This window comes from Streptomyces hyaluromycini, from assembly GCF_002217755.1.
Taxonomy (GTDB): Bacteria; Actinomycetota; Actinomycetes; order Streptomycetales; family Streptomycetaceae; genus Streptomyces; species Streptomyces hyaluromycini.
In genome coordinates, this window is record NZ_BCFL01000034.1 from 57,672 (window position 1) to 171,734 (window position 114,063).

A 114,063-nucleotide genomic window follows, 5' to 3' on the forward strand; every position below is an offset into this window, starting at 1 on the left:
TGAGAGAAGTTTCTCACGACAAGAGGGGACTCTCATCATGGAGGGGAGTGCCGGGAGCGCGGGGGGCGCGCGGGACGGCAGGCGCAACCAGAAGCTGCGCACCCGCCGGGCGCTCGTCGACGCGGCCGCCGAACTGCTCCGCGAGGGACGCGCCGTCACCATCGCGGACGTGGCCGAGGCCGCCCGGGTCTCACCCGCCACCGCCTACCGCTACTTCTCCAGCCCCCAGGAGCTGATCCGGGAGACCCGCACCCTGCTGCGCACCCCGGACGTCACCGCGGACCTGCCCGCCGATCCCGCCGGGCGCGTGGACACGGTGGTCTCACGGGTCGCCGACATGCAGCTGGCGAACGAGCCGGCGTGGCGGGCGATGCTCGGCGCGAGCCTGGAGCGGTACGTCCGGCAGAGCGACGGGCAGGAGGAGCCCTTCCCCACCCGCAGCCGCAACCGCCTCGACCTCTCCCGCACCGCCCTGGACCCCCTCGCCGCGACCCTCCCGCCGGCCGCACTGCGCCGGCTGACCATGGCGCTCACCCTGGTCTACGGCGTGGAGGCACTGGTCTCGACCCGTGACGTCTGCGACCTGGAGCCGGAGGAGGCGAAGGACGTCATGCGCTGGGCGGCCCGGGCCCTGCTCGACACGGCGCTGCGCGAGGAGACGGAGAACTGAGCGGGTCCAGCGAAGTCCTCTGCGGTACGGCAGCGCCCCCAAAGGGGCGCGGGGCCGTATCCATATGCGGCTCCGCCGCGCGGGCGCGACCAGCCACGACGGCGCAGCAGACGGCACATCGCGGCACTTCCAGCGGAGCGCTTGGCTTCGCGCCAGCCCCGCGCCAGCCCCGCGCCGGCCGCGCGCCGTCAGGCGATGCCGCCGTTCGCGAAGAGGACCTGGCCGTTGACCCAGTGGCCCGGGCCGGCCAGGAAGGCGACGGTCTCGGCGATGTCCGCGGGGGTGCCCAGGCGCTCCAGCGGGGCCTGCGCCGCCAGCCGCCGCACCGTCGCCTCGTCCTTGCCGTCGAGGAACAGCGGGGTGGCCGTGGGGCCGGGCGCGACCGCGTTGACGGTGACGTCACGGCCGCGCAGCTCGCGGGCGAGGACGAGGGTCATCGCCTCGACGGCCCCCTTGCTCGCGGCGTAGGCGGCGTAACCGGGGGCGGCCAGCCGGGTCACGGAGGTCGAGAAGGTGATGACCGCCCCGCCGGCCCGGACCCGGCGCGCGGCCTGCTGGGCGACCACGAAGGTGCCGCGGATGTTGGTGCGGTGCATCCGGTCGAGCTCGTCGAGGCCGAACTCCGCGACCGGCCCGAGGGTCATCACCCCGGCCGTGTGGACGACCACGTCGAGGCCGCCGAACTCCTTCTCGACCCTGTCGAACGCCTCGGCCATCGCGGTCTCGTCGGCGACGTCGCCCCGCACGGCGACGGCGCGCCCGCCGGCCCGCTCGACCGCGGCCACGGTCTCCTGCGCGGCCTCGGCGTTGCCGGCGTAGTGGACGCCGATCGCCGTACCGTCGGCGGCCAGCCGCTCGGCGACGGCGCGGCCGATGCCGCCGGACGCTCCGGTGACCAGTGCGACGCGGGTGTCCTGAGTGACCTGGGACATCGTGATTCCACCTCTCCGGGAGGAGCAGTTAATGAACGCTGAGTCCATATAAGCACGTTGTGGACGCACCGTCCATATGTCACAGTGAGTGGTCGTCGGACACGGTCGGGAGGCAGCACGGTGGAGCAGCGGACGGAAGGGACGCCGGTACGGCGGGGGCGCGGGCGGCGGCCCGCGGACGAGGTGCGGGCCGACGTGCTCACCGCCGCCGGGGCCCTGCTCCTGCGGGACGGCATGGCGGCCTTCACCATCGAGCGGGTCGCCCAGGAGGCCGGGGTCAGCAAGACGACCATCCACAAGTGGTGGTCCTCGCGCGGCACGCTCGCGCTCGACGGGTACTTCCACGCCGTCGAGTCCACCCTCGCCTTCCCCGACACCGGCGACATCGGGGCCGATCTGACGGCCCAGCTCCGCGCCTTCGTCCGGCTGCTCACCGGGACGCCGGCCGGGCCGGTCATCGCCGGGCTCGTCGGCCAGGCCCAGACCGACCCCGACCTTTCCGCCGCCCTGCGGCAGCGCTACTCCGGCCCCCGGCGCGAGCTGGCCGTGGCGGCGATGCGGCGGGCCCAGGACCGCGGCCAGCTGCGCGCCGACGCCGACCCCCAGACCCTGGTCGACCAGCTCTGGGGGGCCTGCTACCACCGCCTGCTGCTGCCCGGCGAACCCCTCACCGAGGACTTCGCGGACCGGCTGGTCACCAACCTGCTGCACGGGGCCGGCACCGGCTGAGCCGCAGACTAGGGCAGGGTCTTCTCGTACGACGCGTCCTGGTCGGAGTCGTAGACGAGCTTGCCCGTGGTGTCGTAGCCCTTCAGGTGCGGGGCCGCGGTGACCTGCTTGGTCAGGGTGCCGGTGGCGACGAACCAGCCGTGGTCGAGGACCACCTCGCCCGCGCCGCCGCCGTAGGAGACCGTCATCGTGGCCACCGAGGCACGGTAGCCGCCGATGATCCCCCAGCGGAACGGCAGTTTCCAGCTGCCCTTGTCGATGACCGACTGCTGGTACAGCTTGCCGCTGTTGATGTCCGGGACCACCGGCGTCTTCGCGTCGCCGAAGGGGTCGCCGCTGCTGGTGTTCAGACCGGCGGCCGCGCCGTCCTTGACGGTGCAGATGAGCCGGGTCGGCACCGGCTTCTCCCGCACCGCGACCACGAAGTAGCCGTCGCCGGGGGCGTTGGAGTCCCCGGTGCTCCGCATCGCCAGGATGATCCGGTAGTCGGCCGGCTTGCCCAGGTCGGTGTAGGTCGGGTCCTTGGGGAGGCGGTTCGCCTTGTTGTAGTCGAGGCACTTGCCGAGTCCGTCGGCGGCCTGGTCGAAGGTGATCCCGTCCAGCAACTGGTGCGCCGCGGACGCCGGGCTCGCCGGAGCCGTCGGGGTGCCTGACGGGGTCGAGGCCGACGAGGCGGCCGGGGCCGACGGGGTCCCGGACGGCGCCGGGGCCGACGCGGTGGCCGGACCGGTCGGTGCCGGGCGCTTGCTGGCCGGCACGGTGGGGCTGGGCCCGGCCGGGCTCGTCGTGGTGCTGCCGCCGCCCAGCGCGTACGCGCCGACCGGCACCGCCGCCAGCGCCGCCAGCGCCGCCCCGCCCACGGCCAGGCGCCGCCGCCGCCGCTCCAGTACGCCCCGCCGCCGGATCTCCGGGTACGGCACCGGTGACGGCCGGACCAGGGACGCGTCCCCCGCCAGCAGCGCCCGTACCCGGGCCTCGAACTCCGGCTCGGTCGCCCCGGCCTGCTTCTCCCCGCTCACCTGCTGCCTCCCTGCGCGGGCGCCGCATGGCTCATGGCCTGTGCGAGCCCCGGAACCGTACGCAACTTCGCCAGGCCCTTGGAGGCCTGGCTCTTGACCGTGCCCGGGGAGCAGCCGAGCACCTCGGCGACCTCGCCCTCGGACAGGTCCTCCCAGTACCGCAGCACCACCACCGCGCGCTGCCTCGGCGGCAGCCCGGCCAGGGCCGCGAGCAGCGTGCCGCGCTCGTCGGCCCGGGACACGGCGTCGTCGCACCCCGCGCGCTCCGGCGGCGCGGCGGTCAGCGACTCGGTGACCCGGCGCTTGCGGAACCGGTCGCTGTTGCAGCTGACCAGCATGCGGCGGACGTACGCCTCCGGATGGTCGGTCCGGGAGACGCGCCGCCAGGACCGGTAGGCCTTCGCCAGCGCGGTCTGCGTCAGGTCCTCCGCGTGGTGCGGGTCACCGGTGAGCAGATAGGCGGTCCGCACCAGATGCGACCACCGTGCTCTGACGAATTCCTGGAACTGGGCCTCTAGTTCGGCCTGCATCAGCCACCCCCTCGCCCTCCAGACCACCGGACCCCCGGATTCGGTTGCCCGGCGGGCGGCGGCGGTCCGCTCAGGGGGCCGGGACGCGGCGGAACTCGATCGTGTCGTACGCCGTCCTCGTGCCGGTCTCGTACAGCACGCCGACCGTGTTCCTGTCCACCTGGACCAGGTCGGAGTAGGCGGCCTTCCGGGCGGACAGGGTGCGGAGCCTTTCGAAGGTGATGCCCTGGTCCGTGCTGGTCCACAGGGCCATGGCCTTGCGGGCCGTCGGGACCGAGGGGGCGGAGAAGAGCAACGGGGCTTCGGCGCCCTGCAGTTGGAGGACCGAGCCCTCGACGACAGGGACCCTGGCGAGGGTCGGCTGGACGGTGTAGGCGGCGTCCAGGGTCTCGCCGCCGTCGCTCGACCAGGCCTCCAGGCGGTTGCCGGGGCTGAGGCCGTTCTGGTCGCGGGCGTTGAAGTAGAGGCGGCCGTCGGGGAGTTGGGCGGCGGTGGTCTCGTTGGCGTTGTCGTGGCCGGTGTAGGAGTCGTCGACGAAGCCGAGGTGCCAGCCGAGGCCGCCGTTGTCGCTGTAGATCGCGTGGCCGCCGTAGTACCTGGCCTCCCGGCCGGTGTCGTCGGAGCCGGCGCGCGGGGCGGCGGAGTGGTCGGCGGCGACGACCAGGCGGCCGCGGTGCGGTCCCCGGGTGAGCGCGACGGCGTGCCCGGGGCCGGTGGCGTACCAGCGCCAGCCGGAAGGTTTCACCTGGGCGGTGATCTCGTGCGGGCGGGTGAAGTGGCGTCCGTCGTCGCAGCTGCGCTGCACGTACACCCGGCGGCTCTGCGCCTCGGTGACCTGGCCGCGCATGATCTGCGCCTCGCTCACCGAGCCGTCGTTGTAGGAGGTCACCAGGACGACCTGGCCGCTCCTCGGGTCCACCACCGGCGCCGGGTTGCCGCGGGTGTCCCCGTTGCCGTCGGCCACCACCTGGAGCGGGCTCCAGGTGCAGCCGCCGTCGGCGGAACGTCTCAGCACGACGTCGATGTCACCGCTGTCCCCGGTGGTGGTGTGCCGGCCCTCGGCGAAGGCGAGCAGGGTGCCGTGCGTGCTGCGCACGACGGCCGGGATCCGGAACTGGGCGTAGCCGCCCTCACCGGAGACATACGGCACGGAGGACTCGCACCCGGTGGCCGCCCGGGCCCTGGGCTCGACCGTGAACGCCCCGAGCAGCAGGGCGGCGGCGAGGGAGATCCGGCTCGCACGGGTGACAGGAGACACATGGCTCACTCCTCCATGGTTCTCCCGTCCACCCCCCTCGCATGCCCATAACGCCCAAACGGGTATAAAGGTTTGGCGCGCCGTCAGCTCGGACAGGACCGGCGCGACCCGGACGCCGGGGCTCAGGACGGCAGGCGCGCCCGGTGACCTCGGCTCAGGACGGCAGGCGCGCCCGGTGACCTCGGCTCAGGACGGCAGGCGGGCCGCGGCCAGCAGGCGGGTCACGTCGGTGGCGCAGATGGTCAGGGCCGCGCCGACCGTGCCGAGGACCTCGCGTTCGGCGTTGGTGTAGGGGCCGTCGGCGAGTGCGATGCGGGCGGCCTGGAGGAGCAGGGACTCGCGGCCCGCGGGGGCGAGGTGCGGGGCCAGCGGGTCGAGGGCCTCGTGCAGCTCTATCGCCAGGCTGGCCCGGTACGGCTGCTCGAAGACCCGTCCGGTGTCGGCGACCAGGGCCTCGACCAGCGCGCCCAGCTGTTCCTCCGTGGCCTCCTCGAAGCCGGCCGCGCGGACCGCGCCCGCCGCCGCCTCCAGGGCCGTACGGGAACAGGTGCCGCCGGCGGCGAGGACGGCGAGGGCGACGGTGTGCACGGCGTCGCGGAGCATCGCCGAGAAGCGGGAGGTGGTGGGGTGGTCGAGGACGTCGGTGCCGTAGTGGTGGCGGCAGGCGGCGCACTCCACGACCGGCCCGGTGGTGCCGCGCGGCAGCACGGGCACGCCGAGCAGGGTGAAGCGGCGACGGCCGGTGAGCCGCTGGTAGTTGCGGTCGCCGCCGCAGCCGGGGCAGTAGAACTCGCCGTCGCCGACGGGTGTCCATGCGGTGCGGGTGCCCAGGATGCGGGCAGGCCTGGTGGTTCGGCCGTCTCGTCCCCGTACTGGCAGCACGTCGCACCTCCGTAACCCCGTGGCAACATCGCCACCGCTGGCGTGATGTTAGCCACATGAAGGAGCCGGAGTCAGTACCTCGTACGAGACCTGTCCGTGACCTGCACGACGAGTTGGCCGGGAAACGACCTGGCCCTGACCGCCGAACGAGGCGGCCAGGGCCGTGAAGTCGCTGGTCAGAAGGGTCAGCGGGCGGCGCGGTTCACCGCGGAGACAACCGCCTTCAGCGATGCACGCGTCGTGTTCGCATCGATGCCGATACCCCACAGGATCTTGCCGTCGATCGCGCATTCGATGTAGGAGGCGGCCTGCGCGGAGGCACCCTCGCTCATCGTGTGCTCCTGGTAGTCCAGGAGACGTACGTCGATGCCCAGGCCCTGCAGCGCGTCGAAGAACGCGGAGATCGGGCCGTTGCCGGAGCCGGTCAGGACGGTGTCCTCGCCGTCGACGACGGCCTCGACGGTGAGGGTGTCGGTGCCGTCGGTGTCGGTGGTCGACTGCCCGGTGCGGACCTGGAGACGGCCCCAGGGGTTCTCCGGGTTCGGCAGGTACTCGTCCTGGAAGACCGACCAGATGTCGGCGCCGGTGACCTCGCCGCCCTCGGCGTCCGTCTTCGCCTGGATGATCTTCGAGAACTCGATCTGCATCCGGCGCGGCAGGTCCAGCTTGTGGTCGTTCTTCAGGACGTAGGCGATACCGCCCTTGCCGGACTGCGAGTTGACGCGGATGACCGCCTCGTAGGAGCGGCCGACGTCCTTGGGGTCGATGGGCAGGTAGGGCACCGCCCACTCGATGTCGTCGACGGTGACGCCCTTCGCGGCCGCGTCGGCCTCCATGGCGTCGAAGCCCTTCTTGATGGCGTCCTGGTGGGAGCCGGAGAAGGACGTGTAGACCAGGTCGCCCACGTACGGGTGGCGCGGGTGGACCTCCATCTGGTTGCAGTACTCCCACACGCGACGGATCTCGTCGATGTCGGAGAAGTCGATCTGCGGGTCGACGCCCTGGGAGAAGAGGTTCATGCCCAGGGTGACCAGGTCGACGTTGCCGGTGCGCTCGCCCTGCCCGAACAGGCAGCCCTCGACGCGGTCGGCGCCGGCCATCACGGCCAGTTCGGCGGCGGCCACGGCCGTACCGCGGTCGTTGTGCGGGTGGACGGAGATGCAGACGTGCTCGCGGCGGGAGAGGTTGCGGTGCATCCACTCGAAGCGGTCCGCGTGCGTGGACGGCGTCGAACGCTCCACGGTGGCAGGCAGGTTGAGGATGATCTCGCGGCCCGGACCCGGCTGGTAGACGTCCATGACCGCCTCGCAGACCTCCAGCGCGAAGTCCAGCTCGGTGTCGGTGAAGATCTCCGGCGAGTACTGGTAGCCGAACTCCGTCTCCGGGCCCAGCAGTTTCTCGGCGTACTCCATCACCAGGCGGGTGCCGTCGACGGCGATCTGCTTGATGTCGTCCTTGGAGCCGCGGAAGACGACCCGGCGGAAGACCGGGGCGGTGGCGTTGTACAGGTGGACGGTGGCCCGCCGGGCGCCCTTCAGCGACTCGACCGTCCGCTCGATCAGGTCCTCGCGGGCCTGGGTCAGCACGGAGATGGTGACGTCGTCCGGGATCGCGCCCTCTTCCTCGATGATCGAGCGCACGAAGTCGAAGTCGGTCTGGCCGGAGGCCGGGAAGCCGACCTCGATCTCCTTGTAGCCCATCTTGACCAGCTGGTCGAACATCCGGCGCTTGCGCTCGGGCGACATCGGGTCGATCAGGGACTGGTTGCCGTCGCGCAGGTCGGTGGAGAGCCAGCGGGGAGCGGCGGTGATCCGGTTGTCCGGCCAGGTGCGGTCCGGGATGTCGACCTGCTCGTAGCGGCCGTACTTGTGGATCGGCATGGTGCTGGGCTGCTGGCGGTTCGCCATGATTGCGGGGCTCCTAGTGGGTGTCCGGAAGGACGGCCGACGACGCAACGCGAAGCTCCGCGGGGAGGGAGTCGACCTGGACTACAGGCCCTCGCCGCGGCAGCTAAGAAGAAGCAGCCCGAAACGCATGATGCTCCGCATGCTAGCCGAGCCCCCTCGGACGCGGGGCGCCGTATCAGTATGCGGGACCGGTGGAACAAACGGGACAAAAAGTGCGCCATACCACTCCCGCTCACGGAGCGTGGCTAATTGTCACGGTATTTCACCAATCATGGTTGCGGGTAGTGACAGCCGAGTGACTCAATGCGAAGGTGCGGTGCATGACGACCAACGGGGGCTCTGAGCCCGTCATCAACCGCACGCCCGTCTTCTGCGGGATCGTGCCGCCGCACATCCTCGACCACCTCGCCCGGCACGAGGACCAGGCGCTCGCCGACTCCGCGCTGCGCACCCTGCAGCACGACTCCGCCGCCCGCACCCGCCGCCGCATCACCGCGGTCCGCACCACGGCCGCCGCCGTCGCCGCCCCGGCGGCCCCCGACACCGCTCCGCACCGCACGATCTACGACGCCGGGCACGGCACCGACCTGCCCGGCACCGAGGTCCGCACGGAGGGCTCCGAGCCCGGCCAGGACGCTACCGTCAACCGCGCCTACGCCGGCCTCGGCGCCACCTTCGAGCTGTACCTGAAGGCGTACGAGCGCAACTCCATCGACGGCGACGGGCTGCCGCTGAACGCGAGCGTCCACTACGACGTCAACTACGACAACGCCTTCTGGAACGGCGACCAGATGGTGTTCGGCGACGGCGACGGCGAGATCTTCGTCGACTTCACCACCTCCGTCGACGTCATCGGCCACGAGCTCACGCACGGCGTCACCCAGTACACCGCCAACCTGGAGTACTACGGCCAGTCCGGCGCCCTCAACGAGTCGGTCTCCGACGTCTTCGGCTCGCTCATCAAGCAGTACTCCCTCGGTCAGAGTGCCGACCAGGCCGACTGGCTGATCGGCGAGGGCCTGCTCGCCCCGGGCGTGCACGGGGTGGCGCTGCGCTCGATGAAGACCCCGGGCACGGCGTACGACGACCCGCGCCTCGGCAAGGACCCGCAGCCGGCGACCATGCAGCACTACGTGAAGACCAGCCGGGACAACGGCGGCGTGCACATCAACTCCGGCATCCCCAACCACGCCTTCTACCTGCTCGCCACCGCCCTCGGCGGCAACGCCTGGGAGCGGGCCGGGCAGATCTGGTACGACGTCCTCACCGGCGGCGAACTGCAGTCGGACGCCACGTTCACGGACTTCGCGAAGCTCACGGTCGCCGTGGCCAAGGCCCGCTACCAGACGGGCGAGGAGAGCGAGGCGGCCCTGAAGGCCTGGGCCCAGGTGGGGGTGCAGGCCGCCTGACCGTTCGAGGTGCACACCGCCTGACCGCTCGGGGTGCACACCGCCCGGTTCCGTACTACACAGGGACCCATGCGTATTCAGGTGAGGCGCACGGGCGGGTTCGCGGGCATCGAGCGCCGGGCCGAGGTGGACACCTCGGGCCGGCCCGACGCCGCCGAGTGGGAGGCCCTGGCCGAGCGCGCGCTCGCGGCCGGCCGGGCCTCCCCGCCGCCGGGCGTGCCGGACGGGTTCGCGTACGAGATCACGGTGGACGGACGGACGGTGTACGCGGCCGACCCGCAGCTGACCGAGGACCAACGCGAGTTGATCTCACGGGTGTTGAAGGAAGGGGCGTGACCAGGTCCCGTAACGGGTAGTTCACGCCCGGGCGTTGACTTACGTTACCGGGGGTAAGGATGATCCCGGCCATGGCGACAGACGCGGTCCATCCGATTCCCCCCTTCCCCCGGTTCCCCGACGGCTTCCTCTGGGGTGTCTCGACCTCGGCTCATCAGATCGAGGGCGCGGCCGACCTGCGGGAGCCGTCCGTGTGGGACGTGTTCGAGGCGGAGCCGGGCCGGATCAAGGACGGCTCGACGGCGGCGGTGGCCTGCGACCACTACCACCGCCACCGCGAGGACGTGGCGCTCCTGGCCGGCCTCGGCGTGGACGCGTACCGCTTCTCCCTCTCCTGGCCGCGGGTCCGCTCCGCGGGCGGCCTGGACTTCTACGACCGCCTGGTCGACGAGCTGTGCGCGGCCGGCATACGCCCGGTCCCGACCCTCTTCCACTGGGACCTGCCGGTCGCCCTGCAGGAGAAGGGCGGCTGGCTGGACCGGGACACGGCGGCACACTTCGCCGAGTACGTCTCGGCCGTCGCGGACCGGCTCGGCGACCGGGTCAAGAAGTGGATCACCCTCAACGAGCCCGCCGAGCAGACCCTGTTCGGATACGCCCTGGGCGCCCACGCCCCCGGCGAGCAGCTGATGTTCGACGCCCTCCCGGTCGCCCACCACCAGCTCCTCGCCCACGGTCTGGCGGTACGGGCGCTGCGCGCGGCCGGCGCCACCGACATCGGCATCGCCAACTCCCACGGCCCGACCTGGCCGGCCTCGCAGGAGCAGCCGGACCTGGAGGCGGCCGCCTTCTACGACCTCCTCCTCAACCGTCTGTTCGCCGAGCCGATCCTGCTCGGCGAGTACCCGGACGGAATGGGCGACCTGATGCCCGGCGACGTCGCGGCCGACCTGAAGGTGATCGCCGAGCCCCTCGACTGGTACGGCGTCAACTACTACTCCCCCACGAAGGTGGGCGCCCCGCAGGGCACCGAGATCGAGTTCGGCGGGCTCACCCTCCCCGCCGAACTCCCCTTCTCCGTCCAGGACATCGATGACGTCCCGGTGACGGACTTCGGCTGGCCGGTGGTCCCTCAGGGCCTCACCGAACTCCTCACCGGCTTCCGCGACCGCTACGGCGACCGGCTCCCGCCCGTCGTCATCACCGAGAACGGCTGCTCGTACCAGGGCATCGACGACCAGGACCGCATCGCCTACCTGGACGGCCACATCCGGGCGCTGCACAGGGCGGCGGAGGCCGGGGTGGACGTGCGCGGCTACTTCGTCTGGTCGCTCCTCGACAACTTCGAGTGGGCGGAGGGGTACGAGCGCCGCTTCGGCCTGGTCCACGTCGACTACGCGACGCAGGTGCGGACGCCGAAGTCGTCGTACGCCTGGTACCGGGACGTCCTGCGGGCGCAGAGATGACGACGACCCGCGAGCCGGCTGAGCCGGGCGCCCTGGCGGAGCCGGTCGAGAGGGTCGGGCGGGGCTGGACCTCCGCGCTCTCCCTCGCCAACGGGGCGATCTGGGTGGGCTGGTACGGCCCCCTGCAGATCCTGCTCGCCTCCCAGGCCAAGGACTTCGCGCCCGGCTCCGGGATGTCGAAGGAGACGATGCTGGCCTGGGTGACCGGCGTCGGCGCGGTGGTGTCGCTGGCGGCCAACCCGGTCTTCGGCGCGCTGTCGGACCGTACGACGTCCCGCTGGGGCCGCCGTACGCCGTGGATCGTCGCCGGTACGGCGGGCGGGGCGCTGTCCCTGCTGGTCCTCGCGGGCGCCGGCGGCATGTGGACGATGATGCTGGGCTGGTGCCTGGTCCAGCTGACCCTGAACGCGGCCTTCGCGGCGGTCACGGCGGCGGTGCCGGACCGGGTGCCGAGGCTCCAGCGGGGCTCGGTGGGCGGCTGGCTGGGGGCCGCGCAGATCCTCGGCGTGGTCGGCGGCACCGGCCTTGCGACGGCCGCCGGGGGCGTCGGGGCGGGCTATGTGGCGTGCGCGGTGTTCACGGCGCTGGGCGTCCTGCCGTACGTGCTGCGCCACCCGGACCTGCGGCTGGCGCCGGAGGACCGCCCGCCCTGGTCCTGGCGCGCCTTCCTCACCGGCTTCTGGCTGAGCCCGCGCCGCTACCCCGACCTGGGCTGGGCCTGGCTGACCCGCTTCCTGATCAACCTCAGCAACTCCCTGGTCCTGCTGTACCTGCTCTACTACCTCCGCGACCGCCTGCACTACTCCGATCCCGACCAGGGGGTGCTGATCCTGACCGCCGTCAACGGGCTGACGCTGATGGCGACGGTCGTGGTCGGCGGGGTCTGGTCGGACCGGGCGGGCCGCCGCAAGCCGTTCGTGATCTGGTCCGGGATGCTGATGGCGGTGGCCACGGCGCTGCTGTCGGTGTGGCAGACCTGGCCGGGGGCGCTCGTGGCCTCGGCGGTGCTGGGCATCGGCTTCGGGGTGTTCACCTCCGTGGACTTCGCGCTGATGACCGACGTCCTGCCGAAGGCGGTGGACCGCGGCAAGGACCTCGGCGTGATCAACGTGGCCAACGCCCTGCCGCAGGTCGCGGCGCCCGCCCTCGCCGCACCGATCGTCACCTACCTCGGCGGCTACCGGGTCCTGTACCTGGCGGCGGCGGTGATCGGGCTGGCGGGGGCGTGGCTGGTGCGGCGGATACGGGGGGTCGACTGAGCGCCCCGAAGGGGCGCGGGGCCGTATCCGATATGCGGCTACCGCCGCGATGGGGGTCCCCCCGGGTTCGAGCGAAGCCGAGAACTTGGGGGAGCGACCAGCCGCGACGGCGCGGCACACGGCACAACGCGGCACCTCCGGCGGAGCGCTCGGCCCGGCCTACAGGGCCCCGGCGTCCCGGGCCGTCCAGGCGCTCGGGTAGATCGGCCGGAAACCGAGATCCCGGCGGATCTTCCGGTTCGACATGATCCCGTGCCAGGGGTCGCGGTCGGTACCGGTGGACAGGTCCTCGGGCGGCTCGACGCCGGCCAGCCGGTACAGCTCCACGGTCGTGACGGGCGCGTCGTCGGCAATGTTGTAGACCGGGCCGTTCACCGCGGGGGCGTACAGCAGCCGCATCAGCCCCTGCCCGACGTCCGCGTGGTGGGCCATCTGGAGCCGCTGCGCGGGGGCCCAGCGCGCGGCCCAGGGCAGCGCGTTCGCGATGTGCGGGTCCCCTTCGCCGTAGACGAACGGCAGCCGCCCGATCCGCACCTCCATGCCGCCCGCCAGGGCGAGCAGCTCCCGCTCGGCGGCCGCCTTGGACTCGGGGTACGCGCCCCACATCGCGCCGCCGGGCCGGCTCTCGTCGTCCTCGGTGAGCGGGCGGCCGCGCCCGGATCCGTACACGTTCCCGGTGCTGACCTGCACGAACCGTCGTACACCGGCGCTCAGCGCAGCCCGCCCGAGGGCCACCGCCGCGTCCCGGTTGACCGCCCAGGCCTCCTCGTCCGGCACCCCGCGGAAGGCGGCGGCGACGTTCACGACCGCGTCCGCCCCGGCGACGGCCTTGCCGAGCGCCTCCTCGTCCCGCAGGTCACCGACGGCGACCTCGGCACCCAGCACGGCGAACGGCTCCCCGCGGGCCGCGTCCCGCACCAGCACCCTTACCCGCTCGTCCCCTTCGGCCTGTGTGATCAGCCGCGGCACGAGCCGCCGTCCGACCTGCCCGGTCGCCCCGGTGACAAGAGTGATCATGGCCTTCTCCTTCGCTCTGGTCCCCTCACCCTCGCCCCGGCCCTTCGCCACCGGGAGAGACCTCCCGATCAGGGGACCGGCGGTCCCTGGATAAGCCGGGCGCTCCAGGCCACCCTGGAGAGGTGAACCGCCCCGAACTCGCCGACTTCCTGCGCCACGCCCGTACCCGCCTGGACCCCTCCGACGTGGGCCTGCCGCCCGGCGCCCGGCGGCGCACCCCCGGGCTGCGGCGCGAGGAGGTGGCCTCGCTGGCCGGCATGTCCGCCGACTACTACACGCGGCTGGAACAGTCCCGGGGCCCGCGCCCGTCCCGCCAGATGCTGACGGCACTGGCCCGCGCGCTGCGCCTGACGCAGGACGAACGGGACCACCTGTTCCACCTGGCCGGCGAGGAGCCCCCGCGCCGGGAGGCGACCAGCACCCATGTCGGCCCGGGGCTGCTGCTGGTCCTGGACCGGCTGCACGACACCCCGGCACTGGTGACGACCGACTGCGGCGAGGTCCTGGCCCAGAACGCCCTGTCGCGGGCGCTCAGCGGCGACGTCCTGGCCCGCCCGCCGCGCGAACGCAACCTGCTCCGCCGCTACTTCCTTGACCCGTCGGCCCACGGCGTCTTCCCGCCGGAGGACCGCCCGGCGCGGGCCCGCGAACACGTGGCCAACCTCCGGGCGGTGGCCGCCGCCCGCCCCGCCGACCCGGTCCCCGCCGCCCTCGTCGCCGAACTCCTCGCGGGCAGCGAGGAGTTCGCCCGCCTGTGGGCCGAACACGAGGTGGCGGTACGCCGCGCGACGACGAAGCGCTTCCTCCATCCGTCCGTCGGCCTCCTGGAACTGGACTGCGAGGTCCTCATCAACACCGACACCCACCAGCACCTCGTCATCCACACGGCCCGCCCGGGCACGGACTCGTACGAACGGCTGCAACTGCTACGGGTGGTGGGGCTGCAGGACATGAGCGCGGCCGTACGGGATCACCAGGTGTGAGCCACGTCCACCACGAGATGGTTGGCCGTCTGGAAGACCCGGAACGGCAGCCGGGCGCGGACGCCGAGGCCCGCCTGGGTGTAGCCCTCGGAGCCACCCGTGACCTTGAACTCCCGGAAGGTCCGGTACCCGGTGACGTCGACGGACGGCAGCGGCGGGTAGGGCTGTCCGGTCGCCGGGTCGTAGCGCGGGGCGAACAGCGAGATCTCCAGAATGGCGCCGCCCTTGATCGGCACGACGACGTCGGACGGGTCCTGGTGCAGTACGTCGACATAGCGGACGCTGTAGCCGATCGGGTCGGCCGATGTGCCCTGGGCGTCGAAGACCAGCCGGTCAAAACACTCGTGCTGCCCGGTCCGCACGTCGGTCAGCCGCCTGGAGGCGACAGCGTCACCGGTCTTGTCCAGGCTTCCCCACGTCACGGCACAGTCCACGGCCGTCGGCGCGGCCACCGCCGGAACCGTGCCGGCCAGCAGGCCACCACCCGCCAGCACCATCGCGGCCAGTGCAGTACCTATCCGTCGCATGACTACCCCCCAGCAGTTCGCGCAGATGTGTACCTTTTCAGACCGACGGCCTTCCGAAAGGTTGTACGCAGGGGAGCAGTCCATCCCGGCACAGGGGCCCCTTCCGGCACCGCCCCCTCAGAACCCCAGCCGCCGCAGCTGCTTCGGGTCCCGCTGCCAGTCCTTCGCGACCTTCACGTGCAGGTCGAGGAAGACCGGCGTGCCCAGCAGTGCCTCGATCTGCTTGCGGCTCTTGATGCCGACCTCCTTCAGGCGCTTGCCCTTGGGGCCGATGATGATGCCCTTCTGGCTGGGGCGCTCGATGAACAGGTTGGCGTGGATGTCCAGGAGGGGCTTGTCGGCGGGGCGGTCCTCGCGCGGGAGCATCTCCTCGACCACGACGGCGATGGAGTGCGGCAGCTCGTCGCGGACGCCCTCCAGGGCGGCCTCGCGGATCAGCTCGGCGATCATGACCTGCTCGGGCTCGTCGGTCAGGTCGCCCTCGGGGTAGAGCGCCGGGCCCTCCGGGAGCAGCGGCACCAGCAGGTCGGCCAGGAGCTTCACCTGCTTGTCCCCGACCGCCGAGACCGGGACGATCTCGGCCCACTCGAAGCCGAGCTCCTTGCCCAGCTGGTCGATGGCGATCAGCTGCTCGGCGAGGGCCTTGGAGTCGACGAGGTCCGTCTTGGTGACGACGGCGACCTTGGGGGTCTTGCGGATCCCCGCCAGCTCCTTGGCGATGAAGCGGTCACCCGGACCGATCTTCTCGTTCGCCGGGAGACAGAAGCCGATCACGTCCACCTCGGCCCAGGTGGTGCGGACCACGTCGTTGAGCCGCTCGCCGAGCAGCGTGCGCGGCTTGTGCAGGCCGGGGGTGTCGACCAGGATCAGCTGGGCGTCCTCCCGGTGCACGATCCCCCGTACCGTGTGCCGCGTCGTCTGCGGCTGGTTCGCGGTGATCGCCACCTTCTGCCCGACCAGAGCGTTCGTGAGGGTGGACTTGCCCGCGTTGGGGCGCCCGACGAAACAGGCGAAGCCCGCCCGGTGGGCGGCCTTCGGCGATTCCGACGGCTCGGTTGACTGGCTGCGAACGCTCATGGCCCCCATTCTCCCTGATCCAACACGCCCCGCCGCACCGTGAGATTTCGGTAACCCCGACGCAACGAAACGTCACGGAAACACAGCTGTACGCAACCGGAAACCGGGACCGGTGACCCTCTGACGAGCCCCGACCGACGTTGGAGACGCCCGTGTTCCTCTCCGCCGCGCACCCAGACACCGGTGACACCGCCTGGCTGCTCGCCGCGACCGCCCTGGTCCTGCTGATGACCCCGGGTCTGGCCCTGTTCTACGGCGGCATGGTCCGCACGAAGAGCGTCCTCAACATGCTGATGATGAGCTTCGTGTCGATCGCGCTGGTCACGGTGGTGTGGCTGGCGGGCGGATACACGCTCGCCTTCGGGGACGACCTGGGGGCCGGACTCCTCGGCGACCTGGCCCACGCGGGCATGCACGGCATCGGCCCGGACAGCGTCCAGGGCACCGTCCCCACCCTCCTCTTCGCCACCTTCCAGCTCACCTTCGCGATCGTCACGGCCGCGCTGATCAGCGGCGCGATCGCGGACCGGGCGAAATTCGGGGCCTGGCTGGTGTTCGTCCCCGTCTGGGCACTGCTCGTATACGTTCCCGTGGCGCACTGGGTGTGGGGCCCGGATGGCTGGATCGCGCACCGTCTCGGCGCCCTCGACTTCGCCGGCGGCCTGCCCGTCGAGATCACCTCCGGCGCCTCCGGCCTCGCCCTGTGCCTGGTCCTCGGCCCGCGGCTCGGCTTCAAGAAGGACGCCATGCGGCCGCACAACCTGCCGATGGTGATCCTGGGCGCCGGTCTGCTCTGGTTCGGCTGGTTCGGCTTCAACGCCGGCTCGGCGATGGGCGCGAACGGCCTGGCCGCCGCCGTCTTCCTGAACACCCTCGCGGCCGGCTGCACCGGCCTGCTGGGCTGGCTCTTCGTCGAGCAGAAGCGCGACGGCCACCCCACCACCCTGGGCGCGGCCTCCGGCGCGGTCGCCGGCCTGGTCGCCGTCACCCCCTCCTGCGGCTCGGTCTCCCTGCTCGGCGCCCTCGTCGTCGGCCTCGCCGCGGGCGTGGTCTGCTCGTACGCCGTGAGCTGGAAGTTCAAGCTGGACTACGACGACTCGCTCGATGTCGTCGGCGTCCACCTGGTCGGCGGAATCATCGGCACCCTTCTGATCGGCCTGTTCGCCGAGAAGGCGATGACCGGCGGCGCCGAGGGCCTCTTCTACGGCGGCGGGCTCGGCCAGCTCGGCAGGCAGGCGGTGGCGGTCGTGGCCGTCGCGGCGTACGCGTTCGCGGTGACGTACGGCATCGGCAAGCTGATCGACAAGGCGATGGGCTTCCGGGCGGCCGAGGACCAGGAGCACACCGGCCTGGACCTTACGGTGCACGCCGAGACCGCTTACGATCACGGGGTCCTGGGCCACGGCGCCCCGGTCGCCCACTCCGTCCTCCCCACCGCCCAGAAGGTCAAGAGCCAGCCATGAAGCTCATCACCGCCGTCGTCAAGCCCTACCGCCTCGACGCGGTGAAGACCGCGCTGCAGGAGCTCGGCGTGCACGGTCTGACCGTGACCGAGGCCAGCGGGTACGGCAGGCAGCACGGCCACACCGAGGTGTACCGGGGCGCCGAGTACCGCGTCGACCTGGTCCCCAAGGTCCGCATCGAGGTCGTCGTCGAGGACGCCGACGCCGAGCCCGTGATCGAGGCGGTCGTCAAGGCCGCGCAGACGGGGAAGATCGGGGACGGGAAGGTGTGGGCGGTGCCGGTGGAGACGGTCGTACGGGTGCGGACGGGCGAGCGCGGCCCCGACGCCCTCTGAGCAGCGGACGCCCTCTCAGCAGCGGCGGCAGGCCCCGGCCCCGCCGCGTCCGGGCGAACAGCGCACCGGCCGCCGCCCCGGCAGCGAAGACCACCGCCACCACCAGCCACGGCAGCGCGAGGAACGACGCGCTCGCCGACTCCCTGGTGCCGGCCGCGCTGGCCGTCAACGTCACGTTGCCCCAGTCGAGTTGGGGTGCGTCCCGCCAGCGCGCGGTGAGCTTGACCCGCTCCCCCGGCAGCAGCTCGGAGGGGACCCCGGTGAGGTCGCGGCTGAGCAGCGTACGGCCGAACAGGCCCTCCGCCCGCAACCGCACCTTCGGATCCAGGGTGACGTTCCCGGTGTTGTGCAGGGTGTAGGAGATGGTCGCCGTGCTGGCGCCGAGGCCGGGCACGAGCGGCTGGTGATGGCTGAGGTGCACGTTCTCCACGGTGAGGGCCGGGAGCGTCGGCCCGCTCACCCGCAGATAGACCCGGGCGCCGACCGCCCGCTGTACGCCGAGCGCCAGGGACCCGGCCCCCGGATCGACCTTCTCGTCCAGCGCGACGATCGCCCCGGGATGGTCACCGGGCTCGGCCCCCTGCGGCACATGCAGCGTGAACGGAACGGTGACCGTCCTGTGCGGCGGGACGGTGACCCGCGCCTTCCCGATCTTCGCCCAGGCCCCCACCCCCCGCATCTTCTCCTTCACCGTCCGGACGGCGAAGCCGCCGTCCCGCGCGGTGTTGTAGGCGTCGGCCGCGTACAGCCGGAAGGTGAGCGGCTTGCCGGTCTTGTTGGCGACGGCCACCTTGTCGGTGATCGTCTGCCCGGGGTCGAGGGAGAGGTAGAAGTACGGCCGCGCCGCGATCTTCGAGGCGACCGGATAGACGGACCAGCTGCCGTTGTCGGCGGCGCGCGCGGGACCCGCCGTGCACAGGACGCCGAGGATCAGGCTCAGGAGGAGGACATACGGCTTGGCGCGACGACGCATGGGTGCGGACCCCCGGTCGGAAGCGGGTCGGTGGCGACCGGGTCTTTCGCTGTTTCGAAAGCCCGGTCGCCACAAGGGAGTTGACGGTTGGCAGTTGGCAGTCGGCTCAGGTGAGCGTCAGGGTCAGGACTCCGGAGTACGATCCCGGAGGCGTGAACGCCGGTACGTCCAGGGAGAGTCCGGCGTCGACCGTGAACTCACCGCCGGTGAGCGTGGCGTCCGGGGTCGACGCGAGGGTCGCTCCGGAACTGCCGACGGTGCCCGCGGAACCGGCCGCACAGGTGCTGGGGCTGCCCGACTTGGTCGCACAGCTCGGGGTCCAGCTGAGCTTCCCGGCGTCGATCTTGGCGCCGGGACCGGTGAAGTCGGTGACCTTGCCGGTGAGCGACCAGCCGGCCGGCCCGCCACGGAAGTCCTTGACGGTGACGGTCTGCAGGCTGCCCGTGGACGCCCCGCCCTGCCCGAAGTCGACCGCCGACAGCGCGACGGAGTCCCCGGCCTGGGACATGGACAGGGTCCCCGCCTTGACGGTGGTCGTCAGCTTCTGGCTCCCGTCGGGCACCGGCGTGGTGTCGTTGACGACGTAGGCGGCGGGCCCCGCCCCCGCATCGCTGCTCCACGCGCTCCCCTCGTAGGCCACGATCCCGGTCGTCGTCTTGTCGTTGACGACGAGGGGCGCGCTGAAGGAACCGTCGGAGCCCGCGGTGGCCGTCGCCGTGTCGGCGGTCTGGCTGCTGCCGGACCGCCCGGCGAGGGTCACGGTCGCCCCCGGCGTGAAGTTCTGCCCGCTGACGGTCACGCTGTCACCGGGGTTGCCGGAGGCCTTGTCCAGGCTGATGGCACGGTTGTTGACCGGCGTGGTGGCGGTCGCCGTGACGGTCTCCGACACCGGGGCGGGCGGGTTGGTGACCGTGCACGGGGTGTCCAGCTCCAGGATGTAGCTGGTGTGGATGTTGTAGTCACTGGGCGAGAGCGTGATGGCGCCCGGCGAGGTGACGGTGAACGTCCCGGTCATGGAGAACGACGGGAAGACCCCGTACCCCGGCACCGGATCGTTCTTCTTCGGCCCGGTCACCGTCACGTCACCCGTCTGCGCCCCACCCAGCGTGACCTTCCCCGTCGGCGTCATGATGTCGGCCGGCAGGGCGAGGGCGGTGGGGTTGTTGGCGGCGGGCGTGACCACGGTGTAGGTCACGGTGACCGTGTCGCCGACCTTCGGACTGGTGTTGTCCACCGAGATGTTGGCGGTGGTGGTGCCGTCGATCGGCGGGAGGCCCGCGATGGCCGGCGGGATGCAGTGCGTGGCGAAGTCGACGTTCGCCCCGGCGGCACCGGCCGGGCAGGCCAGCGCGCCGCCCGCCGTGACCGCGAGCGCGGTCGCCCCGAACAGTGAGATCCAGCGCCACCGTCGGGATCTTCGTGATCTTGGGGGTGAACCCATGGAAGCCCCCTCCTGAGGGTTGCGGGCGCAGCGGCTCCTCTGCGCCGACAGGGGGCCATTGATGTGGAGGCCGCGTGAGAAGTCAATGGAGATGCCGCAGAAACCTGACGGTTCATCAGCTTCTGCGGCATCCGGAACGAACCCGTCAGCACGCTCAGAACACGAACGGGCCGGGGGACTGGGCGGCGCTGGACGTACAGGTGACGGTGACGCCGAAGATGACCATCTTCAGCGAGCCGCCGTAGAAGTCGAGGCTGTCGCCGGAGGCCACGGTGCCGGGGAGGGGTCCGACGGTGACCGCGGAACCGGCGGCCATCGCCGGGTTCACGGTCCCGCTGAAGACGACGTTGCTGCCGGTCGAGTTGGCCATGGTCAGCGTGGAGGCGATGGAGTTCGCCGACAGGGCGAGCGGGGTGGTGATCGCGCTGGAGGTGAGCGTGAGGGTGGCGGAGGTGCCGCTCTGGGTGGCGGTGAGCGTGGCCGCGCCGCCGCCGAAGATGCCGCAGCTGGCGGTGACGGTCGCGGTGGTCGGGGTGACGGCGGCGGCCGAGGGTGCGAAGGCCAGCGCCGTGGCGGCGAGGGCCCCCGCCGCGAGTGCCGCACCGGTGGCTGTTCGTTTCATGGGGATGGGCTCCCTTCCCGTTACGTGGGAATGCCATGTGGGGATGGCGACCCCGGTCCGGGTGGGTGCGGACACACCGCGGGGCCGAATCTGACGGTCCGTCGGAACTTACGGTCCCATTGATGCGCGAGCGACACAGACCTACAAGGTTGAAATTTGGCCGACTACGGAGGGGGCGGCGGCGAGGGGTGGCTGGGGGGTTTGGGCGGGTGCGGGTGTGTGGGGGCTGATCGCGCAGTTCCCCGCGCCCCTTTGGGGCGCCTGTGCTGGTCCCACCTCAAGGGGCGCGGGGAACTGCGCGAGCAACCACGACGCCGCCGCACCCGCCCACACACGTCCACCCACCCCAGTCAACCCACCCCGCCCCCTCCCCCGACGGAGTCAGACAAGTCCTCGCTTCTCAGCGGAGCGAGTCGGGTGGGCGGGTGGGCGAAGGTCAGGCCGGGACAGTGAGCCGCACTTCCCCGTCCGCCCCCGCCAGCAGCACCGGCGTCCCCGGCCCCCCAAGATCCCGCACCGCAGCCAGATCCTCCGCCGAGACCCCCTCGGCCCCCGAAACAACCGCCGCCGCCTCCAGCGACTCCGCCCCCGACGCCACCGCCATCGCCACCGCCGTCCGCAGTGCGCTCAGCTTCAGCGAGGCCAGCTCCACGGTCCCCGCCACATACGTACGGCCCGTCGAGTCCCGTACGGCCGCCCCCTCGGGCACCCCGTTACGGGCCCGGGCCGAGCGGGCCAGGGTGACGATCTTGCGGTCCTCGGCATCAAGCGCGTTGCTGTCGGTCATGCCCCGAGCATACGAACAACCCGGACCACACCCGCCCTCCTCCCCCGCCACCGGACGGAGTCAGTCGAGGGCCTGGACGATCTGACTCCGTTCCGCGGTGTGCAGCACCCGCCCGCGCGCACCGTTCACCAGCGGCAGATACGGCGGCACATGCCCGCACTCCACGTCGGCGACGACCGGCACCCCGAGCGGCCCGAGCGCGTCGAGCACGGCCTCGTGCTGGCTGAGAGTCGGGCAGTCGGGCGCCCTGGTCCGCCCGACCAGCACCGCGGCGGCCCGGTCGAAGAACCCGGCGAGCCGCATGCCGTGCAGGTTCCGGCAGACGGTGAACGCGTTGTCCTCGCACGCCTCGACGTAGACCAGCAGCGGTTCGTCCCCGGCGAAGCCGGCGGTGTCCAGGTACGGCGTCCCGGCGACACTTGCGAGGGTCTCGATGCAGCCGCCGATCAGCCGGCCCTCGACGTCCACGTCCCCGTCCGCGTCGAGCCGGGTCCAGGTGCCCTCGGCGTCCAGGGTGAGGTCCCGGATGCCGGGCTCCGCGATCCAGTCGTCCCGCCCCGTGGCCCGGTACCGCCCCGGCGGGGTCTGGGTGAACGGCCGCCCCTGCGGTGCGGCCACGACGTCCAGCCAGGACACGAGACCCTCCGGCGGCAGGTAGGGCGTTTCCATCAGGCAGTTGCCGTGCACGGTCGCGACGCCGGTGCGCAGGGTCAGCGGGGTGATGAGGGTCGACATGTCCGAGTAGCCGACGACCCAGGTCGGTTCGGACCGCCCGATGGCCTCGAAGTCGAGCAGCGGGAGGAGGTCGATGCCGGTCTCGCCGCCCCACGGGGGCACGACGGCCCGGATCGTCGGGTCGGTCAGCATCGCGGCGAGTTCGGCGGCGCGCTCGGCGGCCGGTGCGCTGAGGTGCGTGGCGCCGTCCATGCACCGGCCCACCACCACCTCGTACCCGCGCTCCTCGACCGTACGGACCGCCGCGTCGAGCCGCCCGCGAAGCACCTCGGGCACCCCACTGGACGGCGAGGTCACACCGACACGGTCACCGGGGCGCAGGGGGCGCGGGTATCTGATGGCCACAGGAGGAATTCGATCACGGATCCAGCACGCCGGACCGTCCCTTGCGACACTGCGCTCCGAAAGGTGCCCGACGCGACTGGGGTTCAGACGGCGCCGAAGCCTCCGGCCTTGACGCACCCCATGAACGAGGAGAACGCGTCGGCCGGGAACTGAAGCACCGGTCCGGCAGGGGTCTTGGAGTCACGGACGGGGACCACCCCGCGCGAGGCGACGAGGTTGGCGGCGACCTCGACACACGCGCCGCCGTTGTTGCTGTACGAGGACGTGAACCAACGCGGGGACTCGGTCGTCACGGGATGCCGCCCTTTCGAAGCTCGTTGATCAAGGCCACGGACGTCGCCTGAGACGGCGCTTCGGCCTGCAACTGATGGTAGGCCGTCAGCAAGGGCAGGACGAACGTGCTTTCGCGTTCGAGATGGCCCCGATGCGCGGACTCGGCGTACGACATGAGCGAGCGGTCCGGCATCGTCAGCAGGTAGACGGGCAGGTCGAACGGACGGCGGGCGCCCATGTCGAACGGGGCGACCTGGAGATGCGTGTGGGGCAGTTCGGCGAACTCCGCCAACCGCGCCAGCTGGGCGTCCATGACGGCGGGTTCGCCGATCGGCCGACGCAGGCAGCTCTCGTCGAGTACCGCGAAGATCAACGGCGGTGGAGTCCGGACGAGCGCGGCCTGCCGCTCTGCCACGAGCATGACGCGTTCCTCCGCCTGCTCGGCCGTGATCGCCCCCCGCTTGACGGCGCCCTGTGCGAGCACCGTCGCGTACTCCGGTGTCTGGAGCAGGCCGGGGACGACGCCCACCTCGTACAGCCTGATCTCCACCGCCTGGGACTCGTGGTCGACGTACTGCGGAAACCCCTCCAGCAGACCCGCGTTGCGGACCTTGCTCCACGCACGCTCAAAGATGTCACCCGTCTCGAACGCCTTGTCGGCACTACGCGCGAGGCGCAAAGTCGGAAGTTTGCGACCGGTTTCGACCGACGACATATGCGTACTGGAATATCCCATCTTCTCGGCCATGACTTCCTGGGTCCATCCGCACGCTTCCCGTGAGCTGCGCAGACGAGCCCCGAACGCCGCCTGTGGCGAGCTGTCGGGGTCCAACTCCCTGCGGTTCAAGGGATTCTCACCAACCTTTCGTTCCTGCCAGGCAAGTTGAATGGTTCCCGACGGCAGGCCACGCTGAACCTCCCTGGTAGTGGATTCACTACGGAGAGGAGTCGCCCCTTGTGCGGCGAGAACAATTCAGCGCGGCAGCAGGAGCCCCCACCCCTCCCGGCCACCGGCACGCTCCTGGCGGACGACCAGGAGCGGGTCGGCGAGTTCCGCGGTGAGTGGATGGGCCGCTGGTCCCTGCGACCCGAGAGCGGCGGAGTCGAATGGACCGTAGACCCCGGGGAGGTACAGCCGGCCACCCCCGAACAGCGCTTGAGATTCGCGACAGCCCGCGCCAACGCGCGAAGCCGGGGTGAGGTGCTGTGACAGCCCCCGGTCGAGTCCTACGACTTGTCGAGTGGACGTTGCGCCCCGACATGGACGCCGACGCCCCGCCGACCACCTACGCGCTCCGGTGCCTCACCCTCACGGAGGACGACGCCGAATGCGGCGCGCTGTCGGACACGACACTGGACCCGACCGAACCGCAGGACTGGGCGTTCGACCACCTGCGCAGGCACCCCGGGCACACGAGCTTCGCTGAGCTGATCGAGCGCCCTTGGGTGATGTGGCACGGCTTGGGACCTCAGCAGAACGACCACAGCGAACGCAAGGAAGGAAACGGCACATGACCGGCCTCGTCGAACTACCCATGTCCCCGCTCGCCGGAATCCGGTCCCTTGAACGGAGATCACCGGAAAGTGCCAACTACGGTGCACGCACTGTCTGTCGGAGTCCAGCCCGCAGGCCACGCACGGCACCATGACGCCCACGGACTGGCGCTCGGTCATCACGGACGCTGCCGCACTCGGCATCCGGACCATTCAGCTCATCGGCGGTGAGCCGACCGCTCACCCGAACTGGCGGGAGTTCCCGGAACTCGCGCTGTCGCTGGGACGGCGTGTGGAGGTGTACTCCAACCTGTTTCATGTTCGGGACGAGTGGTGGGACGTGTTCGCTCTCGACGGTGTGACGCTCGGAACGAGCTACTACAGCGACGACTCAGAGGAGCACGACAGGATCACGGGCCGTGCGGGTAGTCACGCCCGTACCCGAAGCAACATCGGCGAAGCCGTGCTCCGTGGGATCACGATCCGGGCCGGAATCGTGGACGTCCTTCCGAAGCAGCGTGTCGAAGAAGCCCGCGCGGAGTTGGCGGCGATGGGCGTGGCCGGCATCAGCACGGACCGGGTGCGAGCTGTGGGTCGTGCCATGCCGCCCGGCACGAAACCGACTCTGAGCGAGATGTGCGGCCGGTGCACACGGGGCCGGGCCGCCGTCCTGCCGAACGGTGATCTCGCCGGCTGCGTGCTCTCGCGCGACTTCCCGGTGGGGAACGTGCGGGACACCCCGCTCGCCGATCTGCTCGGCGGGAAGGCGTGGGCGGACCTCGCCATGCGCATTCCCGCTTCGCGGGCAGCGTGTCCTCCGGATGACTCGGGCGACTGCGACCCTGCGAACACCGAAGCGTGCGACCCGGCGTACGACTGACCTGGAAGGCTCAGCGGCATGAACTGGCAGAGCAAGGCGACCGCCCTCGCGGACCTGGTGACCGATCCGGATTCACGGTGGCTCGCTCCCGTGGCACGGGTGCCCCGTCATGAACTGGTCCCCCGATGGTGGGACCGGGACGGTTCGGGCCAGTGGGCGTTGCGCGACGGCCCGAGTGCTCCGGAAGCATGGGCGGCTGCCGCCTACTCCGACCGTTCGCTGGTCACCAGGGTCGGCACACTGCACGCTGACGACGCGAACCCCGACGACCGGCCGAAGGGAAAGCCCACGTCATCCGCCACGCACCCGAGTCTGGTGGTGCGGATGCTGCGCCACGGGCGGCTCGGGGCCGGGTTGTCCCTGCTCGACCTGGGTACAGGAGCCGGCGGTCTGACCGCTTACGCCAGCTACCGACTCGGAGACCGGAACGTCACGAGCCTGGACGTGGACCCGTACCTGGTGCGCACAGCCGGAGAACGGCTGGCGGCCATGGGCTTTCAACCCAAGATGATCACGTCGGATGCCACTGCCCATGTACCCGGCTCGTACGACCGGATCGTGTGCACGGTGGCGCTCGCTCCTGGACCGGGACTCAGGCCGGTGCTCGGTGCGCTGCAACCCGGCGGCCGGCTCGCCACCGCCCTCGCGCGAACCTCCCTGATCGTGACCGGGTGGAAACACCACAACGGTGACGTGGTGGGACGGGTGGAACCCGACACGGCCGGCTTCATGCTCACCCGGTCCGGCGACGACTACCCGCCCACTCTTGCCGAGTTGTTCGCACTCGCCCGTGACACGGAGGGAGAATCAAGGAGCACCGGCCGCTACCCCGTGGTGGACGTGGCCAACGCGTGGGAACTCCGGTCCATGCTGGAAGTCACCGCACCGGGCATCGAAGTCGGCTACGAGAGCAGCGGACGCGAGCGGACGGCATACCTGGTCCACCCGGACGGGTCATGGGCGCGGGCATCCGCCGAGTGGATCGACCCGCCGGAAGTGCACCAGAGCGGCCCGCAAAAGCTGTGGTCAGTCCTGGAACGCATCCGCAACCGCCTCAACGCGGAAGGGACTCTGCCGTTGCTCGGTGCGAACGTCCGCATCACTCCCGACGGCGTATGCCACCTGTCCCGAGGACAGTGGCACACGTCTATGGGCGCATAGGTGGTCAGGCGCAAGGCCTTCCCTCGCTTCGGTGGGCGGCTACGGCCGGTCAAGCCGCAGCCGCTCCGCTCTCGGCAGACCGGCGACGACGAGGTCGTACGAGTCCTCGATCAGGTCTTTCACCAGGCGGTCGGGGAGGTCGCCGTCCACGGTCACGGTGTTCCAGTGCCGCTTGTTCATGTGGTAGCCGGGGGCGATCAGGCCCTCGTGGTCGGCGCGGAGGCGGATCGCGTCCTCGGGGTCGCACTTGAGGTTGACCTTGAGGGGCTCCGCGTCCATCCAGCTCAGCGCGAACATCTTGCCGTGCACCTTGAAGACCGAGATGTCCGGGTTGAAGGGGAAGTCCTCCTCGGCCGCGTTGAAGGAGAGACAGAAGGCTCGGAGCTGGTCCGGGGTCACTCGGGGTCGTCCTTCGCGGCGTCGGGCGCCGGCACCGGCTCCACCAGCACCGTCACGATCTTGTTGCGGCGGCCGGCGGCCGACTCGGCGGTGAGGGCCAGCCTGCGGCCGTCGGGGAGTTCGACCTGGGCGGCGGCGCCGGCGATCGGCACCCTGCCGAGGGCCTTCGCGAGCAGGCCGCCGACAGTCTCCACGTCCTCGTCGTCGTACTCCTCAAGGCCGTACAGCTCCCCGAGGTCCGTGATGTCGAGGCGGGCGGTGACCCGGTAGCGGTCGTCGCCGAGGTCGGTGACGGGCGGGAGTTCACGGTCGTACTCGTCGGTGATCTCGCCGACGATCTCCTCCAGGATGTCCTCGATGGTGACGATCCCGGCCGTGCCGCCGTACTCGTCGATGACGACGGCGACGTGGTTGCGTTCCTTCTGCATCTCGCGCAGCAGGTCACCGGCGTTCTTGGTGTCGGGCACGAAGAACGCGGGCCGCATCGCGGTGGAGACCAGGTCGGACTCGGCGTCCCGGCTGATGTGCGTCTTGCGGACCAGGTCCTTCAGATACACGATCCCGACGATGTCGTCCTCGCTCTCCCCGGTGACGGGGATCCGGGAGAAGCCCGAGCGGAGCGCCAGGGTGAGCGCCTGGCGGATGGTCTTGTACCGCTCGATGACGACGAGGTCGGTGCGCGGGACCATGACCTCCCGGACCAGGGTGTCGCCCAGCTCGAAGACCGAGTGCACCATCCGGCGCTCGTCGTCCTCGATCAGCGACTCCTTCTCGGCGAGGTCGACGAGGGCCCGCAGTTCGGCCTCGGAGGCGAACGGGCCGCGCCTGAAGCCCTTGCCGGGGGTGAGCGCGTTGCCGAGGAGGATGAGGAGATACGGGATCGGGCCCATGACGCGGGCCAGCGGCAGCAGCACGTACGCGGCGGCCGTCGCCGTGTTCAGCGGGTGCTGGCGGCCGATGGTGCGCGGGGAGACGCCGACGGCGACGTACGACACGAGCACCATCACGCCGATCGCGGCGAGCAGCGCCTGCCAGGTGGTCGGGATCTCCTGGAGGCAGGCGTAGGTGACCAGCGCCGCGGCCGCCATCTCGCAGGCGACCCGGACCAGCAGCGCCACGTTGAGGTAGCGGGTGGGGTCGGCGGCGACCTGGGCGAGCTTGGCGCTGCCGCGCCGCCCCGACTTCACCGCCTCCTCGGCCCGGAAACTGGAGACGCGGGCGATACCGGCCTCGGCGCAGGCGGCCAGCCAGCCGACGACGACCAGCACGATCGCGCCGAGGACGATCTGCGGACTCATACGAATACGACCCGGCCCGCCTACGAGACCGTCGGCGCCGGGGACGGGCCGGTCAGGCCCTGCTCCGACCGCCAGCCGTCCACGATGGCCGCCTGCAGGCCGAACATCTCGGCCTTCTCGTCGGGCTCCTCGTGGTCGTAGCCGAGCAGGTGCAGCACGCCATGGACGGTGAGCAGCTGGAGCTCCTCGTCCATGGAGTGCTGGGTGTCGGCCTCGGCCCCCTGCTTGGCGGCGACCTCCGGGCAGAGCACGATGTCGCCGAGCAGCCCCTGCGGCGGCTCCTCCTCGTCCTTCGACGGCGGCCGCAGCTCGTCCATCGGGAAGGACATGACATCCGTCGGACCGGGCAGGTCCATCCACTGGATGTGCAGCTGCTCCATGGCGTCGGCGTCCACGACGATCACCGAGAGCTCGGAGAGCGGGTGGATGCGCATCCGCGCGAGGGCGTAGCGGGCGATGTCGAGGATCGCCTGCTCGTCGACCTCGGTTCCGGATTCGTTGTTGACGTCGATCGACATGGCGCTGTGCTTGTCTACTTCCCCTTGTGCCCGGACTTCGAGCGGCCGCCCTGGTGCGCGCCGTTCTCCGTGCCGTGCGTGCTGTCGTACTTCTCGTACGCGTCGACGATACGGCCCACCAGCTTGTGCCGTACGACATCGTGGGACGTCAGCCGGGAGAAGTGCACGTCCTCGACGCCGTCCAGGATGTCCTGCACCTGGCGCAGACCGGACTTGGTCCCGTTGGGCAGGTCGACCTGGGTGACGTCACCCGTGATCACGATCTTCGACTCGAAGCCGAGCCGGGTGAGGAACATCTTCATCTGCTCGGGAGAGGTGTTCTGGGCCTCGTCGAGAATGATGAAGGCGTCGTTGAGGGTGCGGCCGCGCATGTAGGCGAGGGGCGCCACCTCGATCGTCCCGGCCGCCATCAGGCGCGGGATCGAGTCCGGGTCGAGCATGTCGTGCAGCGCGTCGTACAGCGGGCGCAGGTACGGGTCGATCTTCTCGTAGAGCGTGCCCGGCAGGAAGCCGAGCCGCTCGCCCGCCTCGACCGCCGGCCGGGTCAGGATGATGCGGTTGACCTGCTTGGACTGCAGGGCCTGCACCGCCTTGGCCATGGCCAGGTAGGTCTTTCCGGTACCGGCGGGCCCGATGCCGAAGACGATCGTGTGCTTGTCGATCGCGTCGACGTACCGCTTCTGGTTGAGGGTCTTGGGGCGGATGGTGCGGCCGCGCGAGGACAGGATGTTCTGTGTCAGAACCTGGGCCGGGGTCTCCTCCGGGCCCTCCCCGTTCTCACTCGCCCGCAACATGGCGATCGAGCGTTCCACTGCGTCCTCCGTCATCGGCTGTCCGGTGCGGAGCACCAGCATCATCTCGTCGAACAGGCGCTGTATGAGGGCGACTTCACGGGCATCGCCGACCGCGCTGATCTCATTGCCCCGGACGTGGATGTCGGCCGCCGGGAAGGCCTTCTCGATCACGCGCAGCAGCGAGTCGCCGGATCCCAGCACGGTGACCATCGGGTGCTGGGCGGGAACCTCGAACTGAGCTCGGGCCTGCTGCTGCGCGGGGGTGTGAGCTGTGGGTGTCTGAGTCATGGGCCGGCGCTTAAGGCCTGCGGTTCCTCCTCATCACGGCCGCGTAGCTGAGGGCGGCCTCGCGATACCAAGCGTACGACGCGGGACTGACAACGCCGTAGGCCTTTTCACAGCGGAGGCGCCCCCGCTGCAGCCATGAGCCCTGCATGCGCTCCTGCACGCCGGGGCAGAATCCGAGCCGTCACTGCCATACGTGGTCGGGGGGCCGCGTCCGCTCCACGCCACCTGTCCGCACAGAAAGCAGGTAGCCGTGCTGCTGCGTCTGCCCACGTCGGTGTCCGAGGCCCGGGAATGTCTGGCCGAGGGGGCGATACCCGTCGGCGGAGCGACCCTGATATGGGCCGCGTGGCAGCGGGACGGCTTCCCGGAACAGGCGGTGTCCCTGCGGGAGGTACCGGAGGCGACGGCGGTCGGGGACGGTGTGCTGGGCGGCGCGGTCCTGCTGCACCAGGTGGACGACCGGGTTCCGGAGATGCTGCGGCAGGCGGCGAAGGGCGTGGGCACGGGGGCGGTGCGCCGGACGGCGACGGTGGGCGGGAACATCGCCGGGTCGAGTCTGCGGGACCTGCTGCCGGCGGCGATCGCGCTGGACGCGTGGGCCGACGTGCTCACGGCGGACGGGGTCCACCGGGTGGACCTGGCCGAGGTGCAGGCCAAGTCGCCGCTGCTGCTGGCGCTGCGCTGGCGGGAGCCGGTGAGGGGCGCGTACGCGAAGGTCGCGGACCCGGCGGGCGGGGAGGTGCCGACGATCGCCGCCGCGGCGGTGGACACGGAGGGTGTGCTGCGGGTCGCCGTGCGGGAGGGGTATGCGGTGACCAGCGGGAGTGTGGGGGCCGACGGGGGCGGGGTGGAGGAACTGTTCGCCGGTGCGTTGTCGGGGGTGTCGGAGGCGGGGCGGTCGCTGGTGCGGGAGCAGGTTGCCAAGGTGCGGGGGGAGTAGGGCGGCGGTTCGTGGTCGGCTGCGGGTGAGTGGGGGTTGCTCGCGCAGTTCCCCGCGCCCCTTTGGGGCGCGCTGCACAGCCGTGACTCATATAGCCGCGGGCAGTCGTGCCTCCCCCAGTGCCTTAAGGGCCTGGGAGGTGCCCCCAGGGCGGCACGGGTGGGCGCGGGCGGCACCGCGCCAACGCGGGCAAGTGAAACCCCCGGCCCCAGCCCCCACGCAGCCGCACCCGCACCCTCGGCAGTCACCCCGCGCGTCCGAACCCGATCGTCGGCACCGCCCTCCGCAGGGGCCACGGCCTCACCTGGTCCTCCTCCGGCACCAGGCCCTCCAGGAACGCGTACCGCCGCAGCGCCGCCGGATCCTGCCCGTCCACCGACTGCACCTTCCGCCACCACGCCCCGATCTCCGACCACCCGGGAGCGGACAGGGAGCCGCCGAACTCCTGGACGGACAGAGCTGCCGTGAGGCCCGCGAAGGCGAGCCGGTCGGCCAGCGGCCAGTCGGCCAGCGTGCCGGTGACGAAGCCGGCGACGAAGACGTCGCCCGCGCCGGTCGGGTCGAGGGCCTCCACCGCGATCGCCGGTACCTCCGCGGACTCCCCGGTCCGCCCGTCGACCGCGTACGCCCCCTCCGCCCCGAGGGTGACGACCGCCAGGGGCACGTACTCGGTGAGGGCGTGCGCCGCGGCCCGCGGGCAGTCCTCGCCGGTGTACCGCCTCGCTTCCTCCGCGTTCGGCAGGAACGCCTCGCAGTGTTCCAGGTCGGCGAGGCCCGCGAGGTCCCACGCACCGGTGTCGTCCCAGCCGACGTCGGCGAAGATCCGGGTCCCCTCGGCGGCCGCCCTGGCGATCCAGGGGTTGCGTTTGCCGGGCGTGAGGGAGGCGACGGCGGCACGCGCACGGGCGGGGTGGCCGGGTGCGTTCTGCTGGCGGAACAGCGTGTCGGCGGGCAGCTCGTGCCCGTGCGACACCATGGTCCGCTCGCCCTCGTACGCCATGGAGACGGTGACCGGCGAGTGCCAGCCGCGCACGGTCCGGGACGGGGAGAGGTCGATGCCCTCGCCCTGGGCGAGCGCGTCCCAGCAGTACTCGCCGTAGTGGTCGTCGCCGAAGGCGGCCGCGAGGGAGGTCTTCAGGCCGAGGCGGGCGAGGGCGGTGGCCATGTTGGCGATGCCGCCGGGGCTGGAGCCCATGCCCCGGGCCCAGGACTCGGTGCCGCGCACGGGCGCGGAGTCGAGGCCGGTGAAGACGATGTCGAGGAAGACGGTGCCGGTGAGGTAGACGTCCCAGGGCGGGTCGCCCGGCGAGCGCAGGCCGGCCAGCGGGTCGACCTGCGCGGCGCAGTGCGGTGCTGTTGCTCCCCTGTCGTCGTCGAGGTACTCCGGTTCCTCTCCGGCGAACGCGTTGGACGCGGTCACGGTGCGCTCCCTGACGTGGTGCGGATCCGGTCAGTCTGCACCATGGCGCGGGAGAGGCGGCCGCTCTCGCCGTACGACCGCCCGAACGAGCGGCGCTACCAGCGGACGGCCCCCACGAGGTCGAGGCCGGCGGTGAGCAGCGCGTCGAGGTCGGCCAGGTCGGCGGTGGACGGGTCGGTGAGCGGGGCGCGCACGGGACCCACCGGCCGGCCGCGCAGCCGGGCCGCCGCCTTCACCAGCGAGACCGAGTATCCGGGCACCCGGTCCCGCAGTTCGACGAACGGCACGTAGAAGTCGCGCAGCAGCTTGTCGACCGTGCCGTGGTCGCCGCCCTGCAGGGCGGCGAAGAAGGCGTCGGCGATCTCCGGGGCGAAGGCGTGCACGGCGGAGGAGTAGGCGGGGACGCCGACGGCGGCGTAGGCGCGGGCCTGGATCTCGGCGGTGGCGGCGCCGTTGAAGAAGAGGAAGCCGTCCGGGGCGGCGAGGGTGAGCCGCTGGAGCCGGTCGAGGTCGCTGTGCCCGTCCTTGAGCCCGATGACGCCGGGGATGCCGGCGATCCGCGCCAGCGACTCGGCGGTGTACGTGACCTGGCCGCGCTGGTAGACGACGAGCGGCAGCCCGGTCCGGCCCGCGATCGCCTCGACCTGCGCGACGAGTCCGTCCTGCGGGGCGCCGACGAGGTAGTGCGGCAGCACGAGCAGGGCGTCCGCGCCGGCCTCCTCCGCGATGCGCGCGAACCGGACGGCCTGCGCCCAGCCGTAACCCACCCCCGCGACCACGGGCACCCGGCCGCCGGCCTCCGCGACCGCCGCGCTCACCACCTGCCGGTACTCCTCCTCGTCCAGCGAGAAGAACTCCCCGGTGCCGCAGGCCGGGAAGAGGGCGCCGGGCCCGGCGGCCAGCTGCCCCGCGACGTACGCCCGGAATCCGTCCGCGTCGAGGGACCCGTCGGCGTGGAACGAGGTGAGCGGGAACGACAGCACCCCGCCCGCCATCCCGTCCCGCAGCCTCCGCACCACATGCTCCGGCTGTCCGGCCACCCCACCCATCTCTGTCTCCCCATATAGACAGCATCCACGTACAAGAACTGAGACTAGATATGCGAACGCACCCCCGTCAACGGCGCACACCGCCCCGCCCCTCTACGATCTGCACATGTCCGAGACAGCAGGCGTCCGCGAGGTGAAGTCCGCGGCGCGCACGGTGGAGCTGCTGGAGCTCCTCGCGGCCCGCGGCGACCGTCCGGCCCGCCTCCAGGAACTGGCGGACGAACTCGGCGTCCCGCGCAGCTCGATGTACGCCCTGCTGCAGACGCTGATCACCCGCGGCTGGGTCCGCACCGACACCACCGGTTCCCTCTACGGCATCGGCATCCGCACCCTGCTGACCGGCACCAGCTACCTGGACTCGGACCCGCGCGTCCGCCTCGTACGCCCCTACCTCGACGAGGCCTCGGAGGTGCTCGGCGAGACGATCCACCTGGGCCGCCTGGACGGCCCGGACGTGGCGTACCTGGCTACCCGGGAGTCCCACGAGTACCTGCGCACGATCAGCAGGGTGGGCCGCCGCCTCCCGGCCCACGCGGGCGCCCTCGGCAAGGCGCTGCTGGCGGAACGCCCGGACGCCGACCTCCCCGCGGGCCCCTACCGGCCCCTCACCCCCCACACCCGCACCACCCGCGACGCCCTCGCCGCCGACCTGGCCGGGGTCCGCGCCCGCGGCTACTCGATCGACCGCGAGGAAGGCGTCCTCGGCATCACCGGCTTCGGCTTCGCCCTGCGCTACGACACCCCGCCCCAGGACGCGATCAGCTGCTCGGTACCGGTGGCCCGCCTGACCCCGGCCCACGAGGACCAGATCATCACGGTGATGCAGGAAATCCGCACCCGCATCGAGTCAGCGACAACGGGCGGCACAGTCAACTGGCGGTGAGTGGTCCCACGTTGTCTTAGGGCGCGGGGCTGTACCGATCTGCGGCTCCGCCGCATGGGCGCGACCAGCACACCCGCCCTTCAAACACCCGAACCGCAGCCAACCCAGGGGCGCGGGGAACTGCGCGAGGAACCCCCACTCAGCCGCACCCGCCACTCACCGAACCCCCCACGGCGCGCGGCGGTCCTACCCCCTCCCCCGCACCCAAAACCCCACCGTGCCCCACATCACACCCCCCGCCCTTCTTCCGGTCCCCCGCCCTTGATACAAATTCTCCGCGCGTTCCTGTCCCTCGACGGCCTGCGCCCAACCCCCTTCTTGAGCCGCTCCTTTCGCATGCCCTGGGAACGCCCGTGTCCGCCCCCCGCACCACCCCCTGGCCCCTCGTCGCCCTTTTCACGGCCGGGTACCTGGCCCCGTACCTCCTCCCGACCACCGTCGGCAGGCTCGCATCGGGGCTCCCCCTCTCCGCCACCCAGGCAGGCGCCATCGGCAGTGCCCTGCTGCTGAGTTCGGCGACGGCCGGCTTCCTCCTCGCCTCCCGGGTGGACCGCACCGGCCCCCGTACCCTCGCCCGGCTCGGACTTCTGCTCGCGGTCCTCGGCTACGGCGGGGCGGCCCTGACCACCGCCGTCCCCGCGGTCATAGCCGGCGCAGCCGTCGGCGGATTCGGCTCCGGCACGATCACCGCCGTCGCCGCCACCGGCATCGCCGCACAGCGCGACCCCCACCGCACCACCACCCTCGGCCTGCTCGGCGTCTCCGCCCTCGCGGGTGCCGTCTATCTGACGGTCCCGCACCTCGGCCCCGGCCACGCGCAGCCCCTCGCCGCGATCGCGCTCACGGCGCTCGCGGTGTGGCCGCTCACCGCCCGCCTGTCCCCCCGTACCGCCCCGGCCCTCCCCCGCGCCGCCGCCGGCTCCCGGCTCCCGCACCTGCGCTCGGGTCTGCTGCTGGCCGCCGCGATGCCCTGCTGGTCGGCCGCGCAGAACTCGCTGTGGGGGGTCAGCGGCCGGATCGGCCTGACGCAGGCGCATCTCAGCGAGGCGACCGTCGGCCTGGTGTTCGCGGTGGCGCTCGGCACCGGCCTGCTCGGCGTGGTCGGCGCGGGCGCCCTCGGCCCGCGGCTCGGCCGGGCCCTGCCGATCGGTCTCGGCACCGTGCTGATCGCGGGCTGTATCGCGCTCAGCGCGTCCGCGACCGACCTCACGTCCTTCGCGACCGGCGAGATCGCCTGGAACCTGCTCTACCCGGTCGTCCTGTCGTACGTCATCGGCCTGGCCGCCGCCCTGGACCCGCGCGGCCGCTGGGCGGTGCTGGTCGGGTCGGCGTCGTCGCTGGGGACGGCGGTCGGCCCGATGACCGGCAGCCTGCTGGCGGCGCGGGCCGGTTTCCCGGCGATGGGAACGGTCCTCGCGGTGGGCCTGCTGGCGGTCGCGGTACCGCTGACGGCGGTGGCACTGCGGCGCAGGACCACCACCGTCGCGACCCACGCGGCGCACACCGGGGACACCGCACGGCTGGACGTGGCGGCCTAGGGCCTGTCTGACAATTCCCGTCTGCCCTCCGGGCGACGACGGGAATTGTCAGACAGGCCCTAGCCGAACTCGAACGCCTCCACCTCGGCGAGGTACCGGGCCCGCAGTTCCTCGTCGTCCTCCAGGAAGGAGGCGAGGAAGGAGTTGCGGGCCAGCTCCCGCATCTGCTCCCTGGACAGGCCCAGGGCGTCGCGCACGGCGTGGTAGTTGTCGGCGACGTAGCCGCCGAAGTAGGCCGGGTCGTCGGAGTTGACCGTGCACAGCAGCCCGGCTTCGATCATGGCCGGAAGCGGGTGCTCGGCGAGCACGTCGACCGCGCGCAGCCGGACGTTCGACAGCGGGCACAGCGTCAGCGGGATCCGTTCCCGCACCAGCCGGGCGACCAGTTGCGGGTCCTCCAGGCAGCGCAGCCCGTGGTCGACGCGCTCGACGCCGAGCAGGTCCAGCGCCTCGGTGATGTACTCCGGCGGCCCCTCCTCACCGGCATGCGCCACCCGCCGCAGCCCCAGCTCGGCCGCGGCCGCGTACACCTCGCGGAACTTGACCGGCGGATGCCCGACCTCGGCCGAGTCCAGCCCGATGCCGATGATCCGGTCGAGGTACGGCTTCGCGGCCTCCAGCGTCCGCATCGCCGACTCGGCGGACTCGTCCCGCAGGAAGCACATGATCAGGCGGGTGGAGACCCCGTGGTTCTCGACGCTGCGGCCGAGCGCCCGCCACAGGCCCTCGACGACCGTCCCCATGCCGACGCCCCGGGCGAGGTGCGCCTGCGGGTCGAAGAAGATCTCGGCGTGCCGCACACCCTGGGCAGCGGCCCGCGCGAGATACGCGTTCGCGAGGTCCTCGAAGTCCTGCTCGGTGCGCAGGACGGCCATGAGCTCGTAGTACAGGTTCAGGAAGGACTGCAGGTCCTCGAACTGGTACGCCTTGCGCAGCGCTTCGGTGTCCGCGTACGGCAGCTCGACGCCGTTGCGCGCGGCCAGCTCGAACGCCAGCTCGGGCTCCAGGGTGCCTTCGATGTGGAGGTGCAGTTCTGCTTTGGGGAGGGGCATCAAAGCATGGTACGTCCGCTTCACCTGCGCTTCGGAACCGGCACTCGGAGCAGGTCGTAGGCGACGGTCAGCTCGCCCTCGTAGCCGGCGGCCCGTGCCTGCCGTTCGAAACTCTCGGGGTTCTCGGGTTCCGGGTAGCGCTGGCTGAAATGCGTCAGCACGAGGTGCCGTACCCCCGCGTCGCGGGCCACGGCCGCCGCCTGACCGGCGGTCAGGTGGCCGTGTTCCGCGGCGAGTCCGGCGTCCTCGTCGAGGAACGTCGACTCGATGACGAGCAGGTCGCAGCCCTCTGCAAGGGCGTGCACCCCGTCGCACAGCCGGGTGTCCATCACGAACGCGAACCGCTGGCCGCGGCGCACCTCGCTGACCTCGTCGAGCGTGACGTCCCCGAGGACGCCCTCGCGCTGGATCCGGCCGACGTCGGGGCCGGTGATGCCGTGCGCGGCGAGCCGTTCGGGCAGCATGCGGCGGCCGTCGGGCTCGGTGAGCCGGTAGCCGTACGACTCGACGGGGTGGGAGAGCTTCCTGGCCTGCAGCGTGTAGGAGCGGGTGGCCGCGAGGTCGCCGTCCGCGTCGACGGGGGCCTCGGTGATGCCGACGGTCTCCCGGTACGCGGTGGCGTACCGCAGCCGGTCGAAGAAGCGCTGCCCGGACTTCGGGTAGTGCGCGGTGACCGGGTGCGGGACCTTGTCGAGGTTGACGCGCTGGATGACCCCGGCGAGGCCGAGGGAGTGGTCGCCGTGGAAGTGGGTGACGCAGATCCGGTTCAGGTCGTGCGCGGCGACCCCGGCCCGCAGCATCTGCCGCTGGGTGCCCTCGCCGGGGTCGAAGAGGATGCCCTCGCCGTCCCAGCGCAGCAGGTAGCCGTTGTGGTTGCGGTGCCGGGTGGGGACCTGGCTGGCGGTGCCGAGGACCACCAGTTCACGTACGGACACGGCGAGTTATCCGGGCGGCCACTGCAGGCCGCGGCCGCCGATGACGTGGGCGTGGGCGTGCCAGACGGTCTGGCCGGCGCCGCTGCCGGTGTTGAAGACGATGCGGTAGCTCTCCAGCTTGTCCTCGTCGGCGACGGCCTGGGCCTCACGCAGTATGTCGGCGGCCGCGGCGGGGTCGCCTGCGGCGAGCTCGGCCGCGTTCCTGTAGTGGACCTTGGGGATCACCAGGACGTGGGTGGGCGCCTGGGGGTTTATGTCCCGGAAGGCGACGGTGGTGTCCGTCTCCCGGACGATCGTCGCCGGGACGTGGCCTGCGACGATCTTGCAGAACAGGCAGTCGTCCTGGGGTTCCCCGGCCATGTCTTCTCCTCGCCCGGTGATTCAGTGCCCGGTGATCAGCTCCGGGGGCATCGTAGTCGGTCTGGCTGCGGGCCGGTGGGGGCTGGTCGCGCCCCCGCGGCGGAGCCGCACATCGGAACAGCCCCGCGCCCCTTTCAGGTGGGACCAGGCGCCCTTACCTACATCGGCAGCGTCGGCGGAACCTTCGCGGGCGTCGTCTCCAACGCCTCCAGCGCTATCCGCACCGCTTCGTCCAGTTGCGGGTCCCTGCCCGCCCCCCAGTCCTGCGGCCGCTGTACGACCTCCACGTCCGGGTCGACGCCGTGGTTCTCCACGCCCCAGCCGTAACCCTCCAGCCAGAACGCGTACTTCGGCTGGGTGACCAGGGTGTCGTCGACCAGGCGGTAGCGGCTGTCGATGCCGATCACGCCGCCCCAGGTGCGGGTGCCGACCACCGGGCCGATGCCCAGTGCCTTGATCGCCGCGTTGACGATGTCGCCGTCCGAGCCGGAGAACTCGTTCGCGACGACCACGACCGGCCCCCGGGGCGCGTCCTTCGGGTAGCTGAACGGCCGCATGCCGCGCGGCAGGTCCCAGCCGACGATCCGCCGGGCCAGTTTCTCCACCACGAGCTGGGAGGTGTGCCCGCCGCGGTTCTCGCGGACGTCCACGACGATGCCCTCGCGGGCCATCTCCACGCTCAGGTCGCGGTGGATCTGGGCCCAGCCGGGTGCCTGCATGTCGGGGACGTGGAGGTAGCCGAGGCGGCCGCCGGACGACGTGTGCACATGAGCCCTGCGGTCGGCGACCCACGCGTGGTAGCGGAGCGGCTCCTCGTCGGCGACCGGGACGACCACCGGGTGCCGCAACTCGCCGCCGCCCGCGGGGGACACGGTCAGTTCGATCGCCTTGCCGGCCGTGCCGACGAGGAGGGGGCCGGGGCCGGTCACCGGGTCGACCGGGCGGCCGGCGACGGCCACGATCGCGTCGCCGGGGTGTACCGCGACGCCGGGTGCGGCGAGCGGGGAGCGGGCACCGGGGTCGGAGGTCTCGGTGGGCAGGATCCGGTCGATGCGCCAACTGCCGTCCGGGTGGCGGGAGATGTCGGCGCCGAGCAGGCCCTGGCGGGCGCCGCCGCCGTGGCCGCCGCGCGGGGTGACGTAGGCGTGCGAGGTGCCGAGTTCGCCCTGGACCTCCCAGAGCAGGTCGACGAGGTCGTCATGGGTGGCGACCTGCTCGACGAGCGGGCGGTAGCGGTCCAGGACGCCGTCCCAGTCGACGCCGCCGAGGTCGGGGCGCCAGAACTGGTCGCGCATGATGCGGCCGGTCTCGTCGAACATCTGCCGCCACTCGGCGGCCGGGTCGACGGTCTGCCGGACCCGGGCCAGGTCGACGGTGACGTTGGTGTCGCTGTCGTCGTCGCCCGAGGCGCGGCGGTCGCTGGGTACGACCTTGAGCTTGCCGTCGGCCCACAGCAGGACGCGTTTGCCGTCGCCGCTGACCTCGAAGTGGTCGGCGTCGGAGGAGAGGTACTCGATGCGCTGCTGGGCGAGGTCGTAGCGCTCCAGCTCGGTCTTGGGCGCCGGGTCCTCGGGGTGGGCGCGGGAGGCGCCGAGCACGCCGCGCACCGGGTGGCGCAGCCAGAGCACGCCGTCCTTGGCGGTGCGCAGCGTGGAGTAGCGGCCGGCCTCGACGGGGAAGGGCACGATCCGGTCGGCGAGGCCCTCCAGGTCGATGCGGGTGGCGGGGGTGCCCTCCGCGTCCGGGGTCTCGTCCTTGTCGGGGGTCTCGAAGGGACGGCCGTGCCGCTGCGGGCCGAACGGCGAGGGGGTGGTGGCGGCGAGGGTGATCAGGTGCGGGCGGTCGCCGACCACGAAGGCCAGGTCGAAGACGTGCTCGTCGTAGACCGGGTCGAAGGAGCGGGTGGAGAGGAACGCGAGGTGTTTGCCGTCGCGGGTGAAGGCGGGGTCGTAGTCCCGGAACCGCAGCGGGGTCGCCTCGGTGACGGTGAGGTCGGTGGTGTGGGCGATGCGGAGCTGGCAGAGCCCGCCGGCACCGGGGTGGGACCAGGCGAGCCAGCCGGAGTCGGGGGAGAAGGCCAGTCCGGAGACGTCGCCGTCCTCGCTGCGGTCGACCTCGCGGACCTCGCCCGTCTCCCGCTCGACGAGGAGCAGCCGGCCGTCGTGGGCGGCGACGGCGACCCGGCCGCCGTCGGGGGCGACGGCGAGGTCCAGGACCCGGCCGAGCTGTCCGGCGGCGATCCGGCGCGGGGTGGAGCCGGGCACGAGCCCGGTCGCGGGGGCGAACTCCAGGGCGTCGTCGCCCTCGGCGTCCGTCACCCACACCACCCACTCCTCCGCGTCCGCGCGGAAGGTGACGGGCAGCCGGGCCCGCACCCCGGGCTGGGCCGCCAGGGCCCGCGCCGGACCGGACCGGTGGGTCACCCAGTGCACGCCGCCGCGCACCAGGACGGCGCTGCCGCGCGCGGTGTGGTCGGGCGAGGCGGAGCTGAACCAGCGGGCCGCGTTGACGGGATACGGCTGCCGGTCCACCCGGGACCCGCCGAGCCGGATGTCCAGGCGGCGCGGCTCGGCGCCCTCCAGGTCGTCGAGGAGCCAGAGTTCACCGGCCGAGGCGTAGACGACCCGGGTGCCGTCGCCGGACGCGTGCCGGGCGTAGAAGCCGTCGAGCGGGGTGTGGCGGCGCAGGTCGGAGCCGTCGGCGAGGGAGGAGTAGAGCGCGCCCGTGCCCTCGTGGTCGGAGAGGAAGGCGATCCGGTCGCTGGACCACACCGGGTACTCCAGGTTCCCGTCGAGCTCCGCGTGCAGCCGTTCGAACTCGCCGGCGCCCTCCCGGTCGATCCACAGCTTGCCCGCCGTACCGCCCCGGTACCGCTTCCACCAGGCCGCCTCCCGCCCCATCGGCGCGGACAGCAGCACGGTGTGCGGCCCGAAGGCGACATGGCCGACCGGGCCGTAGGGCAGGACGGTGGACGGGCCGCCGTCGAGCGGGACGGTGTGGGCCCAGCTGCGCCGGAGGCTGGCCTGGCCGTGGGTGGTGACCGCGAGGACCCGGCCGTCGGCGGTCCAGCCGCGTACCTGGGTGCGGGCGCTTCCCCAGTGGGTCAGGCGGGTCGAGGAACCGCCGTCGACGGGGGCGAGGTGGATCTCCGGGGCGCCGTCGCGGGTGGAGGTCCAGGCGACCGTGGTCCCGTCGGGCGAGATGCGCGGCAGCGTCACGGGGACGTTGTCGGCGCTGACCCGCCAGGCCCGGCCGCCGTCCAGGGGCGCGAGCCACACGTCGTCCTCGGCGGTGAAGGCGACCAGATCGCCGTGGACGTGCGGAAATCGGAGGTAGGACCGCGGTCCGTTCGCTGCACCCTGAGTCACTCGCTCAGCCTATGCATCGGGGCGTGTTCCCGGTGGCCGATTTCGATCACTTTCCCTGCACCGGCCAGCACTTGGGGTCGCCCTGGCACCAGACGGTCTTCGTGACGGTCACGGTGGGGCCGGGCTGCTGCCCGTACGTGGGCGGCCGGTAGGTGCTGTACGCCGGCCCGGGTGTCGCATCGCAGTCGCCCAGCCCGTTCACCCGGAACCACTCCTTGCCGCCGACCTCGGCGACGAGGTTCCCGCGCACACAGGCTCCGCTGACGGCCTTGGTGACCCGGCCGGTGACGGTGATGCTCCGGCCGTCCTTGGTCCGGCCCTGGCAGTCGACGGAGACGACGGTGGTCGAGGTCGCCGACGGCGTCCTGGCGCTCCCCGTGCTCTTCGTGCTCCCCGTGCTCTTCGCCGGCGAGCCGTAGTTGCCGGTGCAGGTGAGCCAACTGACGTCGACGTGCTGGCGTTTCAGCTCGGCGGTGGCGGTCTGGTCGGTGGTGTAGGCGACCGTCGCCGTGTTCAGATCGCTCGGCCGGCAGGCCGCCGCACCACCCACGGCGATCACCGCGAGCCCCGTCACGGCCGCCACCCTGGTCCCGCGCGGCCGGCGCCAAATCCGCCTCAATGCCCCCATGGAGGGCAGCCTGCCACCGTCCCGCCGGTGACGGTAGGGGGCATACGGCCACTCACGTGTTCGGAGGGGTCCCCCGTGCCGGTGTCCCCTTCTTCAGGGATCCTCAGGGATCCTCGGGGTTCCTCGGGGTTCCTCGGGGTTCCTCAGGTGCGCAGCAGCAGCCACTCCTGCAGCTCCACCAGGTTCCCCTCCGGGTCCTTGAGGCGGGCGGCCCCTGCCACAGACCGTTACCGGCGTGCAGCAGGGGCCGCAGAAGCTCCACGCACCTCGGCGTAGAAGCGTTGACGCCCTCACCTGCGGATGCAGGCGATTCCGGTCCGTGCCGTGCGCGGCACCACCACGGGTTCCTGCTTCGCAGGCCCCCGCCGTTCCCCAGGGGGAGCTGGTCTTACGGGACCTCCACAGGCCTGACTTTCCGCCCGTCCGGCGGTAGATCCTGTCGGATGAAGCGACCGTAGCAGCGCAGCTGACTCAACTTGGCGAGTTCCCCCGGCGCCCCCACCTCAAGGGTCAGGCTTCGCACAAGTGACCGATGTCAGGACCACCGGCCGGTGCGGCCCAGCAGCAGGGCCGCGGCCGCCGTTCCGGCGGTCGAGGTGCGCATCACGGTAGGCCCCAGGGTGTACGCCTTCGCACCCGCCTCCTCGAACAGCGCCACCTCGTCCCGGGCGACGCCGCCTTCGGGCCCGACGACCAGCACGATCTCGCCCTCGGCGGGCAGCGGTACCTCGGCGAGGGGTTCGCTGCCGTGCCCGAAGTCGGAGTGGAGGACGGCGGCGAGGTCGGCCTTGGCGAGAAGTGCGGCAACCTGCCTGGTCGTCGCCGCGTCCGCGACCTCCGGGAACCGCAACCGGCGGGACTGCTTGCCGGCCTCACGGGCGGTGGCCCGCCACTTGGCGAGCGACTTGAGCCCCCGGTCGCCCTTCCACTGCGTGATGCAGCGGGCGGCCTGCCAGGGCACGATCGCGTCGACGCCGACCTCGGTCATGGTCTCCACGGCGACCTCACCGCGGTCGCCCTTGGGGAGCGCCTGGACGACGGTGATACGGGGCTGTGGGCGGGGCTCCTCCTGGACGCTCTGCAGGCCCGTCACCACCAGCCGGTCCTTGCCCTCGGCGGCCCGCACGACGCCCTCGATCCAGCGCCCGCGCCCGTCGGTGAGGATGACGTCCTCGCCGGGCTGAAGCCGCTTCACGGAGACGGCGTGCCGCCCCTCGGGCCCGTCCAGGACGACCTCGCCGCCGGAGAAGTCGGGCACCACGAGCGGGTCGAGCACGAACACCGGAGCGGTCATCCCCGCTCCCCCTCTCCCTTGGTCGACAACGCTGTCGACGCGGCGGCGAGTTCCTCCGCGAGGGTCTCCACCAGCTGCCCGGCGGGCAGCTCGCGGGCCATCCGGTGCCCCTGCCCGGCCCACAGGGCCATGCCCTGCGCGTCCGTGGCCTTGGCGGCGGCCTTGCGCAGCGGGGAGGTGAGGTGGTGGACCTCCGGGTAGGCGGCGGGCGCGTACGGGCCGTGCTCGCGCATGAACCGGTTGACCAGGCCGCGGGCGGGCCGCCCGGAGAACGCCCGGGTCAGCGCGGTCCGCGTGAACAGCGGGTCGGTGAGCGCCTGCTTGTGCAGGTCCGCGGCGCCGGACTCCGGGGTGGCCAGGAAGGCCGTGCCCAGCTGCGCGGCGCTCGCCCCCGCCGCCAGTACGGCCGCGATCTGGCTGCCGCGCATGATGCCGCCGGCGGCGACGACCGGGATCCCCACGGTCTCCCGTATCTGGGCGACCAGCGACAGCAGCCCGATCCCGGACCCGTCGTTCTCCGGCACGTCCCGGTGGGTGCCCTGGTGTCCTCCGGCCTCCACGCCCTGTGCGATCACCGCGTCCGCCCCGGCCCGCTCGACGGCGAGGGCCTCCTCGGCGGTGGTGGCGGTGACCAGCGTGAACGTCCCGGCGCGCCGCAGGGAGTCCAGTACCTCCCGGGTCGGCACACCGAAGTGGAAGGAGGCCACGGCCACCGGGTTGTCGAGCAGCACGGCCAGCTTGGCCTCGTACCCGTCGTCCCGGCCGCTGTCCGGGTCGCCGAGCTCGGTCTCGTACCAGGCGGCCTCACCGGCCAGCTGATGCGCGTAGACCTCCACGGCGCCGGACTCGGCGTACTCCGGCTGCGGCATGAAAAGGTTCACGCCGAAGGGGCGACCGGTCAGCCCCCGCAGTTGCTTGATCTCCTGGTACATCCCGTCGGCGGTCTTGTACCCGGCGGCGAGGAACCCCAGCCCGCCCGCCTCGGACACGGCGGCGGCGAGCTGCGGCAGGGAGACCCCGCCTGCCATGGGGGCCTGCACGATCGGAAAGGGGAAGAGATCGGTCAGTGCGGAGGACATGACGGCATGTTGTCACGTCCTCCGAACAAGACCGAATCGGGCCGCCTCTTTGGCACATGCCAGAAATTTCCCCGAACCACGAACCCCTTGACCTGCTGTCCGACCGAGCCGGGGAGCCTCCGGGGACCACCTCGCCTCCCGATCAACCAAGCCGAAAAGCGGCCTCGCCTCTTCATTGGCCGAGTCGAAGAGGGGCCTCGCCTCCCAGCCGACCGAGTCGGGGGGCGGCCTCGCCTCTTCATTGACCGAGTCGGGGGGCGGCCTCGCCTCTTCATTGGCCGAGTCGGGGGGCGGCCTCGCCTCTTCATTGGCCGAGTCGGGGGGCGGCCTCGCCTCTTCATTGGCCGAGTCGGGTGGTGGGTGGGCGAGGTTCCGGGGGTCCAGGGGGCGGAGCCCCCTGGTGGGGTCGAAGGGGCGGAGCCCCTTCACTGTGCCCCGTCAGCGCCCGTTGAACGCGTCCTTCAGCCGGCTGAACAGCCCTTGCTGACCGGGCTGGAACTGCCCCGTCGGCCGCTCCTCCCCGCGCAGCTTCGCCAACTCGCGCAGCAACCGCTCCTGCTCCGGGTCGAGCTTGGTCGGGGTCGTCACCTCGACATGCACGATCAGGTCACCCCGGCCGCCGCCCCGCAGATGCGTGACACCCCGCCCGTGCAGCGGAATCGACTGCCCGGACTGCGTACCCGGCCGGATGTCGACCTCCTCAAGACCGTCCAGCGTCTCCAGCGGCACCTTCGTACCGAGCGACGCCGCCGTCATCGGAATCGTCACCGTGCAGTGCAGATCGTCCCCGCGCCGCTGGAACGTCGAGTGCGGCAGCTCGTGGATCTCGACGTACAGGTCACCGGCCGGACCGCCGCCCGGCCCGACCTCGCCCTCACCGGCGAGCTGGATCCGCGTGCCGTTGTCGACACCGGCCGGGATCTTCACGGTCAGCGTCCGCCGCGACCGCACCCGCCCGTCGCCCGCGCACTCGGGGCACGGCGTCGGCACGACGGTCCCGAAGCCCTGGCACTGCGGGCACGGACGCGAGGTCATGACCTGGCCGAGGAAGGACCGCGTCACCTGCGAGACCTCACCACGGCCCCGGCACATGTCACACGTCTGGGCGGTGGTGCCCGGCGCCGCGCCCTCACCGTTACAGGTGTTGCAGACGATCGCCGTGTCGACCTGGATGTCCTTGGTCGTACCGAAGGCCGCCTCGTCGAGCTCGACCTCGATCCGGATCATCGCGTCCTGGCCGCGCCGCGTACGCGACCTCGGCCCGCGCTGGGACGCCGTACCGAAGAACGCGTCCATGATGTCGGAGAAGTTCCCGAAACCACCGGCCCCGAAGCCCCCGGCCCCCGCGCCGCCGCTCTGCGAGAGCGGATCGCCGCCGAGGTCGTAGACCTGCTTCTTCTGCGGGTCCGACAGCACCTCGTAAGCGGCGTTGATCTCCTTGAACCGCTCCTGGGTCTTCGGATCCGGGTTGACGTCCGGGTGCAGCTCGCGCGCGAGCCGACGGAAGGCCTTCTTGATCTCTTCCTGCGACGCGTCGCGGCGCACGCCGAGAACGGCGTAGTAGTCCGTGGCCACTTACGACTCCGCCAGGATCTGTCCGACGTACCGTGCCACCGCTCGTACCGCTCCCATCGTTCCCGGGTAATCCATGCGGGTCGGTCCGACCACGCCGAGCTTGGCGAGTGCCTCGCCGCCCGAACCGTAGCCGACCGACACCACGGACGTGGAGTTGAGTCCCTCGTAGGCGTTCTCGTGACCGATGCGTACGGTCATGCCCGAATCCCCGGCCTCGCCAAGGAGCTTGAGCAGCACGACGTGCTCCTCCAATGCCTCCAGGACGGGCCGGATCATGAGGGGAAAGTCATGTCCGAAGCGGGTGAGATTGGCGGTACCGCCGATCATCAGCCGCTCCTCGTTCTCCTCGACGAGCGTCTCCAGCAGGGTGGAGAGCACCGCCGAGACCGCGCCGCGGTCCTCGGCCTCGAAGGCTTCCGGCAGATCCTCCACCAGCCGGGGCACGTCCGAGAACCGGCGCCCCGCGACCCGGCTGTTCAGCCGCGCCCGCAGGTCCGCCAGAGACGTTTCCCCGAAGGGTGCCGGGCAGTCGACCATCCGCTGCTCGACCCGCCCGGTGTCGGTGATCAGCACCAGCATCAGCCGGGCCGGCGCGAGTGAGAGCAGTTCCACATGGCGCACGGTCGACCGCGTCAGCGAGGGGTACTGCACGACCGCCACCTGCCGCGTCAGCTGTGCCAGCAGCCGGACGGTCCGCGCAACCACGTCGTCGAGATCGACGGCGCCGTCGAGGAAGTTCTGGATGGCCCGCCGCTCGGGCGCGCTCATCGGCTTGACGCCGGCCAGCTTGTCGACGAACAGCCGGTAGCCCTTGTCGGTGGGGATCCGCCCCGCGCTGGTGTGCGGCTGGGCGATGTACCCCTCGTCCTCCAGGGCGGCCATGTCGTTGCGCACGGTCGCCGGGGAGACCCCGAGGTTGTGCCGTTCGGTCAGCGCCTTCGACCCCACCGGTTCCTCGGTGCCGACGTAGTCCTGGACGATGGCGCGCAATACCTGAAGCCTGCGTTCACTCAGCATCCAGCGCCACACCTCCAGAAAGTCGTCCCCGTGGCCTTTCGGGCCCTTCGGGCCTTTCGTCTGGCACTCTGCGAACGCGAGTGCCAGCATCCCCGGCCCAGTGTACGGCCGTGGGGTACTGACTGGGCAAGGTCGGTCAGGACCCATGGCGTTCTACGGCTAGCGTCGCGGCATGACGGTGACTTGGGAAGAGCTGGGCTGGGAGCGGGTGGCCGAAGGGGTCGGCCGGTGCCGGCTGCCGGGCTGGGACTGCACGGCGGGTCTGGTTCTCGGCGCGGGTACGGCCCTGATGGTGGACGCCGGTTCGAGTCTGGCGGAGGGCGCGCGGTTGCGCATGGAGGCGCAGGCGCTGGCCGACCGCCGTGTGACCCATCTCGCGCTCACCCATCCCCATTTCGACCACGTCTTCGGGGCGGCCGCCTTCGCGGGCGCGAACCTGTACGCGGCGGTGGGCACCGAGGCCGTCTTCGCGTACGACCGCGAGGCGCTGCGCCTGGACGCGGTCCGCAACGGCCTCCCCTCCCCCGAGGCCGAGGAGGCCGCCGACGCCCTGCCCAGCCCCCGCCACCTGGTCTCCGGCGAGTGGACCCTCGACCTCGGCGACGGCCGCCAGGCACTGCTGGCGAACGTGGGCCCCGGCCACACCCCCCACGACCTCGCCGTCCTGGTCCCCGGCGACCCGGAGGTGGTGTTCTGCGGCGACCTGGTGGAGGAGTCCGGCGATCCGCAGGCCGGCCCCGACGCCGTACCGTCGCAGTGGCCGGCCGCTCTCGACCGCCTTCTCTCCCTGGGCGGCGACCGCGCCCTGTACGTACCCGGTCACGGAGCGGTGGTGGACGCGGCGTTCGTGCGGGCCCAGCGCGACGCCCTGGCGGCCCGATTCGGCGTGTCGTAGGCGCGCCGGTCCGGCTTCTCCTATCGTCATCCGAATGCGCCAGTACTCCGCCGACCTGACACCGCCGTGGAAGAAGCCGAAGCCGGTGCCCGAGGTGGCCGCCGAACCCGGTCTGGTGGTGGAGGAGCCCGGTACCGGTTTCTGCGGCGCGGTGATCCGCTGCGAGGCGGGCACGGTCACCCTGGAGGACCGCTTCGGCAAGCACCGCGTCTTCCCGCTGGAGCCGCGCGGCTTCCTCCTGGAGGGCCGGGTCGTCACCCTGGTGCGCCCCGCGTCCGGGGGGCCGGTACGCCCCTCCCGCACCGCCTCCGGCTCGGTCGCCGTCCCCGGCGCACGCGCGCGTGTCGCCCGCGCGGGCCGCATCTACGTGGAGGGCCGCCACGACGCGGAGCTGGTCGAGAAGGTCTGGGGTGACGACCTGCGCATCGAGGGCGTGGTGGTGGAGTACCTGGAGGGCGTCGACGACCTTCCCGCCATCGTGGCCGAGTTCGCCCCCGGCCCCGACGCCCGCCTCGGCGTCCTCGTCGACCACCTGCTCCCCGGCACCAAGGAGTGGCGCATCGCCCAGTCGGTCACCAGCGACCATGCCCTGGTCGTCGGCCACCCGTACATCGACATCTGGGAGGCGGTGAAGCCGTCGTCCCTGGGCATCGAGGCGTGGCCGCGCGTCCCGCACGGCCAGGACTGGAAGACGGGGGTGTGCCGCGCGCTGGGCTGGCCGTCGGAGAACACGGGCGCGGTGTGGCAGGCGATCCTGGCGCGGGTGAGCTCCTACAAGGACCTGGAGCCGGAGCTGCTGGGGCGGGTGGAGGAACTGATCGACTTCGTCACGGGCGACGGTGGCGTTTGACCGGGGGCAACGTCCCGAATTCGCTCGTGTCCAATTTGATACCGAGGATGTCCAACGCCAGTGGCATACCGAACTTGCCTGTCCGCTCCACCAGATAATCCGCCTCTTCGCCGCGCCCGGTCGGTTCCGTGAGCAGCAGGCATTGGGACGCCATGGGGTCAATGATCAAGTAAGCCGGTACTTTGCCCGCTGCGTAGATGGATCGTTTGTCTCCATAGTCCCGGTCGATACTGTTCTTCGAGACGACTTCCACAACCATGGTGATCATCCCGGAGGGCAACAGGCGTCCTGAACCAGGGACCCCATCGCGTTCGATGACCACCAGATCGGGCACTGGCTCACTGAGTTCATTCGGAATGTCCACGTCCTGCACCTGCAGCCGCCGCCAGCGATCACGAGGGATCTGGTCCTGGACGGACTCCACGATCATGTTATGGACCAGGCCCGGCCCCGCCATCATCACGATGTCCCCCCGCAGAAGCTCCGCCTTGAAGCCCTCGGGAACCTCCAGGTTCTCGAAGATCTCCCTGACGTCGGTGATCAGTCGATCGTCCACAGCGGTCATCTCCGTGGCCCTCCACATCCGCCGCGTACTTTTCGCAGCAGCCTACGAACCAGGTTAGGGACCGAACCGGCTTTCCGCACCGATTCACCCACCGGAGTGATCAGTCCACCAAGTCCCTGACCACCGCATCCGCCAGCAACCGCCCCCGCAACGTCAGCACCGCCCGCCCCTCCTCGTACGGACCGGCCTCCAGCAGCCCCTCGCCCAGCGCCCGCCGCGAGGCCGCCAGCCCCTCCTCCTTCAACAGAGCCAGCGGCACCCCCTCCCGCAGCCGCAGCTCCAGCAGGATCCGCTCCACCCGCCGGTCCTCGTCCGTCAGGACCTCACGCCCAGCCCCCGGTGACCGCCCGGACGCCAGCGCCGCCGCGTACGCCCCCGGGTGCTTCACGTTCCACCACCGCACGCCCCCCACGTGGGAGTGCGCCCCGGGCCCCGCGCCCCACCAGTCGGCGCCCCGCCAGTACAGCTCGTTGTGCAGGCAGCGGCCGGCCTCGGAGGTGGCCCAGTTGGACACCTCGTACCAGTCGAAGCCCGCCCCCGCCAGCACCGAGTCGGCGATCAGGTAGCGGTCGGCGTGGACGTCGTCGTCGGTCATCGGGACCTCGCCCCGGCGGATCCGGCGGGTGAGCTGGGTGCCCTCCTCGACGATCAGCGCGTACGCCGACACATGGTCGGGACCGGCCCCGATCGCCGCGTCCAGCGAGGCCCGCCAGTCGTCGTCGGACTCGCCCGGGGTGCCGTAGATCAGGTCGAGGTTCACGTGCTCGAAGCCGGCCGCGCGGGCCTCCGCGACGCACGCCTCGGGGCGTCCGGGGGTGTGCGTCCGGTCGAGGACCCGCAGCACGTGCTGCCGGGCGCTCTGCATGCCGAAGGAGATCCGGTTGAAGCCGCCCTCCCGCAGAGCCGCCAGGTAGGCCGGGTCGACGGACTCCGGGTTCGCCTCCGTCGTGACCTCCGCGTCGGCCGCGAGCCCGAACTCGTCGCGGATCGCGTGCAGCATCCGTACCAGATCGGCGGCGGCCAGCAGCGTCGGCGTACCGCCGCCCACGAACACCGTGCGCACCTCGCGCGGGTCGTCGCCGAGGACCTTCCGCGCCAGCCTGACCTCGTCGATCAGCGTGTCCGCGTAGTTGTCGCGGGAGGCGAGGACACCGCCGGTGCCGCGCAGCTCGGTCGCCGTGTAGGTGTTGAAGTCGCAGTAGCCGCAGCGGGTCGCGCAGTAGGGGACGTGCAGGTAGAACCCGAGGGGGCGGGCGGCGGCACCGGCGAGCGCGGACGCGGGGAGCGCGCCGTCGTCGGGGACGGGCTCGCCGTCGGGGAGTGCGGAAGGCATGTCCTCCATTGTCCCGTACGACTGTCCCGTACGACGCCGGTCACTCCGCCCGTCACTCCGCCTGGAGGACGAGCAGCGCCAGGTCGTCCTCCGGCTGTCCGCCGCCGAACTCGTGGACGAGCCGTCTGATGCGTTCGGCGATCAGGTCGGCACTCAGCCCCGCGCAGCCGGCGAGCGCCCGCGCGAGCCCGTCGCCGTCGTCGAACTGGCGGCTGCCGGAGCGCCGCTCGGTGACCCCGTCGGTCACGCACAGCAGGCTGTCTCCGGGCGCGAGCTCGATGGTCTCGCTGGTGTACGTCTCGTCCTCGACGACCCCGAGGAGGGTCTGCGGGCGGGCGGCGGTGCGGACCTCGCCGTCGGGACCGAGGAGCAGCGGCAGCGGGTGCCCCGCGGAGGCGAGGGTGCAGCGGATGCCGCCGCCGTCGAGGGGGGTGAGTTCGCCGTAGAGGAGGGAGAGGAAACGGGTCTGCGGGCCGTCGCCGGGCGGCGTGGGGCGGCCCCCGGCGGCGACCAGGGCACGGGCGGCGGCGTCGGCGGCCTCGGTGGCGTCGTCGAGGAGGAGCTGGTTGAGCCGGTCGAGGACGTCGGCGACCCGGTACCCCTCGCGGGCGAGGAGCCGCAGCCAGGGCCGGGCGAGGCCGATGACGACGGCGGCCTCGGGGCCCTTGCCCTGGACGTCGCCGACCGCGAAGCACCAGCGGCCGTCGCCGGCCGGGAAGAGGTCGTAGAAGTCGCCGCTGGGGCCGCCCTTGTCACAGGGTTCGTAGACGAGCGCGCTGCGCACTCCCGGGATCTCCGCGACCGCGCCGGGCAGCAGCCCGCGCTGCAGTACGGCGCTGATGGTGGCCTGGCGGGCGTACTGGCGGGCCGCGCCGATGGCGAGTGCGACCCGGCGGCCGAAGTCCTCCACCAGGCCGGTGATCTCGTCGGGGATGCCGTCCGGGCCGGAGCGTCCGATGACGAGCGTGCCGAGCGGGCGGCCGCCCGCGACCAGCCGGTAGGCGAGCGCCGAGCCGAGGGCGCCCTGCGGGCCGAGCGCCGCGCCGGGCCAGGGATACGGCTCGGGCCCGGACCGTAAGCCGCTCTGTGCGCACGGCGGGTCCTTCTCCAGGGCGCGGCGCAGTTCCTCGATGCGGTTCTCGCTGCCGTGCCAGACCCGGGCCAGCCGCGGCCCGCCCGCGCCGGCCGGGTCGCCCCAGCCGCCCCCGCGCCCGGTCGCCTCGTCCTCCAGCCACACCGCGCACCAGTCGGCGAGCCGCGGCACGATCAGCTGGCCGGTGAGCGCGGCCACCAGGTTCTCGTCGAGCTGCCCGGCGAGCAGGTCGGAGGCCTCGGCGAGGAAGGACAGCGCGCCCCGGTTGAGCCAGTCCCGGTCGCGTTCGGGGCGGTGGGAGCAGCCCCCGCTCTCCGTGGCGGCCACGTGCGCGGGCGCGGGCGTGTGTGCGTGCGCGTGCGGAGGTGGCTCGGGGGCGAGGATCTCGGCGACCTTCAGCTGCTGCTCGTCGGGGAGCGTGCCGCCGCGGCCGGTCAGCCGGGCCCACACCGACTTCGCACCGGTGCGGTACGTCACCCCCCAGCACTCGGCGAGCGAGGCGACCAGACGCAGCCCGCGCCCGAACTCCGGTGTCTCGTACGGCGTCTCGCCCGGATGGTCGCGGAGCGCCCGGGAGGGATGGCGGTCGGTGACCTCGACGACGAACGCCGTCTCCTCCCGCGTCTCCAGCCACCAGTCGACCTCGACGTCCGTGCCGGCGTGCACGACGGCGTTGGTGACGAGTTCGCTGACGACGACCATGGCATCCTCGGCGATCCGCTGCTGCTCCGGGCAGAGGAGCCCGCAGTCGGTCCACTCGTCGAGGGAGGCGCGCACCAGGGCGCGGGCGGAACCGGGCGCGAGGGGGCTTCCGGACAGGGTCGCGCGCCTCTGCGCACGCGGGCCCGCGGTGTCGTGCGCGGGCGCCGCGTCGTGCGCAGGCGCCTCACGGACCCGGGAGACGGTCTCCCGTTGCGTGGGTATGGCCCCCATGTCCAGCTCCCCGAGCAGTTCGGACGAATACATCCCGATCGATGCGGACAGAGTGACAGACTGACTGCGCCCATAAGCACCGAGTTACCGAAGTGGGCCGCCATGAGTGAGAACAGTGCTACGCGCGTGCTCGAAGACGGACAGAAACCGCAACAACTCCGAGCATCCGAACTGCGCCCTCTGCTCGCCGCGATGACCGCCGCCCGCGACGGCGACTTCTGCAAGGTCCCGGAGACCGGGATCGCGGGGACCACCGGGGAGGGGATCGTCGCCGAACTCACCGCGGTCTTCAACCAGATCATGGACCGCGGCATTCACTTCAACACCGAAGTGCGGCGCGTGAAGCGGGAGCTGGTACGCCACGGCCGCCTGGACGAGCGGCTGTCGGCGAGCCCCGGCCAGGGCGCCTGGACGTCCCGCGTCAACGACGTCAACCAGGTCCTCGACGCCCTGGTCGCGCCGGCGGCGAACGCCACGCGCGTGCTGGACGCGGTGGCCGGCGGCGACCTGACCCAGCGGGTCGATCTGCACGACGGCAGCCGGCAGTTGCGCGGCGACCTGCGCCGACTGGCCCGCGCGGTGAACACGATGGTCGACCAGCTGTCCCTGTTCACCGGCGAGGTGACCCGGGTCGCGCGCGAGGTCGGCACCGAGGGGCGGCTCGGCGGCCGGGCCAAGGTGCAGGGCCTGTCGGGCAGCTGGCGGGACGTCACCGAGGCCGTGAACACCATGGCGTCCCGGCTGACCGCGCAGGTCCGTGACATCGCCCTGGTGACGACGGCGGTCGCGCGCGGCGACCTGACCCGCACGGTGACCGTCGAGGCGACCGGCGAGCTGCTGGAGCTGAAGCTCACCGTCAACACCATGGTCGACCAGCTGTCCGCGTTCGCCGGCGAGGTGACCCGCGTGGCCCGCGAGGTCGGCACGGAGGGCCGGCTGGGCGGCCGCGCCCAGGTGCGAGGGGTCTCCGGCGTCTGGAAGGACCTCACCGACAACGTCAACTTCATGGCGTCGAACCTGACCTCCCAGGTCCGCAACATCGCGCAGGTGACGACGGCCGTCGCCAACGGCGACCTCTCGCAGAAGATCACGGTCGACGCGCAGGGCGAAATTCTTGAACTGAAGTCGACGATCAACACGATGGTGGACCAGCTGTCCGCCTTCGCGGACGAAGTCACCAGGGTCGCCCGCGAAGTCGGCACCGAGGGAAACCTCGGCGGTCAGGCGCAGGTCAGAGGCGTCTCGGGGGTCTGGAAAGAACTGACCGACAACGTCAACTTCATGGCACTGAACCTGACGTCCCAGGTCCGCAACATCGCCCAGGTGACGACGGCCGTCGCCAACGGCGACCTCTCCAAGAAGATCACCGTCGACGCCCGCGGCGAGATCCTCGAACTGAAGGACACCGTCAACACGATGGTGGAACAACTGCGGGCCTTCGCCGACGAGGTGACCCGCGTGGCCCGCGAGGTCGGCACCGACGGCCGGCTGGGCGGCCGCGCCCAGGTGCTCGGCGTCTCCGGGGTCTGGCGGGACCTGACCGACAACGTCAACTACATGGCCGACAACCTCACCTCGCAAGTGCGCAACATCGCCCAGGTGGCGACGGCCGTCGCCCAGGGCGACCTGTCGCGGAAGATCGACGTGGACGCGCGCGGCGAGATCCTGGAGCTGAAGACCACCATCAACACGATGGTCGACACCCTGTCCTCGTTCGCCTCCGAGGTGACACGGGTGGCCCGCGAGGTGGGCTCCGACGGCCGGCTCGGCGGCCAGGCCCGCGTGGAGGGCGTGTACGGCACCTGGAAGCGCCTGACGACCAACGTGAACGAGCTCGCGCTCAACCTCACCACCCAGGTCCGCGCGATCGCCGAGGTCGCCTCGGCCGTGGCACAGGGCGACATGTCCCGCTCGATCACGGTCGAGGCCCGCGGCGAGGTCGCCGAACTGAAGGACAACATCAACCTGATGGTGGCCAACCTGCGCGAGACGACCCGCGCGAAGGACTGGCTGGAGTCCAACCTGGCCCGCCTCGCCGCACTCATGCAGGGCCACCGGGACCTGATGGAGGTCGCCGACCTCATCCTGCGCGAGCTGACCCCGCTGGTGAACGCCCAGTACGGGGCGTTCTTCCTGGCCGACCCGGACGAGGACGGCGCCGCCGTGCGCACCGCCGTACCGGCGAAGGGCCTCGCGTTCATCGCCGGCTACGGCTCCGCGCAGGGCGCGACGGTCGAGACCGGCGGCCTCCCGGTGCACGGCCTGGTCCGCCAGGCGGCCCGCGAGAAGAAGCGGATCCTCGTCGAGGAGACACCGCCGGACTACATCAAAATCAACAGCGGCCTCGGCGAAGCCGCGCCCACGACGATCGTCATCATCCCGATCCTCTTCGAGGACAAACTCCTCGGCATCATCGAACTGGCCTCCTTCTCCCGCTTCTCCGACGTCCACCTCGCGTTCTTCGACCAGTTCGTCAACACCATCGGCGTGGCCATCAACACGATCATCGCCAACTCCCGCACGGAATCACTGCTCGGCGAGTCACAACGGCTGGCGATGCAGCTCCAGGAACGTTCGGACGAACTTCAGAAACAACAGGCGGAACTACAGCGCTCGAACGCGGAACTGGAGGAGAAAGCCGCTCTCCTGGCGACTTCCTCCCAGTACAAGTCGGAGTTCCTGGCGAACATGTCCCACGAACTGCGCACTCCGCTGAACTCCTTGTTGATTCTGGCCCGGCTGCTGTCCGACAACCCGGACGGCCGTCTCTGCGACCAGGAGGTCCAGTTCGCGACGACGATCCACCGCTCGGGCTCGGACCTGCTCCAGCTCATCAACGACATCCTGGACCTGTCGAAGATCGAGGCCGGCCGGATGGACGTACGCCCCAAACGCCTCCCCCTGATCAAACTGCTCGACTACGTCCACGCGACCTTCCGCCCGCTGACCCTGGACCGGGGCCTGGCCTTCGAGGTGACCGTCGGCGAGGACGTACCGCGTGAGATGTACTCGGACGAACAACGCCTCCAGCAGATCCTGCGCAACCTGCTCTCCAACGCGATCAAGTTCACCGCCAAGGGCCGGGTGGAACTGCGGGTGAGCCGGGTGAAGGACCCCGAGCAGCACTACGTCCGCGACAGCGACGAGGTGATCGCCTTCGAGGTGTCGGACACCGGCATCGGCATCGCCGCCGAGGAACTCCCGGTGATCTTCGAGGCGTTCCAGCAGGCCGACGGCACCACGAACCGCAAGTACGGCGGCACCGGTCTCGGCCTGTCCATCAGCCGGGAGATCGCCGGTCTGCTGGGCGGCCGGATCGTCGCCGAGAGCGAACCGGGCAAGGGCTCGACGTTCACGCTGTACGTCCCCGTCGTCAGCCCCGGCCACACGGCCGCCGGACCGACCCCGCAGCACCACGCCGTACCGGCCCTCGGCCCCGCACCGGCCACCGCCCCCGACTCCGACCCCGACGACTCCTGGCCGGCCCCGACCAGGCTGGAGGCATGGCAGACGGGCCACGCGGGCCGCGTACTCCCCGGCCGCCGCGTCCTGATCATCGACGACGACATCCGCAACGTCTTCGCCCTCACCCACGTCCTCGGCCGCGTCGGCATGCCGGTGCTGTACGCGGAGAACGGCCGGGAGGGCATCGAGACCCTGGAACGGAACCCGGACGTCGAACTCGTCCTGATGGACATCATGATGCCGGAGATGGACGGCCACGAGACCATCGCGGCCATACGCCGCGCCCCCCGCTGGACCGGCCTGCCGATCGTCGCCCTCACCGCGAAGGCGATGCCCGGCGACCGGGAGAAGTCCATCGCACGCGGCGCCAACGACTACGTACCCAAGCCGGTGGACGTCGACCGGCTGCTCACCGTCGTCTGCGCGCTCCTGGACCCCGACAGCACACGGAGCGGCGAGACGGCCGACGGCGAAGGGACGGAGCGATGACCGCTGACGAGCGTGCCGGCATCCTCCTGGTCGACGACATGGAGGACAACCTGATCGCACTGGAAGCCGTTCTGGGATCGCTGAACGAGCCGATCGTCCGGGCCCGTTCCGGCGAGGAGGCGATGAAGGCCCTGCTGCGCCGCCGCTTCGCCGTGATCCTCCTCGACATCCGCATGCCGGGCATGGACGGCTTCGAAACAGCCGCGAACATCAAACGCCTCGACCAGACGAAAGACGTCCCGATCATCTTCCTGACAGGAGCGGAGGAGGACGCCGGGTACACCTTCCGCGGCTACGCGACGGGCGCGGCGGACTACCTGACGAAGCCGTTCGATCCGTGGGTGCTGCGGGCGAAGGTCAACGTCTTCCTGGAACTGCACAGAAAGAACCAGCAGTTGCAGGAACTGCTGGCGCGTGAGCAGGCGGACTTCGGCGAGTTGGGCAAGCGGCTGGCAGCCATGGAGGACCTGTTGTCAGAAGAACCCGTCGACGTAGCAACGCTGAGGGAAGAAGCCAGGGAACTACGGCGGCTGCTGAGCAGGGCTGAGCGGTCCTACTGAAAGGGGCGCGGGGAACTGCGCGACAAGCCACGACGAACCCGCGGCCTCCGCGCAGTCCCCCGCCGTCCCCTACGCTTCGCGCGTCCCCGCGTACATCTCGTCGATGAGGTGCTTGTACTCCCGCTCCACAACCGGCCTCTTCAGCTTCAGACTCGGCGTGATCTCCCCGTGCTCCACGTCCAGGTCCCGGGGCAGCAGCCGGAACTTCTTGATGGTCTGCCACCGCTGCAGCCCTTCGTTGAGCTGCTTGACGTACCCGTCGACCATCTCGACGGTCACCGGCGCGGCCACCACCTCGGCGTAGGACTTGCCGTCCAGGCCGTTGTCCTTGGCCCACTCCAGGATCGCGACCTCGTCGAGGGCGATCAGAGCGGTGCAGAAGTTCCGGTCGGCACCGTGCACGAGGATGTTGGAGACGTAGGGGCAGACCGCCTTGAACTGTCCCTCGACCTCGGCGGGCGCGATGTACTTGCCGCCGGACGTCTTGATGAGGTCCTTCTTGCGGTCGGTGATCCGCAGATAGCCGTCGGGGGACAGCTCACCGATGTCACCGGTGTGGAACCAGCCGTCGGCCTCCAGGACCTCCGCCGTCTTCTCGGGCAGCCCGTGGTAGCCCTGCATGATGCCGGGGCCGCGCAGCAGGATCTCCCCGTCGTCGGCGATCCGCACCTCGCAGCCGGGCAGCGGCTTGCCGACCGTACCGGTGCGGTAGGCCTCGCCGGGGTTCACGAAGGACGCGGCGGAGGACTCGGTGAGGCCGTAGCCCTCCAGGATGTGCACGCCGGCACCGGCGAAGAAGTAGCCGATCTCGGGCGCCAGCGCGGCCGACCCGGAGACGCAGGCCCGCAGCCGCCCGCCGAAGGCCTCCCGCAGCTTGGAGTAGACGAGCCCGTCGGCGACCTTGTGCTTGGCGGCGAGCCCGAAGGGCGCGGTCGCGGCGCCGGTGCGGCGGAAGTTGTCCTGGGTGACCTTGGCGTACTCGCGGGCTACCTCGGACGCCCACTGGAAGATCTTGTACTTGGCGGCGCCGCCCGCGCGGGCCTTCGCGGCCACGCCGTTGTAGACCTTCTCGAAGATGCGCGGCACGGCGGCCATGTACGTCGGCTGCACGACCGGCAGATTCTCGATGATCTTGTCGACACGGCCGTCGACGGCGGTGACGTGGCCGACCTCGATCTGCCCGGAGGTGAGCACCTTGCCGAAGACGTGGGCGAGCGGCAGCCACAGGTACTGCACGTCCTCGCCGCTGATCAGCCCGGTCGCGGCGATCGCCTTCGCCATGTACGACCAGTTGTCCTGCGGCAGCCGTACGCCCTTGGGGCGGCCGGTGGTGCCGGAGGTGTAGATGAGGGTGGCGAGCTGGTCCTTGGTGATCGCGCCGACCCGCTCCTTGATCAGCTCGGGGTGCTTCTCCAGGTACCTGGCGCCGCGCTGCTCCAGTTCGGCGAGGGTGATGACCCAGTCGCCGGTCTCGACGCCGGCCGGGTCGATGACGACGACCTGGGTGAGCTCGGGCAGCTCGGCGCGCTTCTCGACGGCCTTGGCGACCTGTGCCGCGTCCTCCGCGATCAGTACCCGGCTGCCGGAGTCGGAGAGGATGAACGCCGACTCCTCGGCGTTGGTCTGCGGGTAGACCGTCGTGGTGGCGGCACCGGCGCACAGGATGCCGAGGTCGGCGAGGATCCACTCGACGCGGGTGGAGGCGGCGAGGGCGACCCGCTGCTCGGGCTCGATGCCGAGTTCGATGAGACCGGCCGCGATCGCGTAGACCCGCTCGGCCGCCTGCGCCCAGCTGAGCGACTTCCAGTCGTCCGGCCCCTGACCGGAGGCCGCGGGCACCGGGTAGCGGTAGGCCTCGGCGTCCGGTGTGGCCGCCACGCGATCCAGGAAGAGGGCCGCCACGGACGGCGGTCGGTTCTCGATCAGTGTCTGTGTGTCGGTCACGACATCCTCCGGGGCCCGCGACGGTGCGGCTGGCTCAGTGCGGCTGGGGTTTACTCACGGTGGGGTTCGCGCTGGTTGTTTAACTCGCGAGTAACTATCGAGCAGGGATCAGAGTAAGCCGCGACCGGCCTGTACGTAAGGGGCATCGGCCTGTCTGTTTCGCCGCATGGTCCACGCAGAGCGACGCTACGCACGCGTAGGGGTCCGCCGCACTTTCGTACGACGGACCCCTGTTGTACCCGATTTACGCCCGCGACGGATTATTACCCGCGGTTACTTCTTGCTCTTGGCCGATCCCGCGCTGTCATCGCTGGAGAGCACCGCGATGAAGGCCTCCTGCGGAACCTCCACGGAACCCACCATCTTCATCCGCTTCTTGCCTTCCTTCTGCTTCTCCAGCAGCTTGCGCTTACGGGAGATGTCGCCGCCGTAGCACTTGGCGAGGACGTCCTTGCGGATGGCGCGGATGGTCTCGCGGGCGATCACCCGGGAGCCGATGGCGGCCTGGATGGGCACCTCGAAGGCCTGCCGCGGAATGAGCTCGCGCAGCTTGGCGACGAGCCGCACGCCGTACGCGTAGGCCGCGTCCTTGTGGGTGATCGCCGAGAACGCGTCGACCTTGTCGCCGTGCAGCAGGATGTCGACCTTGACCAGGCTGGAGGTCTGCTCGCCGGTGGGCTCGTAGTCCAGCGAGGCGTAGCCGCGGGTCTTCGACTTCAGCTGGTCGAAGAAGTCGAAGACGATCTCCGCGAGGGGAAGCGTGTACCGGATCTCGACCCGGTCCTCGGACAGGTAGTCCATCCCCAGCAGGGTGCCGCGCCGGGTCTGGCACAGTTCCATGATCGAGCCGATGAACTCGGTCGGCGCGAGGATCGTGGCCCGTACGACGGGCTCGTACACCTCGTTGATCTTCCCCTCGGGGAACTCGCTCGGGTTGGTGACCGTGAACTCGGTCCGGTCCTCCATGACCACGCGGTAGACCACGTTCGGCGCGGTGGCGATGAGGTCGAGCCCGAACTCGCGCTCCAGCCGCTCCCGGATCACGTCCAGGTGCAGCAGGCCGAGGAAGCCGACGCGGAAGCCGAAGCCGAGCGCGGCCGAGGTCTCCGGCTCGTAGACGAGCGCGGCGTCGTTGAGCTGGAGCTTGTCGAGGGCCTCGCGCAGCTCCGGGTAGTCGGAGCCGTCCAGCGGATACAGACCGGAGAAGACCATCGGCTTCGGGTCCTTGTAGCCGCCGAGCGCCTCGGTGGCGCCCTTGGTCTGGCTGGTGACGGTGTCACCGACCTTGGACTGCCGGACGTCCTTCACACCCGTGATCAGATAACCCACCTCGCCGACGCCGAGTCCGTCGGCGGACAGCATCTCCGGCGAGTTGGTGCCGATCTCCAGCAGTTCGTGGGTGGCGCCCGTCGACATCATCTTGATGCGCTCGCGCTTGTTGAGCTGGCCGTCGATGACACGGACGTACGTCACGACACCGCGGTAGGAGTCGTAGACCGAGTCGAAGATCATGGCGCGGGCGGGCGCGTCGGCGACGCCGACCGGCGCCGGGATCTCCTTGACGACCTTGTTCAGCAGCGCGTCCACGCCGAGGCCGGTCTTGGCGGAGACCCGCAGCACGTCGTCCGGCTCGCAGCCGACCAGGTTCGCCAGTTCCTCGGCGAACTTCTCCGGCTGCGCGGCCGGCAAGTCGATCTTGTTGAGCACGGGGATGATCGTGAGGTCGTTCTCCATCGCCAGGTAGAGGTTGGCGAGGGTCTGCGCCTCGATGCCCTGGGCGGCGTCGACGAGGAGGACGGTCCCCTCGCAGGCCGCCAGCGACCGCGAGACCTCGTAGGTGAAGTCGACGTGCCCCGGGGTGTCGATCATGTTGAGGATGTGCGTGCTGCCCTGGTCCGGGCCCTCCGTGGGGGCCCAGGGCAGACGCACCGCCTGGGACTTGATCGTGATGCCGCGCTCGCGCTCGATGTCCATCCGGTCGAGGTACTGAGCACGCATCTGCCGCTGCTCGACCACACCGGTCAGCTGGAGCATCCGGTCGGCGAGCGTGGACTTGCCGTGGTCGATGTGCGCGATGATGCAGAAATTGCGGATCAGAGCCGGGGCGGTACGGCTCGGCTCGGGCACATTGTTAGGGGTCGCGGGCACGCAGGGTCCTGTCTCTTGAGGCGCCTTATGCCTCGGGTCGGATCAATACGTAGTCTCCATGGTCCCATGGAGAGGGACCGGGGACCGGTTTGGGCCATTCTCCTGCCCACTGGTAGCCTGGGTGGCTGTGTCTCATGCCCTCTCAGCGCGAGACACGTCCTCAAGAAAACCCCGGTACGGGACTTGGATCCCTTCGCGCCTTCGTTGCCCGGAGAACCCCTGGCCCCGTACCAGAACCTGAAAAGGCTCCTTCGTGGCGAACATCAAGTCCCAGATCAAGCGGATCAAGACCAACGAGAAGGCTCGGCTGCGCAACAAGGCCGTCAAGTCCTCCCTGAAGACCGCGGTCCGCAAGGCCCGTGAGGCCGCTGCCGCGGGTGACGTCGAGAAGGCCACCGAGCTGCAGCGCGCTGCCGCGCGTGCGCTCGACAAGGCCGTCTCGAAGGGCGTCATCCACAAGAACCAGGCCGCCAACAAGAAGTCGGCGCTTGCTTCCAAGGTTGCTTCCCTCAAGGGCTGAACACTTGATTTGACGCCGGAAGGACCCGGGCGGGCCCTCTCTCATCCGCCCCCGACCGGCACCCTAGGATCGACGCGCGGCCTGCGTTCGCCACGCGGGCGTCGATCGACAGCTTGAACCCGAGGCCTCGGCACTCGCCCTTCCCCAGGACGGCGCCGGGGCTTTCGGCATGCCCGAGGACGCCCCCTCTTCCCGGCCCTGCACGCCTGGCTCACTCCCGGCCCGCTGCCTGTTACCCGCGCCCCCGTGACCGCGCCGCCAGCGCGATCGTCACCACGGCCTTCTCCAGGGCGTACTCGGGATCGTCCCCGCCGCCCTTCACCCCCGCGTCCGCCTCGGCGACGGCCCGCAGCGCCACCGCGACCCCGTCCGGCGTCCAGCCCCGCATCTGCTGCCGCACCCGGTCGATCTTCCACGGGGGCATGCCCAGCTCGCGCGCGAGATCGGCGGGCCGCCCGCCCCGCGCCCCGGCCAGCTTCCCGATCGCCCGTACGCCCTGCGCGAGCGCGCTCGTGATCATCACCGGGGCGACCCCGGTCGCCAGCGACCAGCGCAGCGCCTCCAGCGCCTCCGCGGTACGGCCCTCCACGGCCCGGTCGGCCACGGTGAAGCTCGACGCCTCGGCCCGCCCGGTGTAGTACCGCCCGACGACGGCCTCGTCGATGGTGCCCTCGATGTCCGCGGCGAGCTGGGTCACGGCCGACGCCAGCTCCCGCAGATCGCTTCCGATGGCGTCGACGAGCGCCTGACAGGCCTCGGGCGTGGCGGACCGCCCGACCGCCCGGAACTCGCTCCGTACGAACGCGAGCCGGTCGGCCGGCTTGGTCATCTTCGGGCAGGCGACCTCCCGGGCCCCTGCCTTGCGCGCCGCGTCCAGCAGCGCCTTGCCCTTGACCCCGCCCGCGTGCAGCAGCACGAGCGTGATCTCCTCGGCGGGCGCCCCGAGGTACGCCTTCACGTCCTTGACGGTGTCGGCGGACAGATCCTGCGCGTTGCGTACGACCACGACCTTGCGCTCCGCGAAGAGCGACGGGCTGGTCAGCTCCGCGAGCGTGCCGGGCTGCAACTGGTCGGGGTTCAGGTCCCGCACGTCCGTGTCGGCGTCGGCGGCCCGGGCAGCGGCCACCACCTGCTGCACGGCACGGTCGAGCAGCAGCTCCTCCTGCCCCACGGCCAGCGTCACCGGGGCGAGGGGATCGTCATCAGCAGTCTTCTTGGCCATCGCGCCAAGCATCCCACGGCCCACTGACAACGGATCCGGCCGCGTCTTTCCCGCCCCGGGCCGCCCGCGCTCCTACGGCTCCTCCCGCCACCCCTCCCACTCCCCTGCGAACTCGTCCAGCTCCGCCGGGTCCAGCCGTCCCTGCTCGTCCCTGAGCAGCACCAGCCACTGCGCGTCCTCCGCGTCGTCCTCCCCCGCCAGCGCGTCGCGCACCAGCCGCGGCTCCTCGTCGACCCCGAACCGCTCCCCGAGGGCCTGGGACGCCTCCTCCGCCGCATCGCGGTCCGGCAGCACCAGCACATGTCTCACATCGCTCACGGCCTCATTCTCGGGCACCGCCGGCCATCGCAACGAGCGGGACGGAGCCGGAGCGGGCGGCTCAGCCCTTCGGGACGATCTGCACGTCCAGGTCGACGCGGATGCTCGGCCCGACCACCGCGATCCCGCGCGCCAGCATCGTCTGCCAGCTCACGGTGAAGTCGTCGCGGTGGAGTTCGGTGGTGGCCCGGCAGGCGGCTCGCACCTCGCCCTCCATGCCGTTGCCGAGCCCGAGGTACTCCGTGTCGAGGGTGACCGTGCGCGTCACGCCGTGCAGGGACAGCGCCCCGGTGACGGCCCACCTGGTGCCGCCCCTGTGCACGAACCGGTCGCTGTAGAACTCCAGCGTCGGAAACCGCTGCACGTCCAGGAAGTCGACCGAGCGCAGATGGTCGTCGCGCATCCGGACACCCGTGTCGATGGTCGCGGCGTCGATCACGACGTGCATCGCGGACCGCTCCATCTGCTCGGCCATGCGTACCGCGCCCGCGAACGAGTTGAACCGCCCGTGGATCCGGGCCAGTCCGATGTGCCGGGCGGTGAAGCCGATCGAGGAATGCGTCGGCTCGATCTCCCAGTCCCCGGGTGCCGGCAGCTCCGGCGGCCGGGCGACCTGGAGGGTCACGTCACCGAGCGAGGCGAGGCAGTTCTCGCCGACCTGCGCGGTGGCCCGGTACGGCGTGAACCCCTCGGCGGACACCGCCAGCCGGTACTCCCCGGCCGGCACGGTCGTCACGAACGACCCGTAGGGATCCGTGCCCCCGCTGACCACCGTGCGCCCCATGGTGTCGCTGACCGCGAACTCGGCGTGCGGCACCGGTTGGCTGACCGGGTCGAGCACCCGGCAGCTCAGCACCCCGGCGTCGGGCGGGGTCTGCACCGCCGCGAGGGGGCTCGTCCGCTGCGCCCGGTTCGTTCCGTTCCCCATCAAGCGGCCGAACATCCTCGCCACCCCTGTACGCCTCGCCACCATCCATTGCCGAAGAAACATTCGATCACCGATGCGGCTTTCAGGGCAACACAGGCCCACATCATGGGAATCCAGCACATGCGCCGGAACTACGCACGAGTAGCATGCTACGCACCAGTAGGAACACGTTCTTCCATGAGGCGAATCAGCTGTTCCGGTTGGCTTTCCCCGGATTTCGCGCAGTCGGCACACAGTCCAGCTCGATCCCGAACCGCTCCCGGTAGACCCCGAGCACCTCCTCGTCACGCTCCAACTCCCGTACTTCACGCGCCCCGTCCGCCGCTGTCTCCGTCAACGTCCGCCCGCTGAGCGTGATCCGCCCGCCGTCCTCGGTGACCCGGGAACAGACCAGCGACTGTGTGAAGTGCGACGACGGCGCGGTGCTGTGCCACCACGCCCCGGCCGTGAAGTCCCCGAGCACCCGCGGCCGGACCTCCAGCCGGTACTGCGGCCGCCCGTCGCGCAGCACGTCCAGATCCCCGGCCACCGCGCCGTCCTCGCCCCGCACCCCCGCCGCGTCCGGCCCGGCCACCGCGATCCGGAACGTCCCGCCGGGATCGGCCTGCTCACCCCGGTCCGCGAACGCCAGCGGGTAGTGGCTGTGCGCCCCGAACCCCACGTCGGCGAGCCACTCGCCTCCGTCCACCGTCCGCACCCGCAGCGCGAGATGGTCGTACGGGATCCCGAGCCGCCCCTCCGCCCCGTACACCCGCCCCGCCAACGGAGTCACCCCGAACCCGAGCGTGGTCAGCAACACCGAGAAAGCGCCGTTGAGTTCGTAGCAGAACCCGCCCCGGCCCGCGCCCACCACCTTGTCCAGCAGCCGCTTCCCGTCCAGCACGATCTCCTCGCCGAGGTGGACCGACAGGTTCTCGAACGGCACGGTCCGAAGATGCCGCAGATGCAGCTCGCGCAGGGCCTCGGCGGTGGGCCGGGCCGGACGGGCGGCGCCGAGCCGACGGAGGTAGGCGTCGATCTGCGCGGGGTTCACCGAGTTCATGCCCTCAGTCTCGCGCCACGTGCAACTCCCCCGCCTCCCCGCCCGTGCCTCCGCCGGTCACGGCGAGCGCCCCGTCCCGGTCGGTCCGCAGCACCACCGCCCCCACGGCCCGCAACTCGGCCACCGTGCCCGGTGCCGGATGCCCATAAGGGTTGTCCGCGCCGCATGAAATGAGCGCGACCCGTGGCGCCGCCAGCCGCAATAACTGCGGGTCCTGATAGGCGGACCCGTGATGGGCCACCTTCAGCACGTCCACCCGGCCCAGTCCGGCAGCGGCCGGTGATCTCAGCAACTCCTGCTGGGCCGGGGGTTCGAGATCCCCGAGCAGCAGCATCCGCAGTCCGGCCGAACGGACCAGCAGGGCGACACTGGCGTCGTTCGGTCCGTCCGGCTCCGGGGCCGGGTCCGGGGGCGGCCACAGCACCCGCCAGTCCAGCGGCCCGGCCCTGCGCCGCTCCCCGGCGACCGCCCGCGTGACCGGGACACGGTGCTCGGCAGCCTGCCTCCTGACGAACTCGGCCTGGTCCGCGGGTTCCTCGAACCCGGTCGTCTCGATCTGTGCCACCTCACGCCCGCGCAGCACCCCGGGCAGCCCCGCCACGTGGTCGGCGTGGAAGTGGGTGAGGACGACGAGCGGGATCCGGGTGATGCCGAGCTCCCGAAGGCAGTGGTCGACCAGCGCCGGATCGGGCCCGGCGTCCACCACCACTCCCGTGCCCGCGCCCGCCGCGAGCACGGTCGCGTCGCCCTGCCCGACGTCGCACATCGCCAGCCGCCAGCCGGGCGGCGGCCAGCCCGTGATCACCCGGGTCAGCGGCGCCGGCCGTACCACCAGCAGCACGAGCAGCACCCCCAGAACCCCGCACCACCACGGATGCCGCAGCAACCGCCGCCCCAGCAGTACGACGACCACCGTCACCCCGGCCAGCAGCAGCGCCCCCGCCCAGCTCCCGGGCCAGTCCACGCCCGCACCCGGCAGCCCGGCCCCGGCCCGGGCGATCCCCGCGATCCACCCGGCCGGCCAGCCGGCGCACCACGCCAGCACCTTGGCCACCGGCATCGCCACCGGAGCCGCCACGAGCGCCCCGAACCCCAGGACCGTGGCCGGCGCGACCGCGATCTCCGCCAGCAGATTGCAGGGCACCGCCACCAGACTCACCCGCGCCGACAGCACCGCGACCACCGGCCCGCACACCGCCTGCGCCGCCGCGGCCGCCGCCAGCCCCTCGGCCAGCCGCTCCGGCACCCCGCGCCGCCGCAGCGCCTCGCTCCACCCGGGCGCCAGCAACAGCAGCGAACCGGTGGCCAGCACCGACAGCAGGAAGCCGTAACTGCGGGCCAGCCACGGGTCGTACAGCACCAGCAGCAGAACCGCCGTCGCCAGTGCCGGGACCAGGGACCGGCGGCGACCGGTCGCCAGGGCGAGCAGGGCGACCGCGCCGCAGGCCGCGGCCCGCAGCACGCTGGGGTCCGGCCGGCACACGACGACGAAGGCGAGCGTGAGCGCCGACGCGAACAGGGCGGTCGCCCGCAGCGACAGCCCGAGGCGCGGTGCCAGCCCGCGGCGTTCGGCCTGCTGGGCCAGTCCCGGCGGTCCGACGAGCAGGGCGAGCAGAATGGTGAGGTTGCTGCCCGACACCGCGAGGGTGTGCGCGAGGTCGGTCGCCTCGAACGCCTCGTCCAGTTCCGGGGTGATCCGTGAGGTGTCCCCGACGACCAGCCCGGGCAGCAGCGCCCGCGCGTCCTCGGACAGCCCGTCGGTCGCCTCCCGCAACCCGGCCCGCAACCGCCCGGCCAGCCGCTGCGGCCCGCTCGGCTCCCCCACCACCATCGGCGCGGGGCGCTCCCGCACCCGCAGCATCGCCGCGACCCGGTCCCCGCCGGCCGTGGCCGGCGCCAGCCGCCCGCTCACCCGCAGCCGCGTGGAGGGCAGCAGCCCGAGCCACCGCGCCCGGCCACCGCCACCGGGCGCCCTCACTCCCGTGTCCACGGCCACCAGCACCGGGGAACGCGTCGTCACCGCGGTCCCGTCAGCCTTCTCCACCCGCCGTACCTCGCCGCGCACCAGCACGGCGGCCGGAGTGGCGTGGTCCCCCCGCACGCGTGGCCGGGCGGCCCAGGGGTCACCCGTGAGCTCCACCTCCGCAGTCACCGTGGCGTACTCGCGGGCCAGTTCGGGAACCGGTCCGCGGCGTACGTCCGCCCCGTGCAGCCCCGCGGAGGCGGCCGCCCCGGCGACGCAGAGGAGCAGCGCGCCGGCCGAGGCCTGCCGCCAGGCCGGCCGGGCGGCCCCGGCCCCGGCCCCGGCCCCGACGCCGACGCCGACGCCGACGCCGACGGTCACCGTCCCGGGCCGGGGGCGCGCCCGGCCGAGCCGCAGCAGGATCACCCCGGCGACCAGGCAGACGACGGCGGTACCTGCCGTCCACCCGGGCGGCGCGTCCAGCGCCAGCGCCGCCGTCGCCCAGACGGCCAGCGCGGGCGGCACCAGCCGCAGGTCGGCCCGCGCGTCCTGCCGGTCGTGCGCGGTCCCGAGCCGCTGCCCCGGGCCGGCGTGCACGGCCCGGTGTCCGGCCACGGGTCCCGGGGCCGCGCCGTCGGTCACGTGCCTCATGGCCGTACCAGGTCCCGCAGGTCGGAGTAGCGGCGGTCACCGATGCCCCGGACCTGGCGGAGTTCGTCGACCGAACGGAAACCGCCGTGCTGGGTGCGGAAGTCGACGATGTGCTGGGCCAGCACCGGGCCGACTCCGGGCAGTGCGTCGAGTTGCTCCACGGTCGCGGTGTTCAGGGAGACGGGGGCGGACGGACCGGCTCCCGCCGCGGCACCACCCACGGCCTGGCCCGGTGCGGCCGGCGGGGCGGGGCCCCCGACGACGATCTGTTCACCGTCCGTCAGGAAGCGGGCGCGGTTGAGTCCGTCGGTGTCCGTACCGGGCCGCACCCCACCTGCCGCTCGCAGCGCGTCGGTCACCCGGGACCCGGCCGGCAGCGTGTGGACCCCCGGATCACGGACCTTCCCGGTGACATCCACCACGATCTCCCCAGCGGGCCTGCCGGCTGCGGCGGATCCTCCGGACCCGTCGAGCGCACCGGGCGCCGCGGCGGTACCGGCTCCGGCACCGGCGGCTCCGGCGGCCGGGGCCTGCTCCTCGCTCTTCTCGTAAGGCGCCTCCGCGCGCACCACCTCCGGTGCGCTCACGGACTCCGTCCGGCCCGCCCAGAAGTGCTGCACGGCCAGCGCCGCGGCCACGACGAGGACCACCCCGAGGGCGACCGCGCCCCGGCGTTCCAGCCCGCAGCGCGTCTGCAGCCACACCGGCATCCGCTCCCGTACGGCGAACCCGACCCGGGACCGCAGCCCGGGCAGCGCCGGCTCGCGCCGCGCCGTTGCCTCACCGGCCAGTGCCCGGGCCGACGACATCACGGCCGCCGCCGTGGACAGGGCCGCGGCGGCGGTGCGCACTCCGGCCGTGGCCGTGCGCACCGCGGTTGCGGCCGCGGTCAGTCCGGTCGCCGCACCGGTGCCGGTCACCGTTTCCGCGGTGGGCGGTCCTTGCCCCGGCACCGGCGGCCTGGCGACGGCCCGTTCACCGAAGAGGAGTTCCGCCCGGCGGCGCAGTTCGTCCGCCGGGGCGGGGCGGTGCCGGACACCGGCCAGGAACGGGGACCGCCGGTGCCGGGTGCGGCCGTCGGAGGTGGGGCCCCGGCCCGGGCCACTGGTCGCATGTGTCTCGTGTGAGCGTGATCGAAGTGCCATGCGACGAGGATCGGGCTTCCCGCCGATCCGCGATGATCTTGGTCAGTTTCCGTGGACCACGGCCGGGTTGTGGACAACTCCGCAACCCGCACGAGTGATGGTGCCGAGGCTCACGCCCCCGGATCCACAGGTCACCGCAGCGAGACGACCGCCCCGAGCAGCCCGGGGCCGGTGTGCGCGCCGATGACCGCGCCGACCTCGCTCACGTGCAGGTCGACCAGCCCGGGCACCCGCGCCCGCAGCCGGTCCGCGAGGGCCGAGGCACGGTCCGGGGCGGCGAGATGGTGGACGGCGATGTCCACCTCGGCGCCGCCGGCACGCTCAGCGGTGAGCTCCTCGAGGCGGGCGATGGCCCGGGACGCCGTCCGCACCTTCTCCAGGAGCTCGATCCGGCCGCCGTCCAGCTGGAGCAGGGGCTTCACGGCGAGCGCGGAGCCCAGCAGGGCCTGGGCGGTGCCGATACGGCCGCCGCGGCGCAGATAGTCGAGGGTGTCGACGTAGAAGTACGCGGAGGTGCCGGCGGCCCGCTTCTCCGCCGCCGTGACGGCCTCGTCGACGGTGCCGCCCGCCTCCGCGGCCTCGGCCGCAGCGAGCGCGCAGAAACCGAGGGCCATCGCGACCATCCCGGTGTCCACCACGCGCACCGGAACGGGTGCCTCGCGGGCGGCGACGACCGCCGCGTCGTAGGTGCCCGACAGTTCGGCGGACAGGTGGAGCGAGACGATGCCGGTGGCCCCGGCCCCGGCGACCCTGCGGTACGTTTCGGCGAACACCTCCGGGCTGGGCCGGGACGTGGTGACGGGGCGCCGCTTCTGCAAAGCCTGGGCCAGGGAACGCGTCGAGATCTCGGTACCCTCTTCGAGCGCCCGGTCGCCGAGGACGACGGTCAGGGGTACCGCTGTGATGCCGTGGCGCTCCACCGTCCGCGGCGGCAGGTAGGCCGTTGAATCGGTGACGATCGCGACATGGCAGGACATGAGCTGGAGGTTACCTGGCGTAGCCCGGGCACGGCAGCCCGCCCCCGGCGGCCCGGACCGGGACCGGCCGTGTCAAGTGGTGCTCTCCGGCCGGGGCTTCTTCTGCCAGGGGTACCCCCGAGGGCGGCCGGGCGGGGTGATCGCGGGCTGCACCGGGTCCTCAGCCGCGGCTGACCGGGGTTGCCCGGGCCAGGTCTGACGGTCTCCGGGGCCGGCGGCGGCCTCGGGCCAAGGCGGGGTCTCCGCGGCCGGGTCCGGCCGGGTCCAGTGCCGCAGGGCGTCCGCCTCGACGCCGATCTGGGTGCTCAGGGTGTCAAGATCGTCGTCGGCGAAGCGGCGGGCCCGGTCGCGGGCCGCCCAGCGCAACGCGTCCGCGGACTCGGTGATGCGCTCGGTGCGACGGCGCAGTTCGGGCAGGCGCGTGGCGAGCGTGGCCCGGTCCGGTTCGGACTCCAGGCGCCTGAGTTCGCCGTCCAGTTCCTGCCCGTGCGCGCTGAGGCGCTGGAAGAGGCCGAGGGACTCCTTCAGCGACTCGTCCTCGGCGACGCCCGCGTACAACGCGTCCTGGGTGGCCCGCATCGAGGTGCGCAGGGTGAGCCGGAGCTGGGCGATCTCGCCCGCCGGGCCGATCTGGACCATGGACTTGGCGCGCAGCGTGTGCTCCTCGACCGTGCGCCGGGCCTGTGTGATCGTACGGTCCACCCCGCGCTTGGCAGCACCGACCGCCTTGAAGGTGACGTACGCCCCACCGGCGACGAAGAGCAGGAAGAGCACGGCGAATACGGCGATCACTGCTTCCACAATGCTCCTCCTCGCTGCCCACCACCCCGGCCGTCTCCGAGCACGGCGTGGATGGCCGTTCTCCACAACGGTAAACGCAAAGGGCAGGCCCGGAGTTCCAGAAAAACCCCGAACCTGCCCGTAGGGGACCACCCGGAGACGGTCGGCGGTGTCACGCCGTGACGATGTTCACCAGCTTCGGCGCGCGCACGATCACCTTGCGGATCCCGGCGCCGTCCAGTGCCGCGACGACCTTCTCGTCGGCCAGCGCCACCTTCTCCAGCTCCTCCTCGGAGATGGCCGGCGACACCTCCAGGCGGGCCTTGACCTTGCCCTTGATCTGTACGACGCAGGTGACGGTCTCGTCGACGACGTAGTCCGGGTCGGCGACCGGGAAGTCCCGGTGCACGACCGAGTCGGTGTGGCCCAGCTTGCGCCACAGCTCCTCGGCGACGTGCGGGGCCAGCGGCGCGATCATCAGGACCAGCGGCTCGGCGACCTGACGCGGCACCGCGCCGCCCGCCTTCGTCAGGTGGTTGTTCAGCTCGGTGACCTTGGCGATGGCCGTGTTGAAACGCAGGCCCTCCAGGTCCTGGCGGACACCGTCGATCGCCTTGTGCAGAGCGCGCAGCGTCTCCTCGTCCGCATCGGTGCCGGTGACGGTGACCTCGCCGGTGGCCTCGTCGACGATGTTGCGCCACAGCCGCTGCAGCAGCCGGAACTGGCCGACCACCGCGCGCGTGTCCCACGGCCGGGAGACGTCCAGCGGGCCCATCGCCATCTCGTACAGACGCAGCGTGTCGGCGCCGTACTCGGCACAGATCTCGTCGGGAGTCACCGCGTTCTTCAGGGACTTGCCCATCTTGCCCAGCAGGCGGGTGACCTTCTCGCCCTGGTAGTAGTAGGCGCCGTCCTGCTCCTCGACCTCGGCGGCGGGCACCGGGAAGCCACGTGCGTCGCGGTAGACGTAGGCTTGGATCATGCCCTGGTTGAACAGCTTGTGGAACGGCTCGGCGGACGAGACGTGCCCCAGGTCGTACAGGACCTTCGACCAGAAACGGGCGTACAGCAGGTGCAGCACGGCGTGCTCGGCGCCGCCGACGTACAGGTCGACACCGCCGTGCGGCATGCCCTCGCGCGGGCCCATCCAGTACTGCTCGATCTGCGGGTCGACCAGCTGCTCGTTGTTGTGCGGGTCCAGGTAGCGCAGCTCGTACCAGCAGGAACCGGCCCAGTTGGGCATGGTGTTGGTCTCGCGCCGGTACTTCTTCGGTCCGTCGCCCAGGTCCAGGGTGACGTTGACCCAGTCCGCGTCGCGCGACAGCGGCGTCTCGGGCTGGGTGTCGGCGTCCTCCGGGTCGAAGGTGCGCGGCGAGTAGTCGTCGACCTCCGGCAGTTCCAGCGGCAGCATCGACTCGGGCAGCGCGTGGGCGACGCCGTCCTCGTCGTAGACGATCGGGAAGGGCTCGCCCCAGTAGCGCTGGCGGCTGAACAGCCAGTCGCGCAGCCGGAAGTTGACGGTGCCCTCGCCGATGCCCTTGCGGGCCAGCCACTCGGTGATACGGGCCTTGGCCTCGGCCACCGGCAGGCCGTCCAGCTTGATGTCGTCATTGGAGGAGTTGACGATCTTCGCGTCGTACGACCCGAAGGCGTTCTCCCACGTCGAGGTGTCGGTGCCGCGGTCGTCGGTCGGCTCGACGATGCAGACGATCGGCAGCTCGAAGGCGCGCGCGAACTCGAAGTCGCGCTGGTCGCCGGCCGGTACGGCCATGATCGCGCCGGTGCCGTAGCCCATCAGCACGTAGTCGGCGATGAACACCGGGATCTTGTCGCCGTTGACCGGGTTGGTCGCGTACGCGCCGGTGAACACACCGGTCTTGTCCTTGGCCTCGGCCTGCCGCTCCACGTCGGACTTGGCGCCGGCCTGCGCACGGTAGGCGGCGACGGCCTCGGCGGGGGTGGCGTGGCCGCCGGTCCACACGTCGTGGGTGGCCTCGGGCCACGCCGCCGGGACGAACTGGTCGACCAGCGGGTGCTCGGGAGCCAGCACCATGTAGGTCGCGCCGAACAGGGTGTCAGGGCGCGTGGTGAAGACGGTGATCTTCTCGCCGTCGATCGGGAAGTCGACGCGGGCGCCCTCGCTGCGGCCGATCCAGTTGCGCTGCTGCAGCTTGATGGCCTCGGGCCAGTCCAGCTCGTTCAGATCGTCCAGCAGGCGGTCGGCGTAGGCGGTGATGCGCATGTTCCACTGGCGCAGCTTGGCCTTGAAGACGGGGAAGTTGCCGCGCTCGGAACGGCCGTCGGCGGTGACCTCCTCGTTGGCCAGGACGGTGCCCAGGCCGGGGCACCAGTTGACCGGCGCGTCGGAGGCGTAGGCCAGGCGGAACTCGCCCAGGACGTCGGCGCGCTCGGCGGCGGTCAGCTCGTTCCACGCGCGCGCGTGACCCGGTACGGCACGCTCACCGGACTCGAACTGGGCGATCAGCTCGGAGATCGGGCGGGCCTTCTTCGCCTCGTCGTCGTACCAGGAGTTGAAGATCTGCAGGAAGATCCACTGGGTCCACTTGTAGTAGTCCGGGTCGATCGTGGCGAACGACCGGCGCTTGTCGTGGCCCAGGCCCAGCCGGCGCAGCTGGACCTTCATGTTCTCGATGTTTGCCTCGGTGGACACGCGCGGGTGCGTGCCGGTCTGCACGGCGTACTGCTCGGCGGGCAGGCCGAAGGCGTCGAAGCCCAGGGTGTGCAGGACGTTGTGGCCGTTCATCCGCTGGAAGCGGGCGAAGACGTCCGTGGCGATGTAGCCCAGGGGGTGTCCGACGTGCAGGCCCGCACCGGACGGATACGGGAACATGTCCATGATGAACTTCTTGGGCCTGGCGACCAGCCCGGGGTCGCCGGCCAGGTCGCCCGTGGGGTTCGGCGCCGCGTAGGTGCCGTCGGCGTCCCAGAAGTCCTGCCAGCGTGCCTCGATCTCGGCCGCCAGGGCGGCCGTGTAGCGGTGCGGCGCGGCCTCCGCCGACGTGGCGGCGGCAGCGGGGTTCGTCTCGCTCATGATCCTCAAAGCTCCATCGGTCGTCTCTGCCTGCGGCTGCGAACGTTCTAGAAACGAAAAATCCCCTCACACAGGAGGGGACGCCGCGCCGATGCCGAGCAACCGTTTCGTCCGGCGGTCGGGACTGATCAGCGCGGCCCGCTAAGCAGAAGGCGTACGGCACGCATGGCGTCAGAGTACCGCAGCCCTTGAGCAAGCTGCGAGGCGCTTGCGTATCACTGGTTGACACGTGTGTCTGAGGCGACCATCGGGACGAGAGTTGAACCAGGTTCAAAAATTACTACGCGTAACGTCCGCTAAAGGACATCACAAGAGCTGCATGGCTCTTTGATAACAACGCAATAACTCAAACCTCGTACTGATCGGTATGGCGCCACTTAGGCTGCGGCACCGGGACCGCTTTCCCGAACTGCTCGGAGTTGCCCCCATGAACCCTCGTCGTAGTAACAGCTCGCTTCCCAAGCCAGGCCGTTCGGCCTGGGGGGTGGCGTCCGCTGTCGTCCTGTTGCTCATACCCGTGGTCGTGCTGAGCGGAGGCAGCCAGTTCCAGTCGTTCCTGAACTTCGGCGCGGGCGTCCTCTCGCTCGTCTCGCTGAGCTGCTCGGTGATCTGGGGCCTGATCGCACAGGACCGCATCTTCCTCAACACCCGCCAGCGAATCGTCGGCCAGGCGGTGCACCGGACGACCGCGGTCGCCTCGATCGCGTTCCTGTTGGTGCACATCGTCACGAAGATCGCCCTCGATCACACCGTGGTGATCGCCGCGATCATTCCGTTCTCGCTCGGCATCACCGGAAGCGCCGGTCTGATCGGGCTCGGTTCGCTGGCCGGACTACTGATGATCTTCGTAGGCGTCACCGGCGCCCTGCGCAGCAACTTCGCCGCCCCGGCCGTCGTCGCGGCCCGCTGGCGTGCCATGCACATGCTGGCCTACCCGGCCTGGTGCGCCGCGCTGATCCACGGCCTGTACGCGGGCCGCGCGGCGAAGCCGTTCTTCATGATCTCGTACGACCTGTGCCTGCTCGGCGTGATGGCCGCACTGGCGTTGCGCGCCGCCCCGCGCCCGTTTAAGCGGAGGGTCGCCGACCGCCTGGTCTCCGTCCTGGGCAGTTCGGAGCGGCCGGAGCTGGACGACCTGGACGCCAGTCGCGCCCGGGTGGGCGAGTCCGCGATGCCGGGCTACGAGGCCATGCGCGAGCGCGAGCCGAGGCCGTCGCGCGCCGACACGGCGACCTCGCAGTCGAACCCGCTGTTCCCGTCCGCGGCGGCCGCCGCCCCCGGCCCCGATCCGTCCTCCGGCTACGCCGCCGCCTACCGGGCCACGTCCGCCCCCGGCCAGCCCCAGTCGCCGTTCGCGGCCGGCCAGACCGCGCGCATGGAGCGCGTGGACGGCCCGTCCAGCACCTCGGGCAGCTGGCCGATCCCGTCGCCGCCGCCGGTCGGCGAGGCGCCCCGGTCGGCGTACGACCCGATGCAGGACACCGGATACAACATCCCGGCCTATGGCAATCCGGGCGCCGGCGGCACGGCCGGACGTGATGTGTACGACACGGGTGAGACGAATGCCCGCTACGGGACGTACAACTCGAATGACACGTACAACAGCGGTCCCGCCAACGAACCACCGCCCGGAGCGTCCTTCGACGCCCCGGGTTCGGGCGAACCTTGGAACACGCCTTCCGGAGGCTATAGGTGAACGAGGCCCTGCCCGACGTCCCAGAAGTCCGCGTGGTCGGCCTTCCGCAGCTCACGTCGGGCTTCGACCTTGTCGAAAGACTCGATCTGCCCATGCACCTCAAGGTGCACGGGCCGCTTGAGCCCTTGGGCGGGGAGCAGCTCGCGCAGCTCTCCGAACGCATCAACCTGAAGGGCCGCGGCGGCGCGGGCTTCCCCTTCCACAAGAAGCTGCGCTCGGTCGCCGAGGCGGCGATCAAGCGCGGCGTACGGCCGGTCGTCGTCGTCAACGGCAGCGAGGACGAACCGGCCTGCCGCAAGGACACGGTGCTGATCAACCGCGCCCCGCACCTGATCCTGGACGGTGCGCTGCTGTGCGCCGAGGCGCTGGGTGCCCGCACGCTCGTGGTGGGGGTCACCCGGGAGTCCACGCAGCGCTCCATGGAGCAGGCGCTCGCCGAGCGCGGTCTGAGCAACGGCCGGCGTTCGGCGCTGAAGGCGTTCGTCCAGCGCAACCCGGTCCGCATGGTCACCGGCGCCGCCGCGTCGCTGATCCGCTCGATCGACGGCGGTCCGGCGATCCCGCCCGGCCGCAAGACCAGTGCCTCGCAGAACGGTGTCGGCGGCGCGCCCACGCTGCTGTCGAACGCGGAGACGTTCGCGCAGCTGGCGATCGCCGCCCGTATCGGCCCGGAGCGCTACGGCAACACCGGCCTGTACGACGAGCCGGGCACCGTCATGCTGACGGTCTCCGGGGCGGTCGCCCGCCCCATGGTGATCGAGGTCCCCACGGGCGTGCCGCTGCGCTACGTCCTGCAGCTGGCCGGCGCCCCGCCGGTGCCGCAGGGTGTGCTGACCGGCGGCTACCACGGCAGGTGGATCGACGCGGCCACGGTCAACGAGGCGATCGTCTCCCGCAACTCGCTCGACGCGGTGGGCGGTGCGCTGGGCGCCGGCGCCATCCTCCCGATCACGCAGGAGACCTGTCCGCTGGGCGAGTCACTGCGGGTCGCCCAGTGGCTGGCGGAGGAGAGCGCGGGACAGTGCGGTCCCTGCTACCTGGGTCTGCCGGCGGCCGCGCGCGGCATGGAGGACATCCTCAACGGCGGCGGACCGGCCGCCCTGGAGGCACTCAAGCAGGTCGCGAAGAACGTGAAGCGGCGCGGCGCGTGCTCGCACCCGGACGGCTCCGCGATGTTCCTCGAATCGACGATCAAGGCGTTCACCGACGACCTGGCCGCGCACGTTCTCGGCAACGGCTGCGGACGGCCCGTGGAGGGCGTTCTGCCGCTCTTCGAGGACGGCAAGATGCCTTCGGGCATCCCGGGCGGCGGAGAGCCCGAGGACAACGGTGCCGGCAGCCGCCAGAAGATCTACGTCGACTGGACGCTGTGCCGGGGCCATGGTCTGTGTGCGGACATCCTCCCGGAGGTCTTCGAGCTGGGCGCGGACGGTTTCCCGACCGTCGCGCAGGCGAAGGTGCCCCGGTTCGCGGAGGCCAAGGCGCTGCGCGCGGTGCGCCGCTGCCCGGCGCTCGCCCTGCGCCTGGAGGAGGACACGCGTTCGCAGGCACCGGCCAAGAACCTGCCGGTTCTCTCGCAGGGCCGCGGCCGCCGGGCGCTGGGACGCTGATCGCGCACTTCACGGCACGCATGTGGGGCGGGTCACCCTGGTCGGGTGGCCCGCCCCACGTGTGCGGGACGAACCCGCGAACGAAGTTCCCGCGGACGAGGTTTCCGGGTGTTTTCGGGACAACGCCGAACGGGAGAGCATCGGCCGGGAGAACGTCGACCTGGGCGAGGTCCAGCGCGAAAACGTCGAAGGCGGACCATCCGTTCGGATGGTCCGCCTTCGATTTCTGTGGAGCTAAGGAGAATTGAACTCCTGACCTCCTGCATGCCATGCAGGCGCTCTACCAACTGAGCTATAGCCCCTTGTCCCGTTCCGCCCGGTTTCCCTGGCGGCGACGCCAACATTACACGGTCGAAGGGGTGCACCACCAAATCGTTTCCGTTCTGTACGGATACGGGGGCTAGTGTCGGACTTCGTGACCGTGATCGCGTTCTCCGAGACCCGGCGCCGGGTGCCGGTGGCCCTGGGAGCGTGTCTCCTGTCGTTCACGGCGTTCTGGGTGGCCCAGCGGGCCGCGCACGTGTCGATGATCGACCTGATGGTCTACCGGGCGGAGGGGGCGACCGTCCGCGCGGGCGGTGATCTCTACGCGCTGCGTACGACGGCGGCTCATCTTCCGTCCACCTACCCCCCGTTCGCGGCGCTGCTGTTCACCCCCCTGACGCTGCTGGACGTCACGGGCATGCGCACGCTGGCGACGGCCGCGAACCTCGTCCTGCTGCTGGTGTTCGTCGGGCTGTCGATGCGGCTCGTCGGGCACGCGCGCGTGGAGCGCGTGCTGTGGGTCGCGGCGGCGGCGGTGTGGTGCGAGCCGGTGTGGACGACCGTGCGCTACGGGCAGGTCAATCTGCTGCTGGCCGTACTGGTGCTGTGGGATCTGTCACGCCGTCCCGCCGAACGCCCGGACCGCTGGGCGGGGGTGGGTGTGGGGCTCGCGGCCGCGGTCAAGCTGACACCCGCCCTGTTCGCGGTGTTCCTGCTCGCCACGGGCCTGGCCGCGCGCCTCGCAGGACGGGACGGGGGCCCGTGGCTGCGGCACGCGCGCGGGGCGGCCGCCGCCTTCGCGGGGGCGACCCTGCTGGCGGCGGCCGTCCTGCCGTACGACTCGTGGCGGTTCTGGACCGGGATGGTGTTCCGGACGGGGCGGGTGGGCCGGGCCGAGGAGACCGCGAATCAGGCCCTGCGCGGCGTTCTGGCGCGCTTGCTGCACACTCCCGACCCGGGGGCCCTCTGGGCCGCCGCGGCGGCCCTGACGGCCGTCCTGGGGCTCGCGGTGGCGGTGACGGCGGAGTTGCGGGGCCGGCGGGCGTGGGCGGTGGCCGTCTGCGCGGTGACCGCGCTGCTGATCAGCCCGGTGTCCTGGTCGCACCACTGGGTGTGGTGCGTACCGGTGGTCCTGTTGTTGTGGACGCGCGGCCGGCGGACTGCTGCCGCGGCCACGCTGCTGGTCTTCTTCTCGTACGCCCTGTGGTGGGTGCCGCACGGCCACGGGCGGCCCGAACTGCACCAGGGCACTGCCGCCTTGACGCTGTCCGGGCTCTACACGGTCACCGGGGTGCTGTTCCTCGCGATCGCCCGGACATCGTTGCCGAAGCCGGGCCCCGCTCAGGCCGTGACGAACGAATAGAACCGCTTGAGCGTGCAGTGCTCTTCGAGAAGCCGGCCGTAGATCGGCTCGCCCTCCAGCTCACGGTAGGTCTCGATCGGGTCGCCTTTTATGATCAGCGCCCGCGCGCATTCCTCGCACCAGTACTGGTAGTCGGGGTTGATCGGCTCCATGTCGCGGACGATCGGGGTGCCGCTCCCGCACCAGTCGCACTTCCGCCTGTGTGCACCCATCGATCAGCTCCAGCTGTGGCCGCAGGCCGTGCACACGTAGGAGATCCCGCCGTTGTCGCCGAGTACTTGCGCGACATGCACGGAACCGCAGGAAGGGCAGAGCAGCCGGGTGGTCGTGTCCCGTATCAACGCCGCACCGAGGAGGTGGCCGCCCTCCTCAAGGATGCTCGCAGGCATCGCTACTCCTCCCGTCGGGCCGCGCCCCCTTCCGGCCGTTTGATTCTGCCACGGCCGGACCAATACGGTCAGCGACGCCTCAGTACCAGTCCGGACACGGCACCCGCGGCCGCCGTCGCGGCGAGCGCCCATGCGCAGGCTGACAGCGCCTCCGCAGAGGTATACGCCTGCGGGCCCCCAACTGACTCAAGCCGGTTCAAGAACAGTGTGCCGAACGCGGCGACCCCTATGAGCTGGCCCAGCTGGGTGACGGTCGCGAGGAGTCCGCTGGCGTCGGCCGCGTCCTCGGGGCGCACGGTTGCGAGCGCGCCGGTGAGCGTGGGGCTGAACGCGAGCGCGAGCCCCGCGCCCAAGCCGGCGTACGCCACATAGAGCTGCGCGCCCCCGTCGCCGCCCCCGTGGAAGGCCAGCCCGACCCCGGTCACGCCCAGCGCGGTGAGCACGAACCCGGCCGGAGTCAGCGCCCGCTGCCAGGCGGCCGGCCACCTGCGCCAGGTGAGGGCGACCGCGCCGAAGACGACGGCGGTCGGCGCGAAGGTGAGACCGGCGCGCAGCGCGCTGTAGCCGAGGCCGCTCTGGACGTGCAGGGTGAGGGTGAAGAGGAATCCGGCGTTGACGGCCATGACGGCCAGGATACGCAGGACGGCCAGGGCCATGCCGGGGTGGCGGAGCACCCGGAGAGCGATCAGCGGGGCGCCGCCGCGCCGGGCCAGCCTCGACTCGTAGCCGCAGAAAAGCGCGAACAGGAGCACGGCGGCGGCCAGGGACAGCCAGGACCACAGCGGCCAGTCCTCCTCCTGGCCGAGCACCAGCGGAACCGTCAGCAGCGACACGGCGGCCCCCAGCAGGACCAGGCCGGGCAGGTCCAGGCCGCGTGCCCGTTCGGGACCGGATCCGGCGCCGAGCGGCAGGACGCGCCGGCCGAGGACGAGGAGTACGGCGCCGACGGGCACGTTGACGAGGAACACCGGCCGCCAGCCAGTGCCGAACAGGTCGGCGCTGACCAGGACGCCGCCGATGATCTGGCCGGCGGCGGCGCCGACCGCGAGGACCGCGGAGTAGGCGCCGAGTGCCCGGATGCGGGCCTCGCCGGTGAAGGAGCGCTGGATGATGCTGAGGACCTGCGGGATCATCACCGCCGATCCGGCGCCCTGCACCAGCCGGAACACGATCAGCTCGGTGGCCCCCTGGGCCAGGCCGCAGGCGAGCGACGCCGTCGTGAACAGGACGAGGCCGGCCAGGTGGACCCGGCCGTGGCCGAGCCGGTCGCCGAGCCGGGCGCCGGTGATCAGCAGTACCGAGTAGGTGATGGCGTAGCCGGCCACGACCAGCTGCAAGTCGGCGCCGGAGGCATGGAGTTCGGAACCCATCGTGGGGGCCGCGACGTTCACGATGAAGACGTCCAGCACGGCCATGAACAGGGCCGCGAGGACGACCGCGAGGAGCAGCCGGGGCCGGTTGTCAGTGCCGGGTGCTTCACTTTTCGCAGGGGTCGGAGCCGGTGCGGGACCTGGTCCCGTCCGGGATGTCGTCGTCATGCGTCCGAGCGTGGCGGCGGGCCGGTACGGGTGCCGAGAGCCCGCCGATGCTGGTACTGACAGCACCTGGCAGGGGGCGGGGGCCGCGCCCACGATGGAGGACGTGACGACGGGGGACGTGACGATGGCGACGACAGCACACCGCCGCAGGCCGGAGCTGGCCGCGTTCCTGCGCAGCAGGCGGGCCCGGGTGCAGCCGGCGGACGTCGGGATGCCGCCGGGGCTGCGGCGGCGTACGCCGGGGCTGCGGCGGGAGGAGGTCGCCCAGCTCTCGGGCGTGGGCGTGACCTGGTACACGTGGCTGGAGCAGGGCCGGCCGATCAACGCGTCGTCGCAGGTGCTGGACGCGGTGGCGCGGACGCTGATGCTGGACCTGCCGGAGCGGGAGCATCTGTACCGGCTGGCGGAGGTGCCGTTCGCCCCGGTGCCGGAGGGGCTGTCCCGGTCGGTCGGCGCGGAGGTGCAGGGCATCATCGACGCGCTCGACCCGCTGCTGGGGGTGGTGTACACCTCGCGCTACGACGTGCTGGCCACCAACGCCGCCTACCGGGACCTGTTCCTGGTGCCGGAGACGGTGCGGATCGGTGTGCCGAACGTGCTGTGGACGCTGTTCACGGTCTCGGAGGACGCCTGCCCGGTGGTGCACCGGCAGCGTGAACTGCCGATGATGGTGGCGACCCTGCGTTCCTCCTACGGCAGACATGTCGGCGAGCCGGCCTGGGAGGACTTCATACGGGCGCTGTCCCAGGCCAGTCCGTACTTCGCCCGGTTGTGGGCGAGCGGGGCGGTGGCACAGCCGGGGCCGCGGGTGAAGACGTTCCGTCATGAGGCGGTGGGCGAGGTGCGGATGACGTCGCAGTCGCTGTCGATCGACGGAATGCCGGAGGCGCGGATCGTGGTCTACACGCCGGAGGACGAACGGACGCGGGAGCGGGTGGCGTTGCTGCGGGAGCACAGGCAGCGGCTGTGGCCGGTGACGGAGGAGGAGGCCACCGGGATCATCCGGGAGTGGAACACAAGAAATCCCGCCCTCTGAAGAGGACGGGATTCTCATCACCGATCTTTGACAACTCGACAGTGTGCGGAGTGTCGATCTGTGGAGCTAAGGAGAATTGAACTCCTGACCTCCTGCATGCCATGCAGGCGCTCTACCAACTGAGCTATAGCCCCTTGCGTTCTTCCCGTCTTTCCGCTCGGCGGGGTGAACAAGAAGAACTTTAGCCTGCGACCTGCCGGAAAGTGAAATCCGGGTCCCGATGCGGGCCGGGTGGCGGAGGATCCTCAGCCGTCGGCCCTCACCCGTCGGCCCTCAGCCGTCGGCAGTCGTCGGCCCTCAGTCGTCGTCGCCGAGGACGGGCTCCGGGAGGGTGCCGGCGTTGTGCTCCAGGAGCCGCCAGCCGCGGGCGCCTTCGCCGAGCACGGACCAGCAGCAGTTGGTGAGACCGCCGAGGCTCTCCCAGTGCTGGGACTCCAGGCCGAGGAGGCGGCCGATGGTGGTGCGGATGGTGCCGCCGTGGCTGACCACCACGAGGGTGCCGTCCTCGGGGAGCTTATCGGCGTGCCGGAGCACGACGGGGGCGGCCCGGTCGGCGACCTCGGTCTCCAGCTCGCCGCCGCCGCGGCGGACCGGCTCGCCGCGCTTCCAGGCGGCGTACTCGTCGCCGTGGCGGGCGATGATCTCCTCGTGGGTGAGGCCCTGCCAGACGCCCGCGTACGTCTCCCGCAGTCCCTCGTCGCGGATCACGTCGAGGCCGGTGAGGGCGGCGAGCTGGGCGGCCGTGTCGGCGGCCCGTCGCAGGTCGGAGGAGACGATCGTGTCCGGGCCGAGGGAGGCGAGCAGACGGGCCGCGCGGCGGGCCTGGCCGACGCCGGTCTCGGTGAGTTCGACGTCGGTGGAGCCCTGGAAGCGGCGCTCCACGTTCCAGGCGGTCTGGCCGTGCCGCCACAGGATGACGCGGCGGCCGCGGCCTTTGCGGTCGGTCACCTCGGCCGTGGCGCTCATCGCCACTCCCCGCCCGGCTCGCCGGTGTCCTCGGCTGCCTGCAGCTGGGCGTGCTCCGCCGCCTTGCCGCGGGTGGCCTTGGCGTCGGCCGGCAGCTCGATCTCGGGGCAGTCCTTCCACAGCCGCTCCAGGGCGTAGAAGACGCGCTCCTCGCTGTGCTGGACGTGGACGACGATGTCGACGTAGTCGAGCAGGATCCAGCGGGCTTCGCGGTCGCCCTCGCGGCGCACCGGCTTGACGCCGAGTTCCTTCTGAAGGCGCTCCTCGATCTCGTCGACGATCGACTTGACCTGGCGGTCGTTGGGTGCGGAGGCCAGCAGGAAGGCGTCCGTGATCGACAGGACGTCGCTGACGTCGTAGGCGATGACGTCGTGGGCGAGCTTGTCGGCAGCCGCCTGGGCTGCGGCGGAGATGAGCTCGAGGGAACGGTCGGTTGCGGTCACTGCGTGGCTTTCCGTCGGCGGTCGTTTGACACCAAGGGTCTCACGGACCGCCGGGCGCACCCCACGCGATTACCGCGTCACGTGGGGTGCGACGGGCCGCCGCTCAGGAGGAGGACGGCTTGTAGTCCTGGCCGAGGACGACCGAGACGTCGGCGCCCGAGCCGACCGTGCCCTTCTGGACGGCGCCGGTGCCGAGGCCGAGGGTCTTGGCGACCTCGGTGGCGTTCTCCTTGTCGGCGGCATCCGAGTACAGCACCTTGGACGTGGCCTGGGTGCTGGAGGCCGTACCGCCTTCCAGGAAGGTGTAGCCGCCGTTGACGAGGACCACGCGGGCCTTCTCGGTGTCGTCCTTGACGCCGGTGGCGTTCTGGACGGAGACACGGATCGCGGAGCCGGCCGAGGGGCTCTTGGCGGTGCCGCCGAGGATGTCCTTGACGACGCTGGAGCTGGTCTCGGCGCTGAGGGTGCCGTCGCTCTGCACGGGCAGCAGGGCGGTCTTGTAGTCGCCGTCCTTGGCGAGGTCGGCGAGTTTGGCGAGGAAGGTGCCGAGGTCCTTGTCGGTGAGGGAGGGGTCGAGGATCTGCGCGAGGGTCTGCACGGTGGTCGTCGCGGCGGAGGAGTCGGAGGACATCTTGCGCAGGACACCCTGCATGACCTGGCCGAACCGCTCCAGCTGGGCGTTCTGGGCCTCGCCGGAGGCGCGGTAGGTGGCGTAGGCGACGGCGGCCTTGCCGCTGAGGGTCTGGTCCTTGCCCTGGTGGACCAGGGGTGCCTCGCCCTTCTTCTTGGCGTCCGGGTCGGGGACGTCGGCGTTGGTGTCGATGTCGATGTTGCCGACGAGTTCGACGAGGTTCTGCAGGTAGGGGGTGTCGAGGCGCCAGGTGCCCTCGATGCTGGTGCCGAGGACGGTGTCGAGCTGGTCGCGGGTGCCGGAGGAGCCGTCGTCGTCGACGGACTTGGCGAGGGTCGTGGTGGTGCCGTCGTCGTCGGTGAGGGCGAGCGAGTTGGGCAGCAGGACGGTGCTGCCCTGCTTCGTGGTGGTGTTGTCGACGAGCAGCACGCTCGACGTGCCGCCACCGCCGGTGTTGTGCAGGTGGACGACGATCACGTCGCGTTTCTGGGCGGCCGCGGAGGTCGTCGTACCGCCCTTGGTGCCGGAGGAGGACGCGCCGGGGAGTTTTCCGGCGTACCAGAGGTAGCCGACGCCGCCGACGGCGACCAGGACGAGGACGACGACCAGGGCGATCATCCGGCTGCGGGCGCGGCGCTTGGCCTCCTCGCGGCGCTCGGTGCGGTTCTCGGTGAAGTTGAGCCAGTCGATGACGTCCTCGGAGTCACCGTCCGGCTGCTCGACGAATGCGAACTGCCCGGTGTGGTAGTCCCGTTCGTCGTCGGCCTGGCGGGGTTCGGCGGGTTCCCGGACCGGTCCGGCCTGCTGCGGGATGTGTGCGGTCTGCTCGGCGACCCGGGGCTGCCGGCCGCTGGCGGCCGCCTGCCCGTAGGGGTCGTAGGCGGTCTGGCCGCCGGTGCCGTACGGGTCGTACCCGGGCGCGGGCGGCATGGACGGCTGTTGTCCGGTGTCGTAGACGGACGCCTGCTGCCCGGTGTCGTAGGACGGCGCGGCCTGCTGCCCGCCCCCGGCGTAGGGGTCGTAACCGTAGCCCTGGCTCTGCCCCTGCCCCTGCCCCTGACTCGCGTACGGGTCGTACGTCTGCTGCTGTTGCGCCGGGATCTGGCGGTACACCGGCTGTCCGTACTCGTCGTAGCCGACGAGTTCGTACTGGTCGCTTCCGTAGCCCGCGTCGTATCGGTCGTTCACCGGTGCCCCTCTCGGCTCACTCGCCGCGGTACAGGTCGCGCTTGTCGATGTAGCGCACGACTCCGTCCGGCACCATGTACCAGATGGGGTCGCCCTTGGCGACTCTCGCACGGCAGTCTGTGGAGGAGATGGCGAGCGCGGGAACCTCCACCAGCGAGACGCCGCCCTCGGGGAGACCGCGGTCGGTCAGATGGTGGCCGGGCCGGGTGCAGCCGATGAAGTGGGCCAGGGAGAAGAGTTCCTCGGAGTCCCGCCAGGTGAGGATCTGGCCCAGCGCGTCGGCGCCGGTGATGAAGAACAGGTCGGTGTCGGGGTTGAGGGCGCGCAGGTCACGCAGGGTGTCGACGGTGTAGGTGGGGCCGCCGCGGTCGATGTCGATGCGGCTGACGGAGAACTGCGGGTTCTCCGCGGTCGCGATGACCGTCATCAGGTAGCGGTCCTCGGCCGGTGAGACGGCGCGGGAGGTCTTCTGCCACGGCTGCCCGGTGGGCACGAAGACCACCTCGTCGAGGTGGAACTGGGCGGCGACCTCGCTGGCCGCCACGAGGTGACCGTGGTGGATCGGGTCGAACGTTCCGCCCATGACGCCGAGGCGGCGTTTGCCGGTGTGCCCGGGGCCCGCCGGCGTGTACCGCGGGGTCGTCACCATGTCGTCGGCCTCGTCATTCACCGGACCGGTAGGCATGTCCTGCTCTCCCATGCGTGCAGACCCTACCGGCCCGGCCCGTGGGCCCCGCCCGGAGGACCGGAGGACCGGGGACCGGTGCCGGGCTGGGCGTCCGGCTCAGCGGTCGCGGTTGAAACGGGTGGTGATCCACAGCAGGAGCAGCAGGATGACGAAGGCGCTGCCGCCGGTGACGGCCGGGTTGAGGCTGTTGTGGTTGCCGCCGTGCTCCTCGCCCTCGGCGGCGAGGGTGACCAACTGGGCAGCGGCGCTGTGAAGATTCATCATCTGCGGCAGGACCTATCGCGTGTGGACGGGATAAAGATGTCGGCTCATCGTAAGCGTGCGGCCCCGCGGCGATCACGCCGACTCCTCCGTTGGGCCGACGCCTGAGCGCCGCCCGGCCGACGCCGGGTGCGGCTCCTGCGTTCTCCGGAGTTCTCGTGCGTCACAGCGGACGGGGGAACGATCCCGGCGGCTCAGTCGTCCTTCTGTTTGTACCCGCGCAGCAGGAACCAGGCGGTCAGTGCGCAGCCGACGAACATGACGACGATGACGACCCGGAGCAGGTCGCCCGAGCTCTGGTGCTGGGCGGCACTCGCGGCCTGGGTGAGCCAGGCGGCCGGGGGGTGGTGCTCCATGAGGACTCCTTCGGCTGTACTGCCCGTCCACGGTATCTCCGCCTAGGCTGGGCCCTGCTTCGGGGGCACACAGTGGGCACTCACGCACCTGGGGGATGACATGTCCGACGACGGCCACGAGCAGAACGGGCACGAGCGTGTGCCGAGCAGGCAGCGCAGGCGGTTCCCGGGGATCTCCTCGCGTGCGTACGAGCATCCGGCGGACCGTTCGGCGCTGGTGGCGCTGCGCAGGCTGAGCGGCTTCGACACGGTCTTCAAGGCGCTCAGCGGGCTGCTTCCGGAGCGGAGCCTCAGGCTGCTGTTCCTGTCCGACTCGGTCCGGGTCTCCGACCAGCAGTTCGCACACCTGAACGACATGCTGCGGGACGCCTGTTACATCCTGGACCTGGAGAAGGTCCCGCCGATGTACGTGACGCAGGATCCGCAGCCGAACGCGATGTGCATCGGCCTGGACGAGCCGATCATCGTGGTGACCACGGGACTGGTGGAACTCCTCGACGAGGAGGAGATGCGGGCGGTCGTCGGCCACGAGGTGGGGCACGCGCTGTCCGGGCATTCGGTGTACCGCACGATTCTGCTGTTCCTGACGAACCTGGCACTGAAGGTCGCCTGGATCCCGCTGGGTAACCTCGCCATCCTGGCGATCGTGACGGCCCTGCGGGAGTGGTTCCGCAAGTCGGAGCTGTCCGCCGACCGGGCCGGGCTGCTGGTGGGCCAGGATCTGCGGGCCTCGATGCGCGGGCTGATGAAGATAGCGGGCGGCAACCACCTGCACGAGATGAACGTGGACGCGTTCCTCAAGCAGGCCGAGGAGTACGAGGCGGGCGGCGACCTGCGCGACTCCGTGCTGAAGATCCTGAACGTGCTGCCGCGCTCGCACCCCTTCACCACGGTCCGCGCGGCCGAGCTGAAGAAGTGGGCCGAGTCCCGCGACCACCAGCGGATCTTGGACGGTCACTACCCGCGGCGCGCCGAGGACAAGGACACCTCGGTCGGCGACTCGTTCAAGGAGTCCGCGGCGAGCTACGCCGACGATGTGAAGAGCTCCAAGGATCCGCTGATGAAGCTGGTCACGGACATCGCGGGCGGGGCGGGAGGCCTGGGTGGCCGGGTGAAGCGCGGCTTCGACGGGTTCACCAGCGCGCCGCCTCCGAAGGGCGCGCCGCCGCAGGACACTCCCCCGCAGGGCGACGAGGCGTAGCGGACCCCGGACCCGAGACCCGGACCCGGGTCCGTGCCGGGCTCGCCGGGACCCGCGGTCCGGTTGCTCAGACCTTCGGCTCGGCCTCGGCGGCCAGCGTCCCGCACAGGGCGGTGGCGCCGTCCGTGGCGAACGGGTTCGTGCCCGCCGGGCCGCCCGCCCTGGCCGTCTGGCCGGCCAGGAGGGGGTGCAGGTGGTCGGCGGAGTCCTCGGCGCAGGACAGGGGGCCCGCCTGGACGTAGGAGACGACCAGCTGTGCCTGGTGCAGGCGCAGGTCGTCGCGGTCGAAGCGGAAGGTCAGCTGGCGGCGGACGGTGAACAGGGAGACCTGGGCGCCGGCCGGGGCGCCGGTGGGGCGCAGCGCGTAGACGAAGGTGTGGTCGGCGGTGACCTCGAGGGTGGCCGGGTCGGTCTCGGTGGCCTGCAGGTTGCCCTGGACGCGGATCCTCGGGTCGGCGAGTTCGGCGCGGGTGGGGTCGAAGCGGACCAGCCATCCGGTGGGGGCGTGCCGGCCGTCCGCCGTGGGGTGGTCGACGCTCTGGTCGAACTGGTCGAGCTGACCGGGGTCGAGCAGCGCCCGCGCGGGCCGCACCTGGCTGCTGTCGAGGACCTCGGGGTAGAGCGAGGAGCGGACGAGGTAGTCCTTGGCCGTGGTCAGGGCGGCGACCACCTGACTGTCGGAGAAGTGCGCGGTGCTCCGGGCGGCCGGCAGCGGTATCCCCTCGGCGCCGACCTCGTACAGCGCGGCGGGGCTGTGCGCGAACAGGGTCTCGGCGTCGGCGCCGCCGGGCACCTTGCCCTGGGGGGAGAGCGGGATGACGGTCATCCGCAGGGGTTCGACGGGCTGCTGGGCCTCGTCGGTGCCGTAGGGGTGGCGGACGCCCATGTAGATCGCGGTGCCGAAGGCGACGAGGATCAGGACCACGAGGATCACGGCCTGCCGGGTGAGGCCCCGGCGCAGGGGCGGCCGACGGCGTACGGCGGGCGCGTGGTCGGTCATGCGTTCGCGTGCGGAGGACTCCTGGAGGCGAGCAGCGCGAACAAACGATTCGTCGAAGACGACGGATCGGTACTCGTCCTCTCCACCCACGGGGCCGCCCTCGGGTGTCCCCTCAGGTGGGTCTCCTGGCCCGCCCATACCTTCAGAGTAGGTCTCGGGAGCCTCAGGTAAACGCGCTGCTACACGACAACTTCTGACAGGTTCTCACCAGGAGTGCCACCAGGGCGACCGCGGCCGCTCAGGGGGTGCGGGGGACCGCGGAGGCCGCCGGCTTGGCGGGTTGGGAGTAGTCGGCGGACACGGAGGGTGCCGCCGCGGTGCCCTGTTCCTGGCCGGTGGAGGGTGGCCTGGGCACCTGGTCGCGGCTGCCGCCCGAGGAGGCGCTGCGGTAGACCGCGGCGAAGGCGAGCGCGACCATGCCGATGCCCATGACGAGGGCGAGCACCCAGGCGACGGGACGGTGCCAGCGGACGTGTCTGCCGTACGTCCCGGCAGTGCCGTACCGGTCTTCGAGTGCGTCGGTGTCGTCCAGGTCGTCGAGTTCGCCGCCGAGATCGGTGCCGTCCGGGCTGTAGCGGTCGTCGTAGCGCTCGCCTCTGGCGTGGGCGCGGCGGGCCTCGGCCTCGGAGGCCTCGGCTCTGGCCTGGGCGGCGGCCAGGAGGCGTTCGACAGCGGTCGGCTCGTGGACCACGGCCGCCTTCACGAAGGCCTCGTCGAAGACCACGGTGTCGAATTCTTCGTCCGACATTCCGTGGTCATGGTCGTCGTCGGGCTCCCAGCCGTCAGGGAACGGCGTGCCCCCCACGTCCTCCGGCACGGATCCAGAGTAGACCTGGGGGGTCAATTTGGGCAGACGGTATGGAAATTCATAGGTCCGGTGAGACGCCTCTCACGCCGGCCCCGGGGCCCGTACGCCCTTCCGCGCGCCCGTCGGCACGTGCCACGCCGTTCCGTGCGCACGCGCGCCGTACACCCGTACACCCGTACAGACGTGCGGGCGTACAGACATACGGGCGTCAGCGGCGGATGTGGCCGTCGCCCGTGACGATGTACTTGGTGCTGGTCAGCTCCGGCAGGCCCATGGGGCCGCGGGCGTGCAGCTTCTGGGTGGAGATGCCGATCTCGGCGCCGAAGCCGAACTGGCCGCCGTCGGTGAAGCGGGTGGAGGCGTTCACGGCGACGGTGGTGGAGTCGACCAGCTGGGTGAAGCGGCGGGCGGCCTGCTGGGAGGTGGTGACGATCGCCTCGGTGTGCCCGGAGGTCCACAGCCGGATGTGCTCGACGGCCCGGTCGAGGGAGTCGACGACCGCGGCGGCGATGTCGTACGACAGGTACTCGGTCTCCCAGTCCTCCGGGACCGCCTCGACGACGGTCGCCTTGGAGTCCTTGGCGTAGGCGAGGACGCGTTCGTCGGCGTGCACGGTGACGCCGGCCTCGGCGAGGGCGTCGAGGGCGCGCGGCAGGAACTCGGGGGCGATGTCCTGGTGGACGAGGAGGGTCTCGGCGGCGTTGCAGACGCTGACCCGCTGCGCCTTGGAGTTGATGAGGATGTCGATGGCCATGTCGATGTCGGCGTGGGCGTCGACGTAGACGTGGCAGTTGCCGGTGCCGGTCTCGATGACCGGGACCTTGGACTCCATGACGACGGTCTGGATGAGGGAGGCACCGCCGCGCGGGATGAGGACGTCGACGAGACCGCGGGCGCGCATCAGCTCGTGGACGGACTCGCGGCCCTCGCCGGGCACCAGCTGGACGGCGTCGGCGGGCAGTCCGGCACCGCCGACGGCGTCACGCAGGACGCGGACGAGGGCGGTGTTGGACTCGTAGGCGGAGGCGGAGCCGCGCAGCAGGACCGCGTTGCCGGACTTCAGGCAGAGGGCGGCGGCGTCGACGGTGACGTTCGGGCGCGCCTCGTAGATGATGCCGACGACGCCGAGCGGGACGCGGACCTGGCGCAGGTCGATGCCGTTGGGGAGGGTCGAGCCGCGGACGACCTCACCGACCGGGTCGGGCAGCTTCGCCACGTCGCGGACGTCGGAGGCGATGGCGCGGACCCGCTCCGGGGTGAGGGTGAGGCGGTCGATGATCGCCTCGCTGGTGCCGTTCTCGCGGGCCTTGGCGATGTCCTTGGCGTTGGCCTCGACGATCTCGCTGGTACGGACCTCCAGGGCGTCCGCGACGGCGAGCAGCGCGTCGTCCTTCACGGCCCGCGGCAGCGGCGCGAGGTCGGCGGCGGCGGCCTTGGCGCGGTAGGCGGCCTGGGTGACCGGGGACATGGCGTCGTACGGCGAGAGCGTGGTCATGAGGGAAGGGTAGTGCGCGCCGACGGGCCGTCCACGCGTCATCCCACACCGCGAGACGTGGATCAAAACGGGTGAATACCGGCCGGCGTCACAGGCGACCTCAGGGGCGACGTCAGAACGGGTGGATGCCGACCGGTGTCGCGGGCGGCGGGCCGTAGCCCTCGGCGATCCGCTGGTGGTAGGTGGCGCGGTCGATGACCTCCAGGCCGACGATCTCCCACGCGGGCAGGCCGGCGGTCTGGCGGTGCTCGCCCCACAGGCGCAGGGCGACGGCGGCGGCGTCGTGGAGGTCGCGCGCCTCTTCCCAGTAGCGGATCTCGGCGTGGTCGCAGGCGTAGCGGCTGGTGAGGAGGAAGGGGTGGTCGTGGGCCAGTTGTTCGAGTCCGCGGCGCAGCTCCGTCAGGGGGACCTCGGCACCGCAGACGCTGAGGGTGACGTGCCACAGGCGGGGCAGGTCCTGCGGCTCCTCGTAGGTGTCCCCGGCCGCGACGCTCGTCAGAGCACCGCGGGAGGCCGCAGCCCCAGGGCGCACTCGTCTCACGACGGCCTCCTTCAGCTGTGCTCGTGCGGAACGTGGTCCTGAGACAAAGTTGAGCAGGCCGCAAGGGTTCGTGTGGCGGTTTTACGGAACGTCCCCCACCGGGGTCCGTCGTTACGCCCCGTTTTACGGGTGCAGGATCACCAGGTCGTCCCTGTGTACGACCTCGCGTTCGTACGCCGGGCCCAGCTCGCGTGCCAGCTCCCTGGTCGAACGTCCGATCAGCTGGGGGATCTCCTTGGCGTCGAAGCTGACGAGTCCGCGGGCCACCGCGCGTCCTTCGGTGTCGCGCAGCTCGACCGGATCACCGGCTGCGAAATCGCCCTCCACGGTGGCGATCCCGGCCGGCAGCAGCGACTTGCGGCCCTCGACGACCGCGCGGACGGCGCCGTCGTCGAGGGTGAGCGAGCCCTGCGGGGTGGAGGCGTGCTGGAGCCACAGGAGGCGGTCTGCGGACCGTTTCCCGGTGGGGTGGAAGTAGGTGCCGGTGTCGCCGCCGGAGAGCGCGTCGGCGGCGTGCACGGCGCTGGTGAGGACCACCGGGATGCCCGCGGCGGCGGCGATCCGGGCGGCCTCCACCTTGGTGACCATCCCGCCGGTACCGACGCCCGCCTTCCCGGCGCTGCCGATCTCGACGCCCGCGAGGTCCTCGGGTCCCTTCACCTCCGCTATCCGGGAGGTGCCGGGCCTGCTGGGGTCGCCGTCGTAGACGCCGTCGATGTCGGAGAGGAGGACCAGCAGGTCGGCGTGGACGAGGTGGGCGACGAGGGCGGCGAGGCGGTCGTTGTCGCCGAAGCGGATCTCGTCGGTGGCGACGGTGTCGTTCTCGTTGACGACCGGCAGGGCGCCCATGGCGAGGAGTTTGTCCAGGGTGCGGGAGGCGTTGCGGTGGTGGGCGCGGCGGCTCATGTCGTCAGAGGTGAGCAGGACCTGGCCGACGCGGACGGCATAGCGGGCGAAGGAGGCGGTGTAGCGGGCGACGAGCAGGCCCTGGCCGACGCTCGCGGCGGCCTGCTGGCGGGCCAGGTCCCTGGGGCGGCGGCGCAGGCCGAGCGGGGCGAGTCCGGCGGCGATGGCGCCGGAGGATACGAGGACGATCTCCTTCTCCCCGCCGCCGCGGCTCTTGGCTAGAACGTCGACGAGCGCGTCGACACGGTCGGCGTCCAGGCCGCCGGAGGCGGTGGTCAGCGAGGAGGAGCCCACCTTGACGACGATCCTGCGGGCCTCGCCGACGGCCTGCCTAGCCCTTGCCACGTCCTGTCCCCACTTCCTTACGCGTGGCAGCAATCTACGCGAAGGGGATGCACGGGGGACGCGTCCGTCCAGCCTCCGGACATCGGGGCGGACGGGAACACCCGCAGACGATGAGTGATCGATTGACCACGCCCCGCTTATGGCAAAAAGGTTGCACTGACTGCTTATAGAAATCGAAGCAAACGCAAAGTTAATTTGAAGTTTGTGTCATCTAAAGTTCGCAGCGTGAAGCGCATCCTCCTCAGGTCGGGGAAGAGTCCCTACGACGTCGTCACGGTCGAGGAGGCTCTGCACCGGGACGTCATCGCCACCAACTCGGGCAACCTGATCTTCAGCGACGCCGCCCACAAGATCCTCGAGACACCGGGCACCGAGGTCGTCTCGAACGGCATGCCCTCCGAGGCCTCCGCCGCCGCACGCATCAACGAGGAGTACGACGCCTTCGTCGTCCCGCTCGCCAACGCCTTCCGGCCCTCCTTCGAGAGCGCGTTGAAGCGGATGACCCGGCTGATCTCCAGGCTGGACATCCCGGTGGTCGTGCTCGGCGTCGGTGCGCAGACCGGAGTGAGCTACAACCCGGAACGGCTCAAGCGGATGGAGCCGACCGTGCGGGAGTTCTGCGCGGCGGTACTGGAGCGCAGTGCGTCGATCGGCGTGCGGGGTGAGTTCACCGAGCAGTACCTGAAGACCATGGGCTTCAAGGACGTCGAGGTCATCGGCTGCCCCTCGCTGTTCATGTACGGCGAACGGCTCCCGGTGCACAAGAAGGCGCTGGAGTTGACGCCGGCATCGCGGATCGCGATCAACGGCTCGCACAGTGCCGTACGTGCGCAGGGCCTGGACCGGATCATCACGCGCACCCACGAGCGCTATCCGAATCTGCGTTTCGTCGGCCAGAACCTCAGTGACGCACGGCAGTTGCACTGGCGGGACCTGTCGGATCCCAACGCCGCGGTGACCGCGATGCCGACCCACCCGGACCATCCGATGTTCCGCGAGGACAAGGCCCGGGTCTACGTCGACCCGGTCACCTGGATCGACGATCTGCGCTCCTTCGACTTCTCCTTCGGTTCGCGCATCCACGGCAACATCGCGGCGTTGCTGGCCGGCACGCCGGCCACGGTGCTGTGCGGTGACTCGCGGACGCTGGAACTGTGCCGTTACTTCGAGATTCCGCACCGGCGGCTGGACCAGGCGGTGAAGGACCCCGAGTCGGCGGATCCGGCGAAGCTGTACGCGGAGGCCGACTTCGGCGGACTGGTCGGCGGTCACCGGGAGCGTTTCGAGCGGTTCACCGGGTTCCTCGACAGGAACGGGCTGGAGAACACCTTCACGCACGGCGACGGCGGAGCGGCCTTCGAGGAGCGGATGCGGACGCTGCCGTTCCCGGCGGGAATCCGCCCCTGGAACGACGCGGACGTCGCCTCGCTCACCTCGCGGTTCGGCTGGCTGCACAGCCGTATCGAGGAACTGTCGCTGGACAACGCCCGGTTGGAGAAGGAACTGGCGCGTGCCGGGGCACGCGCCGCCAAGACGGCCGCCGCGCCGGCGCCGGCCTCGGTCTACCGGCGGGCCCGGCGAGCCGTGGGCAAGCCGATCCGCCGGGCGCTGGGGTCGGGCGGATAACCGCGCGGGGCCGGTCAGGCCGCCGCCGCCTTCACGTCCCGGGTCGGCAGCGACCGCCGCAGCTTGCGCAGCGCGCGCCGCAGGACGTTGTTGGCGGCCTCCTCGCGGTAGCCCTTGACGGCGCGGGCCTCGCGGGGTTCGGCGAGATAGATCCAGTCGGGTAGGCCGGCGGCCTTGGATCGGAAGTGCGGGTAGCCGAGGTAGACGCGGGTGCCGCGCTTCTCCAGGACGGGAGTGGGCTTCTTCTTGGCCCGTACGAACTCCACGACGTCCGGGAGGAGCTCGGTACGCCGGACGGCGACCAGGTGCAGCTGGAGCCGCTCGTGGACCTTGAGGCGGCGGGCCACCTCGGGGTTCCAGTGGGCGTCCATCAGCGGCCTGACGAGCTCCAGTTTGTGCTGCCGTACCTCGTCGGTGTCCTTGAGGAACTTGGGGCCGAACTGCGGGAGCAGCGTGACCTTGAACGGCCGGACCATGAGGCTGTCGCGCCGCGGCCCTGCCGGGACCATCTCGGCGATCAGGTTGATCAGGGCGCGCGCGGAGTCGAAGCGGAGGGTGTAGCTGCCGCTCTTGGTGACGTGTTTGCCGTCCTCGCGGCCGACGAGGTAGTAGCAGGGGTAGTCGGCGACCACGGAGACGCCGTCGGCGCGCAGATAGGCCTCCATGGTGAACAGCGCGTCCTCGCCGGTCCACAGGGACTCGTCGAACCGCATGCTGTGCCGTTCCAGCAGGGCGCGGCGGAAGAGTTTCTGGGCGCTGAGCGCGAACTTGATGTTGGAGGAGAAGACGTCGGTACGGCCGAGGGTCTCGCCCCACATCGACTGCGGTGCTTTGCGGTTGATCCCCTCGACCTTGCCGAGGACGACGTCGGTGTTGTTCTTGTCGGCCGTCGCGACCATGCGTTCCAGCGCCTCGGGGCCGAGCCGGTCGTCGGCGTCCAGGAAGAACACGTAGCGGCCGCCGGCCTTGGCGAGGCCGACGTTGCGCGGGCCGCTGGGGCCGCCGGAGTTCTGCTGGCGGATGACGGTCACCGGCATGGCGGCGCGGGCCGCGAACTCCTCCAGGTACTCCCCCGTGCCGTCGGTGGAGCCGTCGTCGACGGCGATGACCTCCATGCGGGCCGCGTCGAGGGTCTGGTGCTCGACGGAGGCCAGACATTCGACCAGGTACGGCATCGCTTCGTACGCCCCGATGATCACGGTCACATCAGGCTGCGCAACGACGGTCACGTTTCCCCCTAGTCAATGGTGCGTTCCCCCTGCGTCACCTCGATCGCAACGTCTTAGATGGCTGACCGACACGACAGGTTGCCTTGGAGTACGCACTCAGTGGCCCAGCTCACATGACGAACGGACAGCTGGGTGGTGTACAGCGGGTTACACGGGACAGTACGGGCACACGGTAAGAGCTGCTCAACACGAACGGCGAAGCATGGGTAAGAAGAAATCTGCGTATTACTAAGCAGAGGTAAGAGAACTCTGGCTTCGGCACAACCGGAACGGGCCCGGTTCCGGGGAGATCCCCGGGGCCGGGCCCGTTCGCGGTCCTTGCGAGTGTCAGCCGGCGGTCGCACCCTCCGCCTCGCCGGCGGTCGTCCGCGGCTTTCCGCCGGGCAGCGCCTCGGCGAGTTCGGCCGCCTCGGGGTCACCGGCCGCGATCCGGGCCTCCTGGCCCAGGTTGCGCGTCTCGGCCTTGCGGGCGAGCGCGGCCACCGCGTCGTTGAACTGCTCGATGGAGGTCGGCTCGTCCGGCCCGAGCAGGTAGTGCTTGAGCTCGTCCCGGTCCGCGGCGAGCGGATCGGCCGACGGGTCGCGTACGGCGTCCAGGAGGCCGCCGAGTTCCTTGGCACTGTTGGAGAGGATCACGGCGGCGCGCACGGCGGTGTTCGCCCGCTTGAACTCCTCCACGCCGAGGCCGGCGGAGTCGGTGACGGCGTAGGGCTTGCCGCTCGCGATGAAGTCGGAGACCACGCTGGAGATGTCGGAGACCATCGCGTCGGAGACGTTGAAGCAGTCGTAGAGCCGGGGCTCGGCGCCCGTGATGACGGCGTGCCGGTACGACGGCAGGGCCTGCCAGTAGAAGTCGTTCCAGTCGGCGCGCAGCCGGGCGATCTCCTCGTGCTTCTTCAGGTCGACGACGTCGTCCCGGCTGGCCTCGGCCTCGTCGCGCTTGTCGTCACCCGTGCCGGCCAGCTCGGTCAGACGGGTCTCGATGCGGGTCAGTTCGGCCTTCGCCGCCGTCTGGGCGGCGGTGTCGGCGGTGTCGGCGGTGTCGGCGGTGAAGCGGGCATCGGTGGCACGGGACGCGGCGGCCTTCTCGACGAGGGCGGTGACGCGCCGGTGGGCGGCGCCGGCCTCGGCGCTGACGGTGCCGGTGAAGGGGTGCGGCTTGTACAGGACGCGGACCGGCGGGTCGGCCTTGACCAGCTTCTTCACGATGTTCTCGCCGGCGAGGACGAGCGAGGTGTTGCCGGGGTCGCCGTCCCAGCCCTCCCAGGTGGGCGCGTAGAGCACGGTGGGGATACGGCCGTCGGGGACGCCCTGCCAGCTCTGGATGGGGGCCAGCTGGGGGCGGCCGACCTCGACGATGTCGTCGTCGCGGACGCCGACGTCGGCGATGGCGTAGCGGTCGCGGCCCGCGCGGCCCGCGGTCCACACCTCGTCGTACGCCTTGCTGAACGGGTTGACGCTGGCCAGCTTGTCGCTGTCGCCGTGGCCGATGAAGACGTGCTTCATGGTGGGGACGCGCAGCAGGTGGATGTTCTTGCCGACGTTGGCCGCGTAGAGGGCGACGCGGACCGTGGAGAGGTCCATGTTCATCAGGTGCACGCCGCCGGGCACGCAGATGACGGGGACGCTGGTCGGGGCGAGGCTCTGCAGGATGACCCGCTCGCGCAGCAGGATCAGCGGGCGGGACTCCAGCTGTTCCATGGTCTCCAGCCACATGTTGACCTGGTAGGCGGAGTCCTTGGAGCCGGAGAAGTACAGCACGGTCCCGGGCCGGTACTCGGCCAGCCAGTCGTCGACGGCGGCCAGCACGGTGTCGGCGTCGGGCGGGGTCTTGCGGCCGCGCACGTACGGCATGAGCACCAGTACGTACAGGCTGCCCAGGGCCAGGGTGATCCCGATGCCGACGAATCCGGCGATCACGTTGTCCGTCGCCGCCGAGATCAGCAGGCCGACGACGGCCGCGAGGTCGAGGTGGAGCATCTTCTCGGCGGAGCGGTCGAGCAGGCCGCGCGGCGGGGCGTCCGGGATGCGGATGCGGGACTTCAGGTCGACGTTGCGGGTGGCGACCGGCATCCGGCGGCGGTTGCGGATCAGGGTGACCACTGCGCCGTGCGGGGCCTGCAGGCCGTAGAAGGCGATGAAGCAGGCGATCGCACCGTAGAAGACCAGGCCGTTCGAGAGGTCCATGCGGGCCAGCAGCAGGATCAGCAGCAGCTGCCGGATCAGGAAGCGGATCGACAGACCGGCCCGGACCTTGCTCAGGCGGTTGATGAGGTAGCTGCCCTTGCGGTGCAGGTAGTGGTCCGCCAGGTACGTGACGGCGGCCGCGGCCGCGAAGGCGTAGATGCTCGGGACGAGCGCGGCGACCATGAGGACCGGGAAGCCCAGCACCATGAGTGCCGCCGCGGCCAGCTCGGCCGCGCTGCCCACCCGGGCGACGCGAATAGCGGTGGATATCACGGAGAACCTTTTGCTGACAAAAAGGCCGGAATTTGACCTTGCGGACGATCTGGGAGGTGTCGATCTGGGTTTTTACGGGTTCAGGCCCCTGTGAATGCTCAGCGAACGCGCGCAACCACAGAGGCCTGAATTACAGATGACTAATAGCTGTCGATTATGCCACGCCGTCCTGTCGGTCCAGGACACTGGCCAGGGCCTGCTCGAAGCCGGAGGCCTGGCCGGCGGCCGCCGTCGGGTCCTGCTGGCGGACGTCGATGACATGGCCGGTGAGTTCGGAGAGCAGCACGTCGAGGGAGGTGCGGGCGACGGCCTCGGAGGAGAGCAGGGAGCCCGCGGGTTCCTGGCCGAACGCCTTGGTGCGCATCGGGGTGGCGGTGCGCTCGGGGTTGATGCAGTTGACGCGGACGGCGTCGCCGGCCCACTCGTCGGACAGGGCCTGGGTGAGGTTCACCATGGCGGCCTTGGTCGAGGAGTAGAGGCTGTACTCGGCGCGGCCGCGGGTGTAGCTGCTGGAGGTGTAGAGCAGCAGCTGGCCCTGGGTCTCGGCGAGGTACTTGTAGCTGGAGCGGGCGATCTGCACCGGGGCGAGGTAGTTGACCTTCAGCGCCTCTTCGATGGTGGCGTTGTCGGTCTCGGCGAGCTTGCCGATGCGCAGTACGCCCGCGGTGTTGACGACGTAGTCGATGCGGCCGGTCTCGGCGTACGCCTTGGAGAGCGCGTCGTCGACCTCTTCCGGGTTCTCCACGTGGGTGCCGGTGGTGGAGCGGCCGAGGGCGTAGACGTTGGCGCCGTAGGACTCGGCGAGTTCGGCGATGTCCTTGCCGATGCCGTACGAACCGCCGAAGATCACCGCGGTCTTGCCGGTGAGGAGCTCGCGGTAGGCGTCCTCGCTCTTCTGCTCGGGGGTGGCGGTGGAGGCGAGCTGGAAGAGCTTGTCGGCGATGAAGACGTCGACGGGCTGGGTGACCTTCATGTTGTACTCGTCGCCGGCGACGACGTGGATCGGCACGTCCGGCAGGTACTTGAGGACGACGGAGCAGTCGTCGGTGGCCTGGAAGTTGGGGTCGCCGTCGGCGACCGCGTAGGCCCGCTTGATCGTGGACAGCTTGAACGCCTGCGGGGTCTGGCCGCGGCGCAGCCTGGAGCGGTCCGGGATCTCGGTGATGAACTCGCCGTCCCCGCCGTGGGTGCGGGTGACGATGATGGTGTCGGCGGACGGGATGGCGACGTCGACGGCCTGGTAGCGCTCCAGCGCGGTCACGCAGTCGTCGATGACGCGCTGCGACAGCAGGGGGCGTACGGCGTCGTGGAAGAGGACGTTGAGGTCCTCGCCCTCGGCCAGGCCCTCGCCGAGGGCCGCGATGGCTCGCTCGGTGGTCTCGTTCCGCGTGTTGCCGCCCTCGATGACCTTCTTGACCTTGGTGAACCCGGCCTTGGCGACGATCTTCTCGACGTCCGCAACGTAGCCCGGTGCCATCAGCACGATGATGTCGTCGATCGACCCCGCCTTCTCGAAGGTGGCCAGGGTGTGCTCGATGACGGCCTTGCCGGCGATCTTCAGCAGCTGCTTGGGGATCGACAGACCCACCCGCTGGCCGGTGCCACCGGCCAGGATCACTGCGGTGGTTCGGGGCTTGGCTATGTGCTGGGACACAGGTGACCTACCTTGGGGCATCAGGGAACCAGGAAATGGTCCCACTTCCGGTAACCGCTGTGCAAGGTGAGCGCCGTCCGCTGCATATGTGCCCGCAACCTTTCATTCACCTTGCATCGCTGGTGATGGGCGTCGCCCGCCGGACCACTGGAGGAGTTCCGTGAATGTGCTGTGAGTAACTACACAGCGCATTCCGATTGCTGTGCGTGACGCGATGCACGTCTCAGCAGCGCTACGCCGTGCTACGGGGACGGCTTAGCCGGGCTACGCCGTCCCCCCCTTCCTGCATCTCACCGCCGTCGCAGCTTCTTCAGACATCGGTGCCCCAGGACCCGTACGAGCTCCTTGGACGACGTCTGGTGCACGGTGCGGGACTTCGGTTCGGCGGTGTGGCGTACCGGAGCCGAGGCGGCCGCGGCGAGCGCGCCGTAGAGCGCCTGGGCGGCGACCTCCGGGGCGATGCGGGCCTCGGCGGCGGGCGGTCCCGACTGTCCGGGGATGGCGGGCAGGGCGTAGAGCAGTGCGGGGTCGCCGATGACGCGCACGCCCATGGCGTCGATGCGTTCCACGATCTCGGCGCCGATGCGGCCGGCGGCCTCGACGGCCCAGCCAGGGGTGGAGATCTTCACGTCGGCGGCGGTAGGGCTGCACGAGTTCTTCATATGCATGACGGCGCCGTTGCGGACGAGCTTGGAATACAGCTCGTCGGGGAGTCCATTGCCACGGAATTCCACGTTGAGATTTCGCAGCATTTCGGTCTCGGCGAGGGTCAGGGAGCGGTTCGCCGTGTCCGGGACGGGCTGCAGGAGTTTTTCGGGAAGTCCGAGGAGGGCTTCGAAGGTGCGCATCAGGCCGTCGCGGTCCCGGTCGTCGACCACGACGACGGTGATCCGGTCGGCGCCGACCGCGCGGATCCAGCGTTCGACGAGCCGGTCGTGCCGGTGCCGGCGCCAGAAGCTGGGGTTGGGCTTCTCGTAGGGGGCCTTGCGGAGCATGTGCTCCAGCCATTCCTCGTAGCCCATGCGCAGTCCGTTCTGCACGTACTGCTGCCACTGCGAGGGCATGATCCTGGCGAGCGGACGGAGGGTGACGAGGACGTGGACGCGTTCGCCGCCGAGCTGCTCGACGATGCGGGCGACGGTCTCGTCATCGGGGGCGTCGGCGAAGAACTCGCTGCTGATCACCGAGGTGCGGGAGCCAGTGGCCTCGACCTGCTTGAGCAGCCGCGTCCAGTGCTTCTCGGTGGGCACGGTGTCGCCCATCATCGCGGGCCTGGCACAGGCGGCGAGGGCGGCTTCCATCGGGTGCCGGGTGGTCGCCGGGAACTCCACACCGTGTTCGGGCAGCTTGTCCTTCGCGGCGAACAGAGCGCCCTGGATGGCCGTGGTTCCCGTTTTGTGCGGGCCGATGTGCAGCAGGCGGGTGCCTGCGGGCAGGGCGGCAAGGGGACCGGTGGGGCTCGTGGGGCCTATGGGGGCGTTGTTCACCGGGGCTTCGCCTCTCGTACAGTCCGTCTCCATGGTTAACAGAAGGTAAGACGTTCACCTTAGGTTCACCTGAGAGGAGCCTGGGACACAGATGAGTCCCAGGCTCCTGTTACAAAGACTTGACGTTCGGCGCGCCCGGTTCGCGGGTCAGACGACCTGTACGCCCGGTTCATCCGTCTCGACGCGCAGGGTGGCGAGCGTGCTCGCGGCGGCCTGCGGCCCGACGACGGTGTCGACGACTCGCACGCGCGCGTCGATGCCGTCGCGGCGGATGTCGAAGAGGTGGTAGCCGCGGTGGGCGTCGATGACCTTCCAGTGCGGGTTGTCGGCCTTCAGCGGGTCCCACTGGGCGTGGAAGGCGGCCTGGTCCTGGTCGCCGTTGCTGGAGATGGAGGTGCCGACGAACTCGGCGCCGACGACGTCCGCCGACGGGTCCGCGAAGTCCTTCTTCAGGTCGCTGATCATGGTGAGATGGCGGTCGCCGCTGAGCACGACGGGGTTGCGAACGGAGGCGAACTCGTCGAGCAGGGCGGTGCGTTCGACCTGGTAGCCGTCCCAGGCGTCGTAGTACCAGAGTTTTCCGTCGCCGGGCAGGATGTCGGTCTCGGCCATCATGATCTGCGAGGCGATCAGGTTCCAGCGGGCCGGTGAGTCGTGCAGTCCGTCGAGCAGCCACTGTTTCTGTTCGGCGCCGAGCATGGTGAGCGAGGGGTCCTCGGCGGCCGCCTGGCTGGTGACCTGGTCGCTGCGGAACTGGCGGGTGTCGAGGACGTTGAGCCGGGCGAGCCGGCCGAACTCCAGGCGGCGGTACATCTGGATGTGCGGCCCGTCGGGGATCGCGGTGGCCCGGACCGGCATGTGCTCGTAGTAGGCCTGGAAGGCGGCGGCGAGCCGGGCGACGAATGCGTCGTGGGACTGCTTGGCGGGGTCCTGGGGGACCTCGCCGGCCCAGTCGTTGTCGACCTCGTGGTCGTCGAAGGTGACCACCCAGGGGGCGTTCGCGTGCATGGCGGCGAGGTCGGGGTCGCTGCGGTACTGGGCGTAGCGGTTGCGGTACTGCACCAGGGTGTACGGCTCTCCGGTGCCCTCGTGGCGGCGGGGGCCCGCGGAGGACGGCGTGGACTCGTAGATGTAGTCGCCGACGAAGAGGACGACGTCGGGGTCCTGGGCGAGCATGTCGGCGTACGGGGTGAAATAGCCGTGCTGCCAGTTCTGGCAGGAGGCGAGGGCCACGCGCAGGGTGCCGCCCTTGGCGTGCGGGTGGGGGGCGGTGCGGGTGCGGCCGGTCGGGGAGATCCGGCCGCCGGCGCGGAAGCGGTACCAGTAGGAGCGGTCGGGGCGCAGTCCTCGTACGTCCACGTGAACGCTGTGCCCGTACTCGGGCCGGGCGTGGGCGGTGCCGCGGCGGACGACCTTGCGGAGGCGCTCGTCCTCGGCGATCTCCCACTCGACGGGGACGATCTCGTCCGGCATGCCGCCGCCGTTCAGGGGATCGGGGGCGAGCCGCGTCCAGAGCACGATGCCGTCGGGCAGCGGGTCGCCGGAGGCGATACCGAGGCCGAAGACTCCGTCGGGCAGCGGGGTTTCGGCGGCCCGGGCGGCGGACGGCAGCCAGAGCTGGGCGGATGCGGCGGCTCCGAGGACGGCGGCGCCGGCGGTCAGAAGGCGGCGGCGGTCGGGCGATGGTGCTCCGGTCATGCGCGGACTCCCTTGCCACGGTGGCCTCTTGGACGGTCTGGCTTTCGGAAGCTCCCACGGCCGGACGGTCTGTCCGCTGAACACGGGTATGCGTGCGCATGACAAATGGGCAGACAACAGAAAACCCGTTGCGGCCGGGAACGGGTCCCAACCACAACGGGTCTGACGGGTCTGACGGGTCTGACGGGTCTGACGGGTCTGACGGGTCTGACGGCAGATCAACGACCCCGGAGACCGGGGAGGCCGGCGGCGGTCCTACCTGCCCCGGCCCTACCGGCCTACCGGTCCTACTCGAACGGGTCGAAGTCGCCGTACTCCCGCAGGGACTCGTCGCGTTCCGCCTCCCGGTCGCGGCGGCGCTGCGCGGCGGGCCGCGGCTCCTCGAAGCGGTGGTCCTCGCCCCGGCGGCCGAGCATCTCTGCGCCGGACATCATGGACGGCTCCCAGTCGAAGACGACGGCGTTGTCCTCGGGGCCGATGGCGACGCCGTCGCCCCCGCGGGCACCCGCCTTCATCAGCTCCTGCTCCACGCCGAGGCGGTTGAGGCGGTCGGCGAGGTAGCCGACGGCCTCGTCGTTGTTGAAGTCGGTCTGGCGGACCCAGCGTTCCGGCTTCTCGCCACGCACCCGGTAGAGGCCGTCGTCCTCCTGGATGACGGTGAAGCCGGCGTCGTCCACGGCCTTGGGGCGGATGACGATCCGGGTCGCCTCCTCCTTGGGCTTGGCCGCGCGGGCCTGGCCGACCAGCTCGCCGAGTGCGAACGTCAGCTCGCGCAGGCCCAGGTGGGCGACCGCGGACACCTCGAAGACGCGGTAGCCGCGAGCCTCCAGGTCGGGGCGGACCATCTCGGCGAGGTCCTTGCCGTCGGGGACGTCGATCTTGTTGAGGACGACGATCCGGGGCCGGTCGCCGAGGCCGCCGTACTGCTTGAGCTCCTCCTCGATGACGTCGAGGTCGGAGACCGGGTCGCGCTCGGACTCCAGGGTGGCGGTGTCGAGGACGTGGACGAGGACGCTGCACCGCTCGACATGGCGCAGGAACTCCAGGCCGAGGCCCCTGCCCTGGCTGGCGCCGGGGATGAGTCCTGGCACGTCGGCGATGGTGTAGACGGTGGAACCGGCGGTCACCACACCGAGGTTGGGGACCAGGGTGGTGAACGGGTAGTCGGCGATCTTCGGCTTGGCGGCGGACAGCACGGAGATCAGCGAGGACTTGCCGGCGCTCGGGTAGCCGACCAGGGCCACGTCCGCGACGGTCTTCAGTTCCAGGACGATGTCCCCGAGGTCCCCGGGCACGCCGAGCAGCGCGAAGCCGGGCGCCTTGCGGCGGGCGCTGGCGAGGGCCGCGTTGCCGAGGCCGCCGCGGCCGCCCTGGGCGGCGACGTAGGAGGTGCCGTGGCCGACGAGGTCGGCGAGGACGTTGCCGGCCTGGTCGAGGACGACGGTGCCGTCCGGGACCGGCAGGACGAGGTCCTGGCCGTCCTTGCCCGCCCGGTTGCCGCCCTCACCGGGCTTGCCGTTGGTGGCCTTGCGGTGCGGGGAGTGGTGGTAGTCGAGAAGGGTCGTCACGGACTGGTCGACGGTCAGGATGACGTCGCCGCCGCGGCCGCCGTTGCCGCCGTCGGGGCCGCCGAGCGGCTTGAACTTCTCCCGGTGTACGGAGGCGCAGCCGTGGCCTCCGTTACCCGCGGCGATGTGCAGCTCGACGCGGTCCACGAAGGTGGTCATGGTGCAGTGCCTCCAGATACTTACGGGGTATTACCTATGTCAACACGCGAAAGGCGGACCCGCCTTCCCGATCGGGAAGTGAGGTCCGCCTCTCGAAACGTTCGGTCTGGGCCCTGAAACTCAGGCTCAGGCGACCGGGACGATGTTCACGACCTTGCGGCCACGGTGGGTGCCGAACTGCACCGAACCGGCCTGCAGCGCGAACAGCGTGTCGTCGCCGCCACGGCCGACGCCCGCACCCGGGTGGAAGTGGGTGCCACGCTGGCGGACCAGGATCTCGCCCGCGTTGACGACCTGACCGCCGAAGCGCTTCACGCCGAGGCGCTGAGCGTTGGAGTCACGACCGTTACGGGTGGACGATGCGCCCTTCTTGTGTGCCATCTCTCCTCAGTCCCTTACTTCGCAGCCGCGGGGATCTCAGTGACCTTGATCGCCGTGTACTGCTGGCGGTGGCCCTGACGACGGCGGTAGCCGGTCTTGTTCTTGTAGCGAAGGATGTCGATCTTGACGCCCTTGTGGTGGTCCACGACCTCGGCCTGGACCTTGATGCCGGCCAGGACCCACGGGTCGCTGGTCACAGCGTCGCCGTCGACAACGAGCAGGGTCGAGAGCTCGACCGTGTCGCCAACCTTGGCGGTGGAAATCTTGTCAACCTCAACGATGTCGCCGACAGCAACCTTGTGCTGGCGACCACCGCTGCGCACGATGGCGTACACGCGGATCTCACTCTCTCGCTCGGGAACGGCACCCCCGCAGTCCAGCCGCCCGGCGAACGCGGGCGGCCTCTCCGGAACACCGTGTGCTCCGGAGGAAGAGGTTTACGGGGATGTGGCGCGTCCTCTTATCCATGGACACGCCGACGGTCAAGGTTACGGGGCGGTGGCCGAGGGGGTCAAACCGGGCCCCGGGGTGTGTGGGGCCGGTCACTCGGACCGGGTCCCGAAAGGCGCGGGGCCGGTCACGTGGACCGGCCCCGCGCCCGGGCGTCAGCCCTCGTCGGAGGCGGTGGCGACCGTGGTGGTCTTCTTCGCCGTCGACTTGGCGGCGGCCGTCTTGGCGGTCTTGGCCGCCTTCTTGGCCGTCGTCGTCTTCTTCGCGGCCGCCGTCTTCTTGGCAGCGGTCTTCTTGGCGGCCGTCTTCTTCGCCGCGGTCTTCTTGGCAGCCGTCTTGCGGGCCGTCTTCTTGGCCGGGGCGGCCTCCTCGACGGCTTCCTCGACGGTCTCCCCGGCGGCCGGGGCTTCGGCGGCCGGCGCCTCCGCCTGCTCGACGGCCTCGGCGGCCGGTACGACCACGACGGCCGCCTCCTCGGACGCGGTCGGCGCGGTGGCCTTGCGCACCGCACGGCGGCGCGGGCGGGCGGGAGCGGCGCTCTCGGCGGGCGCGGCCGCCTCAGGCTCGGCGACCGGTTCCGGTGCCGTCTCCGCCACCGTCTCCGCGGCCGTCTCCACCGCCGCTTCGGGCGCCGCTTCCGCCGCCGGGGCGGTCTCGGCGACGACCGTCACCACGGTCGCCTCGGCCCCGGCCGGGGAACCGGCGGGCGCCGACACCTTCCGGGTGGCACGCCGGCGCGTACGGCCCTTGGGCGCGGTCTCCTCGACGGCCGGGGCCGCCTCGGCCACAGCGGCCTGCGGAGCCTCGACCACCAGGTCCTCGACGGCGACGGGCTCGGCGTGCGCCTCGGCGGACACCTCTGCCGGCTCCGTCTCGGCCTCGGCCTCCCGCCGCGTCGCACGGCGTTCCCTGGGCGCGCCGGCCGGAGCCGAGGCCCGGCGGCCCGCCCGGCGGCGGGTACGGCCGCGGCCGGCCGCGGCCTCCGCCTCGGCGACGCTGCTGTACAGCTCCTCGTCCGGCGCGAAGTCGGGCGCGGGCAGCGACACGGGCACGGCGGCCTCCGCCGCGACCTCGGCGGCCGTCTCGACCGCGTGGACGGCCTCGGCGTGCTCGACGGCCCCGTCGGCCACGACCTCGTGCGTCTCGTGCACGTCGTGGTCGTGGTCGTGCTCGTGCCCGTCGCCGCCACGCCCGCGCTTCTTGCGCTTGCCGCCGCCACCGCCGCCGCCGGAGCTGGGCTGCTCCATGTGGACGATGACGCCACGGCCGTTGCAGTGCACGCAGGTCTCGGAGAACGACTCCAGCAGGCCCTGTCCGACCCGCTTGCGGGTCATCTGGACGAGCCCCAGCGAGGTCACCTCGGCCACCTGGTGCTTCGTACGGTCCCGCCCGAGGCATTCGAGCAGGCGCCGCAGCACCAGGTCCCGGTTGGACTCCAGGACCATGTCGATGAAGTCGATGACGATGATGCCGCCGAGGTCGCGCAGCCGCAGCTGGCGGACGATCTCCTCGGCCGCCTCCAGGTTGTTGCGGGTGACGGTCTCCTCAAGGTTGCCGCCCTGGCCGGTGAACTTGCCGGTGTTGACGTCGACGACGACCATCGCCTCGGTCCGGTCGATGACCAGCGAACCGCCGCTCGGCAGCCAGACCTTGCGGTCCAGCGCCTTGGACAGCTGCTCGTCGATCCGGTACGTGGCGAAGACGTCGACCTCGGAGGTCCACTTCGACAGCCGGCCCGCGAGGTCGGGCGCGACGTGCGCGACATAGCCGTAGACGGTCTCCCAGGCCTCGTCACCGCTGACGATGACCTTGGAGAAGTCCTCGTTGAAGATGTCGCGGACGACCCGGACGGTCATGTCCGGCTCGCCGTACAGCAGCGTCGGGGCGTTGCCGTTCTTCGACTTCTTCTGGATGTCCTCCCACTGCGCCTGGAGCCGTTCGACGTCGCGGCGCAGCTCGTCCTCGCTCGCGCCCTCGGCGGCGGTGCGCACGATGACGCCCGCGTCCTCGGGGACGATCTTCTTGAGGATGGTCTTCAGCCGGGCCCGCTCGGTGTCGGGCAGCTTGCGGCTGATGCCGGTCATCGAGCCCTCGGGGACGTACACGAGGTAGCGGCCGGGGAGGGAGACCTGGCTGGTCAGACGGGCGCCCTTGTGGCCGATCGGGTCCTTCGTCACCTGGACGAGGACGGACTGGCCGGACTTCAGGGCGGACTCGATGCGCCGCGGGCCGTTGGCCATGCCCAGCGCCTCGAAGTTGACCTCACCGGCGTAGAGCACGGCGTTGCGGCCCTTGCCGATGTCGATGAAGGCGGCCTCCATCGACGGCAGCACGTTCTGGACCTTGCCCAGGTAGACGTTGCCGACGTACGAGGTCGACTGCTCCTTGTTGACGTAGTGCTCGACGAGCACGCCGTCCTCCAGGACGCCGATCTGCGTGCGGTCGCCGTGCTGGCGGACGACCATCACCCGCTCGACGGCCTCGCGGCGGGCGAGGAACTCGGCCTCGGTGATGATCGGGACGCGTCGGCGGCCCTGCTCGCGGCCCTCGCGGCGGCGCTGCTTCTTGGCCTCCAGCCGGGTCGAGCCCTTGATGGACTGGACCTCGTCGGAGGGCTCGGAGGGCTTGCGGGGCTCGCGGACCTTGACGACCGTGCGCTCCGGGTCGCCCTCGCCGGGCTCGGCGTCGGCGGAGGTGTCCCCGGCGCGCCGGCGACGGCGCCTGCGACGGCGGCTGCTGGAGGAGGACAGGCCGGCCTCGTCGTGGGCGTCCTCGTCGTCCTCTTCCTCCTGCTCGGCGGTGTCCTCGGCGTCCTGCTCGGCCTGCTCGGCGGCGAGCTCGTCGGTCCCGTCGTCGGCGCCCTCGCCGTCGAAGGCGTCACCGCGGCGGCGGCGCCGGCCACCGCGACGGCGGCGCCGGCGGGAGCCGGACTCCTCGGCCTCGTCGTCGCCGTCGGCGGCGTCCTCGACGGACTCCTCCGGCTCCTCGGTCTCGTCCTCGGCCGCGGACCCGGCGACCGGGGCCTCCTCCACGGCGCCCCGGCGGCGGCGCCGACGGCGCGAACCGGCCTCGGCCTGCTCGGCCGGTTCCGCGGCGAACGCCGTGGAAGCGGAGGCTGCAGAGGCCGCGGCGGAAGCGGGGGCGGCGGAGGAAGTGGTGGCGGCCGTGGAAACCGTGGCAGCCCCGAACTCCTCGGGCTCCTCGGTGCCTGCGGCCTCGGCGGCCGCTTCGGCGGCGGCGCGCTCGGGGGTCTGGAACTTCGGCTCGGCGAACACGGGCGCCTGGAAGACGGCGACGGCGGGGCGGGCCGGGCGGCGCTGCGGTTCCTCCTCGGCGGTGGCCGGGGCGGCGGGCTCGGAGAACCCGATGGCGGCCTGCCGCACGACGCGACGCCGGGACCGGCGCGGAGCCTCGGCCTCGACGGACTCGGTGGCCGGGGCCTCAGGGGCCGTGGTCTCGGCGACGGCTGCCTGCGGCTCCTCCTCGACGGCAGCGGCGGCCGTCTCGGCGGCAGCGGCCTCGGGCGCGCCGACGGGCGCGGTCACCCGGCGGGTGGCGCGGCGCCGGGTACGCGGAGCGGGCGCGGCCTCCTCAGGAGTTTCAACAGCCTCGGGAGCTTCGACGGCCCCGGGAGCTTCGACGGCCTCGGGTGCCTCGGCCACCTCGGCGGCGACGGTCGTGGCCGCGGCCTCTTCGGCCGGCTCGGCGGGCGCGGACACCCGGCGGGTCGCACGGCGCCGGGTACGCGGAGCGGGCGCGGCCTCCTCGACTGCCTCGGTGGCCTCGACCGCCTCAGGGGTCTCCTGCGGCTGTGCCTCCTCGGCCTCGGCGGCCGGGGATCCGGCGGGCGCGGAGGCGCGGCGGGTCGCACGGCGCCGGGTGCGCGGGGCGGGTGCGGCCTCCTCGACGGCCCCGGCGGTCTCGGCCGTCTCAGGGGTCTCGGCGGCCTCTTCCGTCGCTTCGGCGGCGGAATCGATGGTCTCGGCGGCCGGTATGGCCGGCACCGTGGTCTCGGCCGTGGTCTCGGCCACGGCCTCGGTCCCTGCGGGCGGTCCCGCGGGGCGGGACGCGGCACGGCGACGCCTGCGCGGCGGCAGGGTGTCGCTGGGGGTGTTCGGTTCGGAGCCCTCGGTGGGCTCGGTCGGTTCGAGCATGCGGGCGTTTCTCCCGTCAGGCTCCCGGGCGCCGCGCCTGGTCCGGCGTCGATCGAGTCGAGCGACCGCCGGTGACGTCCGCGGCTCGCGCGGTGCGCGGTGCCGCCGTGTGGGGCGCGGGCGCCGCACAGGAGCTCTCTTGTGTCCTGTCTCGCCGGTTCCGTACGCCTTGTCGCGGACGGCCTGGCGAAAGTCTTCTGGTCAGTGCGCTGCCCGACCCAGGTGGCTCCCGAGTACGAGGGCTGCGCTACGACGTCCGTCCTTCGCGGGACCTTCCTTACGCCGGCGCCGTCGCGGCGGCAGTCTGTTCGGCCTTCGAAAGGGCCTGAGCTGCCTCGCGGTCGGGCGCGAGCGGGTCGGTCACCGTGCCGGTCTCTTCATCGAGCAGCCCCTGCGCCAGCCTGGTCACCGCTGCGGGGACCGGCGGCGCCAGGTCGGCCACGGCGCGGAGACCGGACAGGACGTCGTCGGGTCGTACGGCAGGCGTCACGTGCCGAACAACCAGCCGCAGTATCGCACAGGCCTGGTCGGTCGGCCTATCAGCCGTTTCACTCTGTGTTTCAAGTTGTACGACCGCGGGGCGGGCGTCGAAGGTGCGGACGCCGTTCTTGGTCATGCGCTGGACCTCGACGGATCCGGCGGTGTTGAACGCGGCGACGGCCTGTTCGGCCTGTGCCGGGTCCACGCCGGCCAGCCGCAGCTCCCACACGGAGGCGGTGAGCCGGTCGGCGAGTCCGGACGTGTGTGCCTCGACCGCGTCGACGATGTCGAGCCCGGCGGGCAGCGACTCGTCGAGGAGGGCGCGCAGCCGCTCCGGGTCTCGGGGTGCGGTGAGTGCGATCTCCAGGAACTCCGCCTCACTGCCCGTGCCGGTGGGTGCGGCATTGGCGTACGACACCTTCGGGTGCGGTGTGAACCCCGCCGAGTACGCCATCGGCACCTCGGCGCGGCGCAGCGCACGCTCGAAGGCGCGCTGGAAGTCACGGTGGCTGGTGAACCGGAGGCGGCCGCGCTTGGTGTAACGCAGTCGGATGCGCTGCACCGCGGGTGCGGGCGGCGGGCCTTCGGGCTGTCGCTTGCCCAGTGTCGTCAGTCCTTCGTGATTCTTGTGCGGGGGCCGTACCGCTGTCGGCCGTACGGCTGGGTACTGCTATCCATCAAGAGTACGTGTGTCGCGGCCCCGGGGTTCCCGGCGGTCGACGGGCGCGGGCCGCCTCGGCTCGCCGAAGAGGGCGCGGCGGAGGTCGGCGCGGGCCTGGCGGACGGCACGGCCGATCGCGCGTGCGGCCTCGGCCACCGGGTGCAGTACGAGGTCGCGTACGACGTGTCCGACCGGGGTGAGGACAGTCCGGTACACCCATCGCGCGGGCTCCAGGAAGATCCACCGGAAGAGGGTCCCGAGCACCCGTCCGGCGGCCCGTGCGACGTACCCGGCGGCGCGCCACGCGTGGCCGAGGGCCTCCCCGGTCTCCCTGAGGACGATGCCGAGGACGTGGCCGACCGGGGCGAGGACGTACCGCCACAGGACGAGGACGGGCAGGACGAAGAGCACGCGCGCGATCCAGTACAGGGCGGTGCCGAGCATGTCGAACACCCAGGCGACGGCCTTCGCGACGGGCGTGAGGAGCCACACGACCGCGTGGCCGATCGGGGTGAGCACGCGCGCGTGGAACCACACAAGCGCATGGCCGATCGGGGTGAGCACGCGCGCGTAGAGCCACACGAGGGCGTGGCCGAGAGGGGTGAGCAGGTACCGGTACAGCCAGATCAGGGGTACGACGAGGAGCCCGTGGAGGATCCAGCCGATCGCGCGTCCCACCGGGGCGAGGACGTACCGCCACAGGAACCTCGCGACGGCGGCGAACGCGTCCCAGAGCAGGCGTACCGGCAGCACCACCAGGAACACGAAAATCCGGACGGGGATTCTGATCGCGACGACCAGGCACCCCTCGGGGGGCTGCGGCTGCGCGCGTGACGGCTGCTGGGGCTGTTTCTGCATGTCCATGGCCGGAGAGACGTTATCGCGTACCGCGCGGATGCGATCGGCCGCCCTTGATCACCGATCGGCGGCGAGACGGTAACGGTTGACCCGCTCACGCCAATCTGAATGGAACCGGCCACGTCGGCTTGATTTGCTGTGCGCACAATCACGCCTTGATCCCCGGGGGGACGAGTAATGAACTGGTACGTGGACGTACTGAAGAAGTACGCGGTGTTCAGCGGACGCGCGCGCCGGAAGGAGTACTGGATGTTCACGTTGATCAACGTGATCATCGCGATCGTGCTCGCCGTCGTCGGCAACGCCATCCACTTCGCCGCCCTCGCGGCGATCTACAACCTCGCGGTCCTGCTGCCCGGCCTCGGTGTCGCGGTCCGCCGCCTGCACGACACCGGCCGCTCGGGCTGGCTGATCCTGGTCGGCATCATCCCGCTGGTCGGCTGGATCTTCGTGCTGGTCTGGCTCGCGTCCGACGGCAAGCCGGAGGAGAACCAGTACGGCGCCAACCCGAAGTACGCGGCCGCCGTCTGACCCGCCGACACACCGAAGGCCCGCCGGAACCCTCCGGCGGGCCTTCGCCTGTGTGCCTGTGGCTCGCCTGTGTGCCTGTGGCTGCTGCGCGACTGTGCGGCTGTGCGCCTATGCGGCGGAGGACGAGTTCCTCCTGTTGCGTTCGGTCTGCAGGAACAGGACCAGGAAGGTGACGCGCAGGAGGTCGTCGGGGAGGGCGTGCAGGCCGGCGGGCAGGACGATGCGGCGGGGCCGGCCGCCCAGCAGGTCGTACTCCACCAAGAGCGGGCCGATCCCGCGCACCCGGCCGCTGAGCCTGGGGTGGTCGATCGGGTACGGCCCGATGCGCCGCGGGATGCCCGACCAGGCGGTGCAGTCGACGTCCCAGGTCCCGAACGTTCTGGGAACCGTGCCCAGGCGGCCGTAGCCGATCTCGACGTCGCCGATCCGGCGCAGCCGGCTGCCGAGCATGTCGTACTCCAGCGGATGCGGCCCGAGCGCGCGGGGCCGGCCGCCCCAGCGGCCGTAGGCGAGCTCGACCTCCCCGATGCTGCGCAGCCGGCCGCCCAGCAGGTCGTAACCCAGTTCCAGTTCCATGTCCGCCAACTCCCCCGTTGTGCGCCCGCGTTCCGCTGTTCACCGGTGTCCGGTCTCCCCGATTGTGCGGCCGGTGCGGGGCGGCTTCCATCGCGGTCGTGTCACGGTTTCGTCGACACGCGGAACATTCCGGTCCGCGGCGCGTCATGTCCGCGGGACCGGCATGCCGTTCCAGCGGGCGAGGAACTTGCCGATTTCCCACAGCGCCAGCAGCGCGAGCGCCGGCAGCAGCGTCCAGCCGAACTGGGCCAGGTTCAGTTCGGTCGTGCCGAGCAGTCTGCGGAAGGCGTCCGTCTGGGTGACCAGGACCGCGAGGACGAACTCGATCAGCATGGCCCGGTTCATCTGCTTGCTGTCGAAACTGGCGGTGGTGAGCACGGTGTCGCGTTCGCTGCGGCACTCCAGGGCGGCCACGATCAGGCAGAGCGCGAAGGACGTGAACGCCATCGACTGGCCGATCGCGGCGCTGCCGTAGCGGGTGGTGCCGAGTTCGATCAGGCAGAGCAGGCCGATGGTGATCACCAGGCCGGACAGTCCGACGGTGAGCATGACGCCCCGGGTGAGCACGTGTGCACCGCGCGGTCGCGGGCGGCGGGCCATCAGGCCGGGGCTCTGCCGGTCGAAGCCGAGCGCGAAGCCGAAGGCCGCGTTGACGAAGAAATGGATCCACAGCACCTGTGCCGGCGTGAACGGTTCCCCGGCGGCGATGTCGAACAGGGTCGCGCCGAGGAATGTCAGCACGAACACGACGAGCAGGACGAGGACGAACCGGATGTACTTGGTGAGGTTGTCGTAGATCTTGCGGCCCTGTTCGACGGCGAAGACGATCGTGGCGAAGTTGTCGTCGGCGAGGACCATGCGGCCGGCGTTCTCGGCGACCTCGGTGCCGGAGCCCATGGCGATGCCGACGTCGGCCGCCTTGATCGCGGGCGCGTCGTTGACGCCGTCACCGGTCATGGCGACGACGCCGCCTTTCTTCTTCAGCGTCTCGGCGAGCAGCACCTTGTGTTCGGGGGCGACCCGGCCGACGACGCCGATGCCGTCGATCCGGGCGAGTCGTTCGCTCTCCGGGAGGGCCGCGAAGTCCGCTCCCAGCATGGCCTCGCCCTCGATGCCGAGCTGCCGGGCGATGGCGGCGCCGGTGACGACGTCGTCGCCGGTCACCATGCGGACCCTGATGTGCGTACCACGGCCTGCCGCCGGCCGCCCGGCCCTGCGGGGCGTCTGTCCGCGCGGTCATGAAGACGCCTTCTTGTTTTTCTTGTTCCTGTTTTTCTTGTTCTTGTTTTTCTTCTCGTTGTTTTCCTTCTCCGCCGCCGTGTACGGGTCCGGGGCCGCCCCTGCGGGTGCCTCCGCCTCCAGCTGCTTCCTGACCTCGGCCAGTTCGCGCCGGGTCTGGTCGCTGACCTGCGGGTACTTCGGGTCTATGGCCATCAGGGTGTGCACCAGGACGGCGGCCGCGCACACGCGGGCGAACCACTTGTGGTCGGCGGGAACCACGTACCAGGGCGCCCATGGCGTACTGGTGGCGGACAACATCTGTGAAAACGCCCGCTGGTAGTCGTCCCAGTAGGCCCGCTCGCGCACGTCGGCCGGCGAGAACTTCCA

The 114,063-nt window shown here is 71.2% G+C and carries 100 protein-coding genes and 2 tRNA genes (1 of these 102 cut by a window edge); 27 read left to right on the plus strand and 75 right to left on the minus strand.

What is annotated here, in order from left to right; translation table 11 throughout:
- Positions 1–37 precede the first annotated feature (37 nt).
- Positions 38–670 carry a TetR/AcrR family transcriptional regulator gene (locus SSP29_RS44825; protein ID WP_089106744.1) on the plus strand — a complete coding sequence of 211 codons (633 nt, stop codon included), beginning with the start codon at positions 38–40 and terminating at the stop codon, positions 668–670.
- Between the two features lie 188 nt (positions 671–858).
- Here the strand turns inward: SSP29_RS44825 and SSP29_RS44830 are convergent, their stop codons facing one another.
- Entirely contained in the window at positions 859–1,602 is a 744-nt protein-coding gene (locus SSP29_RS44830; RefSeq protein ID WP_089106745.1) for an SDR family oxidoreductase, read from the minus strand.
- A 120-nt stretch (positions 1,603–1,722) separates the two neighbouring features.
- Between SSP29_RS44830 and SSP29_RS44835 the strand changes: the two genes are divergently transcribed.
- Positions 1,723–2,331 carry a TetR/AcrR family transcriptional regulator gene (locus SSP29_RS44835; protein ID WP_089106746.1) on the plus strand — a complete coding sequence of 203 codons (609 nt, stop codon included), beginning with the start codon at positions 1,723–1,725 and terminating at the stop codon, positions 2,329–2,331.
- A gap of 8 nt (positions 2,332–2,339) precedes the next feature.
- Here SSP29_RS44835 and SSP29_RS44840 read toward each other — a convergent pair whose 3' ends face one another.
- The 5 genes from SSP29_RS44840 to leuA all read right to left on the minus strand — a co-directional run bounded on the left by SSP29_RS44840 (position 2,340) and on the right by leuA (position 7,927).
- Positions 2,340–3,350 (minus strand): hypothetical protein, encoded by a 1,011-nt coding sequence (locus tag SSP29_RS44840; RefSeq protein WP_089106747.1) that lies wholly within the window; start codon positions 3,348–3,350, stop codon positions 2,340–2,342.
- The gene (locus SSP29_RS44845) at positions 3,347–3,880 is read right to left on the minus strand and encodes a SigE family RNA polymerase sigma factor (RefSeq protein WP_089106748.1); all 534 of its coding nucleotides are present in this window, start codon (positions 3,878–3,880) and stop codon (positions 3,347–3,349) included. Before SSP29_RS44845 ends, SSP29_RS44840 begins: the two co-directional genes overlap by 4 nt.
- 70 nt (positions 3,881–3,950) lie before the next feature.
- Positions 3,951–5,138, minus strand: a complete 1,188-nt coding sequence (locus tag SSP29_RS44850) for a sialidase family protein (protein WP_174856060.1) — start codon at positions 5,136–5,138, stop codon at positions 3,951–3,953.
- A gap of 186 nt (positions 5,139–5,324) precedes the next feature.
- Positions 5,325–6,020 (minus strand): tellurite resistance TerB family protein, encoded by a 696-nt coding sequence (locus tag SSP29_RS44855; protein ID WP_089106749.1) that lies wholly within the window; start codon positions 6,018–6,020, stop codon positions 5,325–5,327.
- A 185-nt stretch (positions 6,021–6,205) separates the two neighbouring features.
- A complete protein-coding gene (leuA, locus tag SSP29_RS44860; RefSeq protein WP_089106750.1) occupies positions 6,206–7,927 on the minus strand; it encodes a 2-isopropylmalate synthase in 1,722 nt (573 codons plus the stop codon).
- Positions 7,928–8,247: 320 nt separating this feature from the next.
- Here leuA and SSP29_RS44870 point away from each other — a divergent pair, with 320 nt between their 5' ends.
- The 4 genes from SSP29_RS44870 to SSP29_RS44885 all read left to right on the plus strand — a co-directional run bounded on the left by SSP29_RS44870 (position 8,248) and on the right by SSP29_RS44885 (position 12,337).
- Positions 8,248–9,336, plus strand: a complete 1,089-nt coding sequence (locus SSP29_RS44870) for a M4 family metallopeptidase (RefSeq protein ID WP_089106751.1) — start codon at positions 8,248–8,250, stop codon at positions 9,334–9,336.
- 69 nt (positions 9,337–9,405) lie between these two features.
- On the plus strand, positions 9,406–9,672 hold the full coding sequence (locus SSP29_RS44875; protein WP_089106752.1) for a protealysin inhibitor emfourin: 267 nt from the start codon (positions 9,406–9,408) through the stop codon (positions 9,670–9,672).
- 59 nt (positions 9,673–9,731) lie between these two features.
- Positions 9,732–11,078, plus strand: coding sequence for a GH1 family beta-glucosidase (locus SSP29_RS44880; protein WP_150136159.1), 1,347 nt, complete (start codon positions 9,732–9,734; stop codon positions 11,076–11,078).
- Positions 11,075–12,337, plus strand: a complete 1,263-nt coding sequence (locus tag SSP29_RS44885; protein WP_089106754.1) for an MFS transporter — start codon at positions 11,075–11,077, stop codon at positions 12,335–12,337. Before SSP29_RS44880 ends, SSP29_RS44885 begins: the two co-directional genes overlap by 4 nt.
- A gap of 159 nt (positions 12,338–12,496) precedes the next feature.
- Here SSP29_RS44885 and SSP29_RS44890 read toward each other — a convergent pair whose 3' ends face one another.
- Positions 12,497–13,354 (minus strand): NAD-dependent epimerase/dehydratase family protein, encoded by an 858-nt coding sequence (locus SSP29_RS44890; RefSeq protein WP_089106755.1) that lies wholly within the window; start codon positions 13,352–13,354, stop codon positions 12,497–12,499.
- A gap of 122 nt (positions 13,355–13,476) precedes the next feature.
- Here SSP29_RS44890 and SSP29_RS44895 point away from each other — a divergent pair, with 122 nt between their 5' ends.
- Positions 13,477–14,337, plus strand: a complete 861-nt coding sequence (locus SSP29_RS44895) for a helix-turn-helix transcriptional regulator (protein WP_089106756.1) — start codon at positions 13,477–13,479, stop codon at positions 14,335–14,337.
- On the opposite strand, the gene SSP29_RS44900 is transcribed toward SSP29_RS44895, so the two are convergent.
- Together SSP29_RS44900 and era are read right to left on the minus strand one after the other, a co-directional pair.
- Positions 14,325–14,864 carry an AMIN-like domain-containing (lipo)protein gene (locus SSP29_RS44900; RefSeq protein ID WP_150136161.1) on the minus strand — a complete coding sequence of 180 codons (540 nt, stop codon included), beginning with the start codon at positions 14,862–14,864 and terminating at the stop codon, positions 14,325–14,327. The genes SSP29_RS44895 and SSP29_RS44900 overlap by 13 nt on opposite strands.
- A 117-nt stretch (positions 14,865–14,981) precedes the next feature.
- A complete protein-coding gene (gene era / locus SSP29_RS44905; protein WP_089106757.1) occupies positions 14,982–15,950 on the minus strand; it encodes a GTPase Era in 969 nt (322 codons plus the stop codon).
- Positions 15,951–16,093: 143 nt separating this feature from the next.
- Between era and SSP29_RS44910 the strand changes: the two genes are divergently transcribed.
- Together SSP29_RS44910 and SSP29_RS44915 are read left to right on the plus strand one after the other, a co-directional pair.
- Complete coding sequence (locus SSP29_RS44910) at positions 16,094–17,404, plus strand: ammonium transporter (protein ID WP_089106758.1); 1,311 nt, start codon at positions 16,094–16,096, stop codon at positions 17,402–17,404.
- Entirely contained in the window at positions 17,401–17,739 is a 339-nt protein-coding gene (locus tag SSP29_RS44915; RefSeq protein WP_089106759.1) for a P-II family nitrogen regulator, read from the plus strand. Before SSP29_RS44910 ends, SSP29_RS44915 begins: the two co-directional genes overlap by 4 nt.
- On the opposite strand, the gene SSP29_RS44920 is transcribed toward SSP29_RS44915, so the two are convergent.
- The 7 genes from SSP29_RS44920 to SSP29_RS44950 form a co-directional block, all read right to left on the minus strand.
- Positions 17,633–18,712, minus strand: coding sequence for a WxL protein peptidoglycan domain-containing protein (locus SSP29_RS44920; protein WP_089106760.1), 1,080 nt, complete (start codon positions 18,710–18,712; stop codon positions 17,633–17,635). The two genes, SSP29_RS44915 and SSP29_RS44920, sit on opposite strands and share 107 nt — an antisense overlap.
- 106 nt (positions 18,713–18,818) lie before the next feature.
- On the minus strand, positions 18,819–20,153 hold the full coding sequence (locus tag SSP29_RS44925) for a WxL domain-containing protein (RefSeq protein ID WP_150136162.1): 1,335 nt from the start codon (positions 20,151–20,153) through the stop codon (positions 18,819–18,821).
- 154 nt (positions 20,154–20,307) lie between these two features.
- Positions 20,308–20,775 (minus strand): hypothetical protein, encoded by a 468-nt coding sequence (locus SSP29_RS44930; protein WP_089106761.1) that lies wholly within the window; start codon positions 20,773–20,775, stop codon positions 20,308–20,310.
- Between the two features lie 436 nt (positions 20,776–21,211).
- The gene (locus SSP29_RS44935; protein WP_089106762.1) at positions 21,212–21,562 is read right to left on the minus strand and encodes a cytidine deaminase-like protein; all 351 of its coding nucleotides are present in this window, start codon (positions 21,560–21,562) and stop codon (positions 21,212–21,214) included.
- A gap of 60 nt (positions 21,563–21,622) precedes the next feature.
- Positions 21,623–22,594, minus strand: a complete 972-nt coding sequence (locus tag SSP29_RS44940) for a S66 family peptidase (protein ID WP_245883536.1) — start codon at positions 22,592–22,594, stop codon at positions 21,623–21,625.
- A gap of 131 nt (positions 22,595–22,725) precedes the next feature.
- Positions 22,726–22,935: a DUF397 domain-containing protein gene (locus SSP29_RS57675; protein WP_089106764.1), complete on the minus strand. Its 210-nt coding sequence runs from the start codon at positions 22,933–22,935 to the stop codon at positions 22,726–22,728.
- On the minus strand, positions 22,932–23,762 hold the full coding sequence (locus SSP29_RS44950) for a helix-turn-helix domain-containing protein (RefSeq protein WP_089106765.1): 831 nt from the start codon (positions 23,760–23,762) through the stop codon (positions 22,932–22,934). Before SSP29_RS44950 ends, SSP29_RS57675 begins: the two co-directional genes overlap by 4 nt.
- Positions 23,763–24,121: 359 nt before the next feature.
- Between SSP29_RS44950 and SSP29_RS44960 the strand changes: the two genes are divergently transcribed.
- The 3 genes from SSP29_RS44960 to SSP29_RS44970 are packed head-to-tail and all read left to right on the plus strand — an operon-like array spanning position 24,122 to position 26,450.
- Positions 24,122–24,430, plus strand: a complete 309-nt coding sequence (locus SSP29_RS44960; protein ID WP_438363847.1) for a DUF7848 domain-containing protein — start codon at positions 24,122–24,124, stop codon at positions 24,428–24,430.
- A gap of 58 nt (positions 24,431–24,488) precedes the next feature.
- Entirely contained in the window at positions 24,489–25,289 is an 801-nt protein-coding gene (locus SSP29_RS44965) for a radical SAM/SPASM domain-containing protein (RefSeq protein WP_150136165.1), read from the plus strand.
- An 18-nt stretch (positions 25,290–25,307) separates the two neighbouring features.
- Complete coding sequence (locus SSP29_RS44970; RefSeq protein ID WP_089106768.1) at positions 25,308–26,450, plus strand: methyltransferase domain-containing protein; 1,143 nt, start codon at positions 25,308–25,310, stop codon at positions 26,448–26,450.
- A 39-nt stretch (positions 26,451–26,489) separates the two neighbouring features.
- On the opposite strand, the gene SSP29_RS44975 is transcribed toward SSP29_RS44970, so the two are convergent.
- From SSP29_RS44975 to SSP29_RS44990, 4 genes are read right to left on the minus strand one after another with little or no spacing between them, the layout of a single operon-like run.
- Positions 26,490–26,849 (minus strand): MmcQ/YjbR family DNA-binding protein, encoded by a 360-nt coding sequence (locus tag SSP29_RS44975; RefSeq protein WP_089106769.1) that lies wholly within the window; start codon positions 26,847–26,849, stop codon positions 26,490–26,492.
- Complete coding sequence (locus SSP29_RS44980; protein WP_089106770.1) at positions 26,846–28,147, minus strand: hemolysin family protein; 1,302 nt, start codon at positions 28,145–28,147, stop codon at positions 26,846–26,848. Before SSP29_RS44980 ends, SSP29_RS44975 begins: the two co-directional genes overlap by 4 nt.
- A 20-nt stretch (positions 28,148–28,167) precedes the next feature.
- Positions 28,168–28,665, minus strand: coding sequence for an rRNA maturation RNase YbeY (ybeY, locus tag SSP29_RS44985; protein WP_089106771.1), 498 nt, complete (start codon positions 28,663–28,665; stop codon positions 28,168–28,170).
- A 14-nt stretch (positions 28,666–28,679) separates the two neighbouring features.
- On the minus strand, positions 28,680–29,747 hold the full coding sequence (locus SSP29_RS44990; RefSeq protein WP_089106772.1) for a PhoH family protein: 1,068 nt from the start codon (positions 29,745–29,747) through the stop codon (positions 28,680–28,682).
- A 250-nt stretch (positions 29,748–29,997) separates the two neighbouring features.
- Here SSP29_RS44990 and SSP29_RS44995 point away from each other — a divergent pair, with 250 nt between their 5' ends.
- Positions 29,998–30,687 carry an FAD binding domain-containing protein gene (locus tag SSP29_RS44995; RefSeq protein WP_089106773.1) on the plus strand — a complete coding sequence of 230 codons (690 nt, stop codon included), beginning with the start codon at positions 29,998–30,000 and terminating at the stop codon, positions 30,685–30,687.
- 244 nt (positions 30,688–30,931) lie between these two features.
- On the opposite strand, the gene SSP29_RS45000 is transcribed toward SSP29_RS44995, so the two are convergent.
- Both SSP29_RS45000 and SSP29_RS45005 read right to left on the minus strand, forming a co-directional pair.
- Positions 30,932–32,107, minus strand: coding sequence for a carbohydrate kinase family protein (locus SSP29_RS45000; protein WP_089106774.1), 1,176 nt, complete (start codon positions 32,105–32,107; stop codon positions 30,932–30,934).
- Between the two features lie 95 nt (positions 32,108–32,202).
- Complete coding sequence (locus SSP29_RS45005) at positions 32,203–33,156, minus strand: 5-dehydro-4-deoxyglucarate dehydratase (protein ID WP_089106775.1); 954 nt, start codon at positions 33,154–33,156, stop codon at positions 32,203–32,205.
- A gap of 106 nt (positions 33,157–33,262) precedes the next feature.
- On the opposite strand from SSP29_RS45005, the gene SSP29_RS45010 reads away from it, so the two are divergent.
- Together SSP29_RS45010 and SSP29_RS45015 are read left to right on the plus strand one after the other, a co-directional pair.
- On the plus strand, positions 33,263–34,039 hold the full coding sequence (locus tag SSP29_RS45010) for an IclR family transcriptional regulator (RefSeq protein WP_089106776.1): 777 nt from the start codon (positions 33,263–33,265) through the stop codon (positions 34,037–34,039).
- 353 nt (positions 34,040–34,392) lie between these two features.
- Positions 34,393–35,577, plus strand: a complete 1,185-nt coding sequence (locus SSP29_RS45015) for an MFS transporter (protein WP_150136167.1) — start codon at positions 34,393–34,395, stop codon at positions 35,575–35,577.
- Positions 35,578–35,636: 59 nt separating this feature from the next.
- Here the strand turns inward: SSP29_RS45015 and SSP29_RS45020 are convergent, their stop codons facing one another.
- The 9 genes from SSP29_RS45020 to hrcA all read right to left on the minus strand — a co-directional run bounded on the left by SSP29_RS45020 (position 35,637) and on the right by hrcA (position 46,885).
- The gene (locus tag SSP29_RS45020) at positions 35,637–36,629 is read right to left on the minus strand and encodes an adenosine deaminase (RefSeq protein ID WP_150136168.1); all 993 of its coding nucleotides are present in this window, start codon (positions 36,627–36,629) and stop codon (positions 35,637–35,639) included.
- 20 nt (positions 36,630–36,649) lie between these two features.
- On the minus strand, positions 36,650–37,564 hold the full coding sequence (locus SSP29_RS45025) for a ribonuclease Z (protein ID WP_089106778.1): 915 nt from the start codon (positions 37,562–37,564) through the stop codon (positions 36,650–36,652).
- 6 nt (positions 37,565–37,570) lie between these two features.
- Positions 37,571–37,924 (minus strand): histidine triad nucleotide-binding protein, encoded by a 354-nt coding sequence (locus SSP29_RS45030; protein ID WP_089106779.1) that lies wholly within the window; start codon positions 37,922–37,924, stop codon positions 37,571–37,573.
- A gap of 158 nt (positions 37,925–38,082) precedes the next feature.
- Complete coding sequence (locus SSP29_RS45035; RefSeq protein ID WP_089106780.1) at positions 38,083–41,292, minus strand: S41 family peptidase; 3,210 nt, start codon at positions 41,290–41,292, stop codon at positions 38,083–38,085.
- 46 nt (positions 41,293–41,338) lie between these two features.
- Complete coding sequence (locus SSP29_RS45040) at positions 41,339–41,920, minus strand: hypothetical protein (RefSeq protein ID WP_174856061.1); 582 nt, start codon at positions 41,918–41,920, stop codon at positions 41,339–41,341.
- A gap of 535 nt (positions 41,921–42,455) precedes the next feature.
- A complete protein-coding gene (locus SSP29_RS45045; protein WP_089106781.1) occupies positions 42,456–43,214 on the minus strand; it encodes a 16S rRNA (uracil(1498)-N(3))-methyltransferase in 759 nt (252 codons plus the stop codon).
- The gene (locus SSP29_RS45050) at positions 43,211–44,293 is read right to left on the minus strand and encodes a nitronate monooxygenase (RefSeq protein ID WP_089106782.1); all 1,083 of its coding nucleotides are present in this window, start codon (positions 44,291–44,293) and stop codon (positions 43,211–43,213) included. The genes SSP29_RS45045 and SSP29_RS45050 overlap by 4 nt, the downstream gene beginning before the upstream one ends.
- A 438-nt stretch (positions 44,294–44,731) precedes the next feature.
- Positions 44,732–45,868 (minus strand): molecular chaperone DnaJ, encoded by a 1,137-nt coding sequence (gene dnaJ / locus SSP29_RS45055; protein WP_089106783.1) that lies wholly within the window; start codon positions 45,866–45,868, stop codon positions 44,732–44,734.
- Positions 45,869–46,885 (minus strand): heat-inducible transcriptional repressor HrcA, encoded by a 1,017-nt coding sequence (hrcA, locus tag SSP29_RS45060; RefSeq protein WP_089106784.1) that lies wholly within the window; start codon positions 46,883–46,885, stop codon positions 45,869–45,871.
- Between the two features lie 172 nt (positions 46,886–47,057).
- On the opposite strand from hrcA, the gene SSP29_RS45065 reads away from it, so the two are divergent.
- Together SSP29_RS45065 and SSP29_RS45070 are read left to right on the plus strand one after the other, a co-directional pair.
- Entirely contained in the window at positions 47,058–47,780 is a 723-nt protein-coding gene (locus tag SSP29_RS45065) for an MBL fold metallo-hydrolase (protein WP_089106785.1), read from the plus strand.
- Positions 47,781–47,814: 34 nt separating this feature from the next.
- Complete coding sequence (locus SSP29_RS45070) at positions 47,815–48,630, plus strand: DUF3097 domain-containing protein (protein ID WP_089106786.1); 816 nt, start codon at positions 47,815–47,817, stop codon at positions 48,628–48,630.
- Here the strand turns inward: SSP29_RS45070 and SSP29_RS45075 are convergent.
- The 3 genes from SSP29_RS45075 to SSP29_RS45085 all read right to left on the minus strand — a co-directional run bounded on the left by SSP29_RS45075 (position 48,608) and on the right by SSP29_RS45085 (position 52,554).
- A complete protein-coding gene (locus tag SSP29_RS45075; protein ID WP_089106845.1) occupies positions 48,608–49,195 on the minus strand; it encodes a Uma2 family endonuclease in 588 nt (195 codons plus the stop codon). The genes SSP29_RS45070 and SSP29_RS45075 overlap by 23 nt on opposite strands.
- Before the next feature lie 100 nt (positions 49,196–49,295).
- A complete protein-coding gene (gene hemW, locus SSP29_RS45080; RefSeq protein WP_089106846.1) occupies positions 49,296–50,528 on the minus strand; it encodes a radical SAM family heme chaperone HemW in 1,233 nt (410 codons plus the stop codon).
- 52 nt (positions 50,529–50,580) lie between these two features.
- A complete protein-coding gene (locus tag SSP29_RS45085; RefSeq protein ID WP_174856062.1) occupies positions 50,581–52,554 on the minus strand; it encodes a SpoIIE family protein phosphatase in 1,974 nt (657 codons plus the stop codon).
- Positions 52,555–52,656: 102 nt separating this feature from the next.
- Between SSP29_RS45085 and SSP29_RS45090 the strand changes: the two genes are divergently transcribed.
- Entirely contained in the window at positions 52,657–56,508 is a 3,852-nt protein-coding gene (locus SSP29_RS45090) for a HAMP domain-containing protein (RefSeq protein ID WP_150136172.1), read from the plus strand.
- Positions 56,505–57,068 (plus strand): response regulator, encoded by a 564-nt coding sequence (locus tag SSP29_RS45095; protein WP_089106787.1) that lies wholly within the window; start codon positions 56,505–56,507, stop codon positions 57,066–57,068. Before SSP29_RS45090 ends, SSP29_RS45095 begins: the two co-directional genes overlap by 4 nt.
- 69 nt (positions 57,069–57,137) lie before the next feature.
- On the opposite strand, the gene SSP29_RS45100 is transcribed toward SSP29_RS45095, so the two are convergent.
- A complete protein-coding gene (locus SSP29_RS45100; protein ID WP_089106788.1) occupies positions 57,138–59,012 on the minus strand; it encodes an AMP-dependent synthetase/ligase in 1,875 nt (624 codons plus the stop codon).
- A 273-nt stretch (positions 59,013–59,285) separates the two neighbouring features.
- Complete coding sequence (gene lepA / locus SSP29_RS45105; protein WP_089106789.1) at positions 59,286–61,160, minus strand: translation elongation factor 4; 1,875 nt, start codon at positions 61,158–61,160, stop codon at positions 59,286–59,288.
- A gap of 253 nt (positions 61,161–61,413) precedes the next feature.
- Between lepA and rpsT the strand changes: the two genes are divergently transcribed.
- Positions 61,414–61,680 carry a 30S ribosomal protein S20 gene (rpsT, locus tag SSP29_RS45110; RefSeq protein ID WP_089106790.1) on the plus strand — a complete coding sequence of 89 codons (267 nt, stop codon included), beginning with the start codon at positions 61,414–61,416 and terminating at the stop codon, positions 61,678–61,680.
- A gap of 232 nt (positions 61,681–61,912) precedes the next feature.
- Here rpsT and holA read toward each other — a convergent pair whose 3' ends face one another.
- From holA to leuS, 9 genes are all read right to left on the minus strand, one after another.
- Positions 61,913–62,902 carry a DNA polymerase III subunit delta gene (holA, locus tag SSP29_RS45115; protein ID WP_218036970.1) on the minus strand — a complete coding sequence of 330 codons (990 nt, stop codon included), beginning with the start codon at positions 62,900–62,902 and terminating at the stop codon, positions 61,913–61,915.
- Positions 62,903–62,974: 72 nt separating this feature from the next.
- Positions 62,975–63,220 carry a hypothetical protein gene (locus SSP29_RS45120; protein ID WP_089106792.1) on the minus strand — a complete coding sequence of 82 codons (246 nt, stop codon included), beginning with the start codon at positions 63,218–63,220 and terminating at the stop codon, positions 62,975–62,977.
- Positions 63,221–63,281: 61 nt separating this feature from the next.
- A complete protein-coding gene (locus tag SSP29_RS45125; protein ID WP_089106793.1) occupies positions 63,282–64,163 on the minus strand; it encodes a YceI family protein in 882 nt (293 codons plus the stop codon).
- Between the two features lie 172 nt (positions 64,164–64,335).
- Positions 64,336–65,181, minus strand: a complete 846-nt coding sequence (locus tag SSP29_RS45130; protein ID WP_089106849.1) for an arylamine N-acetyltransferase family protein — start codon at positions 65,179–65,181, stop codon at positions 64,336–64,338.
- Between the two features lie 13 nt (positions 65,182–65,194).
- Positions 65,195–67,804: a ComEC/Rec2 family competence protein gene (locus SSP29_RS45135; protein ID WP_089106794.1), complete on the minus strand. Its 2,610-nt coding sequence runs from the start codon at positions 67,802–67,804 to the stop codon at positions 65,195–65,197.
- Positions 67,801–68,949, minus strand: a complete 1,149-nt coding sequence (locus tag SSP29_RS45140) for a ComEA family DNA-binding protein (protein WP_089106795.1) — start codon at positions 68,947–68,949, stop codon at positions 67,801–67,803. Before SSP29_RS45140 ends, SSP29_RS45135 begins: the two co-directional genes overlap by 4 nt.
- A 131-nt stretch (positions 68,950–69,080) precedes the next feature.
- Positions 69,081–69,926, minus strand: coding sequence for a DegV family protein (locus tag SSP29_RS45145; RefSeq protein WP_089106796.1), 846 nt, complete (start codon positions 69,924–69,926; stop codon positions 69,081–69,083).
- 72 nt (positions 69,927–69,998) lie between these two features.
- Entirely contained in the window at positions 69,999–70,727 is a 729-nt protein-coding gene (locus SSP29_RS45150) for a hypothetical protein (protein ID WP_089106797.1), read from the minus strand.
- A 151-nt stretch (positions 70,728–70,878) separates the two neighbouring features.
- A complete protein-coding gene (gene leuS / locus SSP29_RS45155; protein ID WP_089106798.1) occupies positions 70,879–73,758 on the minus strand; it encodes a leucine--tRNA ligase in 2,880 nt (959 codons plus the stop codon).
- A gap of 427 nt (positions 73,759–74,185) precedes the next feature.
- Here leuS and SSP29_RS45165 point away from each other — a divergent pair, with 427 nt between their 5' ends.
- Positions 74,186–75,454, plus strand: a complete 1,269-nt coding sequence (locus tag SSP29_RS45165; protein WP_174856063.1) for a cytochrome b/b6 domain-containing protein — start codon at positions 74,186–74,188, stop codon at positions 75,452–75,454.
- Positions 75,451–77,064, plus strand: a complete 1,614-nt coding sequence (locus tag SSP29_RS45170) for an NADH-quinone oxidoreductase subunit NuoF family protein (RefSeq protein ID WP_089106800.1) — start codon at positions 75,451–75,453, stop codon at positions 77,062–77,064. The genes SSP29_RS45165 and SSP29_RS45170 overlap by 4 nt, the downstream gene beginning before the upstream one ends.
- A gap of 229 nt (positions 77,065–77,293) precedes the next feature.
- Here SSP29_RS45170 and SSP29_RS45175 read toward each other — a convergent pair.
- Positions 77,294–77,366 (minus strand) — tRNA-Ala (locus SSP29_RS45175).
- Positions 77,367–77,479: 113 nt separating this feature from the next.
- On the opposite strand from SSP29_RS45175, the gene SSP29_RS45180 reads away from it, so the two are divergent.
- Positions 77,480–78,691: a glycosyltransferase 87 family protein gene (locus SSP29_RS45180; protein WP_150136175.1), complete on the plus strand. Its 1,212-nt coding sequence runs from the start codon at positions 77,480–77,482 to the stop codon at positions 78,689–78,691.
- Here the strand turns inward: SSP29_RS45180 and SSP29_RS45185 are convergent.
- The 3 genes from SSP29_RS45185 to SSP29_RS45190 all read right to left on the minus strand — a co-directional run bounded on the left by SSP29_RS45185 (position 78,670) and on the right by SSP29_RS45190 (position 80,618).
- A complete protein-coding gene (locus SSP29_RS45185; RefSeq protein ID WP_006136074.1) occupies positions 78,670–78,903 on the minus strand; it encodes a hypothetical protein in 234 nt (77 codons plus the stop codon). The two genes, SSP29_RS45180 and SSP29_RS45185, sit on opposite strands and share 22 nt — an antisense overlap.
- A gap of 3 nt (positions 78,904–78,906) precedes the next feature.
- Positions 78,907–79,080, minus strand: a complete 174-nt coding sequence (locus SSP29_RS57700) for a hypothetical protein (protein WP_107436402.1) — start codon at positions 79,078–79,080, stop codon at positions 78,907–78,909.
- Positions 79,081–79,148: 68 nt separating this feature from the next.
- Positions 79,149–80,618 carry an MFS transporter gene (locus SSP29_RS45190; RefSeq protein WP_089106801.1) on the minus strand — a complete coding sequence of 490 codons (1,470 nt, stop codon included), beginning with the start codon at positions 80,616–80,618 and terminating at the stop codon, positions 79,149–79,151.
- 94 nt (positions 80,619–80,712) lie between these two features.
- On the opposite strand from SSP29_RS45190, the gene SSP29_RS45195 reads away from it, so the two are divergent.
- A complete protein-coding gene (locus tag SSP29_RS45195; RefSeq protein WP_438363848.1) occupies positions 80,713–81,654 on the plus strand; it encodes a helix-turn-helix transcriptional regulator in 942 nt (313 codons plus the stop codon).
- Between the two features lie 61 nt (positions 81,655–81,715).
- Here SSP29_RS45195 and SSP29_RS45200 read toward each other — a convergent pair.
- From SSP29_RS45200 to SSP29_RS58935, 7 genes are all read right to left on the minus strand, one after another.
- Positions 81,716–81,788 (minus strand) — tRNA-Ala (locus tag SSP29_RS45200).
- A 163-nt stretch (positions 81,789–81,951) separates the two neighbouring features.
- Entirely contained in the window at positions 81,952–82,620 is a 669-nt protein-coding gene (locus SSP29_RS45205) for a histidine phosphatase family protein (RefSeq protein WP_089106802.1), read from the minus strand.
- The gene (gene rsfS / locus SSP29_RS45210; protein WP_089106803.1) at positions 82,617–83,063 is read right to left on the minus strand and encodes a ribosome silencing factor; all 447 of its coding nucleotides are present in this window, start codon (positions 83,061–83,063) and stop codon (positions 82,617–82,619) included. The genes SSP29_RS45205 and rsfS overlap by 4 nt, the downstream gene beginning before the upstream one ends.
- 103 nt (positions 83,064–83,166) lie before the next feature.
- Positions 83,167–84,882 (minus strand): LCP family protein, encoded by a 1,716-nt coding sequence (locus tag SSP29_RS45215; RefSeq protein ID WP_089106804.1) that lies wholly within the window; start codon positions 84,880–84,882, stop codon positions 83,167–83,169.
- Between the two features lie 16 nt (positions 84,883–84,898).
- Positions 84,899–85,582 (minus strand): nicotinate-nucleotide adenylyltransferase, encoded by a 684-nt coding sequence (gene nadD, locus SSP29_RS45220; RefSeq protein ID WP_089106805.1) that lies wholly within the window; start codon positions 85,580–85,582, stop codon positions 84,899–84,901.
- Positions 85,583–85,666: 84 nt separating this feature from the next.
- Complete coding sequence (locus SSP29_RS58930) at positions 85,667–85,834, minus strand: hypothetical protein (RefSeq protein WP_167450157.1); 168 nt, start codon at positions 85,832–85,834, stop codon at positions 85,667–85,669.
- Positions 85,835–86,025: 191 nt separating this feature from the next.
- Positions 86,026–86,187 (minus strand): hypothetical protein, encoded by a 162-nt coding sequence (locus tag SSP29_RS58935; protein WP_089106806.1) that lies wholly within the window; start codon positions 86,185–86,187, stop codon positions 86,026–86,028.
- Between the two features lie 100 nt (positions 86,188–86,287).
- Here SSP29_RS58935 and SSP29_RS45235 point away from each other — a divergent pair, with 100 nt between their 5' ends.
- Positions 86,288–87,388, plus strand: a complete 1,101-nt coding sequence (locus SSP29_RS45235; protein WP_089106807.1) for a M48 family metallopeptidase — start codon at positions 86,288–86,290, stop codon at positions 87,386–87,388.
- Positions 87,389–87,455: 67 nt separating this feature from the next.
- Here SSP29_RS45235 and SSP29_RS45240 read toward each other — a convergent pair whose 3' ends face one another.
- The 5 genes from SSP29_RS45240 to proB form a co-directional block, all read right to left on the minus strand.
- Entirely contained in the window at positions 87,456–88,526 is a 1,071-nt protein-coding gene (locus tag SSP29_RS45240; RefSeq protein ID WP_089106808.1) for an SCO2583 family membrane protein, read from the minus strand.
- 100 nt (positions 88,527–88,626) lie between these two features.
- A complete protein-coding gene (locus SSP29_RS45245) occupies positions 88,627–89,205 on the minus strand; it encodes an SCO2584 family spore wall biosynthesis protein (protein ID WP_089106809.1) in 579 nt (192 codons plus the stop codon).
- A 199-nt stretch (positions 89,206–89,404) separates the two neighbouring features.
- Positions 89,405–90,691 carry a glutamate-5-semialdehyde dehydrogenase gene (locus SSP29_RS45250; protein WP_089106810.1) on the minus strand — a complete coding sequence of 429 codons (1,287 nt, stop codon included), beginning with the start codon at positions 90,689–90,691 and terminating at the stop codon, positions 89,405–89,407.
- Between the two features lie 112 nt (positions 90,692–90,803).
- The gene (locus tag SSP29_RS45255) at positions 90,804–91,232 is read right to left on the minus strand and encodes a DUF8830 family protein (protein ID WP_089106811.1); all 429 of its coding nucleotides are present in this window, start codon (positions 91,230–91,232) and stop codon (positions 90,804–90,806) included.
- A 123-nt stretch (positions 91,233–91,355) separates the two neighbouring features.
- Positions 91,356–92,483: a glutamate 5-kinase gene (proB, locus tag SSP29_RS45260; RefSeq protein ID WP_089106812.1), complete on the minus strand. Its 1,128-nt coding sequence runs from the start codon at positions 92,481–92,483 to the stop codon at positions 91,356–91,358.
- A gap of 225 nt (positions 92,484–92,708) precedes the next feature.
- On the opposite strand from proB, the gene SSP29_RS45265 reads away from it, so the two are divergent.
- Complete coding sequence (locus SSP29_RS45265; RefSeq protein ID WP_089106813.1) at positions 92,709–94,109, plus strand: polysaccharide pyruvyl transferase family protein; 1,401 nt, start codon at positions 92,709–92,711, stop codon at positions 94,107–94,109.
- Between the two features lie 14 nt (positions 94,110–94,123).
- Here SSP29_RS45265 and SSP29_RS45270 read toward each other — a convergent pair whose 3' ends face one another.
- The 11 genes from SSP29_RS45270 to SSP29_RS45320 form a co-directional block, all read right to left on the minus strand.
- Positions 94,124–95,284 carry a glycosyltransferase family 2 protein gene (locus SSP29_RS45270; RefSeq protein WP_245883539.1) on the minus strand — a complete coding sequence of 387 codons (1,161 nt, stop codon included), beginning with the start codon at positions 95,282–95,284 and terminating at the stop codon, positions 94,124–94,126.
- Positions 95,285–95,665: 381 nt separating this feature from the next.
- Positions 95,666–97,798 (minus strand): CDP-glycerol glycerophosphotransferase family protein, encoded by a 2,133-nt coding sequence (locus SSP29_RS45275; protein ID WP_150136182.1) that lies wholly within the window; start codon positions 97,796–97,798, stop codon positions 95,666–95,668.
- 154 nt (positions 97,799–97,952) lie between these two features.
- Positions 97,953–99,452, minus strand: a complete 1,500-nt coding sequence (locus SSP29_RS45280; protein ID WP_089106816.1) for a bifunctional cytidylyltransferase/SDR family oxidoreductase — start codon at positions 99,450–99,452, stop codon at positions 97,953–97,955.
- A 290-nt stretch (positions 99,453–99,742) separates the two neighbouring features.
- Entirely contained in the window at positions 99,743–100,972 is a 1,230-nt protein-coding gene (locus tag SSP29_RS45285; RefSeq protein ID WP_089106817.1) for a hypothetical protein, read from the minus strand.
- A gap of 114 nt (positions 100,973–101,086) precedes the next feature.
- Positions 101,087–102,637 (minus strand): alkaline phosphatase D family protein, encoded by a 1,551-nt coding sequence (locus SSP29_RS45290; protein ID WP_089106818.1) that lies wholly within the window; start codon positions 102,635–102,637, stop codon positions 101,087–101,089.
- 287 nt (positions 102,638–102,924) lie between these two features.
- Positions 102,925–104,364 carry a GTPase ObgE gene (gene obgE, locus SSP29_RS45295; RefSeq protein ID WP_089106819.1) on the minus strand — a complete coding sequence of 480 codons (1,440 nt, stop codon included), beginning with the start codon at positions 104,362–104,364 and terminating at the stop codon, positions 102,925–102,927.
- 126 nt (positions 104,365–104,490) lie between these two features.
- The gene (gene rpmA / locus SSP29_RS45300) at positions 104,491–104,745 is read right to left on the minus strand and encodes a 50S ribosomal protein L27 (protein ID WP_010041940.1); all 255 of its coding nucleotides are present in this window, start codon (positions 104,743–104,745) and stop codon (positions 104,491–104,493) included.
- Between the two features lie 14 nt (positions 104,746–104,759).
- Positions 104,760–105,080, minus strand: coding sequence for a 50S ribosomal protein L21 (rplU, locus tag SSP29_RS45305; protein WP_007381993.1), 321 nt, complete (start codon positions 105,078–105,080; stop codon positions 104,760–104,762).
- 270 nt (positions 105,081–105,350) lie between these two features.
- Positions 105,351–109,349 carry an Rne/Rng family ribonuclease gene (locus tag SSP29_RS45310; protein WP_089106820.1) on the minus strand — a complete coding sequence of 1,333 codons (3,999 nt, stop codon included), beginning with the start codon at positions 109,347–109,349 and terminating at the stop codon, positions 105,351–105,353.
- 277 nt (positions 109,350–109,626) lie between these two features.
- A complete protein-coding gene (locus SSP29_RS45315; RefSeq protein ID WP_089106821.1) occupies positions 109,627–110,391 on the minus strand; it encodes a TIGR03936 family radical SAM-associated protein in 765 nt (254 codons plus the stop codon).
- A 108-nt stretch (positions 110,392–110,499) separates the two neighbouring features.
- Positions 110,500–111,354, minus strand: a complete 855-nt coding sequence (locus tag SSP29_RS45320) for a hypothetical protein (protein WP_089106822.1) — start codon at positions 111,352–111,354, stop codon at positions 110,500–110,502.
- Positions 111,355–111,525: 171 nt separating this feature from the next.
- Between SSP29_RS45320 and SSP29_RS45325 the strand changes: the two genes are divergently transcribed.
- Positions 111,526–111,879 carry a DUF805 domain-containing protein gene (locus SSP29_RS45325; protein ID WP_089106823.1) on the plus strand — a complete coding sequence of 118 codons (354 nt, stop codon included), beginning with the start codon at positions 111,526–111,528 and terminating at the stop codon, positions 111,877–111,879.
- Positions 111,880–111,987: 108 nt separating this feature from the next.
- On the opposite strand, the gene SSP29_RS45330 is transcribed toward SSP29_RS45325, so the two are convergent.
- From SSP29_RS45330 to SSP29_RS45340, 3 genes are all read right to left on the minus strand, one after another.
- A complete protein-coding gene (locus SSP29_RS45330; protein ID WP_089106824.1) occupies positions 111,988–112,455 on the minus strand; it encodes a hypothetical protein in 468 nt (155 codons plus the stop codon).
- Between the two features lie 144 nt (positions 112,456–112,599).
- On the minus strand, positions 112,600–113,622 hold the full coding sequence (locus SSP29_RS45335) for an HAD-IC family P-type ATPase (protein ID WP_150136187.1): 1,023 nt from the start codon (positions 113,620–113,622) through the stop codon (positions 112,600–112,602).
- A gap of 69 nt (positions 113,623–113,691) precedes the next feature.
- Positions 113,692–114,063, minus strand: partial view of a polyphosphate kinase 2 family protein gene (locus SSP29_RS45340; protein WP_089106853.1) — the 3' portion only. 636 nt of this gene lie beyond the right edge of the window; 372 of the gene's 1,008 nt are visible here — the last part of the coding sequence; its start codon lies off the right edge, out of view — the gene reads right to left on this strand; it ends in the stop codon at positions 113,692–113,694.

Excerpts from the sequence above, each read along its gene's own strand:
- SSP29_RS44830 (WP_089106745.1), bottom strand. The coding sequence starts at position 1,602 with ATGTCCCAGGTCACTCAGGACACCCGCGTCGCACTGGTCACCGGAGCG.
- SSP29_RS45085 (WP_174856062.1), bottom strand. The coding sequence starts at position 52,554 with ATGGGGGCCATACCCACGCAACGGGAGACCGTCTCCCGGGTCCGTGAG.
- leuS (WP_089106798.1), bottom strand. The coding sequence starts at position 73,758 with ATGAGCGAGACGAACCCCGCTGCCGCCGCCACGTCGGCGGAGGCCGCG.
- SSP29_RS45045 (WP_089106781.1), bottom strand. The coding sequence starts at position 43,214 with ATGACCGCTCCGGTGTTCGTGCTCGACCCGCTCGTGGTGCCCGACTTC.
- SSP29_RS45145 (WP_089106796.1), bottom strand. The coding sequence starts at position 69,926 with ATGTCCTGCCATGTCGCGATCGTCACCGATTCAACGGCCTACCTGCCG.
- SSP29_RS44920 (WP_089106760.1), bottom strand. The coding sequence starts at position 18,712 with ATGCGTCGTCGCGCCAAGCCGTATGTCCTCCTCCTGAGCCTGATCCTC.
- leuA (WP_089106750.1), bottom strand. The coding sequence starts at position 7,927 with ATGGCGAACCGCCAGCAGCCCAGCACCATGCCGATCCACAAGTACGGC.
- SSP29_RS45285 (WP_089106817.1), bottom strand. The coding sequence starts at position 100,972 with ATGGAGACGGACTGTACGAGAGGCGAAGCCCCGGTGAACAACGCCCCC.
- SSP29_RS44900 (WP_150136161.1), bottom strand. The coding sequence starts at position 14,864 with ATGCGACGGATAGGTACTGCACTGGCCGCGATGGTGCTGGCGGGTGGT.
- SSP29_RS45165 (WP_174856063.1), top strand. The coding sequence starts at position 74,186 with ATGAACCCTCGTCGTAGTAACAGCTCGCTTCCCAAGCCAGGCCGTTCG.
- SSP29_RS45195 (WP_438363848.1), top strand. The coding sequence starts at position 80,713 with ATGGAGGACGTGACGACGGGGGACGTGACGATGGCGACGACAGCACAC.
- SSP29_RS45040 (WP_174856061.1), bottom strand. The coding sequence starts at position 41,920 with ATGGGGGCATTGAGGCGGATTTGGCGCCGGCCGCGCGGGACCAGGGTG.
- hrcA (WP_089106784.1), bottom strand. The coding sequence starts at position 46,885 with ATGCTGAGTGAACGCAGGCTTCAGGTATTGCGCGCCATCGTCCAGGAC.
- SSP29_RS45020 (WP_150136168.1), bottom strand. The coding sequence starts at position 36,629 with ATGCCCCTCCCCAAAGCAGAACTGCACCTCCACATCGAAGGCACCCTG.
- SSP29_RS44885 (WP_089106754.1), top strand. The coding sequence starts at position 11,075 with ATGACGACGACCCGCGAGCCGGCTGAGCCGGGCGCCCTGGCGGAGCCG.
- SSP29_RS45090 (WP_150136172.1), top strand. The coding sequence starts at position 52,657 with ATGAGTGAGAACAGTGCTACGCGCGTGCTCGAAGACGGACAGAAACCG.
- SSP29_RS44880 (WP_150136159.1), top strand. The coding sequence starts at position 9,732 with ATGATCCCGGCCATGGCGACAGACGCGGTCCATCCGATTCCCCCCTTC.
- SSP29_RS45075 (WP_089106845.1), bottom strand. The coding sequence starts at position 49,195 with ATGACCGCTGTGGACGATCGACTGATCACCGACGTCAGGGAGATCTTC.
- SSP29_RS45135 (WP_089106794.1), bottom strand. The coding sequence starts at position 67,804 with ATGAGGCACGTGACCGACGGCGCGGCCCCGGGACCCGTGGCCGGACAC.
- SSP29_RS44930 (WP_089106761.1), bottom strand. The coding sequence starts at position 20,775 with ATGAAACGAACAGCCACCGGTGCGGCACTCGCGGCGGGGGCCCTCGCC.
- rpmA (WP_010041940.1), bottom strand. The coding sequence starts at position 104,745 with ATGGCACACAAGAAGGGCGCATCGTCCACCCGTAACGGTCGTGACTCC.
- SSP29_RS44925 (WP_150136162.1), bottom strand. The coding sequence starts at position 20,153 with ATGGGTTCACCCCCAAGATCACGAAGATCCCGACGGTGGCGCTGGATC.
- SSP29_RS45320 (WP_089106822.1), bottom strand. The coding sequence starts at position 111,354 with ATGGACATGCAGAAACAGCCCCAGCAGCCGTCACGCGCGCAGCCGCAG.
- nadD (WP_089106805.1), bottom strand. The coding sequence starts at position 85,582 with ATGGGAGAGCAGGACATGCCTACCGGTCCGGTGAATGACGAGGCCGAC.
- SSP29_RS58935 (WP_089106806.1), bottom strand. The coding sequence starts at position 86,187 with ATGGAGCACCACCCCCCGGCCGCCTGGCTCACCCAGGCCGCGAGTGCC.
- SSP29_RS44870 (WP_089106751.1), top strand. The coding sequence starts at position 8,248 with ATGACGACCAACGGGGGCTCTGAGCCCGTCATCAACCGCACGCCCGTC.
- SSP29_RS45235 (WP_089106807.1), top strand. The coding sequence starts at position 86,288 with ATGTCCGACGACGGCCACGAGCAGAACGGGCACGAGCGTGTGCCGAGC.
- SSP29_RS45330 (WP_089106824.1), bottom strand. The coding sequence starts at position 112,455 with ATGGAACTGGAACTGGGTTACGACCTGCTGGGCGGCCGGCTGCGCAGC.
- obgE (WP_089106819.1), bottom strand. The coding sequence starts at position 104,364 with ATGACCACCTTCGTGGACCGCGTCGAGCTGCACATCGCCGCGGGTAAC.
- SSP29_RS45010 (WP_089106776.1), top strand. The coding sequence starts at position 33,263 with ATGTCCGAGACAGCAGGCGTCCGCGAGGTGAAGTCCGCGGCGCGCACG.
- SSP29_RS45270 (WP_245883539.1), bottom strand. The coding sequence starts at position 95,284 with ATGCCGTACCTGGTCGAATGTCTGGCCTCCGTCGAGCACCAGACCCTC.
- SSP29_RS45095 (WP_089106787.1), top strand. The coding sequence starts at position 56,505 with ATGACCGCTGACGAGCGTGCCGGCATCCTCCTGGTCGACGACATGGAG.
- hemW (WP_089106846.1), bottom strand. The coding sequence starts at position 50,528 with ATGCCTTCCGCACTCCCCGACGGCGAGCCCGTCCCCGACGACGGCGCG.
- SSP29_RS58930 (WP_167450157.1), bottom strand. The coding sequence starts at position 85,834 with ATGATGAATCTTCACAGCGCCGCTGCCCAGTTGGTCACCCTCGCCGCC.
- SSP29_RS44990 (WP_089106772.1), bottom strand. The coding sequence starts at position 29,747 with ATGACTCAGACACCCACAGCTCACACCCCCGCGCAGCAGCAGGCCCGA.
- era (WP_089106757.1), bottom strand. The coding sequence starts at position 15,950 with ATGGGGGCCATGAGCGTTCGCAGCCAGTCAACCGAGCCGTCGGAATCG.
- ybeY (WP_089106771.1), bottom strand. The coding sequence starts at position 28,665 with ATGTCGATCGACGTCAACAACGAATCCGGAACCGAGGTCGACGAGCAG.
- SSP29_RS45185 (WP_006136074.1), bottom strand. The coding sequence starts at position 78,903 with ATGGGTGCACACAGGCGGAAGTGCGACTGGTGCGGGAGCGGCACCCCG.
- SSP29_RS45310 (WP_089106820.1), bottom strand. The coding sequence starts at position 109,349 with ATGCTCGAACCGACCGAGCCCACCGAGGGCTCCGAACCGAACACCCCC.
- SSP29_RS44890 (WP_089106755.1), bottom strand. The coding sequence starts at position 13,354 with ATGATCACTCTTGTCACCGGGGCGACCGGGCAGGTCGGACGGCGGCTC.
- SSP29_RS44980 (WP_089106770.1), bottom strand. The coding sequence starts at position 28,147 with ATGAGTCCGCAGATCGTCCTCGGCGCGATCGTGCTGGTCGTCGTCGGC.
- SSP29_RS45030 (WP_089106779.1), bottom strand. The coding sequence starts at position 37,924 with ATGGCCGGGGAACCCCAGGACGACTGCCTGTTCTGCAAGATCGTCGCA.
- SSP29_RS45050 (WP_089106782.1), bottom strand. The coding sequence starts at position 44,293 with ATGTCCTCCGCACTGACCGATCTCTTCCCCTTTCCGATCGTGCAGGCC.
- SSP29_RS45140 (WP_089106795.1), bottom strand. The coding sequence starts at position 68,949 with ATGGCACTTCGATCACGCTCACACGAGACACATGCGACCAGTGGCCCG.
- SSP29_RS57700 (WP_107436402.1), bottom strand. The coding sequence starts at position 79,080 with ATGCCTGCGAGCATCCTTGAGGAGGGCGGCCACCTCCTCGGTGCGGCG.
- SSP29_RS44875 (WP_089106752.1), top strand. The coding sequence starts at position 9,406 with ATGCGTATTCAGGTGAGGCGCACGGGCGGGTTCGCGGGCATCGAGCGC.
- SSP29_RS44970 (WP_089106768.1), top strand. The coding sequence starts at position 25,308 with ATGAACTGGCAGAGCAAGGCGACCGCCCTCGCGGACCTGGTGACCGAT.
- SSP29_RS45335 (WP_150136187.1), bottom strand. The coding sequence starts at position 113,622 with ATGGTGACCGGCGACGACGTCGTCACCGGCGCCGCCATCGCCCGGCAG.
- SSP29_RS45205 (WP_089106802.1), bottom strand. The coding sequence starts at position 82,620 with ATGAGCGCCACGGCCGAGGTGACCGACCGCAAAGGCCGCGGCCGCCGC.
- SSP29_RS44915 (WP_089106759.1), top strand. The coding sequence starts at position 17,401 with ATGAAGCTCATCACCGCCGTCGTCAAGCCCTACCGCCTCGACGCGGTG.
- SSP29_RS45190 (WP_089106801.1), bottom strand. The coding sequence starts at position 80,618 with ATGACGACGACATCCCGGACGGGACCAGGTCCCGCACCGGCTCCGACC.
- SSP29_RS44845 (WP_089106748.1), bottom strand. The coding sequence starts at position 3,880 with ATGCAGGCCGAACTAGAGGCCCAGTTCCAGGAATTCGTCAGAGCACGG.
- SSP29_RS45005 (WP_089106775.1), bottom strand. The coding sequence starts at position 33,156 with ATGGGTGGGGTGGCCGGACAGCCGGAGCATGTGGTGCGGAGGCTGCGG.
- holA (WP_218036970.1), bottom strand. The coding sequence starts at position 62,902 with ATGGCCAAGAAGACTGCTGATGACGATCCCCTCGCCCCGGTGACGCTG.
- SSP29_RS45290 (WP_089106818.1), bottom strand. The coding sequence starts at position 102,637 with ATGACCGGAGCACCATCGCCCGACCGCCGCCGCCTTCTGACCGCCGGC.
- SSP29_RS44825 (WP_089106744.1), top strand. The coding sequence starts at position 38 with ATGGAGGGGAGTGCCGGGAGCGCGGGGGGCGCGCGGGACGGCAGGCGC.
- SSP29_RS45070 (WP_089106786.1), top strand. The coding sequence starts at position 47,815 with ATGCGCCAGTACTCCGCCGACCTGACACCGCCGTGGAAGAAGCCGAAG.
- SSP29_RS44935 (WP_089106762.1), bottom strand. The coding sequence starts at position 21,562 with ATGACCGACAGCAACGCGCTTGATGCCGAGGACCGCAAGATCGTCACC.
- SSP29_RS45250 (WP_089106810.1), bottom strand. The coding sequence starts at position 90,691 with ATGACCACGCTCTCGCCGTACGACGCCATGTCCCCGGTCACCCAGGCC.
- SSP29_RS45065 (WP_089106785.1), top strand. The coding sequence starts at position 47,058 with ATGACGGTGACTTGGGAAGAGCTGGGCTGGGAGCGGGTGGCCGAAGGG.
- SSP29_RS45325 (WP_089106823.1), top strand. The coding sequence starts at position 111,526 with ATGAACTGGTACGTGGACGTACTGAAGAAGTACGCGGTGTTCAGCGGA.
- SSP29_RS45240 (WP_089106808.1), bottom strand. The coding sequence starts at position 88,526 with ATGGGCGGGCCAGGAGACCCACCTGAGGGGACACCCGAGGGCGGCCCC.
- SSP29_RS45125 (WP_089106793.1), bottom strand. The coding sequence starts at position 64,163 with ATGTTCGGCCGCTTGATGGGGAACGGAACGAACCGGGCGCAGCGGACG.